Annotated in this window: 98 protein-coding genes (2 of these 98 cut by a window edge); 29 read left to right on the forward strand and 69 right to left on the reverse strand. The window is 41.6% G+C overall.

Going from position 1 to position 115,343, the window contains the following annotated elements; translation table 11 throughout:
- The 14 genes from sov to AC1DO4_RS05910 all read right to left on the reverse strand — a co-directional run.
- A protein-coding gene (gene sov, locus AC1DO4_RS05845; protein WP_477413788.1) for a T9SS outer membrane translocon Sov/SprA crosses the window boundary here: on the reverse strand, window positions 1–535 show its 5' portion. It extends 6,503 nt beyond the left edge of the window; only the first 535 of its 7,038 coding nucleotides appear in the window; its start codon is at window positions 533–535; its stop codon lies beyond the left edge, outside the window.
- 25 nt (window positions 536–560) lie between these two features.
- The gene (ruvA, locus tag AC1DO4_RS05850) at window positions 561–1,145 is read right to left on the reverse strand and encodes a Holliday junction branch migration protein RuvA (RefSeq protein WP_477413790.1); all 585 of its coding nucleotides are present in this window, start codon (window positions 1,143–1,145) and stop codon (window positions 561–563) included.
- Window positions 1,146–1,152: 7 nt separating this feature from the next.
- On the reverse strand, window positions 1,153–3,465 hold the full coding sequence (locus AC1DO4_RS05855; RefSeq protein ID WP_477413792.1) for an NADP-dependent malic enzyme: 2,313 nt from the start codon (window positions 3,463–3,465) through the stop codon (window positions 1,153–1,155).
- A 118-nt stretch (window positions 3,466–3,583) separates the two neighbouring features.
- Entirely contained in the window at window positions 3,584–4,888 is a 1,305-nt protein-coding gene (locus AC1DO4_RS05860; protein WP_477413794.1) for a lytic transglycosylase domain-containing protein, read from the reverse strand.
- 63 nt (window positions 4,889–4,951) lie between these two features.
- The gene (gene gatA / locus AC1DO4_RS05865; protein ID WP_477413796.1) at window positions 4,952–6,376 is read right to left on the reverse strand and encodes an Asp-tRNA(Asn)/Glu-tRNA(Gln) amidotransferase subunit GatA; all 1,425 of its coding nucleotides are present in this window, start codon (window positions 6,374–6,376) and stop codon (window positions 4,952–4,954) included.
- A 99-nt stretch (window positions 6,377–6,475) separates the two neighbouring features.
- A complete protein-coding gene (tatA, locus tag AC1DO4_RS05870) occupies window positions 6,476–6,640 on the reverse strand; it encodes a twin-arginine translocase TatA/TatE family subunit (protein ID WP_295721341.1) in 165 nt (54 codons plus the stop codon).
- 77 nt (window positions 6,641–6,717) lie between these two features.
- A complete protein-coding gene (locus AC1DO4_RS05875) occupies window positions 6,718–7,140 on the reverse strand; it encodes a Sec-independent protein translocase subunit TatA/TatB (protein ID WP_477413799.1) in 423 nt (140 codons plus the stop codon).
- A gap of 54 nt (window positions 7,141–7,194) precedes the next feature.
- Complete coding sequence (locus AC1DO4_RS05880) at window positions 7,195–8,478, reverse strand: murein hydrolase activator EnvC family protein (protein WP_477401383.1); 1,284 nt, start codon at window positions 8,476–8,478, stop codon at window positions 7,195–7,197.
- 16 nt (window positions 8,479–8,494) lie between these two features.
- Window positions 8,495–9,283 (reverse strand): lipoprotein insertase outer membrane protein LolB1, encoded by a 789-nt coding sequence (gene lolB1, locus AC1DO4_RS05885; protein ID WP_477413801.1) that lies wholly within the window; start codon window positions 9,281–9,283, stop codon window positions 8,495–8,497.
- On the reverse strand, window positions 9,261–10,889 hold the full coding sequence (locus AC1DO4_RS05890) for a tetratricopeptide repeat protein (protein WP_477413803.1): 1,629 nt from the start codon (window positions 10,887–10,889) through the stop codon (window positions 9,261–9,263). Before AC1DO4_RS05890 ends, lolB1 begins: the two co-directional genes overlap by 23 nt.
- A gap of 187 nt (window positions 10,890–11,076) precedes the next feature.
- Window positions 11,077–11,517 (reverse strand): dUTP diphosphatase, encoded by a 441-nt coding sequence (gene dut, locus AC1DO4_RS05895; protein WP_477413805.1) that lies wholly within the window; start codon window positions 11,515–11,517, stop codon window positions 11,077–11,079.
- A complete protein-coding gene (locus tag AC1DO4_RS05900) occupies window positions 11,514–13,013 on the reverse strand; it encodes a lipopolysaccharide biosynthesis protein (protein ID WP_477413807.1) in 1,500 nt (499 codons plus the stop codon). The genes dut and AC1DO4_RS05900 overlap by 4 nt, the downstream gene beginning before the upstream one ends.
- Before the next feature lie 40 nt (window positions 13,014–13,053).
- Window positions 13,054–13,332, reverse strand: coding sequence for an acylphosphatase (locus AC1DO4_RS05905; protein ID WP_477401377.1), 279 nt, complete (start codon window positions 13,330–13,332; stop codon window positions 13,054–13,056).
- Window positions 13,333–13,420: 88 nt separating this feature from the next.
- Window positions 13,421–14,587 (reverse strand): amidohydrolase family protein, encoded by a 1,167-nt coding sequence (locus AC1DO4_RS05910; RefSeq protein ID WP_477413809.1) that lies wholly within the window; start codon window positions 14,585–14,587, stop codon window positions 13,421–13,423.
- A 156-nt stretch (window positions 14,588–14,743) separates the two neighbouring features.
- Here AC1DO4_RS05910 and rlmN point away from each other — a divergent pair, with 156 nt between their 5' ends.
- Together rlmN and AC1DO4_RS05920 are read left to right on the forward strand one after the other, a co-directional pair.
- Window positions 14,744–15,811: a dual-specificity RNA methyltransferase RlmN gene (gene rlmN, locus AC1DO4_RS05915; protein ID WP_477413811.1), complete on the forward strand. Its 1,068-nt coding sequence runs from the start codon at window positions 14,744–14,746 to the stop codon at window positions 15,809–15,811.
- A 23-nt stretch (window positions 15,812–15,834) separates the two neighbouring features.
- Window positions 15,835–16,533 carry a ComF family protein gene (locus AC1DO4_RS05920; RefSeq protein ID WP_477413813.1) on the forward strand — a complete coding sequence of 233 codons (699 nt, stop codon included), beginning with the start codon at window positions 15,835–15,837 and terminating at the stop codon, window positions 16,531–16,533.
- Window positions 16,534–16,635: 102 nt separating this feature from the next.
- On the opposite strand, the gene AC1DO4_RS05925 is transcribed toward AC1DO4_RS05920, so the two are convergent.
- The 3 genes from AC1DO4_RS05925 to AC1DO4_RS05935 all read right to left on the reverse strand — a co-directional run bounded on the left by AC1DO4_RS05925 (window position 16,636) and on the right by AC1DO4_RS05935 (window position 22,047).
- Window positions 16,636–19,764, reverse strand: coding sequence for a PAS domain S-box protein (locus AC1DO4_RS05925; protein WP_477413815.1), 3,129 nt, complete (start codon window positions 19,762–19,764; stop codon window positions 16,636–16,638).
- 3 nt (window positions 19,765–19,767) lie between these two features.
- Window positions 19,768–21,054, reverse strand: coding sequence for a serine hydroxymethyltransferase (gene glyA / locus AC1DO4_RS05930; protein ID WP_477413817.1), 1,287 nt, complete (start codon window positions 21,052–21,054; stop codon window positions 19,768–19,770).
- A gap of 246 nt (window positions 21,055–21,300) precedes the next feature.
- Window positions 21,301–22,047, reverse strand: a complete 747-nt coding sequence (locus AC1DO4_RS05935; RefSeq protein ID WP_477407493.1) for a segregation and condensation protein A — start codon at window positions 22,045–22,047, stop codon at window positions 21,301–21,303.
- Window positions 22,048–22,262: 215 nt separating this feature from the next.
- On the opposite strand from AC1DO4_RS05935, the gene dxs reads away from it, so the two are divergent.
- The 3 genes from dxs to AC1DO4_RS05950 all read left to right on the forward strand — a co-directional run bounded on the left by dxs (window position 22,263) and on the right by AC1DO4_RS05950 (window position 26,734).
- Window positions 22,263–24,194, forward strand: coding sequence for a 1-deoxy-D-xylulose-5-phosphate synthase (gene dxs, locus AC1DO4_RS05940; protein WP_477414133.1), 1,932 nt, complete (start codon window positions 22,263–22,265; stop codon window positions 24,192–24,194).
- 93 nt (window positions 24,195–24,287) lie between these two features.
- The gene (locus AC1DO4_RS05945) at window positions 24,288–25,163 is read left to right on the forward strand and encodes an ABC transporter ATP-binding protein (protein WP_477413820.1); all 876 of its coding nucleotides are present in this window, start codon (window positions 24,288–24,290) and stop codon (window positions 25,161–25,163) included.
- Window positions 25,163–26,734: a hypothetical protein gene (locus AC1DO4_RS05950; protein WP_477413822.1), complete on the forward strand. Its 1,572-nt coding sequence runs from the start codon at window positions 25,163–25,165 to the stop codon at window positions 26,732–26,734. The genes AC1DO4_RS05945 and AC1DO4_RS05950 overlap by 1 nt, the downstream gene beginning before the upstream one ends.
- Window positions 26,735–26,849: 115 nt before the next feature.
- On the opposite strand, the gene AC1DO4_RS05955 is transcribed toward AC1DO4_RS05950, so the two are convergent.
- The 18 genes from AC1DO4_RS05955 to upp all read right to left on the reverse strand — a co-directional run bounded on the left by AC1DO4_RS05955 (window position 26,850) and on the right by upp (window position 44,563).
- Complete coding sequence (locus AC1DO4_RS05955) at window positions 26,850–28,439, reverse strand: gliding motility protein RemB (RefSeq protein WP_477413824.1); 1,590 nt, start codon at window positions 28,437–28,439, stop codon at window positions 26,850–26,852.
- Between the two features lie 30 nt (window positions 28,440–28,469).
- Window positions 28,470–29,606, reverse strand: coding sequence for a GDP-mannose 4,6-dehydratase (gmd, locus tag AC1DO4_RS05960; RefSeq protein WP_477413826.1), 1,137 nt, complete (start codon window positions 29,604–29,606; stop codon window positions 28,470–28,472).
- Between the two features lie 191 nt (window positions 29,607–29,797).
- On the reverse strand, window positions 29,798–30,361 hold the full coding sequence (locus AC1DO4_RS05965) for a DUF3109 family protein (protein WP_477413828.1): 564 nt from the start codon (window positions 30,359–30,361) through the stop codon (window positions 29,798–29,800).
- Between the two features lie 9 nt (window positions 30,362–30,370).
- Entirely contained in the window at window positions 30,371–31,156 is a 786-nt protein-coding gene (locus AC1DO4_RS05970; protein WP_477413830.1) for a DUF3108 domain-containing protein, read from the reverse strand.
- A gap of 151 nt (window positions 31,157–31,307) precedes the next feature.
- A complete protein-coding gene (locus tag AC1DO4_RS05975; RefSeq protein ID WP_477413832.1) occupies window positions 31,308–31,823 on the reverse strand; it encodes a DUF2480 family protein in 516 nt (171 codons plus the stop codon).
- Between the two features lie 419 nt (window positions 31,824–32,242).
- Window positions 32,243–34,372 carry a peptidylprolyl isomerase gene (locus AC1DO4_RS05980; protein ID WP_477413834.1) on the reverse strand — a complete coding sequence of 710 codons (2,130 nt, stop codon included), beginning with the start codon at window positions 34,370–34,372 and terminating at the stop codon, window positions 32,243–32,245.
- 92 nt (window positions 34,373–34,464) lie between these two features.
- Window positions 34,465–35,061 carry an LPS export ABC transporter periplasmic protein LptC gene (lptC, locus tag AC1DO4_RS05985; RefSeq protein ID WP_477413836.1) on the reverse strand — a complete coding sequence of 199 codons (597 nt, stop codon included), beginning with the start codon at window positions 35,059–35,061 and terminating at the stop codon, window positions 34,465–34,467.
- Entirely contained in the window at window positions 35,054–36,367 is a 1,314-nt protein-coding gene (bamG, locus tag AC1DO4_RS05990) for a BamG family beta-barrel-assembly machinery protein (RefSeq protein WP_477413838.1), read from the reverse strand. The genes lptC and bamG overlap by 8 nt, the downstream gene beginning before the upstream one ends.
- Window positions 36,360–37,103, reverse strand: coding sequence for a type III pantothenate kinase (locus AC1DO4_RS05995; protein ID WP_477413840.1), 744 nt, complete (start codon window positions 37,101–37,103; stop codon window positions 36,360–36,362). The genes bamG and AC1DO4_RS05995 overlap by 8 nt, the downstream gene beginning before the upstream one ends.
- Window positions 37,103–37,795: a phosphoribosylformylglycinamidine synthase subunit PurQ gene (gene purQ, locus AC1DO4_RS06000; RefSeq protein ID WP_477413842.1), complete on the reverse strand. Its 693-nt coding sequence runs from the start codon at window positions 37,793–37,795 to the stop codon at window positions 37,103–37,105. Before purQ ends, AC1DO4_RS05995 begins: the two co-directional genes overlap by 1 nt.
- Before the next feature lie 161 nt (window positions 37,796–37,956).
- Window positions 37,957–38,943, reverse strand: a complete 987-nt coding sequence (locus tag AC1DO4_RS06005; protein WP_477413844.1) for a DUF6427 family protein — start codon at window positions 38,941–38,943, stop codon at window positions 37,957–37,959.
- A gap of 195 nt (window positions 38,944–39,138) precedes the next feature.
- A complete protein-coding gene (locus AC1DO4_RS06010; protein WP_477413846.1) occupies window positions 39,139–40,146 on the reverse strand; it encodes a glycosyltransferase family protein in 1,008 nt (335 codons plus the stop codon).
- Between the two features lie 240 nt (window positions 40,147–40,386).
- A complete protein-coding gene (locus tag AC1DO4_RS06015; RefSeq protein WP_477413848.1) occupies window positions 40,387–41,241 on the reverse strand; it encodes a UDP-2,3-diacylglucosamine diphosphatase in 855 nt (284 codons plus the stop codon).
- A 265-nt stretch (window positions 41,242–41,506) separates the two neighbouring features.
- A complete protein-coding gene (locus AC1DO4_RS06020; protein WP_477413850.1) occupies window positions 41,507–42,031 on the reverse strand; it encodes a DinB family protein in 525 nt (174 codons plus the stop codon).
- Window positions 42,032–42,067: 36 nt separating this feature from the next.
- Complete coding sequence (locus tag AC1DO4_RS06025; RefSeq protein ID WP_477413852.1) at window positions 42,068–42,796, reverse strand: YjjG family noncanonical pyrimidine nucleotidase; 729 nt, start codon at window positions 42,794–42,796, stop codon at window positions 42,068–42,070.
- 138 nt (window positions 42,797–42,934) lie between these two features.
- Window positions 42,935–43,411, reverse strand: a complete 477-nt coding sequence (locus tag AC1DO4_RS06030) for a RidA family protein (protein ID WP_477413854.1) — start codon at window positions 43,409–43,411, stop codon at window positions 42,935–42,937.
- Between the two features lie 123 nt (window positions 43,412–43,534).
- Window positions 43,535–43,744, reverse strand: a complete 210-nt coding sequence (locus tag AC1DO4_RS06035) for a hypothetical protein (protein ID WP_477413856.1) — start codon at window positions 43,742–43,744, stop codon at window positions 43,535–43,537.
- A gap of 174 nt (window positions 43,745–43,918) precedes the next feature.
- A complete protein-coding gene (upp, locus tag AC1DO4_RS06040) occupies window positions 43,919–44,563 on the reverse strand; it encodes a uracil phosphoribosyltransferase (protein WP_477413858.1) in 645 nt (214 codons plus the stop codon).
- Window positions 44,564–44,623: 60 nt separating this feature from the next.
- Here upp and AC1DO4_RS06045 point away from each other — a divergent pair, with 60 nt between their 5' ends.
- Complete coding sequence (locus tag AC1DO4_RS06045) at window positions 44,624–44,755, forward strand: hypothetical protein (RefSeq protein WP_477413860.1); 132 nt, start codon at window positions 44,624–44,626, stop codon at window positions 44,753–44,755.
- 36 nt (window positions 44,756–44,791) lie between these two features.
- On the opposite strand, the gene AC1DO4_RS06050 is transcribed toward AC1DO4_RS06045, so the two are convergent.
- A complete protein-coding gene (locus AC1DO4_RS06050; RefSeq protein ID WP_477413862.1) occupies window positions 44,792–45,322 on the reverse strand; it encodes a DinB family protein in 531 nt (176 codons plus the stop codon).
- Between the two features lie 78 nt (window positions 45,323–45,400).
- Here AC1DO4_RS06050 and AC1DO4_RS06055 point away from each other — a divergent pair, with 78 nt between their 5' ends.
- Window positions 45,401–45,601 (forward strand): cupin domain-containing protein, encoded by a 201-nt coding sequence (locus AC1DO4_RS06055; protein WP_477413864.1) that lies wholly within the window; start codon window positions 45,401–45,403, stop codon window positions 45,599–45,601.
- Window positions 45,602–45,690: 89 nt separating this feature from the next.
- Window positions 45,691–46,086 carry a (R)-mandelonitrile lyase gene (locus AC1DO4_RS06060; RefSeq protein WP_477413866.1) on the forward strand — a complete coding sequence of 132 codons (396 nt, stop codon included), beginning with the start codon at window positions 45,691–45,693 and terminating at the stop codon, window positions 46,084–46,086.
- A 26-nt stretch (window positions 46,087–46,112) separates the two neighbouring features.
- On the opposite strand, the gene AC1DO4_RS06065 is transcribed toward AC1DO4_RS06060, so the two are convergent.
- Together AC1DO4_RS06065 and AC1DO4_RS06070 are read right to left on the reverse strand one after the other, a co-directional pair.
- Complete coding sequence (locus AC1DO4_RS06065; protein ID WP_477413868.1) at window positions 46,113–47,030, reverse strand: helix-turn-helix domain-containing protein; 918 nt, start codon at window positions 47,028–47,030, stop codon at window positions 46,113–46,115.
- 18 nt (window positions 47,031–47,048) lie between these two features.
- On the reverse strand, window positions 47,049–47,939 hold the full coding sequence (locus tag AC1DO4_RS06070) for an NmrA family NAD(P)-binding protein (RefSeq protein ID WP_477413870.1): 891 nt from the start codon (window positions 47,937–47,939) through the stop codon (window positions 47,049–47,051).
- Window positions 47,940–48,183: 244 nt separating this feature from the next.
- Between AC1DO4_RS06070 and AC1DO4_RS06075 the strand changes: the two genes are divergently transcribed.
- On the forward strand, window positions 48,184–49,071 hold the full coding sequence (locus tag AC1DO4_RS06075) for a dienelactone hydrolase family protein (RefSeq protein WP_477413872.1): 888 nt from the start codon (window positions 48,184–48,186) through the stop codon (window positions 49,069–49,071).
- A gap of 166 nt (window positions 49,072–49,237) precedes the next feature.
- Here AC1DO4_RS06075 and AC1DO4_RS06080 read toward each other — a convergent pair whose 3' ends face one another.
- The 5 genes from AC1DO4_RS06080 to AC1DO4_RS06100 all read right to left on the reverse strand — a co-directional run bounded on the left by AC1DO4_RS06080 (window position 49,238) and on the right by AC1DO4_RS06100 (window position 57,043).
- A complete protein-coding gene (locus AC1DO4_RS06080) occupies window positions 49,238–50,680 on the reverse strand; it encodes a RagB/SusD family nutrient uptake outer membrane protein (protein WP_477413874.1) in 1,443 nt (480 codons plus the stop codon).
- Between the two features lie 26 nt (window positions 50,681–50,706).
- Window positions 50,707–54,120 (reverse strand): TonB-dependent receptor, encoded by a 3,414-nt coding sequence (locus AC1DO4_RS06085; RefSeq protein WP_477413876.1) that lies wholly within the window; start codon window positions 54,118–54,120, stop codon window positions 50,707–50,709.
- A gap of 132 nt (window positions 54,121–54,252) precedes the next feature.
- Entirely contained in the window at window positions 54,253–55,332 is a 1,080-nt protein-coding gene (locus AC1DO4_RS06090; RefSeq protein ID WP_477413878.1) for a FecR family protein, read from the reverse strand.
- Window positions 55,333–55,397: 65 nt separating this feature from the next.
- On the reverse strand, window positions 55,398–55,979 hold the full coding sequence (locus AC1DO4_RS06095; protein WP_477413880.1) for an RNA polymerase sigma factor: 582 nt from the start codon (window positions 55,977–55,979) through the stop codon (window positions 55,398–55,400).
- 731 nt (window positions 55,980–56,710) lie between these two features.
- Window positions 56,711–57,043 (reverse strand): hypothetical protein, encoded by a 333-nt coding sequence (locus AC1DO4_RS06100; RefSeq protein ID WP_477401554.1) that lies wholly within the window; start codon window positions 57,041–57,043, stop codon window positions 56,711–56,713.
- A 290-nt stretch (window positions 57,044–57,333) separates the two neighbouring features.
- Between AC1DO4_RS06100 and AC1DO4_RS06105 the strand changes: the two genes are divergently transcribed.
- Window positions 57,334–57,951 (forward strand): YdeI/OmpD-associated family protein, encoded by a 618-nt coding sequence (locus AC1DO4_RS06105; protein ID WP_477413882.1) that lies wholly within the window; start codon window positions 57,334–57,336, stop codon window positions 57,949–57,951.
- Window positions 57,952–58,096: 145 nt separating this feature from the next.
- On the forward strand, window positions 58,097–58,453 hold the full coding sequence (locus tag AC1DO4_RS06110; protein ID WP_477413884.1) for a nuclear transport factor 2 family protein: 357 nt from the start codon (window positions 58,097–58,099) through the stop codon (window positions 58,451–58,453).
- A gap of 16 nt (window positions 58,454–58,469) precedes the next feature.
- On the opposite strand, the gene AC1DO4_RS06115 is transcribed toward AC1DO4_RS06110, so the two are convergent.
- Window positions 58,470–58,910 (reverse strand): nuclear transport factor 2 family protein, encoded by a 441-nt coding sequence (locus AC1DO4_RS06115; protein ID WP_477413886.1) that lies wholly within the window; start codon window positions 58,908–58,910, stop codon window positions 58,470–58,472.
- 103 nt (window positions 58,911–59,013) lie between these two features.
- Window positions 59,014–60,045, reverse strand: a complete 1,032-nt coding sequence (locus tag AC1DO4_RS06120; protein WP_477413888.1) for an NADP-dependent oxidoreductase — start codon at window positions 60,043–60,045, stop codon at window positions 59,014–59,016.
- A gap of 125 nt (window positions 60,046–60,170) precedes the next feature.
- Here AC1DO4_RS06120 and AC1DO4_RS06125 point away from each other — a divergent pair, with 125 nt between their 5' ends.
- Both AC1DO4_RS06125 and AC1DO4_RS06130 read left to right on the forward strand, forming a co-directional pair.
- Window positions 60,171–60,524, forward strand: coding sequence for a winged helix-turn-helix transcriptional regulator (locus AC1DO4_RS06125; protein ID WP_477413890.1), 354 nt, complete (start codon window positions 60,171–60,173; stop codon window positions 60,522–60,524).
- Window positions 60,525–60,918: 394 nt separating this feature from the next.
- Window positions 60,919–61,980, forward strand: coding sequence for a S41 family peptidase (locus AC1DO4_RS06130; RefSeq protein WP_477413892.1), 1,062 nt, complete (start codon window positions 60,919–60,921; stop codon window positions 61,978–61,980).
- Window positions 61,981–62,594: 614 nt separating this feature from the next.
- On the opposite strand, the gene AC1DO4_RS06135 is transcribed toward AC1DO4_RS06130, so the two are convergent.
- Entirely contained in the window at window positions 62,595–63,221 is a 627-nt protein-coding gene (locus AC1DO4_RS06135; RefSeq protein WP_477413894.1) for a hypothetical protein, read from the reverse strand.
- Window positions 63,222–63,300: 79 nt separating this feature from the next.
- On the opposite strand from AC1DO4_RS06135, the gene AC1DO4_RS06140 reads away from it, so the two are divergent.
- Window positions 63,301–63,456: a hypothetical protein gene (locus AC1DO4_RS06140; protein ID WP_477413896.1), complete on the forward strand. Its 156-nt coding sequence runs from the start codon at window positions 63,301–63,303 to the stop codon at window positions 63,454–63,456.
- A 239-nt stretch (window positions 63,457–63,695) separates the two neighbouring features.
- On the opposite strand, the gene AC1DO4_RS06145 is transcribed toward AC1DO4_RS06140, so the two are convergent.
- Both AC1DO4_RS06145 and AC1DO4_RS06150 read right to left on the reverse strand, forming a co-directional pair.
- On the reverse strand, window positions 63,696–64,544 hold the full coding sequence (locus AC1DO4_RS06145; RefSeq protein WP_477413898.1) for an aldo/keto reductase: 849 nt from the start codon (window positions 64,542–64,544) through the stop codon (window positions 63,696–63,698).
- A gap of 10 nt (window positions 64,545–64,554) precedes the next feature.
- A complete protein-coding gene (locus tag AC1DO4_RS06150) occupies window positions 64,555–65,502 on the reverse strand; it encodes an NADP-dependent oxidoreductase (protein WP_477413900.1) in 948 nt (315 codons plus the stop codon).
- 84 nt (window positions 65,503–65,586) lie between these two features.
- Here AC1DO4_RS06150 and AC1DO4_RS06155 point away from each other — a divergent pair, with 84 nt between their 5' ends.
- Window positions 65,587–66,426, forward strand: a complete 840-nt coding sequence (locus AC1DO4_RS06155; protein WP_477413902.1) for a helix-turn-helix domain-containing protein — start codon at window positions 65,587–65,589, stop codon at window positions 66,424–66,426.
- A 754-nt stretch (window positions 66,427–67,180) separates the two neighbouring features.
- Complete coding sequence (locus tag AC1DO4_RS06160; RefSeq protein WP_477413904.1) at window positions 67,181–67,741, forward strand: hypothetical protein; 561 nt, start codon at window positions 67,181–67,183, stop codon at window positions 67,739–67,741.
- A gap of 551 nt (window positions 67,742–68,292) precedes the next feature.
- Here the strand turns inward: AC1DO4_RS06160 and AC1DO4_RS06165 are convergent.
- The 3 genes from AC1DO4_RS06165 to AC1DO4_RS06175 form a co-directional block, all read right to left on the reverse strand.
- On the reverse strand, window positions 68,293–71,997 hold the full coding sequence (locus tag AC1DO4_RS06165) for a cadherin-like beta sandwich domain-containing protein (RefSeq protein ID WP_477414135.1): 3,705 nt from the start codon (window positions 71,995–71,997) through the stop codon (window positions 68,293–68,295).
- A gap of 271 nt (window positions 71,998–72,268) precedes the next feature.
- Complete coding sequence (locus AC1DO4_RS06170; protein ID WP_477413906.1) at window positions 72,269–72,730, reverse strand: SRPBCC family protein; 462 nt, start codon at window positions 72,728–72,730, stop codon at window positions 72,269–72,271.
- Window positions 72,711–73,052 carry an ArsR/SmtB family transcription factor gene (locus AC1DO4_RS06175; protein WP_477401562.1) on the reverse strand — a complete coding sequence of 114 codons (342 nt, stop codon included), beginning with the start codon at window positions 73,050–73,052 and terminating at the stop codon, window positions 72,711–72,713. The genes AC1DO4_RS06170 and AC1DO4_RS06175 overlap by 20 nt, the downstream gene beginning before the upstream one ends.
- A gap of 322 nt (window positions 73,053–73,374) precedes the next feature.
- On the opposite strand from AC1DO4_RS06175, the gene AC1DO4_RS06180 reads away from it, so the two are divergent.
- The 6 genes from AC1DO4_RS06180 (at window position 73,375) to AC1DO4_RS06205 (ending at window position 79,943) form a co-directional block, all read left to right on the forward strand.
- On the forward strand, window positions 73,375–73,872 hold the full coding sequence (locus AC1DO4_RS06180) for a GNAT family N-acetyltransferase (protein WP_477413908.1): 498 nt from the start codon (window positions 73,375–73,377) through the stop codon (window positions 73,870–73,872).
- 13 nt (window positions 73,873–73,885) lie between these two features.
- On the forward strand, window positions 73,886–74,365 hold the full coding sequence (locus AC1DO4_RS06185) for a MarR family winged helix-turn-helix transcriptional regulator (RefSeq protein ID WP_477413911.1): 480 nt from the start codon (window positions 73,886–73,888) through the stop codon (window positions 74,363–74,365).
- Window positions 74,366–74,643: 278 nt separating this feature from the next.
- Window positions 74,644–76,668 (forward strand): excinuclease ABC subunit UvrB, encoded by a 2,025-nt coding sequence (gene uvrB, locus AC1DO4_RS06190; protein ID WP_477402949.1) that lies wholly within the window; start codon window positions 74,644–74,646, stop codon window positions 76,666–76,668.
- A gap of 150 nt (window positions 76,669–76,818) precedes the next feature.
- On the forward strand, window positions 76,819–77,070 hold the full coding sequence (locus tag AC1DO4_RS06195; protein ID WP_477402947.1) for a DUF4834 family protein: 252 nt from the start codon (window positions 76,819–76,821) through the stop codon (window positions 77,068–77,070).
- A gap of 6 nt (window positions 77,071–77,076) precedes the next feature.
- Window positions 77,077–77,373, forward strand: a complete 297-nt coding sequence (locus tag AC1DO4_RS06200; RefSeq protein ID WP_477413913.1) for a hypothetical protein — start codon at window positions 77,077–77,079, stop codon at window positions 77,371–77,373.
- Between the two features lie 83 nt (window positions 77,374–77,456).
- Window positions 77,457–79,943, forward strand: coding sequence for a YfhO family protein (locus AC1DO4_RS06205; RefSeq protein ID WP_477413915.1), 2,487 nt, complete (start codon window positions 77,457–77,459; stop codon window positions 79,941–79,943).
- Window positions 79,944–80,006: 63 nt separating this feature from the next.
- Here AC1DO4_RS06205 and AC1DO4_RS06210 read toward each other — a convergent pair whose 3' ends face one another.
- Window positions 80,007–80,759 (reverse strand): glycosyltransferase family 2 protein, encoded by a 753-nt coding sequence (locus tag AC1DO4_RS06210; protein ID WP_477413917.1) that lies wholly within the window; start codon window positions 80,757–80,759, stop codon window positions 80,007–80,009.
- Window positions 80,752–82,035: a glycosyltransferase family 4 protein gene (locus AC1DO4_RS06215; RefSeq protein WP_477413919.1), complete on the reverse strand. Its 1,284-nt coding sequence runs from the start codon at window positions 82,033–82,035 to the stop codon at window positions 80,752–80,754. The genes AC1DO4_RS06210 and AC1DO4_RS06215 overlap by 8 nt, the downstream gene beginning before the upstream one ends.
- A 270-nt stretch (window positions 82,036–82,305) precedes the next feature.
- Here AC1DO4_RS06215 and AC1DO4_RS06220 point away from each other — a divergent pair, with 270 nt between their 5' ends.
- On the forward strand, window positions 82,306–83,052 hold the full coding sequence (locus AC1DO4_RS06220) for a class I SAM-dependent methyltransferase (protein WP_477413921.1): 747 nt from the start codon (window positions 82,306–82,308) through the stop codon (window positions 83,050–83,052).
- A gap of 1 nt (window position 83,053) precedes the next feature.
- Here AC1DO4_RS06220 and AC1DO4_RS06225 read toward each other — a convergent pair whose 3' ends face one another.
- From AC1DO4_RS06225 to AC1DO4_RS06280, 12 genes are all read right to left on the reverse strand, one after another.
- Window positions 83,054–83,971, reverse strand: a complete 918-nt coding sequence (locus tag AC1DO4_RS06225) for a sugar transferase (protein ID WP_477413923.1) — start codon at window positions 83,969–83,971, stop codon at window positions 83,054–83,056.
- Between the two features lie 12 nt (window positions 83,972–83,983).
- Entirely contained in the window at window positions 83,984–84,757 is a 774-nt protein-coding gene (locus tag AC1DO4_RS06230) for a class I SAM-dependent methyltransferase (RefSeq protein ID WP_477413925.1), read from the reverse strand.
- Between the two features lie 71 nt (window positions 84,758–84,828).
- Window positions 84,829–86,772 (reverse strand): OmpA family protein, encoded by a 1,944-nt coding sequence (locus tag AC1DO4_RS06235; protein ID WP_477413927.1) that lies wholly within the window; start codon window positions 86,770–86,772, stop codon window positions 84,829–84,831.
- A 9-nt stretch (window positions 86,773–86,781) separates the two neighbouring features.
- Window positions 86,782–87,780: a PorP/SprF family type IX secretion system membrane protein gene (locus AC1DO4_RS06240; RefSeq protein ID WP_477413929.1), complete on the reverse strand. Its 999-nt coding sequence runs from the start codon at window positions 87,778–87,780 to the stop codon at window positions 86,782–86,784.
- Window positions 87,777–94,865, reverse strand: a complete 7,089-nt coding sequence (locus tag AC1DO4_RS06245; protein WP_477413931.1) for an Ig-like domain-containing protein — start codon at window positions 94,863–94,865, stop codon at window positions 87,777–87,779. Before AC1DO4_RS06245 ends, AC1DO4_RS06240 begins: the two co-directional genes overlap by 4 nt.
- Before the next feature lie 30 nt (window positions 94,866–94,895).
- Window positions 94,896–96,401 (reverse strand): lipopolysaccharide biosynthesis protein, encoded by a 1,506-nt coding sequence (locus tag AC1DO4_RS06250; RefSeq protein ID WP_477413933.1) that lies wholly within the window; start codon window positions 96,399–96,401, stop codon window positions 94,896–94,898.
- Window positions 96,398–97,558, reverse strand: coding sequence for a glycosyltransferase (locus AC1DO4_RS06255; protein ID WP_477413935.1), 1,161 nt, complete (start codon window positions 97,556–97,558; stop codon window positions 96,398–96,400). The genes AC1DO4_RS06250 and AC1DO4_RS06255 overlap by 4 nt, the downstream gene beginning before the upstream one ends.
- Entirely contained in the window at window positions 97,536–98,303 is a 768-nt protein-coding gene (locus tag AC1DO4_RS06260; protein WP_477413937.1) for a class I SAM-dependent methyltransferase, read from the reverse strand. The genes AC1DO4_RS06255 and AC1DO4_RS06260 overlap by 23 nt, the downstream gene beginning before the upstream one ends.
- Window positions 98,304–98,350: 47 nt before the next feature.
- A complete protein-coding gene (locus AC1DO4_RS06265) occupies window positions 98,351–99,043 on the reverse strand; it encodes a class I SAM-dependent methyltransferase (RefSeq protein WP_477413939.1) in 693 nt (230 codons plus the stop codon).
- A gap of 130 nt (window positions 99,044–99,173) precedes the next feature.
- On the reverse strand, window positions 99,174–100,985 hold the full coding sequence (gene typA, locus AC1DO4_RS06270; RefSeq protein WP_477413941.1) for a translational GTPase TypA: 1,812 nt from the start codon (window positions 100,983–100,985) through the stop codon (window positions 99,174–99,176).
- A 94-nt stretch (window positions 100,986–101,079) separates the two neighbouring features.
- A complete protein-coding gene (locus tag AC1DO4_RS06275; protein ID WP_477413943.1) occupies window positions 101,080–101,208 on the reverse strand; it encodes a hypothetical protein in 129 nt (42 codons plus the stop codon).
- Window positions 101,209–101,225: 17 nt separating this feature from the next.
- The gene (locus AC1DO4_RS06280) at window positions 101,226–102,041 is read right to left on the reverse strand and encodes an alpha/beta hydrolase (RefSeq protein ID WP_477413945.1); all 816 of its coding nucleotides are present in this window, start codon (window positions 102,039–102,041) and stop codon (window positions 101,226–101,228) included.
- A 133-nt stretch (window positions 102,042–102,174) separates the two neighbouring features.
- Between AC1DO4_RS06280 and AC1DO4_RS06285 the strand changes: the two genes are divergently transcribed.
- The 4 genes from AC1DO4_RS06285 (at window position 102,175) to AC1DO4_RS06300 (ending at window position 106,486) form a co-directional block, all read left to right on the forward strand.
- Window positions 102,175–102,882: an alpha/beta fold hydrolase gene (locus AC1DO4_RS06285; RefSeq protein WP_477413947.1), complete on the forward strand. Its 708-nt coding sequence runs from the start codon at window positions 102,175–102,177 to the stop codon at window positions 102,880–102,882.
- Between the two features lie 108 nt (window positions 102,883–102,990).
- On the forward strand, window positions 102,991–104,070 hold the full coding sequence (locus AC1DO4_RS06290) for an ATP-grasp domain-containing protein (RefSeq protein ID WP_477413949.1): 1,080 nt from the start codon (window positions 102,991–102,993) through the stop codon (window positions 104,068–104,070).
- A 401-nt stretch (window positions 104,071–104,471) separates the two neighbouring features.
- A complete protein-coding gene (locus AC1DO4_RS06295; RefSeq protein ID WP_477405815.1) occupies window positions 104,472–105,569 on the forward strand; it encodes a carboxylate-amine ligase in 1,098 nt (365 codons plus the stop codon).
- A 92-nt stretch (window positions 105,570–105,661) separates the two neighbouring features.
- Window positions 105,662–106,486 carry a type 1 glutamine amidotransferase gene (locus AC1DO4_RS06300; protein WP_477413951.1) on the forward strand — a complete coding sequence of 275 codons (825 nt, stop codon included), beginning with the start codon at window positions 105,662–105,664 and terminating at the stop codon, window positions 106,484–106,486.
- 69 nt (window positions 106,487–106,555) lie between these two features.
- On the opposite strand, the gene AC1DO4_RS06305 is transcribed toward AC1DO4_RS06300, so the two are convergent.
- Entirely contained in the window at window positions 106,556–107,893 is a 1,338-nt protein-coding gene (locus AC1DO4_RS06305; protein ID WP_477405811.1) for an efflux RND transporter periplasmic adaptor subunit, read from the reverse strand.
- Window positions 107,894–107,933: 40 nt separating this feature from the next.
- On the reverse strand, window positions 107,934–109,382 hold the full coding sequence (locus tag AC1DO4_RS06310) for a TolC family protein (protein ID WP_477413953.1): 1,449 nt from the start codon (window positions 109,380–109,382) through the stop codon (window positions 107,934–107,936).
- 94 nt (window positions 109,383–109,476) lie between these two features.
- On the opposite strand from AC1DO4_RS06310, the gene AC1DO4_RS06315 reads away from it, so the two are divergent.
- Entirely contained in the window at window positions 109,477–110,103 is a 627-nt protein-coding gene (locus AC1DO4_RS06315) for a polysaccharide deacetylase family protein (protein WP_477413955.1), read from the forward strand.
- A gap of 234 nt (window positions 110,104–110,337) precedes the next feature.
- Window positions 110,338–112,605: an aconitate hydratase gene (locus AC1DO4_RS06320; protein ID WP_477413957.1), complete on the forward strand. Its 2,268-nt coding sequence runs from the start codon at window positions 110,338–110,340 to the stop codon at window positions 112,603–112,605.
- A 131-nt stretch (window positions 112,606–112,736) separates the two neighbouring features.
- Here AC1DO4_RS06320 and AC1DO4_RS06325 read toward each other — a convergent pair whose 3' ends face one another.
- Complete coding sequence (locus tag AC1DO4_RS06325; protein ID WP_477413959.1) at window positions 112,737–114,371, reverse strand: ABC transporter substrate-binding protein; 1,635 nt, start codon at window positions 114,369–114,371, stop codon at window positions 112,737–112,739.
- 364 nt (window positions 114,372–114,735) lie between these two features.
- Window positions 114,736–115,343, reverse strand: the 3' portion of a protein-coding gene (recA, locus tag AC1DO4_RS06330) for a recombinase RecA (protein WP_477413961.1). It continues 415 nt past the right edge of the window; the window shows 608 of its 1,023 coding nt (coding positions 416–1,023); the start codon falls outside the window, past its right edge; its stop codon occupies window positions 114,736–114,738.

The raw sequence follows: 115,343 nt of genomic DNA on the forward strand, positions 1-115,343 counted from the left end.
GCCTGGTGTTGAATAAAGGATTTTCGTTTTTATTTACCTGCCCGGCCAAAATCATTTCTGCCGAACCCTGCGGGCGGATATCTATATTCTGGCTGCCAAAAATCTGCTCAAAGGTCCGGCTCCGCACTTTTATAACCGGAATAAAGCCGGGCTGTTGCGAATCGTAAGCATAATCATCAGCCAGCTGTTTGTAATAACTGCGTTGGTTTGATTTTTCTTTTAACTTTAAGTACTGGGCAAAGGTGAGATACTGAGGCGGACGATATAGTAAATTACCAACACGCTCATACAAAATATATCGGTTTGATGCAGCATCATATTCAATTGTACGTACCAGGCCCGGAGGGTCGGAACTGAAAATACCCTCCCTGAGCCTAACATTTTTGGGTTGAGCTAAATTGAGGGGCGCATTTTTTTGAGTTGTATCACGCTTAGCGTTCGGAACCGGCTGCTGCGCAAAAGCGCCACCCAGCCCGCCAAAAGCAAGAATTAACAACACACTTATAATAATATTATAAGTAAATATTCTGATCAAAAGTTAAGTCGAAATTTAGACGTAATTATAGGGTTTTTAAAGCAAATTTAATCAGTTGTTCAACGGTTAAATCACTATTATTATTATTCAGCTGCTGATCCAGCACCTTCTCGGCAGCATTTTTTGCAAAGCCCAACATTACCAGGGCGCTAAGTGCTTCATCTTTAGCAGTTTTGTTTATTGGCACAACAGTTAAGGTATCCGGCCCCTCTTTACGTAACTTATCCTGCAGCTCCAAAATTATTCTTTGTGCCGATTTGGGGCCTATCCCTTTTATCCGTTGTATAAGCGAAACGTTGCCGCTTATAATTGCAGCCTGTATTTCAGCAGGTGTTATTGATGACAGCATCATTCGCCCGGTATTAGGTCCTATACCCGAGATGGATATCAGGTGCATAAATAAGCGGCGCTCACCATCATCGGCAAAACCGTACAGGGTGAGCGCATCTTCTTTTACGTGCTGCCATATATAAAGCCTGCAGCTTTCATCGGCTCCAAGCCGCGAGTATGTATTTAACGAAATATTAATATGGTAACCTATGCCCCCGGCATCAATAACCACATGCGACGGACTTTTAAAAACCAGCTTACCACCAATATAATCGTACATAATAATATTATTTCCCTTTAAGTTTATCAAAAATACTCGTCGGCTTTTCTCTACCCGCTTTTGCCTGTGCATCAACAACAGCAATGGTAACCATATTCACAATTTCACGAACAGAGCTACCTAATTGCAATACATGCACCGGCTTTTTAAGGCCCAACAGTATTGGACCAACAGCTTCTGCTCCGCCTATTTCCTGTAATAGTTTATAGGCGATATTACCTGATTCCAGGTTAGGGAATATCAAGGTGTTGGCTGGCGTTCCGGTCAATGTAGAAAAAGGGAAATTATCTTCCAGCAGATCTGAGTTCAGGGCAAAGTTTGCCTGCATATCTCCATCTACTATCATATCGGGATAATTAGCATGCAGGAGTCTTACGGTTTCTCTGGTTTTCTCGGGGATCTCACCTTCGTTTGAACCGAAGTTGGAGTAAGACAGCAAAGCAACCCGTGGCTGAATGTTAAACTGTTTAACAGAACGGTCAATCAATACCGTTATATCTACCAATTCCTGAATGGTAGGGTTTACATTTACCGTGGTATCACCAAAAAACACCGGACCTTTTGATGTTATCATCATATACATACCAGCAACACGGTTTACACCTTGTTCGGTACCGATGATTTGCAATGCCGGTTTAATGGTGGTAACATAGTCTTTGGTTAAACCGGAAATCAAAGCATCAGCCTTGCCAAACTGAACCATGCAGGCACCATAATAGTTACGATCGCTCATCAATTTCTTCGACTCATACAAGGTGATACCTCTGCGCTGACGTTTCTTGTACAGGTATTCCGAGTATTCCTGCATATTCTCGCAGCCATCGCGCGGGTCAATTATCTGCACATCACCAAGATCCAGGTCATTATCACGCATAATCTGTTTTATCTTCTCGATGTTGCCTAATAATATTGGTGTAGCAATACCTTCATCTTTTACTATTTGGGCCGATCTTAAGATCTTATAATTATCAGCCTCGGCAAAAACCACGCGTTTAGGACTTTGCTTGGCCTTAGCGGTAAGGTTACGCAGCAATTTGTCATTTGTTCCCAGTCGTGTTCTCAGCTCCTCGGCATAGGCATCCCAATCGGTTATCACTTTACGTGCAACTCCCGAATCGATAGCCGCTTTGGCAACGGCCATAGATACCTCGGTGATCAATCGCTGATCCATAGGTTTAGGAATAATATAATCCTTACCGAATTTTAGGTTAGTAATATTGTAGGCCAGGTTAACCGCTTCGGGAACAGGCTTTTTTGCCATCTCGGCAATAGCATGCGTAGCAGCTATCTTCATTTCCTCGTTAATGGCTGTAGCCCTTACGTCAAGCGCCCCCCTGAAAATATAGGGGAAACCCAATACATTATTAACCTGGTTAGGAAAATCAGACCTGCCCGTTGCCATGATGATATCTTCGCGGGCTTTAATGGCCAGGTCATAATCAATCTCGGGTACCGGGTTAGCCATAGCAAAAACAACAGGTTTTTTGGCCATTTGCTTCAGCATATCCGGGGTAACTACGTTACCGGCAGAAAGGCCGACAAACACATCGGCATTCTTCATGGCATCATATAATGTTTTGATATCGGTACGGTCGGTAGCAAACTGCATGCGGGTATCATCCAGGTCGGTACGGTCCGGGGTTAATAAACCGTTGATGTCAAACATCACCATGTTCTCTTTTTTAACCCCTAATGAAAGGTACATTTTTGAGCAGGAAACCGCAGCGGCACCAGCACCATTAATTACCATTTTTATTTTATCAAGCTTTTTACCCTGTATCTCGCAGGCGTTCATCAAGGCCGCCCCCGATATGATGGCCGTACCGTGCTGATCGTCATGCATTACAGGGATCTTCATTTCGGCCTTTAGCCTGCGTTCTATTTCAAAACAGGTTGGCGCCGATATATCTTCAAGATTTATGCCGCCGAAGGTTGGCTCCAGTGCCTTTACAATTGTTACAAATTCATCAACACTTTTGGCGTTAACCTCCAGGTCGAACACGTCAATGTCAGCATAAATTTTAAACAGCAGGCCTTTACCCTCCATTACAGGTTTACTGGCCTCGGGGCCGATATTACCTAAACCCAATACGGCAGTGCCATTGCTGATAACCGCCACCAGGTTACCTTTAGCTGTGTATTTATATACATCATCAACATTTTCGGCTATGCGCAAACAAGGCTCTGCAACACCAGGCGAATAGGCCATTGTTAAGTCTCGTTGCGAATTGGTAGGTTTGGTGGGTACTACTTCTATCTTGCCGGGGCGCCCCATTGAGTGGTAATTTAGTGCGTCCTGTTTACGGTTGTTCTTGTTCATCTTATCAAAATTCAAGCGCCCAAAATTACAATTCTTTTTATGGTAACCTGAAATAAAATAGCCCGACTTTGAATCTTGTCAAAATCGGGCTATTCTTTTATCAGATATTATCCTTTGCTTACAGGGCAGTATTGGGGTTAGGGGAAACACTTGCTGAAATATCACCACCGGCTGCAACTCTTATAGTTTGCCCTATAGGCGCACGGTTAGTTTCCAGATTGTTCCAAACTTTAAGATCATGAATTTCAACACCGTACCTATCGGCAATACCTGCTAAAGTTTCGCCTTTTTTTACCTTGTGGTATGCCGGCATCCGGCGTTCGGGTTTGCTGCCTTCAGCATACAGATTAGGATTAGGTGTTGCATTTGTTGTGACTGCCACCGTTGTTTTGGCAGCAGCGGGCCTTGCGGCAAATGTCATTGGCGCTACCGCATCGCCGGCGCTGTTTAGCACATTATATAAAGCTGCAAAATTTTCTTTTGATGTTTGTGGCAGAATAAGCCTGCGCGGCGCGGCCTGTGTGCCATTGATGATTAACCTCCTGTAAGCGGGGTTAAGCATAGCAAGCTCATTTATACCTACATTTAATGCCGCTGCAACGTTACTAAGCGATACAAATTTTTTCACCATCACGGTATCCGTCCGCACCGAAAAACTACAGGCCTGTGCTACTATATTATGTTTTTTATAATAGTTCATCACATAGTTCATGGCTATAAAGGCGGGTACATATCCACGTGTTTCGGCTGGTAAATACTGGCGTATAGCCCAAAAATCACTACCCGGTCCTGCTTTTTCCACAGCATGCTCCACATTACTTTTGCCGCAGTTGTATGATGCTATGGCAAGCAGCCAGTCGCCAAATTCCTGGTAGGCATCTTTTAAGTATGCAGCAGCAGCATAACTTGCCTGTATGGGGTCGCGGCGTTCATCAACGTAGCTGTCCATATTTAAACCATAAATTTTCCCGGTGGTTGACATGAATTGCCACGGCCCGGTAGCCCCAACCCTTGATACCGCGTTAGGATCAAGTTTCGACTCAACTATGGATAGGAATTTTATTTCTTCGGGAATGCCGGCGTCACGGAAAGCTTTTTCATAAATAGGGAAGTAATATTTAGCAAGCCCCGCAACTTGCCCCATTTCATCGCGGTTATGCATGTACAAATCAATGTAGCTTTGCACATATTCATTATAATCAAGCTGTATATCTTTGCGGACAGAATCTAAACGGCGCTTATAAATGCTGCCCTGGGCTCCAATTGGCAAGGGATGATTAATAACCGGCACTATGGTAGTATCAGCATTAACCTCATTGCGGAATACATTAAAACGACCGGCTTGCCGTAAAGATGGAAGCGCGTTGGTATGAATAATATTAATTAGTGAAAGGCAGATGGTAAGCGTAAATAATCTCTTCATTATTTGGATTTGATTAAGTGATGATGCTTCCTGCATCAGATAATTCTCTAAAATATTAATTTTTTAAAGTTTTAAGAAATATTCAGAAAAATCTAACAGTTGATCTTCGTTAAAATGTTTAGTCAATAATTGTAATCCTAACGGCAAACCCTGACTATTATTGCCAGCTGGCAATGATATAGCGGGCACCCCGGCTAATGATGCTTGTACGGTAAAAATGTCATAAAGATACGTTATCACCGGATCTTTTTCTTCGGCACCTATCGGAAATGCGGGTTCGGGCGCTGTTGGAACTAAAATAAAATCGTATTCATCCAGGATTTCCACTGTCTTTTCCCTGATAAGGCGGCGTACTTTTTGCGCCTTGGCATAGTACGCATCATAATAACCTGCGCTTAAAACAAAAGTCCCAAGCATTATACGTCGTTTTACCTCTTTGCCAAACCCTTCGGACCGGGAACGTTTGTACGTTGATTGCAGATCATCTGCCGCCGGGCTTCGGTAACCATAATGTACACCATCAAAACGCGCCAGGTTTGATGACGCTTCGGCTGTGGCCAGTATATAATAGGTTGGTACCAGGTAATCCAGTTGCTCAAAAGCGATAGGTTTTACGGTATGCCCTTCTGCACGTAATTTATCAATATATTTCACCAGCACATCCTTTACTTCGCCATCAACACCCGGGCTTGATATAGACTCCTGCAAATAGGCTATCTTTTTCTTTGCCGGTTTTTCGGTGCTGACAGTAAAAGATGGCACAGGTTGCTGTATTAAAGTATTATCATATTCATCGGGACCGGCCATAACCTCATACAGCAAGGCAGCATCCTCAACAGAACGGGTGATAGGGCCAACCTGGTCAAATGATGAAGCATAGGCAATTATGCCATGCCTGGAAATACGACCATAAGTGGGTTTAAAGCCAATTACACCACAAAATGACGCCGGCTGCCTTACCGAGCCTCCGGTATCGGTACCTATTGCCGCATGGCACATATTGGCCTGCACCGCAACTGCCGATCCGCCTGATGAGCCCCCGGAAACCCTCTTTTGATCTGCATAGTTTTTTACCGGGCCGTAATAGGAATTTTCGTTTGAGCCGCCCATGGCAAACTCGTCGCAGTTACAGCGGCCTATTATCACAACATCCTGGGCAAGCAGGCGCTCAACTATGGTTGATGAATATATGGAAGTGAACCCTTTAAGAATTTTGGATGACGCAGTTACCTGGTGCCCTTTATAGCAAATGTTATCCTTTATAGCGATAACCATACCGGCCAGCTTACCGGCAGTACCATTTTTTATGCGCTCATCAACATTTTTAGCGTTGATTAATGCTTCATTTTCAAACACTTCATTAAAAGCATTTAAATGGGCGTTCTTTTTAATCTCGTCCAAATAATTTTTCACGAGACCCTGAACAGTAATTTCCGCACGCTGCAACCCGCTCTTTATTTCAGTTAAAGAGGAATAAAATTTAGCCATGGGGCTAAAATAAAAAAACTTATCCGTTGAAATAAGAAATTATTTAACAGATAAGTTTATATCTTAAATAAAGCGGCAAAACGGTTAAGCCTTAAGGTATTAAACCTTAGGTTTTTCCTCGGTGCTGCCGTCCTGGTTTTGTGCGTCTTTAAATTCTTTAACGCCTTTTCCTAAACCTCTCATTAGTTCGGGTATTTTTTTACCGCCAAACAGTAAGAGTATTGCCATGATGATCAGAATAATTTCTGGTGCCCCTAAACCCATAATTTCTAAGTTTTATATAAATTAATATTGTTGTTATGATAGAATTCTCTTTTTATCCTGCTTTTGCTTAGCAGTTATTAATGTTTATTAAGGTCGATCTTTGACTCAGTAACAGGCTCCTCATCACTACTTACGTGAATATCCGAAACCGGGATTGTGTACGGAACTTTATTTTCGGCGATAACCGGGTTTGGATGTTGTTCCACACTTTCGGCAACCGGTGTTTCATCAACCGGATGTTCTTCCATAAGCGGTTGCTCATGTTCTTCAATTACCGGTTTTGTAGTAGTTACTTCGCTTTTATCATTAAAACTATTTATCTGGTTGTTAATCTCTCGTTTAACATCCTCTGATGCATCTTTAAAATCACGGATCCCCTTACCAAGGGTACGCGCCATACCAGGAAGCTTTTCGCCTCCAAAAAGCATTAATGCTGCAAAAAGTATCAGTACCATCTCGCCTGTACCAATATTTAAAAATAAAAAAACTGTACTTAACATAGCATTTTTTTTAGGTTACAAATATAAACAATTTAAATATCTTATAGTTTACAACTAATTAGGCGCCAGCCATAATTTAGGATTCATTGGCTCTTTAACTTTATAAACATCAAAGTTCACCTCGGTTTCACCTGTTGACGGATCGGTGGCAACTACGCCTAAAGCTTGTTTGGTACTTACCTTTTGTCCGCGCGCCACACTTACCGATCGTAAATTGCCATACACTGTAAAATACTCGCCATGCTTTATCATCACCAAATATGTACCGCTCACATCAACTACCCTTATCACCTCGCCGTCAAAAACCGCCCTCACCGCGCTGCCTGCATTTGTACGGATGTCAACTCCGGTATTTTCACTTCTGATCCCTTCGGATGTATACACACCAAACCCCTGGGTTATAACTCCATTTGAAACGGGCCATGGCAACCGGCCTTTGTTACCTAAAAAGTCATTTGAAAGCTTAGCCGCCTCGGGCGTGGCGTTCAAATAGCTTGAACTGGTTCGCACTACAGGCTTAGCTGCTACCGGCGCCGGCCTGTTTTCGGCCTTTGCCTTAGCGGCAGCTATCCTTGCCGCTTCTCTTGCCTCGGCTTCGGCCTTTCGCTGGGCTTCTTCAATCTCCCGGCGTATAGCGGCGCTTATCTCCCGGTTGGTTTTAGCAATTTTGTTTTGCACATCCCGCTGCTGCTGCTTTAGCTGGCCTTCATGCTGCGAAAGATCTTTTACCACTTTTACCTGGCTATTCTTCTCTTTACCCAGAGTTTCTTTTTCTTTTTGCTGATCTACCAGCAAAGTGCTTTTTTCCTGTTTGGTTCTGTCAAGTTCGTTTATTTTTACATGCAGTTCTTTTTGCGTACCCTGTATGTAACCGGCCTGCCGCTCACGATAGGTACCAAACTGTTGTAAATACTTTAAACGTTTGTAGGCCTGGTTAAAATCTTTAGAAGCAAAAATAAACATCAGTTTATTATAAGCACTTTGATTGCGATAGGCAAAAAGGACCATAGCAGCGTACTCTTTTTTTAGCTGATCCAACTGGCTTTGTAAACTATGTACAGTATTATTACTCTCAGAGATCTGGTTATCTAAATTTCTTACTTCGGAGTTGATGATATTGATCTTTTCTTCACGAAGGCTGATCTGCGCCTTTAACAGGCTTAATTGTTTTAGGGTAGCCCTTTTATTGCTTGAAGTTTCCTGGTAATCCTTATTAAGCTGTTCCAGCTCTTCAGATAATTTATCGCGCCTTCGCTTTAATTCCTGACTGCTTTGGGCATGCACATCAACCGCGATAAATACTGCTATAATAAAGAGAGCTGCTTTTAAAAATTTCATCAAACAAAAATAGGAATTATTTGGACGGCTCATACCTGTCAGGAATACTAAATGGATACTCCTGTTGCTGATCAAAATCAACCTTGGTATAATGCAGGTTTACTTTTATTTTTTTATCTTTTACTACCGATGCGATATTTATTTGCGATGGCAGGATACGGTTATTGGCCTGTATAAAGGTGTTATTAGCAACCTGTAATGATTGCCCCTGGCTTTGGCTATCCAGGTTTGTTTGTGTAACTTTATTATCGGCCCCAATAACAAGTTTATAAACCAGGTCTTCAAGATCACCGCTCAAGGTGGTATTTCCGGTCACAGTAATAATGTCTGCTTTTTCATTAAGCAATTCGGGAATGGCATTACCTACCAATAACGATTCAAGTGTTTTATAATTAACCTGTTTGCTGGCGTACGTATATATGTAGCTAAATGGTCGCTTAAGGTACACACCGTCCAACCTGTTTATCATCAGTATGCTATCGGGTGTAATAACCGCGCGGGCAACTTCAACACCCAGTATAGCTGTAATAGATACCCATATTTTTTTATCCTTACTGATGCGTATATTCAGTGTTACATCATTGCTGTTGCCATTAATATCCAGGTTAGTTTTTGCCTTACCGGCAAACGTGTTAAAATTTAACTGCTGGGCTCTTATCGCGGCAAGTTTGCTGGCTTTACTATCTACAGCTTTTACTGCCGCATCGGCTTTGCGGGCAACTAAAACCTGCTTACGGGCTTTACAACTTACCATTGCAAGTAAGCAACAAACTACCAGTAATTTATTCAATATATTTCTTTTCATTTATTTTACGATCTAAAACCGGAGATTGTTCTCCGTAGCCTTTGGCTTTCTTCCAGTTTTGCACAGCAGCATCGGTATTACCTAAGTAAAACAAAATATCGCCATAATGTTCATATTTAACTGCACTATTATCCTTATCGTGCGCCAATGCCTTCTCCATCCACAATTTAGCCTCCGGATATTTCTTTTGCATAAATAATATCCATGCATAGGTATCTTCAAACGATGCGGTATTAGGCTGCAATTGGTTAGACCGGGCCGACATTTGCGCCGCCTTATCTAAAGCTTCATTTCTTAACGATAAATAGTATGCATAATTGTTTAGGGTATAAGCATTATCAGGATTAACAGCCAAGGCCTTATCATAAGCGTCATCAGAGCTTTTGTTATTTTTCAGGTCGTGATAACAATCTCCTAATAAAGAAAAACTTAGCGAAAGTAGTTCCTTATCCTGAATTTCTAATGAAGTTGCATTTTTAACATAACCCAGCGCTTTATTAAAATCTTTCTTCTGCGCCCAGGCCACACCTACCAGGTAATTCATCCAGGCCTGGTTAGGGAACAATGAAAGCGCGTTTTCGCCATCCTTAACAGCGCCTTCCAAATCGTTTTGACTTAGTTCAATGCGTACCAGTTGTTCATGTACAGCATATACCTGCCCATCCAGTTCAATTGATTTTTTATATGCCGCTTTGCCTTCTTTCAACTTATCGCTTTGCAGCAACATATCGCCATACATGGCAAAGGCTTTGCTATCGCTTGTGTGCGTAATAGTTAATATCCTACTTAATTCAAGGGCGCTTGCTTTAGCATTGGGATCTGGAAATTTGGGGTAGTAACCTGTAATTATTCTTATTTTTTGGTCGATGTTAACGTCCGGTATCGCAAAGGCCAATTTAAGCTCATCAAAACAGGCATCGTTATTTTTTTTATCACGATAAATATCGGCAAGCGCCAGGTGAACCATCCCGTTAGCCGCATCGAGTTTTTCGGCCTGTAATAAAACCTTTAAAGCTTTATCGCCTAATCCATTGGAATTATAAATTTCTGATAACAGCAAATAATAACGCATCTGGCCGGGATTGGCAGCTATAGCTTTTTCAATATCGCCGGCGGCCTGGTCAATCTTACCTTGTTTTAGATAGATTTTTTCGCGATTGCCCAGCAGATCGTCAGTCATACCGGTAATTTGCTCCAACTGGTCGTAAACTTTTAGTGCATCATCGTACCTTTTCAATTGAAGGTAAGTGTTGGCCTTATCAAAATAATAATCGGGTTTATCCGGATTGATATGAATAAGCTGATTAAATACATTTTCAAGTTTGCCAAAATTGTTGCTTTTTTCGTAGCTATCAGCAAGCGCTACCCAATACCATTCGTTATCGGGCTTTATTGCAACCGCACGCTCCAGCAGCGGCTGGGCACCGGCATAATCATTCTGTATTTTTTTTAGATTGGCCAATTCATAAAGTGAGGCATCATTTTGCGGGTCAGCCTGAATTACGCGCTCAAACAATTCAGAAGCATGCTTCAAATTTTCAACCGTTTTTTCGCGCAGGGCCGAAAAGAACAACTGTTTAACCTCCATACTATCGAGTGAGGTCATGGGTTTTGAAGCAGTTTGCTTCTGAGCAAAAGCAGGGATTTGGAGAAGAAGGACAAAGGACAAAAGACAAAAGACAACGCCACTATTATAATAAGCGCCAATCCTGTTTTTTGAACCATATTTTAATCCCGTATTCTGCATATTCTTATCTAAGTTAACCCTTTTTCTGCCTGATCGTTTTGTCCCTCTACTTCAGTCCGATTCCTGTGTGTCCAAATCCACCTTCGCCCCGGGTAGTATCGTTTAATACCTCTACCTCGTGCCAGTTCACAGTTTCATGTTTAGCTACCACCATCTGGGCTATCCTATCGCCGTTATTAATTTCAAACACATCAGCACCCAGGTTAATAAGCAATACCTTTATCTCGCCCCTGTAATCGGCATCAATAGTTCCGGGCGAATTTACAATGCCGATACCGTGTTTAAATGCCAGGCCACTTCGGGGTCTTATCTGTGCTTCAAAACCAACCGGCAATTCAATATGTAAACCTGTTGGTACCAGTTTACGTTCCATTGGTTTAAGCAGGATAGTTTCCTCAACGCTGGCCCGCAGATCCATACCCGCGGCATGGGCTGTTTCATAAGCAGGTAAACTATTTTTCGATCTGTTAATTATCCTAATGGTCATCTTTTAAATATAATTTTTAATTCGTTGCGTTCAAAATAAAATGCGGCTAAAGCAAATAACAGAAAAAGCCCGTTACCCACAAATATATTCCTGTTGAATACCGTGAACGATAAAAACACCAGCACCACTGATACTATAATATAAGCCAGGTTCTTTTTCAGATTATAAGGGATTGGGTAGTTTTTTTGCCCCCACAAGTATGATAGCACCATCATGGTAGCATAAGCCGCCAAGGATATCCAGGCCGAGGCCATATAACTGTATTTTGGAATAAAGAACCAATTTAAAGTAATGGTTAATATAGCGCCGATGCCCGATATATATAATCCGTATTTGGTTTGATCTGACAGTTTATACCAAACTGACAGGTTCATGTAAATGCCTAAACTTAAGTACCCAAACAGCAGTAACGGCACCACACCCAAACCCGACCAGTATATGTTATCGGCCGTATGTTTGCCCAAAATAATTACCGCTAAAATATTAACGTTTGCAGTAAGCGCTACGCATATCAAAGCAACAGTAATTACAAAATAAGTCATGATACGGGCATATGTTTCGCCTGCATTTTTATTTTTTGAATGACTAAAAAAGAAAGGTTCGGCACCTAAACGGAAAGCCTGTACAAAAATACTCAGGAACAAAGCTATTTTAGCGCATGTTCCGTAAATGCCAACCTGCTGATCACCAATGGCATGTGGAAGCATCTGCTTAAGCATTACCTTATCTATTGATTCGTTGATGATGAATGAAATATTTGCGATCAATATAGGCCAGCTGTATACAAACATTTCTTTGAATATAAACAGATCAAACTTAAGTTTCAGCTTTAATATTTCTGGTAACAGCAAAAAGATGGTTAGTATACTGGCTATGGCGTTAGCTAAAAAAACATAGCCAACCCAGTGCGGCCTGTACCAGCTTGCTATCCATTGCGCGCCTGGCAGTTGGTGATTAATTATAAATGGCAGGCCAAAGAGGAAAAACAAATTAAGCAGCATTACAAACAAAATGTTAGTACACTTTATAAAGGCATATTTAACAGGTCTTCCGTCTGCACGGATCTTAGCGAAAGGTATCACGCAAAAAGCATCGGCAACCAGTATGATGAGAAAATTTTTAACATAAAAAGTGTAGTCTGCATGGTCCTTAGTCACTCCCGCCTGTGTATATTCAATAATGTTATCCAAAAAAAGAAAGCTGAACAATAGGAAAACTAATGAAACTGCTATAACTGCACCAAAAGCGTTATTATAAACCTGCTGCTTATTATCAGATTTTTTTTGCAGATACCTGAAATAGGTTGTTTCCATGCCAAATGCCAATATCGCATTAACAATAGAAGCATTACCATACAAAGTTGTGAAAATACCAAGGCCACCTACAGGCAGCGTTCGGGTGTAAATTGGCGTAAGCACAAAATATATCATCCGGGAAATGATGGTGCTTAGACCGTATATGGCTGTTTGCCCTGCAAACTTTTTAGCGGTTGACAATGTATTTATTTAATGAGGTAAATGATAAAGCCCGTAATAATTATAAGCGCTTTTTTACAACCTCAAAATTACGATAGTTTTTTAATTCGTCCTCATGGGTTTCAACAGAAGTAACCTGGGCATCTTCCGGCCCTTCGTTACACCAATCTATAAACATTTCAATGATTGTATCGTCGGCTTCGGCTTCAATGTAAACATCGCCATTGGGTTCATTTTTAACAAATCCCCGCACGCCCAGCTGATCAGCTACCGCCTTGGTTGCTTTACGATAAAATACACCCTGAACTTTGCCTTTAACTATAATATTGAGATGTTTCATCAATTTGAGGATTTGGTAATTTGAAGATTTGAAAATTCAGCTGTAAAGTTCTTCATTTTCAAATTACCAAATCTTCAAATTTTCAAATTTAAATTAATCTCTTAACTTTTGATTCGGGTGTTATCTTCAAGCCATCCAAACCCGTTATTAAATTAAGGCCGGGTGTTTTCCCTGGCTGTAATGAGCCTTTCTCGTCATCAATACCCAGAAACTCGGCCCCGTTAAGCGTACCCCATTCTATTAACCGCTGTGTACTTATTGCAGGAAATTTTTTTTGAATAGTGCGCATTTCGCTCAGCATACACAGACTATTGTTTGATGCCAGGCTGTCGGTACCCAGGGTAATGTTAAAGCCCTGATCAACAAACAGCTCTATTTTAGGTAGTTTACCCTCTATATACAAATTGGCATTGGGGCAAAAACACCAGTTTACTCTACGGTCGAAACGTTTGATGAAATAAATATCCTTTAAATTGGTGCAGGTATTATGCACCAGCAAAACCTTTTGTTTATTGGTTAACAATGGGATAATGGATTGCATAGAGTTACGGGCCTGCGGCTTAAAGTAGCCAATATCAATACCAAAATGCTTATAAAGCTCAAGAAATCCCCCCAGTTTGTACCTGTAAAACTTATTTTCGTCCTCGCATTCCTGGTTATGGATGCTAATGAGGTTATGGCCCTCTTCGCTGTGCTTCCTGATCAGCTTAAACAATTCTTTTGACACTGAATAAGGCGCGTGCGGGGTTATTGAGCATGGCATTGGCTTAAACTCATTAAGCAGAGTCACAGCTTTATCAAAAACCTCGGTGGCATTTTGCGGTAAAAAACCAAAGGTTTCTACAAAGGTATGATAGTACAATTTACTTTTAGCCTTAACCGGGATGCTGAAATTGGTATTGGATATATCGCCTACGGCAACAATACCATTATCATACATTTCCTGATCGGCCATTTCGATGGCGTCCTCCACCAGCTTTTGGTCGGAGTTTCTGAAGGTCTGAATATCTTTTATAAAAGAAACCAGCCCATTGCCGGTGTTTATTTTTTCTTTTAAATGTGATAGTTCTGTATGGCAGTGGGTGTTTACAAACCCGGGGCAAATAATACCATTAATTTGTTCAATAGGGCCATCTGGAGGGTTGCGGTGATCAGTAACTGAGATGATCTTGCCCAAATCATCAACTGTAACAATTCCATTCTTAACAGGATCGGCATAAACGGGGAAAACGTAATCGGCTTTAAAACTTTTCATTCAAATTTAAAATTGGGGTAGCATCTCATCACGTTTTTATTCAGAACACTTCTTTGCGCAGGGTATTTACAATTAACTTTTAATTATTGTTTTATTCTACCAAAAGAATGACTTTAAAAAAAGACAGATTTTTTTAAATTTAAGTACTTTTGCAATGTGAACAATACAAAAGGTAAAATTGACATCCGAAGCCTGAGTTTGAAAGCCTTACAGGAGCATTTTATCCGAATGGAGGAAAAAAGCTTCCGGGCTAAACAAGTTTATGAATGGCTTTGGAAAAAATCGTGCTTCTCTTTTAACGAGATGAGCAATATTTCAAAAGAACTTCGTACTAAACTGGATGAAAACTTTGTTATCAACAACGTTAAAATTAACACATCGCAGATTAGTGCTGATAAAACTATAAAAAATTCTTTTATTTTACACGATACTCACCTAATTGAGGGTGTTTTAATTCCAACACCGGGCAGAATGACTGCTTGTGTGTCGTCTCAGGTGGGCTGTAGCCTCACATGTAAGTTTTGTGCAACAGGATATATGGACCGTAAAAGGAATCTGAATCCCGATGAAATTTACGATCAGGTGGTACTTATTGACCAGCAGGCGCGCGAAAACTATGGCATCCCTTTATCCAACATTGTATACATGGGCATGGGCGAACCATTGCTCAATTACAAAAACGTAATGGATTCAATAGAGCGTATCACTGCCGAGGATGGCCTTAACATGTCGCCAAAAAGAATAACAGTATCCACTGCCGGTATTGCCAAAATGATTAAAAAACTGGGCGATGATGAAGTAAAATTCAACCTGGCCCTGTCATTACACGCCGCTAATGACGAAAAGCGCAATACCATAATGCCTATAAACGAGCAAAACTCTTTAAAAGCACTTGCCGAAGCGCTGAAATACTACTACGCCAAAACCAAAAACCCGGTAACATATGAGTACATCATTTTTGATGGGGTTAATGATAACATCCAGGATGCTATGGAGCTTGCAAAATTTTGCAAACACCTGCCCTGCAAGGTGAACATTATTGAATACAACCCTATTGCTTTTGCCAGCTATGTTAACGCCAACGAAGATAAAGTAGAGATATTTGCAAATTACCTCATAAAACAAGGCATCAATACGCACCTACGCCGTAGCCGGGGTAAGGATATTGACGCGGCCTGCGGACAACTGGCAATCAAAGAAAAGGCTAAAGTTGTCGAAGTTTAAAAAATCTGCCTTAAATTAATGGCATGAAATTACCAGGCGGTTACCTTGCCGATTTTGTTGCACTGTTATTTCCTCAACTTTGCCCTGCCTGCAATGCCAGCCTGGTTGCCCATGAGCATATTATTTGTTCTGATTGCCGCTACAATTTGCCTTATACCAACTTCCACACCCAACCCGATAATATTGTTGCGCAACAGTTTTATGGCAAAATAAACATTGAAGCTGCTTATGCCCTTTACTTTTTTAATAAAGGTGGCAACGTACAAAACCTGATGCATCATTTTAAATATAGCGGTATGAAACAAATTGGAAACCTGGTAGGAAACATAGCAGGCAACCAGCTAAAAGAGAACCCGGTTTTTAACAGTGTAGATTACATAATTCCTGTGCCTCTCCATAAAAAACGACTGAAAGAACGCGGGTACAATCAAAGCGCATGTTTTGCAGAAGGGCTGGCAGAAAAAATAGACGCGGGTGTTGAATTAGATAATTTAATACGCAGGATTGCAACAAGCACCCAAACCCATAAATCGCGCTTTGCCAGGTTTGAGAACATGCAGGAAGTATTTGCAGTTGCCAAACCCGAAAGGCTGGCTGGCAAACATATTTTACTGGTAGATGATATTGTTACCACCGGATCGACACTGGAGGCATGTGGGATAGAATTATTGAAAGTGCCGGGATTGAAGCTAAGTATTGCCACAATTGCCTATGCCGTGTAGCGCCTTGCTAATTTCAGCCAAAAGCTGAGGCCGTGTATACCACGAGTTGGAAACTCACGGCAACTGCTATCTTTTACTCCCCCCTTCAAGGGGTTGGGGGGCCTATTGGTGCTGGTACCTGCTTAATTTCTCGTAAAGCACTTTTGGGTCAAATGGTTTTAGGATATAATCGTTCATACCGGCATTACCTATTTCGCCCATTTGGTTACTAAGCATTGATGCTGTTAGGGCTATAATCGGTAATTGTTGAAAATAGGTTTCAGGATTTGAGCGGATCACCTGGGTTGCTTCCAGGCCGCCCATTTCGGGCATATGAATATCCATTAGTACCACATTGTAGTTTTTATTGGCCAGTATCTTATTTACTGCCTCAATACCATTCTCGGCAAAATCAGCATCCGCGCCCCACCTTTTTAGTATCTTATTGATCAATAACCGGTTAATCTGGTTATCATCAACTACCAAAACATTAATTTTCAGTCCTTCTTCCACGTTGTTATTATTGCTGTTCAATTCGTTATCTGCTTTGCTAAAGGTTATCGTGAACCAAAAAACCGACCCCTGACCGGGTACACTATCCACATTTATTCTTGAATCGTGCAGCTCAATCAGGCGTTTACTTATGGCCAATCCTAAACCTGTACCCCCATATTTGCGCGTAGTGTCAGTTTCGGCTTGCTTAAACTGTTCAAATATTACATTTACTTTATCAGCGGCAATCCCAATTCCTGTATCTGTTACCGAAAACCTTATCCTTACATCCTTCTCGCTTTCCTGTATAACTTTCAAATCGATATTTACACCGCCTGTATTTGTAAACTTAATCGCATTACTTACCAGGTTTAATAATATCTGACTTAAACGGGTACGATCTCCTATTATAATTTGAGGTACGGCATCATCTATCGTTTTGCTAAGATAGATATTTTTTTCGGCAGCTTTGTATTGTAGTGAGCTGCTGATACTTTGAACCAGGTCGTGGATGTCAACCCTTACTTTTTCAAGTTCAACATTGCCCGTCTCCATTTTTGCAAAATCCAGCACATCATTTATCAGTGTTAATAAATTTCCGGCAGAAAATTTCAGTATTTCAAGGTTTTCTTTTTGCGACTCCAGCGGACCATCCTCCAACAACAGGTGCGACATTCCAATAACGGCATTTAATGGCGTACGTATCTCATGGCTCATTACAGATATAAACATATCCTTTGCCCGGCTCAGTTGTAATGCCTCCTCTTTGGCTGCAATTAGTTCTATTTCGGCTTTCTTTTTGGCCGTAATATCAATAATTACCTCGACATACTTATCAACTTTGCCATGCCTATCCAGTATCACCGAATTGATGACCGAAACCCATAATGGCTGTCCATCTTTTCGATAGATAAGAAGATCGACCTCAAATGATTGTTTATTTTTTGAAAGCTCACGAGCCCGTTGAATAATGGCAACATCAGTAAGTGCCCCCTTTAGCACATCGCCAAGGTGATTGCCTTTTACTTCATTTATATCATATCCGGTAATTCCTTCAAATGCTTTATTTACCCATTCAACCTGGCCATCGCAGTTGTTTATAACAATGCCGCTGGTAACTTTGCTGGCTACCAATGACAATAAGGTAAGCTCCTCCTCATTTTTTTTGCGTTCGGTAATATCAACCATAACGCCAATTTGCCGTTCAACTTTTCCAGCCTCATTAAATACCGGACTGTTTGATAAAAAGATCCATATTGGTGTACCATCCTTTTTGTACACCTTCATTTCAACCTCGTAAGGCCTGTTTTCCTTCACGGCTTGCACCGCGCTCTCAAATACTGTAAGGTCGGTATCTTCCCCTATAAKTGCGGAGCCAATTGCTTTTCCTTCCAGTTCGGCAAAGGAGTAACCTATAATATTCTCCTGCGCTTCATTCATCCATAAAATCCTGCCCCGTATGTCGCGTATAAAAATACCGCTTGGCGATTTCCTGGCCGCGAAGGATAAAACTTCAAGATCCTGTTCAATTTTTTTGCGGGCTGATATATCAATGATCACCCTTATAAGCTTATCAACCTCACCTTCGTTGTTACGTATAACCGAATTAACTACAGTTATCCATAAAAGCGCTCCATTTTTAGTGGTTATTAAAAGTTCAGCCTCGTACGATTCTTTATTTTTTATCGAGGCCTGTAATTTCGCTTCAGCAACAGGGTCAACAACTTTACCCTTCAGTGTAGCACCAAGATATTTATGCTCAACATCGGCAAGGTTAAAACCGGTAATATGCTCAAAGGCATGGTTTACCCAAACAACTTCGTCGGCAGCGTTACTTATTACCACGCCATTGCTCACCTTGCTTGCCACCAATGCCAGTTGTTCCAGTTCATGCGAAATGCGTTTTTGATAACTTACATCCCGGCCACTGGCAAACCATTTGTTTCCATTAAAAGTAACCGACCAGGCTATCCATTTTATATCTTTTGCAGGCGTTAATACTACAGTTTCAATATCAAATTTGTGTTGCTGTTTGAGCAAGCCGGCTTCAAGCTTTTTTAATGTTTTAACTTTTTCTTCTTGTGGGAAATAATTCCAGATGGGCTGCCCTATTATTTCCTGCGGGCTATAACCTAAAATAGATTTTGCAGAATGGTTTACCTGTTCGATATTAAAATGCCTGTCCATAATGCAATGAACATCCGGCGAACTGTCAAACAAATCGTAAAATTCCTTGTAGCGAACCAGACTTTGCTCCAGTTCATATTTTTGCTTACGTAGCGTAAGGTGCGACATGACATCATCGGCCAGGGTACGCAAAGCATCTCGTTGCTCATTGCTGAGCTTACGGGAGACCGTATCAATAACGCAAAGGGAACCCAAACGGTAGCCATCGGGATCAATGAGGGGAGCGCCGGCGTAAAACCTAACATTTTGACCAGTTACAAATATATCATTTCTAAAATCATCATCCTCAGATACGTCATCTATCTCAAGAACCTCATCATTTAAAATGATTTTATTGCAAAAGGCACCAGCACGGGGTATTTCCTCCTTACTGGTGCCAAATTTCGATTTGAACCATTGCCTGTCACCATCTATCAGGGATATCAAAGCAATGGGCACATTACATATATATGATGCCAAACGGGCAATGGCATCGTATTCGCTTTCGGGCAAGGTATCCAGCACATGGTATGATTTTAACGCTTCTAAGCGCCTTTCTTCATCATTTATAAATCCATGTTGCCTGTTTGTCATTATTTATTCCGAGCCGTTCTCGCGGTACAACGGATAGTCGTACATCAGCTTGTGGACCTTTTTACGGATTTTCTTGATAGAATGTTCGTTTTCCGGATCAGAAATCACTGCATCTATCAGTTCCACAATCACTTCCATTTGCTTCTCCTTCATCCCACGGGTTGTGATTGCAGCGGTACCCACACGAATACCTGAAGTTACAAAAGGCGACTTATCGTCATAAGGAACCATGTTTTTATTAACAGTAATATCTGCAGTAACCAAAGCATTTTCGGCAGCTTTACCGGTAATATTTTTATTTCGAAGATCTATCAGCATCAGGTGATTATCTGTACCACCGGATATGATCTGGTAACCACGCGCAACAAAAGCCTCGGCCATAGCTTCGGCATTCTTTTTAACCTGAACAACGTATTTCATGTAGCTATCGCTCAAAGCCTCGCCAAAAGCAATGGCTTTAGCAGCGATAATATGCTCAAGGGGGCCGCCCTGTGTGCCTGGGAACACCGCCATATCTAATAATGACGACATCATTCTGATCTCGCCTTTTGGCGTTTTTACACCGAAAGGATTTTCAAAATCTTTACCTAACAGGATCAAACCACCACGCGGGCCACGTAATGTTTTGTGAGTTGTTGTAGTAACAATATGGCAATGCGGCAGTGGATCTTTCAACAAACCACGGGCAATAAGGCCAGATGGGTGCGAAATATCAGCCAGTACCAAAGCACCAACTTCATCGGCAACTGCACGAATAAATTCATAATCCCAATCGCGCGAGTAAGCCGATGCGCCGCAAATGATCAATTTTGGTTTTTGCTCTAAAGCTACTTTTTTGAGTTGCTCATAATCAATCAACCCGGTTTCTTTTACCACCCCATAAAAATGCGGCTCATATAATTTACCAGAAAAATTCACCGGCGAACCATGTGTGAGGTGACCACCATGAGAAAGATCAAACCCTAATATTTTATCGCCAGGTTGTAAACAGGCCAGCATTACGGCGGCATTTGCTTGCGCGCCCGAATGGGGCTGTACGTTTGCCCACTCGGCATTAAACAATTGCTTGGCACGCTCAATGGCAATGGTTTCAATTTCGTCAACCACCTCGCAACCGCCATAATAGCGTTTACCCGGTAAACCTTCGGCATATTTGTTGGTAGCAACAGAACCTGCCGCTTCCATTACCTGTCGGCTTACAAAATTCTCAGATGCTATCAGTTCAATGCCCTCCTCCTGGCGTTGCTGCTCTTCATCCAACAACTTAAATATCAGTTTGTCTCTTTTCATTGTGTATTTTTAACGGCGCTAAGTTAGCTAAAAAGATAGATTTGAGATGTGAGATATGAGATTTGAGACGGAACTAATTTGAGATTTTACGTGCAACTAAATCAGCACAATATAATTTGCTGTTCAGGCACTTATAACCAATATGTTTTTGTTATAAACTTATCTTCCATTTACCAAAACAGATTTGAGATTATAGTGTCTTGTCGAAGTAGAAATAATCCACCGTCCGGTTTCATGTCTAATATCTCAAATCTCTTTAGACGAGATCCAAAAGTTATTATACCCCAGTCCTATTTGTATATCAATCAGCTCTTGCTGCAGCATTTCAAGTACTGCTAAAAAGTTGTATACAAAATGCACCTTGTTTTCTGATTCTTTAGCCAAAGCTTTAAAATCGAGCATTTTGTTAATCTTCAACAAATCGGCAACCGCTTTCTTCTGCTTTTCAATAGTGTAGGGGTATTGCTCAACAGTGTGCTTTACCTCTTCGCTGCGGTTAAGATAGTTACGCATCAGGCGCTCATGTACCATCATTAATTTATACAGCGTTATTTCTGATAATTCCTCGCCGGGTAAAACTACTTTTTCAACCTGTTCCAGATCGTGTTTGATGTTGCCGCGTTTTTCCTGTTTAAATCTTTCGTCTTCATAAGGGCGCAGCTCTTCGCACAGTTCCTTAAACTTTTTATATTCTATAAGCTTCCTTATCAGGTTCTCTTTGGTATCAGTATCATCGCCTGCATCTTCAGCCTCATACCGGGGCAACAGCATTTTTGCTTTTATGCGCATCAGCGTAGCTGCAACAAATATAAATTCACTGGCCAGCTCCATGTTAAGGCTGGTCATCTGGTGAATGTAGTTCAAAAAATCATCGGCAATTTTGGCAATGGGGATATCATGAATATCAAGTTCATCCCGCTCAATAAAAAACAGCAGCAAATCAAACGGGCCTTCAAACTGGGGTAATCTTATGGCAAAGCTGTCGTCGGTCATATTTGTAGCAACAAAAGTAAGGGCTGAGAATCAAGAAACAAGAATCAAGAGGCAAGATTTTTGAATAATTTATTAAGAAACAAACAATTAAACCCTTTTCCTGATACCTGATTTTAATCTCCTGACTCTTTACCTCAAACAATTAATACATTTTGATGTACTTTATTTATAAATAATTAGCTTACTTTGTAGGTTAAATACTCTTACGAATGTCTATGCAGGTACCGGCCGGAGATTTATTATCGAAAATAAATTACCCCTCTGATTTAAAGCAACTTAATGAAGACCAACTTGAAAAAGTTTGTCAGGAGCTACGCCAGTACATTATTGATGTGGTATCAGTAAATGGCGGTCACTTTGCTGCCAGCCTTGGCGTTGTGGAGCTCACAGTAGCCCTGCAATACGTTTTAAACACCCCTTATGACCAGTTAGTATGGGATGTAGGCCACCAGGCTTACGGCCATAAAATACTAACCGGCCGGCGCGAGGCTTTTCATACCAACAGAATTTATAAAGGCATTAGTGGGTTTCCAAAACGATCTGAAAGCGAATATGATACTTTTGGTGTAGGGCACTCCTCTACTTCCATATCTGTTGCTTTGGGCATGGCCGTTGCATCGCATTATAAGGGTGAGACCGACAGGCAGCATGTTGCCGTAATTGGCGATGGCGCCATGACTGCCGGGATGGCTTTTGAAGCGCTTAACCACGCAGGTATCGAAAACTCAAACCTGCTGGTGATCCTGAATGACAACAACATGTCTATCGACCCTAACGTGGGTGCCTTGAAGGAATATCTTACCGATATTACTACCTCCAAGCCTTACAACCGTTTTAGGGATGATATTGCCCATGTGCTGGCCAAACTATCGGCCATAGGCCCGGATGCGTTCAGGATTGCTCAAAAATTAGAAAAAAGTATAAAAGGAACATTGCTTAAACGAAGCAACTTTTTTGAAGCCTTAAAATTCAGATATTTTGGACCTATTGACGGGCATGATGTAAACCACCTGGTAAGGGTTTTAAAAGACCTGCGCAATATACCCGGCCCTAAAATATTACATTGTGTTACTACCAAAGGTAAAGGCTATGCCCTTGCCGAAAAGGACCAAACCAAATGGCATGCGCCAGGCTTATTTGACAAAATAACCGGCGAGATCAAAAAAACAAAACAAGAGAAGCCGCAGCCTCCTAAATACCAGGATGTGTTTGGTATTTCTATAATCGAACTTGCCGAGCAGAACCCTAAAATTATGGGTATTACCCCAGCTATGCCATCAGGATGTTCATTAAACCTGATGATGAAAGCTATGCCTAACCGGGCATTCGACGTAGGTATAGCCGAACAACACGCCGTTACGTTTTCGGCAGGCCTGGCTACCCAGGGTTTAATACCATTTTGTAACATATACTCCAGCTTTATGCAAAGGGCATATGACCAGGTGATCCACGATGTGGCCATACAAAAGCTCAACGTAATATTTTGTTTGGACCGTGCCGGTTTTGCCGGTGCCGATGGGCCAACCCACCATGGCGCTTATGACCTGGCTTATATGCGCTGCATCCCCAACATGACGGTATCGGCCCCGATGAACGAGGAAGAACTGCGCAACCTGATGTATACTGCCCAGCAGGATAACATGGGGCCGTTTGTGATAAGGTACCCACGTGGTAACGGAGTGATGGTTGATTGGCAACGCCCTTTTAAAGCTATACCTGTTGGTAAGGGACGTAAGATTTGCGACGGGGAGGATGTGGCCATACTATCGATAGGCGCTATTGGCAACGAAGTTGTAAAAGCAACTGCCGTTTTAAATACAGAAGGCTATTACCCTGCGCATTATGACCTTCGTTTTGTAAAACCGCTTGATGAGGCTTTGTTGCACGATGTGTTCAGGAAGTTTGATAAAGTAATCACCGTTGAAGATGGCTGTCTTGAAGGCGGTATGGGCAGTGCAGTGTTGGAGTTTATGGCAGATAACGGTTACCAGCAAACACAGGTAAAACGACTGGGGATACCTGACAGAATAGTTGAGCACGGCGAACAACCCGAACTTTGGGCCGAGTGCGGCTTTGATGCCCATGGTATAGCTAAACAGGTTAAGAGCTTAGGTGCCCAGAGGAGTGCGCATACGATAGCATCGTAAAACTTTATTCAGATCGTCATTCCCAAGACTAAATTCGCCGATTCCTGTAACTTAAATCTATAATCAGCATCTTAAAGGGCATAAAAACATCCTATGTCCTTAGTCATAAAAAATCTTACCAAGCAATACAGTAAACAGAAAACCGGACTTTCCGATTATTCCATCACTATTGAAAAAGGGGTATTAGGCTTGCTTGGCCCTAACGGAGCCGGAAAATCAACCCTAATGAAAATTATTGCAACCATCAGCAAACCTACTTCCGGATCACTTTTTTTAGATGGTGAAGATATTGTTGTCAATCCCGATCGAATTCGCAAAATACTTGGTTACCTGCCACAGGACTTTGGCGTTTACCCTAACCTTAACGCTTATGAATTTTTAGAATACATAGCCGCCATGAAAGGCGTAGGCGGTAAAGATCTGCGCAAGCGAATAGATCTGCTGCTGGAGGGCGTTAATTTAACAGCTGATGCCAAACGCCCGATAGGTACTTACTCAGGTGGGATGAAACAGCGTATTGGCATTGCACAAGCTATGCTTAATGATCCTAAGGTGCTGATTTTTGATGAACCTACCGTAGGGCTCGACCCGGAAGAACGGGTAAGGTTTCGCCAGCTGATTTCTGATTTAGCTAACGATTGCATCATTATCCTTTCTTCACACATTGTATCGGATATTGAAACGATTGCCGATGAGGTGGCCATCATGAAAAACGGCACCTTGCTAAATAAAGCCACGCAGCATGATATTATTAAACTGGTTGAAGGCAAGGTGTTTGAGGTGCTATTGAACAATGATGAGATTGCCACAATAAGAACCAAACAGCAGGTCATTGATACCAGCAGGCAAAAGGACAAAACACGGGTTCGGTTTATTACAAAAGCCGACCAACGAGAATCAGGTGCTGTAGCGGTTAATGCAACTTTAGAGGATGCTTATTTGTTTTTAACACAAAATAGCCTAAAGTAATGAAGCACACTTTCAGCATCATAAAAGCTGATTATCTGCAACGCACACGCAGTTATGCTTTTCTAATTACTTTGGCCGTTACTTTTTACGCGGCCTACTCTTTTGTACCACCGCCTACTGCATCATATACCACACTAAATGTTGTTGGCTTTAAAGGGGTTTACAACTCTGCATGGGTGGGTTACGTTTCGGGGATGATGACGGCAATCATGCTTACATTGTATGGCTTTTTTTTGGTGAATGGCGGCATTAAAAAAGATATTGATACCGAAGTAGGTTTAATTATTGCCACTACACCTATCACCAACTTTGGTTACCTGCTCAGCAAATTTTTCAGCAATTTCCTGGTGTTGCTTACCATCGCCGGCTGCACTTTTTTGGTTAGCTTGGTTATGTTTTTTGTGCGTACCAGCGGTTCAACTTTCATTATCAGCAATTTTTTAATCCCATATCTGCTGTTTGTGGTGCCTGCCATGTTTGTGGTATCGGCACTGGCAGTAATTGCAGAGGTATTTTTAGGAAAGTGGAGCATATTGCAATACATCGCATTCTTTTTCTTTTTCGGCATCCTGATGGCCAATATCAACGGGCAAAAGAACGAAACGCTGGCTGTTTTTATAGATCCTTTTGGCGTACGTACCATGACAAGCAGTATCAAAAACCAGGTAAATACCCAATTTCATCAGCATATAGAGGCAGTTAGCCTAGGTTTTACTTTTGGCCGTAAACAAGGGTTTCAAATCTTTGAGTGGAATGGTATAACCATAACCAGCCTGTTCCTGTTTAGCCGCTTAGTATGGATAGGTTTTGCATTAAGCCTGGTTTACCTTTCATCATTTTTCTTTCACCGCTTTGATTTTAAACAGGCGGTTAATAAAAAGAAAAAGGCCTATCAGGAGTCTATTACTGCCCCCGCGCTTGCAGCAACAGGTATAAACCGTGCACTTATGCCAGCCCTGATTACCGATTATGGCATATTTCCGTTTATAAAAACAGAGTTGCTTTTATTGGTGCGCAAAGGTTCCAAATGGTTTTGGCTTGTTATTGCCGGCTTGTCGCTGAGCATGCTATTTGTCCCCTTATATATTTCTCATCTCTATATACTGCCAGTTTTGTGGTTTTTACAAGTAACGCGCTGGTCAGAATTGGTTACTAAAGAAGAAACTAACAGGCTACACTACTTTACCTATGCTTCATACAAGCCATTACTGCGCATGCTACCCGCACAAATACTTGCGGGTATACTATTGGCTGTAATACTGGCATTGCCTTTAATATTGCATTACATTATTGTGTTTGACGGATACGCTATCTTCAATATCATCAACGGAGCTGTTTTTATTGTTCTATCTGCTGTTTGCCTTGGAATAGTAAGCCGGGGTAAAAAATTATTTGAGATATTATTCTTTTTGCTCACTTATGTGCTTACGCAAAAAGCGCCATTTGCAGATTACCTGGGAGCTACAATACACAATAACCAGATTGTTTATATGGCTATCATCTTAGGGTTGAATGTCTTTTTAGCTACTGTTAGTTTTGTGGTAAGGAATTATCAATCAAGGCATTTGTAGATTGTATTTCCATACCATTTTTTACGCAACCGAAAATATCTATCCGTAAGTATTACAATTCGGGATTCTTTTGTTACCTCTGCCACGTTAAACTATTCTTCTTATCGTACGCTCATCAATGTACCTTATAACTCGCCAGATCATTATACATACTGCGGAACGAACTGCGGATGCCAAAAGTTAGCATACCTGTTTTATCATTAAATCGATTGTTTTTTTCGGTACGGTATAGGCCGCCAAGCTCGATACGCAGGTTGTATTTGGGATTAATAAGATAAGCTATTTTACCTTCCAAAAACACCATATTGGTAGTTAAACCCTGGCCGGTGTAGTTACCGTTTTGCCTTACAGGATCAATATATACCTGGAAAAGGTCTTTTCCATAGTTTTGGCCATTAATATCTAAGCCATAGTGACCATAATCAGCTTCACCAGAGAAATCGAATCTTTTGTAGGAGTAATTCAACAAGCCCACAACCTCGCGGAAGTTGGCCCCCCAGGGATGTGCAAGCGGCTCGCCATTGTCAGTGTAATTTTGCACCGAACTGCGTTCAGAGTAGGTAAAGGGCTTAGCGTTGTTAGTTTCAAGTAAGTAATTTAACCCTTTAACATTTAACAGGTTTGCTCCCCTGAATCCAAACTGCCATGCATATTTGTTGCGGGAGCTTCCAGTGGCCGAGAAGAAATTTTTGGATTCAAATTCATCCAATGCAAATTGGGCGTATGCCGTGATACCATCACTTATTTTGTATTTACCGGTAAGTCCTAATAAAGCATTATCAGGCGAGCCATTTGACGCCTCAACCGGCCTTAAAAATATAATGGGATTAAGATAGGTATAGTCAAAACCTCGCTGATGCCCTGCATCATCCTTTGCTCCCCATATAATCGAATCAAAAAATCCAAATGATAAACGGTTACTTACGTTCCAGTCTAAATAATGAAACACAGCGAATTTTTTCCTGTCGCCGTTATCAACACGGGCAGACAACGGATCGTCCATATACGCCCACATGGCTATGTATTTAACATTCCCCAGTGTAGCGGTTGCTTTAAAAAATGGGTAGGGGGATGCATAATCAGACAAGAGTACAGACCGGTAACCATCGCCAATAAATGTTTTATCGCGTCCGGCAGTTATATTTAAATATTTACCTGGCGTATAGGATACCAGTGCCGTTATGTACGACCAGCGGTACTCACTGCCATAAAGCCCGCCATAAGCCTGCCCGCGCACTATACCAACCTGGTTAGTGTAGGTAGCCAGGTACTCTGGTAACTGGGCCCTGTTTTCGTAAGCGCTTACGTAATAGGAAAACTGGTTGCCTAATGTTCCGCCTAACTGCAATCCTAATGAGCCGAAACTGGTATTCTTTTTGCCCGAAAAATCCCGGCTCACGTTAAAATCAGGTAACAAATCGGCATAAAAAGTTGAATTACTCCCTTTTACATCAATCTGGTGTTCATTAAAAAATTTACCGTTAAAACTACCTATGTTGTTCATTAACGAATCGTAATGATGTTTCAATAATGAATCATCACCAAAAAAAGGCTTCAAGGAACTATGGAAACGGGTTTTAGTGGAATAAACATCCTCATTCAGTTTCTGGTAAAACTGATATGAATACGGTTGATATACAGATTGAGCTTTTAAAATCCCACCCGTTAAAACCAATAATAAAATGCTGGTAAAAATTTTTTTCATAGATGTAGATTGATAAAATCCAATTATTAATTATTCAAAATAATTAAGTGTTGTAAACCCGCCTTTTTTTAAATACTCGTCTTTTTTCACCAGGTGCAAATCCGATTTCACCATATCAGTAACCAAAGCCTGCAGATCATATTTAGGTTTCCATCCTAATTTTTCAAATGCTTTTGATGCATCGCCAATTAACAGATCAACCTCGGTAGGCCTAAAATATTTGGCATCTACCTTTACAACCGTTTGTCCAAATTTTAAGGCATCCAGGTTAAGTCCAAAATCCCTGGCTTTTTCCTGGTCAATATCAATAATCACACCGCGTTCATACTCGTCTTTTCCACTAAATTCCACTTCGATACCAAGCTCATTAAAAGCCATTTTTATAAAATCGCGAACTGTGGTGGTAACACCTGTGGCTATTACAAAATCCTCTGCCTTTTCCTGCTGCAACATAAGCCACATGGCTTCTATATAATCCTTCGCGTGGCCCCAATCGCGCTGGGCAGACAGGTTACCTACATAAAGGCAATCCTGTAGGCCTAATGCAATTTTTGACGCAGCCCGTGTAATTTTTCGGGTAACAAAAGTCTCTCCGCGTATAGGGCTTTCGTGGTTAAATAAAATCCCGTTGCAGGCATACATGCCGTATGCTTCACGGTAATTTACAATTATCCAATATCCATACATTTTCGCAACCGCATATGGCGACCGCGGATAAAAAGGAGTAGTTTCACTTTGAGGTACTGCCTGCACCAAACCATAAAGCTCTGATGTGGAAGCCTGGTATATTCGTGTTTTTTTTGTAAGCCCCAATAACCTTACCGCTTCTAAAATACGCAGCGTACCAATACCATCGGCATTAGCAGTATATTCTGGTGTTTCAAAACTCACCTTAACGTGGCTTTGCGCGGCCAGGTTATAGATTTCGTCGGGCTGAACTTCCTGTATTAGCCTGATTAAATTAGTTGAGTCAGTAAGATCGCCATAATGAAGCTTGAACTTTACATTGGGTTCGTGCGGGTCATGGTATAAATGGTCAATCCGATCGGTATTAAGTAAAGACGAGCGCCTTTTAACACCATGTACTTCGTAACCCTTTTTTAGCAAAAATTCAGCTAAATATGCACCGTCCTGCCCGGTTATACCTGTTATTAAAGCTGTTTTCATTTATTATTGAGGCAAATACTTATATACTACAATATTATCCAAATTAATTGTAAAAACCTGCTAAGGGAAACACTTAAGTTAAATTTTGAACTTTGAATGTCCAATTTTTGAAGATTTGACTTCGGAACTATTCCTTCTTTAATAGTTTAGAAAAAATGGTTTAGAATTTAGCGTTTGGTTTTTAATATTTACTAAATTCCCGCAACTTCATTTTCAAGTTCCTGGTACCAGTCTGCACCGTACTTACGAATCAGCGGACCTTTCAAAAACTCGTGCACACGCACTTTCAATTCGTCGCCAAAAGTACATGCAGCGCTGCAAATACTCCAGCGATCATAATTCAACACATCAAATTCGGGGTAAGCAGTAATCCGGATGGGATACAAATGGCAGGAAATTGGCTTTTGCCAGCTGATAGCGCCCTCTTCATAAGCTTTCTCGATACCGCACTTGGTAATTCCGTTTTCCCAGATAACATAAGCGCACTCTTTGTTGGTATCAACACATGGCGTGGTGTAATCACCTTCAAAATCTTTTACATAGGTCCCCACCTTTTCAATGGTGCTGATCCCCTTGGCGGTAAGGTAAGGTTTTACTTTAGGATAGATCTCTTTTAAAATATCCAGTTCATCTGCATTTAACGGCGCGCCAGAATCACCCTCCAGGCAACAAGCACCTTTACATTTATTTAAATTGCAAACAAAATTTTCCTTTACAACATCTTCGTGTACCAAAACACTACCTACCTCAATCATATTTTAATTTTAATTCTTTATTGGATTCAAAGGATACTTTAATCCGCTTGCCGCCTGCAAGTCCATTGTTATACTACCTAAAATAACTTCAACATGCGCCTTTACAGGAATCCTGTTGCCATCATTAGTGATCCAAAGGTACAACTTACTATCTTTCCTGAAAATACGGCCAGGTATAATTGTTGGGTTAAATTTTAAACAGTTAAATGTACCCATACTACACTTTACAACTTCGGTACCTACATAAGTAACACTCAGGGTATGAAAGCCATCTTCCAAAAAATACTGCATCTCAAATGTTTGGCCGATTTTTACTTTTGAAACATCAATTGTGCGGGCAAAATAATAGGCCGATACAAAATCAAAGGTCTTCCCCGTAAACGGGAATACACCTTTATTGGCAGTAACTTTACTTTCCTTTTGATCAAAGCTTACATTATCGGTATGCTTCCATTTACCTTCATGCCTGTTTTCGGTATAAAAATAAGGTTGCAATGTGTTTTGATCTACATACGATTCGTATTTGTTGCGCACTTTGTAAAAAATATCAAATGTACCCGCCGTTTTACCCTCTGCAATAAGGTGAAAGGCCGGTCCGGGAAGTTTTCTATCGCTTGCTTCAACACGTATATCGGCTGCTGCAGCGGTAAAAAAGCCATATTGCATTTTATAATGCAGCTTTTCCCCAACCTTAAAAACGGGCTCGCTGATCTTGGTAAGCTCCTGGGAAAATACAACAGTATTGCATAATATTAATAACAGGAAGGCGGGGAAGTATTTTTTTATAATTAACACGGTTTGCTTTTTAAATAAAGCCGCTTTCGTAAATCGTTTAATCGGCATGCGGGTATATGACAACTGCTTATATAAATGGTTTAAATTCATTTTTGTTGTGCACGCATCAAAATACTATCCAAGTGCTTACTTATTAATACAAAACAAACCATTAATCCTTGCGCTTGTAGATAGGCACAGTTGAGCAGGGCTCGCCAAACATAAGGCTTTTAACTATGGGGGTTAACTTTTTTGTTAATTCAATATAGGCCGAAACAGGCACCGGGGTGTCGCCGCAACCTTTTAATACAATCCGCTGCCCGCTATACTGCTCCAAATCAGCTTTGGCAATTTCTTTTTCAAACAGCACTGTTTCTAAAACACCCAAATCGCCAAAAACAACCTCGCGTGCATACGGGGCCATACGGTTTGCCAGCAGCATATAAGCCCAGGTTGGCACAATTGCATCGGCAGTACAGGTAATCCCTACATTTTTACCTTCGTATTGTGTAAAGTCGTGCTCCTTTATAAAATCTCTCAGATCCTTTTCACGCAGCATCAACCCGTGGAACAGGTTATCTTTAATATCATAAATAACACGTTCGCCGGCCGGGTAAAAAGCTGCAGGATCTAAAGTAACCAAACCACTTTGTGCTACTTTATTTACTATGTTTTCCTGTATATCCATAATGTTAAAAATGCTAAGCTTAATATTTAAAAGAAGCTGTCTAAAAATAAAAAAACAGACCGTCTTGCGAGGCACTAAGCAATCCCAAACTATGCAGATTGGATTTGTAAAGCTACTCTGTAAGGCGGAGATTGCTTCGTACCTACCTATGACAAGTTGTAGAATCCCAGACTTACGAAGTTTTAAAAACTTCGTAAGTCTTTCGCCGGTTTGTCATTCCCCCTTCAGAGTCCACGGATTTTACCACTCGCAATGACGCGTGGATATTGCTTCATTAGAGGTATAAAACAGCCCTATATTCCCATCATTGCATACGAAGTAATAAAGGTCTTTTTTTCAGACGGTTCTAAACGATAAACAAAAAAAATCCGGAAACAGGTTTAATACTGTTCCCGGATACAAAATTACGCTTATTTATATTATAACAGTTTAGCCCTGTTATCTTTTACATTAGCATTATCTTTCAAGGCCTCCAATATTTGCCCTTGCGCACGTTGTTCCAATACCTGGCTAATTTGTTGTTTCTGCCTTACATTGTTAGTAAGCGCTGCCGGATTGGTAAATCCATCAACAAAATATACAAATACTCCTTGCTGACCGTTAACCGGTTTTGAAAGTTTATTTGGCTGCGAACCAAATATTGAACCAATCAACTTATATTCGGCAGACTGGCCTGGAATAACCGGGTTGGCAAAAACAATATTTTGAACAGGAACAGCTTTGGTGCCCGTTTTTTGAGCTACCTGGTCAATTGAAGATGACCCGCTCAATGCTGCCTGGAATTTCTCATCCAGCTGTTTTGCTTTTACTTCGTTGCGTACTGCAGGTTCAATTTGTTTTTTTACCGCATCAAGTGATAAAGTACCTTTTGGCTTTATCTGGCTTAAACGAGGAATGATATACTGATCGCCTACTGTAAATACCTTATCAGTTAAATCACCTTTATCGGCTTTAAATGCCCATCTAACCACATCACGCGCATTATCCAAACCAGGTAAGCCAGCCGCTGTACCGTTAACGTCTTCGGCGTTGATAATTTTCAGACCTTCTTTTTTAGCCTCGGCATCAAAGTTATCTTTTGTTAAAGCTCCTAAAAATCCCTGTGCTTTGCTGTAAGCTACAGTTTGGGTTTTACTGCTTGATTGTATTGGTTTATCAACAATAGCAACTTTCACCACTTTGATAGAACCTTTTTGATCCTCTACCTGGATAAGGTGAACACCAAACTGTGAGGTAACTACAATTAAATCGCCTTTCTTAGCTTTAAAAGCTGCATTAGTATATTCGGGAGTAATCTGTCCCTGGCCGGTCATAGCACCATTAACATCAAATGCGGGGATATCTCCGCCTTTTACAGCGCTACCTCTATCTGATGAAAAAGTGGTTGCCAGTTCGGTAAACGATTTACCTCCTTGTATCAGTTTTTTAATCGAATCCGCTTTGGCAATAGCTTTTTCTATACCACCTTCGGTTTGTGGGTTAATTAATATATGCCTTGTTTTAACCGAATCAAAAGTGGTTTTAACATCACTTAGCTTAGCAATTTTATAGCTGCCGTTTGATACGTAAGGACCATAAACAAACCCCTTGGCAGCATTAAACATTAATGTATCCAGTTTGGGCTCAAGCGTTCCCTTTTTTTGGAAGGTAAGCGGAGTTTTTGTTTCAGAATTTATTTGAACAAAAAGCGAATCGTTAGAAGTTACTTTGATACTATCCACCAGTTTATCAACCTCAGTTTTTATAGCAACGCTATCTTCTTTTGAAGGTGCCGCGTTAAAGCTTACATATTCAAATGATCTAACTTCCTGCGGGATTTTAAATTCGGCTTTGTGCGCATCATAATACGCGCTGTAATCACCATCTGTTAAAGTAACTTTTGAATCGGGGATAGATGCATAATCAAGTGTAGCATACTTAAAGTTAACCAACTTGTTTTTTGCCAGGTAATCATCATTAGCTTCCAACGAATTCACATATAAGCCATTGGTAACAATAGTTACATATTTCATTTGTTGTTTAGCTGCAATTAACTGCTTTAAAAACTCGGCCCATCCTTGCTTTTGAGCAGGATCGGCTTTTGAAGAATTTAAATAGGCTAAAAACTGGTTCAGTTTATTCCTGTCAAATGCACCGGTTTGCTGATCGGCAAACTGACGGGCAATCTGTGGGTCGGGATTATTACCGTTAACCATTGCAGTACTCTCATCCTCGCTAACAACTAATCCTAATTTTTCAATTTCCTTTTTCAGGAGCAGTTCACTCAATACCTGATTCCAGGTTGTTTCCTGGATGTAGTTGACAATCTGCGGCGAAATACTTTGCCCCGATTGCTGCTTAAATTGATTTGTATTTTGCTCAAGTTTTTTATTAAACTCGTCAAACGGAACTTTTTCGCCGTTTACAACGGCAAGTTCATTGTTATCGTCCTTAAAAAAGGAACCTCCTGATCTTACTACCTCGCTCACGATGAATGCAAAAAGAGCAACCCCAATAAAGATTGCGAGGATTTTCCCCATTCGTTCGCGCAAGAAACCCATTATACCCATTTCTGTAATTTATTATATTCTTTTTAAAGAGGGCGCAAGATACAATTTTTAGTAAAATTCTATAACACAAAATTTTCCTGAAAAAAATAACATTATTGTGTCACTTTTTCATCTACATGAAAAACGCCCGTACTGCTTTTAAGTGTGGGGTGCAGAAATTTATCGTCGCTCTCAAAACTATCCCCGTTCATTACATTACCCCCAACCATAGTTACCTGCACCGGTTTGTGCGAATACACCTTGCTAGTTGTCTGATCCCAGTACAACTCATCAGATTTATAGGTTTCGCCCTTAGCATTAGTAGCTACTACGTTTTTGTGAAACTCAATAAATTTTTGATCATTACGCGATATCCCCGTATCAGCAACAATATTACCCGACTCTTTTTGTGTTTCCTTATCGTAAAATATAACTTTTACGCCGCGGGGCATTAATTTGTAAGGTTTTTTAGTTTGATATTCTAATACTAAAGGAGTTATCAGGTGTAATTTAACCCTGGCAGAATCGCTCATGATCAAATCAACACCTTTTGTTGGCGAAACTATTATGCCCATCTCGTTGGATGCAATTTCTTTAACCTTGTTCAGGTCATTCTCGCAGGAGGATATATAAAAAGCAAGCAAAGGCAACAACAGCAGGCGTAGGCCTTTTATATGTTTTACCCGGCTATGCATCTGTTGATTAATCAAACTTATATTTGGTGAACCACTTATCGTTAAGCGTAAAGCCCAAGTGCAGGTTAATATAATTTTCTTTAACCAGGCCATTGGTCAATCTTCCTCTTTGACCTACCTCGGCCGAAATATTGATTTTATAAAAACTACCATTATTAGGGCGCAAAGGCAAACCTAAACCGGCAGTAATACCATACTTTTTAATCCTGGTATTATTAACAGTCATGTAAGTTTCATCGTAAACACCTCCTATCCGGTAATCAACAGTGGCCAGGTAATTACGGATAGTGGCAATATTGGGTGTATACTGTGCGCCTACATTTATTGTACGGCTATTTTGCAATCCCTGGTTTACACCAGATATGCTCAGATCAGACCACTGCCCCATTGAATAATCTGCTCCAATCAAAAATTTCCCATCATTTTGGAACGAGATACCAAAACGGTTTATCTGCGGCAGCTTCAATTTACCTTTAGCAGCCTGCCTGTTTACAACGCTATCAACTGCAATATTAGGATTACCGTTTGCATCATTAGTGTATTGGCTTACAATATAGCTGCTTTGTGAATTAAGTTTTGTGCCTGCCGATGCAGAATAGCCCAGGATAAGGTGTTTTGATTCAGAAAAATCAAAAGAATACTGCAAGCCATAATCGTAATTTAAACCACCAATAGCATTGCTTTGTTCAATTTTTGAATTTAAAGTTCCGGCTAAACCAGGAATCTCGGTTGTACTTATATCCTTAATATTACCAAATATATAGGATACATTACCACCTATTAACAAATGCTTGCCAATGCCAAACCCGTAACCTAAATATGCTTTTGATAAACCGCCATCGCCGCTATAGTTGTAATTGGTAGCATTGGTATCGGCCGATGCACCGGACCCCAGGTTACTGACAGATTTTTTATAATTATAACCACGCTCACTGTAAGGCAGCAAACCAAAACTAAAGGCCGAACGTTTGGTAACCGGTATGCCAAAGGCAATATGACTAAGCCTGAAATTTTTATTGCTTTGGCTTGATTGCCCTGTTTGGCTTAAGGTTGAAAAGTTACTGTACAGTCCTACGTCAATAACAGTTATACCAATTGCACCATATGATGCTGGATTTATAACGTTTATATTATTAAATAAGCTTATTCGGTTTGTTGCCACGCCAATGCCGCCCATACCAATATTTTGTGGCATTAACTGGGGATCGATATCGCCCAGACCGAACCTGGAATATGGAGAGCTTGTGGTAGATTGAGAATGTGCTGCAAATGCGATAACAGCAAATAAAAGTGTTAAAAAAAACCTGGTATATTTAATCATTATGCTTTTGTATAGCTGCGTTTAATCCTTTTAAAACCAAATAGGGCTCAATTTTTATATAGGGGGCAAAGATGCTATTTTTTAATAGCGTATCAAAAAAAATACTGTCGCCCCCGCTCAGTACAATATTCAGTTGGGGATTGTTGGCTTTGTAGCTTTCAATAAACCCGGTTAGCTCATATTTTATACCGTTTTGTACGCCAGAGCGTATCGCGGTTTCGGTGTTGCTGCCATACCCTGCGGTAAAATTCGCATCGGCATTTATTAGCGGCAAACCGGCCGTATAATTGTTTACAGCCTTATAACGCATATTTAAACCCGGTGATATACTGCCTCCAAAATAATTACGGCTGCTGTCAATATAGTCATATGTTATGCAGGTACCACCGCTAATAACCAGGCTGTTTTGGTCAGGATACACATGACTTGCCCCTATTACAGCGGCTAACCTATCAGTACCAAGTGTTACAGGGGTTAAATAATGGTTTTGTATCCCGCCGGTCATTGTACTGTTGAAATAAATAAGGCGGATATTTGTTTCCAAACTGGTTAGCCAGGGCTCTCTATCCTTTTTAACCGATGATACTATAGCCCTGTCAACTTTATACCGGTTCAATAATTCATTTAGCCAGTTGGCATCAACCTCTTCAAACTGTTCAACCGCAAGCAGTTCATCCAGCTTAAAAACCGCAATTTTTGTAAATGTGTTACCAATATCGATAACCAGGTTGGTCATCAGGCCCTTACTATTGATAATATAGATTCAAAAATTGCCAGTCCATCTTCGTTTGCCAGTAAGCTATCGGCAGCGCGTTCGGGGTGAGGCATTAAACCAAATACATTCCGGCCTGCATTACAAACACCGGCTATATTCTGTATGGATCCGTTAGGGTTTGCATCTTCGGTTATATTACCAAACTCATCGCAATACCTAAACAATACCTGCTCGTTATCATTAAGCCTTTTAATCACATCGGCATCGGCAAAGTAATTACCCTCGCCATGCGCGATCGGAATTTTGTAAGCTTGCTCCTGCTCTAAACCTGCAGTAAGTAATGATTGGCTTGTTTGTGGTTTTAAATAAATATTGCGGCAAATAAACTTGCGGTTTGTATTATGCAACAAAGCTCCATCAAGCAAACCGGCTTCGGCCAGGATCTGGAAGCCATTACAGATTCCCATTACATACCCGCCTTTTGCAGCAAATTGGATCACTTCCTGCATAATTGGCGAAAAACGTGATATAGCGCCTGAGCGAAGATAATCGCCAAACGAAAAACCACCGGGCAAAACAACAAAGTCAACACCCTGCAGGTCATGATCTTTATGCCATAACCTTACAACCTGCTGGCCCATTATTTTTTCTAATACGTATATGATGTCTTCATCACAGTTAGAGCCGGGAAATATAACTACGCCAAATTTCATTTGAATTGTTTTATTGTGTAATAATTGTCTGTCAAAAAAGACGCTCAATAGGGTCTCGCCATTTTAATATCATTTGCATTTATGTTTACATAAACAACAGCTAATGATGGTTTCGCGTTACAAAACTAATATAACCGCTGAAATTTGAACGAATGTAAAAGTTAAAATTTGTTAAACTGAAAGTAGACGATGCTGATTAGCAGCAATAAAAACAGGCTTTCGTAAAACCATTTTTTGGTAGCATATAAAAAATAATAGGCAAAAAACACCGCAGCAGGCGCTATACACAATAAAAAATGGCTAAGATGGAAAGATGAGTTGACGTAAAACGAAAATGCCGTTATTAAAAAAATAAAAAATAACAGCTGAAAAGATTTACGGATCTGGACGTAACTTTTAAAGAAATTTTGCTGCAATTTAAAAATACAGAGTACAAGTATCAGTATAACCGGTATCAGCAGCAGGTAATTTAAAGAGTTTATGCTGATATGATCCGGAAACTTTTTACCCAGTGGCAGCCAGATATTGTAGAAAACGGAGATGCGGTCATTCAAATAATAAAATACAGCCAAAAAGAAAAAGATAGTGCCATAACCCAAAACGCCCGATACCCACTCGCGCCAGTTAAATGGTTTAAAAAGGATAAGCCCTATCCATATAGCCAAAAATAAATAAATAAAGGGGAAATAAAGAAGTGAGCCCAATGCTACTATCATCCCCACATCATAGGAAATTGATTTTGCATCATCGCCTTTATATAGGTTCATAAGTTTAGAGAACATCCATATCAGCAGAAAATTACAGATGAGCGGGGCGCTTAAAATCAAAAAGGGCGAAAACAAACCCGATAGTGTTACATACATTAACGCGGGCAAAAATGTAGGCTTGCCTAATAAATTATAGTGATTTATTAAATAGTTAAGTAACAACGCCTGAATAAACACCAGTACTGCCGCCAATAATATATTTACACCTGGCGAAAACGCGTACTCATATGCTACCGGCACCAACAGGCGCGCAAATGGTTCAACAAATACAAACTCCAATTTATCGGGCACATGCAGCAGATAGCCCACCCGCGACAGGAAAAGCACAACAACCAGCCACAAAATATTCAAAGGATTAAAAGACCGGAATGCCTGGATCATATAGGGCGATAATTTGCGGGGTAAAATTAGTACAAAAAGCCAAACAGTTGTAAAAGTTTTCAGCGCAAAAAAAACGGCCAGCCACACTGAGTGGTAAAATTTTGTGCAACGCTCAAGGTGGAAAATTATAAGCGGTTAGAGGAAATTACTTCGTACCTCAAATCATGACATTTTTATTCCCGAACTAAAACCCGCCTACACCATAATCCCCGGCTGGCTCGCATATTGATTTACCAAATTATCAACTATCTGCGCTGTTTCATCCGGAAAATCAACTACTACCTTTTTATCATCGCCTATCCATTTATTTAAATGACTGGTAAAAGTTTCATCGATCCCGGCGATAACCGGCACCCCCAGTTTTGATGCTGCCAGGGCATTGCATTGCTGCTCATACTGGCCCTTCATGGGTATCATCATCACCTTCTTTTTCAGGAACAACGCTTCGGCAGGGCCCTCAAAACCACCACCCGTAAGCAGGCCTTCGCAGCTGGCCAGGCTTTTATTAAAGGCCTCGTTATTTACCGGGAAGATCTCGACATTGCCCGATTGAAAGGGCGTTTTTTGTCGTTTTGAAAATATCTGCCATTTAACATCGGTTACTGTACCTAAGTGCTTCAGCAGGGTTTTATCGTCATAAGCAGGCAGGTAAACACTGTAATGGCCCAGGTTACTGGTTTCCATCTGGCGAATTTCACTGCGGATAACCGGGGTATGTATAAAATCGTCATAGCGCTCAAAATGAAAGCCTACATGATGAGTAGTGGGCGAGTAATTTTTTAGCAGCCACTGGGCAAAAGGATCCTTTTTTGTGGGTCGGGGCGTATTTGGCGATACAAAGGAGCATTGATGACTTAACGATACAGATGGAACTCCCTGGAATTTGCAGGCCCATGCACTCACCGGTTCAAAATCGTTAATAATCAGGTCGTATTGTTTTAAGGGCAGGCTACGCAAATCATGTATAAACTGGCGCAGGTTCATAATTTTCCAGGTAGCCCAGTTATCAACTCCTCCGTTGGTGCCAAATACAAAGCTAACACCATGAAATTTGTACTTGAGCGGCTGCGATAAGGAAACTTCAGCCTCGGTGCCGCTCACCAGCAAATCAACCTCGCCATATTGCTGCAACAAAGGCACAATTTCGCGGGCCCGGCTAATATGCCCGTTGCCGGTTCCCTGTATGGCAAACAATATTTTCATGTAAATATAATTAGGGGCAATTTAGTAATTTGAACCGTTTTGGGGTTATTAAAAAAAAGTTCAAGCATTTTTTCGCGCTAAAATGCAAAGGGAAGTTTGACTTTGACCATTGATCTTCCTTAATTGCAGTTTCGAAGCAGTCCCCGACGGTACAAAGCAAGCTTTCATATTCGATCTTCAAATTGGGGGTTCTTCATACCTCGCATAAACGAGTTAAGGTAGTTAGGTGAGAAAATACATTTACTCCGTCTCCTGCCTGAACCTATCCAGTAGATTTTTTACATCCATCTTGGCATCCAGGTCTTCGGCATCAGTTTTATCATCTTCGTCGGTATCGGTGTGGAAGTCGTCGGCCCTGTATTTAAATATCGTCCAGTTACCATCCTGGTACTCCAGCGAGGTAAGGCTCTCTACCCAATCGCCAGAGTTTAGGTAAAGCACTTTACCAGTTTGCGCGGTATCCTCTATCTCCCTGATCTCGGCGTGGTGAATATGGCCACAAATCACATACTGGTAGCTTTTATCAACAGCCAGGTCGGCTGCGGTTTGTTCAAACTGGTTTATAAATTTTACAGCCTCTTTAAAGCGGGCCTTTATTTTTTGCGAAAAACTCATTTTTTGCCGCCCGATAGCGGTTAGCAGCCAGTTGGTAAAACTGTTGATCAATATCAGGGTATCATAACCCACGGCACCTAATTTAGCCAGCCATTTGGAATGCTGCATGGTTACATCAAATATATCGCCATGAAAGATCCAGGCTTTTTTACCGTCAATATTTAATACCACTTTATTAAGCAACTTGAATGAACCAAGGTCAAAATCGGCAAACTTGCGCAGCATTTCGTCATGGTTACCTGTAAGGTAATATACCGGGATGCCATCGGTAACAAATTTAAGGATGCGTCGCACCACTTTCATATGCGCTTCGGGCCAGTATGATTTACTGAACTGCCAGATATCAATAATATCGCCGTTAAGGATAAGTATCTTAGGCTTAATGCTTTTTAAATATTTAAGCAATTCTTTTGCGTGGCAGCCATAAGTACCAAGGTGCACGTCGGATATTACTACGATATCAACCTCACGTTTTGCCATTAAAAATAAGGGGTTAAATTCTCAGCCGGCAGATTTTGCCGGTTATTGACTTTGAAAGAAATACTGAACAAACGATTACTCGTCGTCGTCGTCTTCATTAACATTTAATTCATAAGGGCTGATATAGAAAACGCCTACCAACAGCAACAAAGCTATAACAACCAAATAACTATACTCAAAATTCATCATAAATGATTTTTACAAATATCAGAAAACCAACATTATCATACTGTTAAGACTCTGTTAAATGTAAAAGGTTTCATAACTATAAAAATTTTCTTTTTATCCGGTCCAGTTGTTTTAAATGATGTTCCAGGTGTATCCTGATGAACCTGAACCATTGCCTGGCATTAAGCATCCCCATGCGCGGATGTTTATAACGACTTGCTACAGAGGAAGCTGCAATAAGCGGCATAGTAGTTTCTACCCGCTTACGGCATTTGATGATCATATTTTTCGCTTCCTCCTTACTGATCTTTGCTGCAGCCATTTTATCGGCTACGGCATCGGGCACCTTCCTTTTTACAGGCGGAAACACGCCAAGCATTAAACAAAAGCGCCCCTCCCAGGTAAGTCCTTTTTTAGTTGGCGGGCAGTTATTATGTGTGCATCTTTCCAATGCTATTGACGAACCTAATGTAGCCTGCAATATATGACTGTAAACTTCGGCGTATGACCAGCCGCCATCGGGTGGTGTTTCTGTAAACTGCTCATCGGGTATGCTATCCAGCTGCTCCCGGTAACTATCAAGGGCTGCTTCAATGGCGTAGCGTTCTCTGGCAATACTCATAATATTAAAGTTAGTACTTTTAAATAAGTATTGTTTTTAAAATATTGTTATCAACTCCTTTAAATGAGTTACCTGCAAAGGCACATCATCCGGTTTAGGGGCGTTGAATGGATTGAAATAAATAGCGTCCATACCAAAACCCAAAGCGCCATAAATATCGGCCTCCAGACTATCCCCTATCATAATGCTTTCCTGTTTATCGGCACCAGCAAGGTCAATCGCGTGTTGAAATATGGCTTTATCGGGTTTGTTAACGCCTACATCTTCGGATATGACGATGTTTTGAAAATAGCCCGCAAGGTTGGTACCGGCAATTTTTATCCGGGTAGAATCTTTAAAACCATTAGAGATTAAATGCAGGGCATACTTTGTTTGCAAATATTGCAACGTTTCATGCGCATGCGGAAACAGGTTGGTTTTTGTAGGACAAAGCTTTACGTAAGCATCCTCAAAATCAACCGGCATAAGATCGGGATGTAAGCCAAGATCGGTAAAGGTTGATTTAAACCGGGCATCGCGCAGCTCATCTTTGCTGATCTCGCCTATATGATATTGCGCCCAAAGCCTGTGGTTGTTGCGGGTATAAGTTTCAATAAACAGATCGGCAGATGTAAGCCCGATATTTTCCAGTTGATGAATATGATACAGCTCATGCAAAGCTTCCTCGGCATTTTTATCAAAATCCCAGATGGTATGATCAAGGTCGAAGAAAATATGTTTGTATTTCCTGATGCCGGATGTTGGAATTTCGATTTCGGATTTCATTCTAATTTTATTTGCCATACTGAACAGTGAAGCATCTATCGCCGCCATACAAAGTTCGCTAATAGATCCTTTACTGTTGTTCCAGGATAACAAATTTCTACTTTTTTCTTTTAGAATTTAGCATTTCCTTTTTAGAGTTTAACGCTTTTTTAGCGGTATAACCGCCGTTGCTTCAATCTCAATTAATACATCATCCCTGAACAGTTTACTTACCTCTACCAGTGTGCTTGCCGGCGGACTTTTAAGATTTACGTATTTATCCCGCACCTGCCTTACAGCCTGTACCTGGCTCACATCCCGTAGGAAATAACCAAGTTTAACTACATTATCCATTGTTCCGCCGGCGCTTTCAACAATGCTTTTGATATTTAAGAAAACCTGGTCGGTTTGTTTGGCCAGGTCATCCTTACCAACAAGAATACCGTTTTTATCAAAAGCCACCTGGCCGGATAGTATGAGCATTTTGCTGTTCCCCAAATTGATAATTGCAACCTGCGAATAGCCTTTGGGGGCACTTACCGATGGCGGGTTGCTTAGTTTTATAATTGAGGTATCGGCCTGTGAGAAGGCCAGCTTTGAAATTAATAGTAACGGCAGCAGGAGTAGCTTTTTCATTGGGCGGGTGTTTGGTAAATAAGAGATCTCAAAGTCTATCAAGAATAATGGCGAATGCCGACCGACGGGAGATGGATCTGAGCAGGACATTGGTGTCGAGCACAATTTTTAGTGCCGGCATTATTATTTATTAAGAATTTCTTGCAATTTTTCATTTGTGTAGCCTTTTTCGTCCCAAACTGCATCGGCTTTATCACGGGCCTGATCCAACAAAAACCTGGCGATGAGGTGTTTCAGTTCAGCAAGGTGTTTATCGGGAATATCGGCACTAAAAACTTTTAATAATTCGACCTGCACATTGCTAAGCGGAGGATGAACAGAAGAAATATCCATGATACACTATTATTTAATAACAATTAACAGATTAACAATTTATATAGATGCAGAAATTTCTTATTTTCCCCAATTGGATTTGAGTTCCAAACAAATCCGAAATCGAACATCCCAATTCCGAAACGGCGAACCCCTCTTTAACACCTTTGAAAACAACTATATGTTAAAAATCAGTTACACCTTCTCCCCAAACGCCAGATCTCCTGAATCGCCTAAACCTGGTACAATGTAAGCCTTGCTGGTCATTTCATCATCAATGGCGCAAAGCCATAATTTTGCTTTAGGCAAATTGGCACGCACATGGGCCACACCTTCCGTACTGGCTATTACCGCGGCTATGTGCAGCTCCTTTATTTTAAATTGCGCCATCAGCTCCTTGCAAACAGCTACAAAGCTTTGCCCGGTGGCCAGCATGGTATCGCATAGGATCAATACCTGGTCGTCGAGGTTTGGGGTCGAGATATGATCCACCTGGATAATGAATGCCCCTCCTCTTTTCACCTTACGGTAGGCCGTAACAAATGCGGATCCAGACTGATCAAAATAATTCATAAAGCCCTGGTGAAACGGCAGTCCGGCCCGTAAAATAGTTCCCAAAACCGGCTGATCAGCCGGCACACTGATATTGGCTATGCCCAAAGGGGTTTGCACTTCTTTAGACTCATACTTCAGCGTTTTGCTCAGCTCATAGGCCAAAATACCGCCCAGCTTTTCCTGGTTTCGCCTGAAACGCGCTTTATCCTGCTGGATCACGGCGTCGCGTAATTCGGCCAGGAACTGGTTAGCAATACTGTTGGTTTTGTTGAGGACGAAAATCATGCTTAAAATTAATTCTTTTTGAGTGAAAAGTGACATGATTTATTTAAGCAAATATTCCCCATGAGGTACAAGATTCAGCTTGTGGCCGGTTACTTCCCCGATTACATGATTAAAGGAGAGCGCCTACTTGCATCTGCACTCCTTATAGAAAACATCACTCACCTGGCGCAGCAAATACCCGCCACAAGCTAAAATCCTGGTTTTCATTTTCAAAGCTGTTTGTGCCGCTTAAAATAATTTCTCCTGTGGCGGTTTAGCGCCAGCTAAGCGCAAATAAACGGTAGTTTGACCCCTGTGATGCGTTTGGTGCTCAAAAGCTTTAGCGAAAACCATGCTCCTGGAAAGATCAAAGTTGCCGAAAAGTTTAACTTGCTCATCAAGCTTTTGGGGCGTTACCTTTTTAATTGCATTTATCATAAAATCATAGCTTTCCATTACCGTTTTGGTGACACCAGCTTTTGATTTGTCGCCTGTTTTTTCCAGTGCACCCAATTCATAAGGGCTTTTTTCGCCAGATGCAGCCGACGCAAACCCATAGTTGGCATCCGAAAGATGAAGCATCTGCTCCGCAAATGATCGCATCTCGGGCGTAGGCTTTAAAGCGTAACCGGTTTCTGGCATAGCATCAAGGTATTCTTTGGTGTAGGTTTTTGCCCGTTCCCATTCTTTCAGCATACCATCGGTTGCTGTTTGCGCTGTAACAAAGCTCGTGAAGCTTAAAAACAGGCATAGTGTGGCTAATAGTTTTATTGCTCTCATAATAATATGGTTTATAGCAGTAAATATCGACTATTTATTGTAAAGCAACCTATTCTTATCTTAAGAAACAGCCGCAAAATGATTAAGCTTGCGGCCGGTAAACCTATCCAAATACTTCATAAAGGCGACCTGGTAAGCATTGCACCCGGAGTTGAACATTGGCATGCTGCAACGCCGCAGGAGGGTTTTGTGCAGATTGTAATGAACCCCAATACTAAAAATGGTGCTGTTACCTGGCTAAGTAGTGTAACCGGGCAGGAATACAGAAGCGGCAAATAATTTATACGATTAGCGCTACAGTGATATAAAAAACGCTTCTTATAAACTTTGCCAGGCAAAGATTGTAGTAACTATGAAAAAGAACTACCATGGAAATAAAACGTAGCGGCTCACAGCCTTCGGGAAAAGGTCCCGCAGAATATTTTACCGGATCGGTGCGAATTGATCCGCTTAATAGTCCACCAGAACCGGCCCGCGTTGCTATGGCACTTGTCACTTTTGAACCGGGAGCCCGCACGGCCTGGCATACCCATCCGCTTGGTCAAACCCTTATTGTTACTGCAGGCGCCGGCTGGGTGCAACGCGAAGGAGATACACGGCAAGATATCTACCAGGGAGATGTTGTTTACTTTTCGCCCGGCGAAAGGCACTGGCATGGGGCAACCGCTACCACAGCAATGAGCCACATTGCCATCCAGGAAAAGCTAAATGGATCGCCTGTAGATTGGATGGAACAAGTGACAGACGAACAGTATAATAAGTAATTAGCCAATGGTTGGTAATGATTTTGTCAATTAAACGACTGCCTGAATTCCAACGGCGAAAGATTGATTTTGCTTTTGAATAATTTACTGAACGACTGCGGATGTTCGAACCCTAATTGATAGGAAATTTCACTTACCGATAAATTGGTAGTGGATAGTTTTTCTTTTGCAATTGCTATTAATTTATCGTGGATGTGCTGCTGGGTGCTTTGGCCCGTCAGCACTTTTAATAAACCACTTAAATAATTGGGCGATACGTTTAACGCTTCAGCAACGTAGCCAACGGTAGGTAATCCTTTTGGGGCTAATGCATCGCTGCTGAAGTATGCTGTAAGGATGTCTTCTAAACGATTAAGGATCTTATGATTGGCAATTTTCCGGGTAATGAACTGGCGCTGATAAAATCTTTCGGAATAAGTGAGCAATAATTCAAGCTGGGCAATAATGATATCCTGGCTGAATTTATCAATGTTTGAATGATATTCCTGCTGAATATTTTGCATAATACCTCCAATTATTGTTTCTTCTTTCTCTGAAAGAAACAGGGCCTCATTTACCGAATAACCAAAATATTCATATTGTTTTATGGTTTTGGCTAAAGGCGTATTCCATAAAAAATCGGGATGGATGAGCAACATCCATCCCGACTGTTTTAATGTTGTATCCGGCTCAACCTCAATTCTGAAAACCTGGCCGGGCGACATAAAGAACATGATACCATCATCAAAATCATATTCCTGCTGCCCGTATTTCATCCTTGCATTAAAATTTCTTTTCAACGCAATCGAATAAAAATCCTTTACTAAACTTATTTCATTGGCAGGCACCTGCACAACTGTTTCTAAATTTATCACACTTATTAACGGATGCTCCGGCTTAGGTAAGCCCCTAAACTTGTGAAATTCGTTTATCGTTTTAAACCGCCGGGGTTGCATGTTTGCCATACTTCAATGTACTTATTTTTATTTAAAGGCGGCGGCAAATTCTTTTGCAAAATCTGTCAGCTTTACTTTACCCATAACTGCGGGTTTATTGCGGTAATAATCTTCGTCTAATGCACCGTTGTGAAGGCTTGCGTACATTTCAACCAAACCGGCAGCTATGCGTGGCTGCATCCCTGCCGCTTCTAAACCACTTTGCATTTCGTCGCTGCTAGTGAGTATCCATTTCAAATCGGGCTTCCCGATAGCAGCACCTAAAATACCTGCGGTTTGGTTGCCGGTAAGTTCCTCACTTGCTACATACCGCACTTTTTTTCCGGCAAGCGGTGTTTCCAGTTCTTCGGCAACCGCGGCTGCAATATCTATAGGCGACACCCATACTACCTTGTCGTCGGCTCCATAGTTTGCTGCAATAAAACCCTGCTTTTTTATCATAGCTATATAAGCATATAAATTGTAATAGAAAGCCGTGGGGCGCATAAAAGTGATGGCAATACCTGGCAGATTACTCAGCATAACCTCTACATCATGATGAGCGAGAATGATGCCCGAGTCCTTATCTAAATGGGCGCCAATGCTGCTGAGGTGAACCACGCGCTTTACACCCGAAGCCCCGATGGCCGCTGCATAGTTATTTCCGATTATGTGACAATAGGCCGTCAGATCGAGGTTATGATCGAAGTAGTTGGCTGGCGGCACCATGGTGTACACGGCATCCGCTCCGGTAAAAGTAGCTGTCAAAAAATCAACATCTTCCAACGCGCCGATGGCAGCGCTGGCGCCCAGCGCCTCAATATCTTTTTGCTTTTCGGGATTGCTGCTGATAACGGTAACCGCATGTCCTTTTTGCACTAACGCGGCTGTGAGTGGCTTGCTGATGTGTCCCAACGAACCTGTTACTATAATTTTCATCTCTTTGTTTTTTTGTTGGTTCAAAGTTCGGCAGCAGCAAATAAGCATATGTAGCCAAATCTACTATTGTTGTAGCCGAATACATTACAGACATTGTTTTCATCTGCAGTCGACGCCTGGAGAAGAAGAGATAAAAGAGTGCAAACACAAATCATAAGCCGAAACATTACACGTAGCGAGACTGTTACAGTTTAGTTAACAAGCGGTTGCTGTGAATCATTACATTTGAATAAAACCTTTAACTATGAGCCAGATCAACAAAGAAGACATCAGCCAGGAAGTGTTTGACCTGTATGATGACTACGCACACAACCGGCTTAACCGGCGTGTATTTTTAGAAAAGCTATCTATTTATGCAGTTGGTGGGTTAACTGTACCCGCGCTAATGAGTTTCCTGATGCCAGATTATAAAGGGAACGTGCAAATTAAGCCGGACGATCCCCGCTTAAAATCAGAATACATCAATTATTCCTCACCAAAAGGCGGCGGAACTATCAAAGGATTGCTATCAAAACCTATAAATGCTAACAAGAAACTTGGGGGCATCATTGTGGTTCATGAAAACCGGGGTTTAAACCCTTACATTGAAGATGTGGCCAGAAGAGCCGCACTGGCAGGATTTATTTCGCTTGCTCCTGATGCCTTAACGCCCCTTGGCGGTTACCCGGGTAATGATGATGAGGGACGTACCCTGCAAAGTAAAAGAGACAAAGGCGAAATGGAGGAAGATTTTATAGCTGCATACAATTACCTTAAAAATCATAAAGACTGTAACGGTAAGGTAGGTGTTGTAGGATTTTGCTTTGGCGGCGGCATAGCTAATATGATGGCCGTTCGCATACCGGAACTGGCGGCAGCTGTACCTTTTTACGGTAGTCAGCCTGCTATTGCAGACGTGCCTAAAATTAAAGCTCCCCTAATGCTGCATTATGCATCGTTGGATACCAGGATTACGGCGGGCTGGCCTCCCTACGAAGTTGCTTTAAAAGAGAACGGTAAACGCTACCAGGCTTTTATTTACGAAAACGTAAATCATGGGTTCCATAACGATACAACACCCCGTTATGACAAGGCCGCTGCAGAACTTGCCTGGAAACGCACTATTGATTTTTTCAGCGAACATTTAAAATAGTATAATCAAAATAACAGAGGCTCATCTCTTTCGGGACAGCCTGTGTTATTTTGAGTTTTATGCCATATTTCGTCTCCGATACAAACTTCCTGACTGAAAACAGTCACTGCTTTGTATTACAGGGAATTTAGGTTTGACAGTGTAAAATGTAGCTTAGCTAATACTGTTATAAATTAGGGTTGGCATCCTGTTCAGATTGAGGTATCGGGAATAATAAGTGATTATCATCCACGGTGACACCAACAACGGCCATAGCAGCCTTTAGGCGTCCTAAACGTAAAAGGTCCCAGCGGCGTTGTCCTTCTCCGCAAAGTTCACGTGCCCGTTCTGCCAATAAAGCATTTATAAAAGCATCCGGAGTAGGTGTGTTGGTAATGTTCAACTGGTCTGTTGGCAATGATAAACCTGCCCGTGCCCTCACTATATTTATTCCATTAAATTTATTAGGATCAGCCGGGTTGATATTATTCATGGCCTCTGATTGCAACAGGTAAACCTCAGCCAAACGTAATACAAACCAATCGCTTCTTGAATTATTATCCTGCTTCCACTGGCTATCCCTGAATTTATAAATAAAGGGAGTTACGGTTTGGGTTACACCCTTATTATCAACAGCCTGGTTAGATATGCTATAGGTTTTGCGCACATCCCGGTTACCGTCGGGAAAGCCATTATTGAAAAAGTTATTCTGAGCAAAAAATGAACCGTACCCACCTAATACAGTTGGATAAAACATACGTAATATAATATTACCAACGTTGGGCGCTGTGCCAAAGCGTACGGCAAAAACTATCTCTTTGTTATATTTATTATCCGAGCTGAATATACTGGCATAATTGCTAAGCAAACTGTATGAGCCGCCGTCATCAATTACTTTATTACATTCTGTTAGCGCGTCCTGGCTATCGGTAGCCTTTGCCGCAGCTGATTTGGCGCGTGTTAACAATACCTTTGCCAACAGCGCAGAAGCTGCGCCCGAAGATACCCTTCCCTTATTGCCGGCCACGATACTTTTCTCGGCATAACAATTGGCTTCCGCATATTGAAGATCAGATACAATCTGATCATAAAGAGCTGCAACGGAAGCTTTCTTGGGATACAGATCGGGGGAAGAAGCCGTAAGAGGTTCGGTAATAAGCGGCACCGGTCCAAAAGCGTTAAGCAGGTTAAAATAGCCTAAACCACGCAAAAAGCGGGCATTACCCACAATATTTGCCCTTTCAACCGGGTCCATCGAAATCGGCGGGACGTATTTAATAACGTCGTTGGCATTCTTGATCATTTTGTAATCATTGATATACCAATTGGCAATTTCGCCGTTTACAGCGGCAAAAGTATGGTTGGTTAGCGAGTTCCTATCGGTTGAAGAGCCGGGTGCAGCATACATCAAATCCGAAGCATTGTCAGAAACGGTGTAAACCGTACGCTGATAAAAGGTTTGAGGTTGCATAGTACTAAAAACTCCGTTTAAAGCCGCAACCGCATCGCCCTGGTTTTTATAAAAATTTGTGGGCGTTAAAAAGCTATATGGCTGTTCGGTAAGAAATTTCTTACACGAGGTAAGGCTGAACGTAACAATCGCCACAGCCATTAAAATTCTTATCTTCATATAAATGATATTAAGTATGTTTTTGTTTAAAATCCTAATTTTACCCCCAATAAAAAGGTCCTTGGCGGTGGATATGAATTAACATCGGCCCCAAGGTTTAAGTTCTGACTGCCGGGATTCAGGTTCTGTGTACCTGCATTCAGGTTTTGGGCGCCATAACTGTTTATTTCGGGGTTATAACCGGTGTATTTGGTGAAAGTATGCACGTTTTGTACCGTAAAATATACCGTTGAGGTTTTAAACACCCGTGATTTGGGCGAAACCGGCACATTGTATCCCAGCGATATGGTTTGTATCCTTAAATAACTTCCATCTTCCAGGTAATTATCTACCACACCGGCGTTGCGTATGGATGTGCTGAGAACTCTCGGAACAGTATTGGTGCTTCCGGGGCCGTTCCAGGCATTGGCCTCATAAGTGTACACGTTTGCTGTAGTTCCGCCGCTGTGAGCGTACTTGGTAAGGTTGAGCACTTTATTACCCTGTACCCCCTGGGCAAAGATGGAAAGATCAAAGTTTTTGTAAGATAGCGTATTGTTTATGCTAAAAATAAACTTTGGAGCTGCCTGCCCGATAATTTCCCGGTCGCTGCCGTTAATTATCTTGTTGCCGTCAACATCGCGAATGATAGCATCGCCGGGTACCACGCCTGTTATACCTGCTGCGGCAATTTGCTCCGGGGTTTGGTAAATGCCATCAAAATGATAGCCATAGAAAGACCCTATTGGCTGGCCAACCCGTAAAATGGAGGGTGCAAGGCCATTGGTTACAATGTATGGGCCGGTGCTGCCTACCAGTATGTTGTTGGTGCCGTTCATATCCAATACCTTGTTGCGGTTTGCGGCATAGGTAATGGTGGTAGACCAGTTAAAACCTGCCGATTCAATATTTCTTGTAGTTAAAGAAAACTCGATGCCGTGGTTTTCAACCTTGCCTGCATTAAGCAGGATACTTGAAAAACCCGACGATTGAGGTATCGAAAAATTGAGCAGCAGATCGCTGGTGGTTTTGTGATAATAATCGGCAGTAAGGCTGATGCGGTTATTAAAGAATCCTATATCGGCGCCCACGTCAAACGAAGCTGTCGACTCCCAGCTTAATTTAGAATTGGCAATATTATTTGGCGATACGCCAACCACACGTGTTGCAGACGTGCCTAAAGAGTAGCTGTTAATTGCATATTGAGATAGTGATTGGTACGAGCCTATTTCCTGGTTACCGGTAACCCCATAGCTGGCCCTGATCTTCAGGTCCGAGATCTGTTTTATGTTTTTAATGAATTTTTCTTCCGATGCCCTCCAGGCAAATGCTCCTGATGGGAAATAGCCCCATTTTTTGGTTGCTCCGAAGCGGGAAGACCCATCAGAGCGCATGGTAAAAGTAAACAGGTACTTTTCCATCAGCCGGTAATTAATCCGGCCAAAATAGGAGGCGATGGTATTCCTATACTTGTTGGATTGGGGCGTTAAAACATTGGCGCCTAAAGCCAGGTTATCGGTGCCTAAAATATCTGTAAAAAAGCCCTGTGCACTGCTGCTGAATGCCTTGGTTTTAAACTCCTGTAACGAAACACCGGCTACCGCATCAATCGCATGTATCTTGTTGAATTGCTTAGTAAAGGATAATGTATTTTCATTTAACCAGCTGTAGCTTGTATTATTGGATGAATAAGCCGTTCCGTTGGTTTGCTGCCCTATGTAAATAGTGGTAGGCAGGTACGAATTTTCATTGGCAGTATTATAATCAACCCCAAAGCTGCTTTTAAATTTAAAGCCGGGAATAAATTCATACTCGCCAAAGGTGTTAATGAGTCCGCGCGCATTGGCAATACGGTCTGTTGCCAGTTCAACAGCGGCAACCGGGTTTCCGTAAGTGCCAACATACGCAGCCGGCGCATTTGCAAATGTATATGTTCCGCTTGCATCGCGCATGGATACAATAGGGCTCATACTCAGGGCGCCGCCGGCAGCGCCATATCCTACCCCTGTTATACTTGGATCCACCGCCTGTACATTGTATGATATTTGCGAAGAAAAGCCCATCTTAATCTTCTTACCTATATTCCTGTCCAGGTTTAAACGGATCAGTTCGCGCCTGAAGCCGGTGGCTTTCATAATACCCTCCTGGTCAAAATGGTTTAAGCTAAGGTAGTATCGCGCCTCGCTGGTTCCGCCGTTAAAGCTAAGCTGATAGTTTTGTATGGGTGCGGTGCGGTACAGCGCATCCTGCCAGTCGGTGCCCTTGCCAAAGCCGGCAATCTGTTCGTCAGTATAAGGTAAAGCTTTGGCGGTGGCTGGGTTAGCCGCGTTGTATTCGGTATAATATTGGTTCAGGTATTTGCCAAACTGCGTGGCATCCATAAGGGGAACTTTGTGGGCTATTTGCTGTACACCTGCGTACGATTCAAAATTTATAGCGTGCTGCCCGGCTTTTCCCTTTTTTGTGGTAATAAGTATAACCCCGTTGGCGCCGCGGCTACCATAAATAGCCGTTGCCGAAGCATCTTTTAAAACCTCGATAGATTGTATGTCGTTAGGGTTGATAGAGCTCAGGTTTCCAACACCTGCAAAGCCATCAACAACATATAAAGGCTCGTTGCCAGAGTTTATTGAATTGGTACCCCGTATGCGGATAGATGTAGCGCTGCCTGGCTGCCCGTCTGATTGGGTAAGCTGTAAGCCGCTAACACGTCCCTGTAACATCTGATCGGCGCCCAGTACCGGTGTTTTATCCAGATCTTTCCCGCTTATTGAAGCAACTGATCCTGTAAGGTCACTTTTACGCTGGGTTCCGTATCCAACCACAATTACTTCGCTCAATTTCTGGCTGGCTTCGTCCACCTTTAAAACTACATTGATTTGCGTTTTTGTGCCAACTTCTACAGTTTGCGACAGATACCCTATATACGAAAACACCAGGGAAGCTCCCTCGGGCACCGATACATTGTATTCGCCATTTCCATTGGTCACCGTGCCGCCATTTGTACCAAGCACTTTTACATTTACCCCCGGTAAAGGGAGGCCTTTATCGTCAAGTACCCGACCCTTTACATCTATGTTTTTAATAACAGACCCCTTCAGGGCTATAATCACCAACCCGTTATCGGTTGTCTGGTAATCAAGACCGGTATTTTCAAGTATCCGGTTTAAAACATCAAGCAAGGGTGCGTTGTTTACATCAAGTGTAATTTGCTTGTCTTGCGGCAACAATTGTTCGCTATACAAAAAACGGGTTTTCCCCTTTTGCTCAAGCGTATAGATGGCCTTTTTCAGAGACGCATCTTTAAGGTTAAGACTAACCTTAACATTTTGCGAATAACTGTTTGCCGATACATTCAAACAAAACAGAAAGGTGAGAACAAAAGTCCAGTTAAGCATCAATAAAAATTTTCGGTAATGGGGCACAGAAAATACTTTACCATGAAGTATTTCTTTTTTCATAATTTTACGGTGTTAGTAATTAAACAATCGGTTAGTTATCAGCAACATCCTATTGCTGATTTAATGGATCGATAATACAGCGGGGAATATTCGAGCATTTCCCGCTTTTTTATTACAATCCTCTTCTCTCTTTTAGTTAATGGTCACTACGTCATTGGCGGTTATCTTAAATTTAAATGGCCTTATAATTTGCATTTCTGTTAATGCCTGGGTTAGTGTTTCGTTTTCCAGTATGCCGGTAAATCTGTAGCCGGCCGCGGTTTTATTATTGATTTTAAAAGTTACGTTATACCATTTCTCCAACCTGGGTATCAGCTCTTCAAATGATTCATCTTTAAAAACCAGTTTGTTTTGCAGCCACGCGGTTTCTTCAATATAATCCTTGTTTGATATTTCAACCGGTTCAATATTTTCTATAACCAGCTGGTTATGAATGGGAGGAGCTGCGCTTTTATCAATATGCTCATTTAACACGCTTTCGTTTAACGCGAGTTTTTCTTTGGCACGCAGCAATATCTTCCGTTGCGGATCGCTGTTAAGCGATAATTCTATCAATCCCCTGATGAGTGTTGTCTCGGTAACAGGATCGCCGGGATAGGCTTTAATATTAAAAGCGGTACCTAAAACTTTGACGGCTATTTTTTGAGTATGTATTATAAACGGATGCTTTTTATCTTTAGCTACATCAAAAAAGGCCTCGCCGTATAGCCTTACCTCCCGGCGGTCTTTATATAGCATGGCATCATCATATTGAAGCCTGCTATTGGTATTGAGCCAAACACTTGTGCCATCCGGAAGCACTATCTTTTTGCGCATGCGCTTACCGCATACAATTTCGGTATCGGATGTGGAAGAAATGTTGTTGCTTTTTTTATTGTGATATAAGAGGTAAAAAGCGAAACTGCTTATCGTTATCAACGAGGCGGCTATCAGCCAGCGCGTAATAAGCTTCCTTTTAAAAGTGGTGGCCGGGCTTTTCTGTTTATAATCAGCAAACTCATGCCCGTATTTTTGCTCGTGCAGGGCAAAGGCTTCATCTATATCAATTTCTCCCGGAAGTTCATTTTTAAAAGTAACCTGGTTTAATACCTCTTCGTAATACAAGGCCTCGGGGAATAATGCCAGCAGCTCATCCAGTTCCCGGAGTTCCTGGCCGGTAGCCTCACCAGCCAGTTTCCTGGTTAATAACTGTATGATCCTTTTCTGCTCCATCAATAACGAAATGTTTGGTGATTAAGCCGAAGGACAACTAAAACAGAAAATCTCCCTAAAAGAAATTAATATTTTTTTACCGGACTAAGGTTAAATTCTTTTTTAATAGAGACAGACAAGCGCCTGGTTGCAATAACAAGCTGAGCATCAACTGTTTTAACGGATATATCAAGAATTTCAGAAACTTCTTTGTAACTCAGGCCATCTTCTTTTACCAGCCTGAAAATTATTTTACACTTAGTGGGTAATTCGTCGATGGCGCTATTGAGGCTTCTCCTCAATTCATCATTAATCAGTATCCACTCGGGGGTAGTATTATCAATCCGTAAATTGACAGAAATATCATCCAAAGAAATTATCCTGCCGCCGGAGTTCTTCTTTAGCACATTTAAGCAAAGATTTTTTGCAATAACAAAAGCATATACTTTAATATTATTGACGGACGTAATAGCATCCCGCTTTCGCCACAAAGTGATCATTACATCAGATGCTACTTCTTCGGCCAGCTCGGGCGATTTTAACAGGCTGTAGGAAAAACGTTTTATTGATGGGAAAAGCAATCCAAATAACTTTTTGTAGGCAATATAACTGTCGTGCACAGCTATTTCTTTTACAATATCCGTTAATTCAGATAAATTGTGCGACATTCCTGATTGCTTAAAATTAATATAGGTTTATTGCGATACAAGATCAGTACCTGCAGATACAAACTAAAATAAAATAATTGTATTAAACTAATGGCATTTGTAGACGAACCTTACCCGTACTGCCGTAAATCAACGTGCTATATAGATGTAAATCAATGTATAAGTTGCAAAAAACGCTTCTGATTACCCTAACTGGCCGGTTAATGGAACAGGAAGATTCAAAAAAGCACCTTATTTTTTTTTCTTTTAAGAAAAGATTATGGTAATTACACTGAATGATTAGCCAATTTCGCTTAATCAAATATTTGGCTGGTGTTTTCATTGCAGTACTTCCGGTTGGCTTGGGTATATGCAGCCTATCGGTAATATTTGAATTATCGATCCAAGCGGAAGATAGTTACAAAGACTGGAGCCAAACGAAGACCGTCATTGGTGGTAAAATCCGGGGACTCTGAAGTGGGAATGACGTTGCTAAGATGGCTGTCATGCTGAGTAACCTTTATTTATTTACAAATAATCGCATTGAAAATGACTTTTTTAAATACTGATAATCAGCAAGTTACAGACTTATCATTGGCAGTCTGTCGAAGCATAGCGGGCAAAGGCCTCTCCGCACGAGTCTTCGACAGGCTCAGACTGACAGGCCTTTACACCTCGAAAGTCGAATACGCCAGGGGTAGGAACGAAGCAATCACGCGTGGTTGCTGGCCTCAATTGCCAGACGTGCGCAATCAGCTAAGCGGATAGGGCTTGGTTGTAATTTTCTTCCAAATAGAAAATCCACCATAAATGAACATCAATCCAATAAAAAGGTACACCCAAATTGAAATATTGCGACCAGCGATCACCAGGTAAAGATAGGGCATGCTAAAACTAAGTGAAGCGAAGAGTAAGGGAATAAGAATGGCCTTTTTTGCTTTTAAATTCTTTAGTACCCAGCCAAGAAATGTAAAAAAACCTACTTTGCTGACCAGGTATAAGCTACCGAGAACTAAAGGATCAACCTCGTGCTTTTCTCCCAAACCTATCACCCAGGCTTTAAATACCGCAATATACTCCATCATATAATGCAAGATAGGCATAACAATCTTACTTCCACCAAAAGAATGCGACAAAGTGCTGCCAGGAAGGATACAGAGGCTATCACCAACACCGCTTTTCGACCTGTGGTCTTCCAACGGTGATTGGCCTATTGTTGACCACACCAAACAGTGGCGGCAGGGCAACGCCTACAAGGCGAAAACTATTTTTTTTTCAAAGGATAAAGTTGTTGACATAAGGTTGTCATCACTCATAGATAATATTGCATCAAGTGACAGTAAGATTATTAGCGGCAACCTTAAAAATGAACACGATGGAATATAAAGACGGAGCAATTGCTTTTTTTGCCAAAACAAGAAAAGACTGGAGAAAATGGCTGGAGAAAAATCATCAATCAGAAAAGGCCGTCTGGCTCATTATTTACAACAAATCGAGCGGGACTCCCAGCGTATATCACAACGAAGCGGTGGAAGAAGCGCTGTGTTTTGGATGGATCGACAGCGTTAAATACAACAGGGACGGTGAAAGCAACTACCAGTTTTTTACGCCGCGAAAGCCTAAAAGCAATTGGAGCAAGGTAAACAGAGAACGGGTAGAAAAGATGACAGCCCAGGGTTTAATGACCGAAAACGGTCAAAAATTAATTGATTTAGCAAAAGAAACAGGCACCTGGTTAGCATTACTGGATGTTCAAAATTTAGTAATTCCTGGTGATTTACAAATACTGTTTGATAAAAATGAAAAGGCCTTTAAAAACTTCACAAACTTCTCTCCATCTTCCAAACGGATAATTCTCGAATGGCTTTTAAATGCTAAAACGCCGGTAACCAGAACCAGGAGACTGGAAGAAACTGTAAAGCTGGCAGACGATAACATAAAAGCCAATCATAATTGGAAAAGTAAAAAGATAGCTACCAACGGCATGCCCTGAGTAAGAACGGCTATGAGAGCTGGCATCGCCTTTGTTGATTTGTCTCTAAATAAAAACATGAAAAAGACAGTCGTAATTACAGGGCTGCAAGGTATATGCGCGGATACATAATGAAACTTTTTACCCGGATTAAGGTTTTGATATTATGAATTTAGATAATAAGGATATACTACAAAAAGCAAACGCTGCCGTTACTGAAGGCGACAACGAAGGGTTTCTATCACTATGTACCGAAGATATAAGATGGGACTTTGTAGGTGATAAGACTTTAACAGGAAAGGAAGCCATTAGAGCGTATATGAAAGCCACATACGTGGAACCACCGAAGTTTGATGTTGAAAATTTAATCGCAGAAGGTGATTTTGTTTCAGCAATTGGCAAGATCAGTATGAAGGATGCAGCAGGAAAAGTAATTGACTATTCCTACAGCGATGTCTGGCGTTTTCGCGATGGCAAAATGGCCGGATTGCAAGCATTCGTTATCGAAATAAAGCCCCAATAAAATGCCTTAGCCTTGTTTATAGATTAACTTCGCTTTTTTCCTGCCACTCGAAATTTCCTACTCGGTTGGCGATTAGCCAGCGCTTGTTCTCACGCACATAATGGTCGTGGTAAATAGCACTTATACTGGTCTTCATTTTTTTACCGTGCTCGGTGCCGATTAATGTAATCAAACAATAACACGTTCCGGTAGCACTATTGCCGTCTATATTCACCACCTGCTGACCGTTAAAATGGTGGACTATTTCAACATCTTTAAGAAAACTACCAAACGCTTCCGCCATTTCTTTCCGGCCTTTCAATTTTAAAATAGCTGTATCCCCGGCAAAAGTTTCCGACACTGCATTTTCAGAAAACTGCTGCACCTGAGCTTTAAAATCTTTTCTATCGCCAAGAATAGAAACGTTATCAACAAGCTCTCTGAGCGAAATCCTGTCTTTTAATTCTTTAATATTCATAATTGGTGGTTTTTTTTAAAGAAGCCGTCTCCAATTGAGGCAGCCTCCTGGTATATAAATGACTATGAACTTTAAAATGCTTGTTGCGTTCCGGCTTTAGTACTTAAACTACAGTAAGCACTATCTTGCCTTGAATGCTTCCGTGGGCAGCTCTTTCGTGCGCCTTTTGAGTATCCGCAAGCGGAAACGTGCTGTCAATGGCGACACGAACAGTCCTATCATCGAGTAATCGGGCAAGTTCCGCTAACTGCGCGCCGCTTGAGCGTACCTGGGTGGCCGACACCGTTATGCCCAGCTTCGCGGCTTCCTCTGTGCCCGAAAAACCTAAAGGGAACACCGGGAATAAAGCTCCGCCGCGTTTCAATGTGCGCAAAAAACGGCCGGTGGTTGGCCCGCCAACACTGTCGATGACCAGATCAACGTCATGCACAACATCCTCGGGAATGGTCCTGGTATAATCGATGAATTCGTCAGCGCCGAGATCTCGCAGGAACGCTTCATGCTTACCCGATGCTACAGCGATGACGTGCGCACCCTTCCATTTTGCCAGTTGCACTGCAAAGTGCCCAACACCACCCGCCGCACCGTTAATGAGCACCGTTTTGCCTTCGAGCGGCACCGGCTCATGCTTGTTCGGCTGAAGCGGATTCTGCACGTTGTGGCCTACATCAATCATGAACTGCCATGCGGTGAGCAATGACATTGGCGCCGCCGCGGCATGTACGTGATCGATGCCGGCCGGCTTAAGCGCAACTTCCGATGCCGGCGCGGTGACATATTCGGCATAAGCCTGGCTGGGCCCGTAGCTGGGAAAGCGAACCATCGAATACACCTCATCACCGATGGCGAAGTCCTTAATATCGTCGGCGACCGCCTCGATGACGCCCGAAATGTCTGTCCCCAGAATTATGGGAAAGGGAACTTTTGGCTGCCACTCGGGTGGCAGCATTTTATATCCGTCGCGCAGATACCAGTCGGGCGGATTGAGACCGGCTGCATGAACCCGAACGCGTACTTCTCCTTGCTTAAGTCCGGGAATCGGCGCATCTTCATAGCGTAGCACTTCAGGGCCACCGAACTCATGCTGCCTGATCGCCTTCATTACTGCCATTTTATCTTTTGAATTTAAGTCCATTTTTTACTTATTAATGAGCTGCAAAGTTAAACGCAATGTTTACTTTTGGCAAGTATGTACTTATTTGTACCTTACATACTAAAAAGTTTCTAATGTTGAATATCAGCTATTTACGGAGAAATAAAATGAAAAATAAAGCAGAAATCCCCGAATGTATACAGAATTGTGGCGTTGAATATGCTTTCAAACGCATTGGCGGAAAATATAAAGGACGGATCTTGTGGCATTTGAGCTTGAAAACAGTACTGCGTTATGGCGAATTGAGCCGGACCTTGCCTGACATTACTACTAAAATGCTTACCCAAACTTTAAGGGAGTTGGAAGAGGATCAATTAATAATGCGAAAAATGTACCACGAAGTGCCGCCCAAGGTAGAATATTCATTGAGTGATACAGGGCAGGAATTAATTCCGTTTATTGAACATCTTCACAATTGGGGCAAGAAACAATTGGAAAACGAATCGTTGATTAACCAATAAAAGCTAATAGCAGTTTAAAAAAATATGACGTTCGTAAATAATGTCTATTAAATTACGCCTTTGTTGGAGTTGTCTCCAACAAAGGCGGAGGAGGATAATATTCAATCAATAATTGATGTTTCTGCTATCAACTGGCATCGGCTTGTTGGAGACAATTCCAACAAGGGCGGAGCGAAAGTTCCGATCCCAGGCTGATAGGTATTCTAAGTACATTGGAGCAATCTTAAAGACTGGCCGTGAGTTATTCAACCTGCCTATTAAAGTTTGAGATATGATTTGGCCGTATGTTGTTGACAGACTTTGCTTTGTTAAAAGATGTTAAATAAAAGGAGAAGCTAAAGCTATAATTCGGCGTTTATTTAAATTGCGTTAGATGCCCGTTTAATATTGCTGAATGAAAAAATATATCACCTGGATTCTTAGCCTGTTTATCCTACCCATTGCTCATGTTTGCAGCCAGCCTATCACAGCGGCAAAACATCAATTACTTACCGCTCATCAAATCGAAATAATTGTGGATACGGTTTGTGATAAAATCAAACAGGGATATGTTTATGCAGACAAAGGAAAAAAGATCAGCGATTACTTGCACACTCAGTTAAAAGCAGGCATTTATAATAAGTATACTAATCGTGATGAATTGGCCACAAAATTGACGAACGATATGCGCAGTGTTTGCTACGATGGTCATTTGGTGGTTCGTGTTGATGCAGATGCCCCTATCGGTCCTGTGCCCAATACACCTTCGCAACCCGATCCACACCCAGTACCACCCGAAGAAGAAAACTTTAATTTAAAAAAAATAGAAATTTTACCGGGAAACATAGGCTACTTTCGGCTTGATGGCTTTACCAGTAATAGAGAGGTATGGCCGGTACTCGAAAATGCATTGCATTTTTTGGAACGTAGCAAGGCATTAATTATTGATGTTCGCTACAACGGAGGTGGATCAGGAGGTATGGTGAATTTAATGGAGTGTTTTTTATTTAACAAAAAAACAGAAATGAATGGTTTCATTGACCGTTCTGGAAAAGATACTACTCATAATGAGGCAGACCCAGCAGCGGTCAAAGGCTTTACTTTAAATATGCCGATTTACATACTTACCAGTCACCAAACGTTTTCGGCTGCTGAGGACTTCGCCTATGGGATGCAAAGTGTGCACCGAGCCCAAACTGTAGGCGAAACATCCGGCGGCGGAGCGCATCCCACCGAGGATTCGCCAGTCGGTTATGGATTGATTATACGCGTTCCGTTTATGCGTTCGTATAATCCTTATACACATAAAGATTGGGAAGGCGTTGGTGTAGTACCCGATATTCGTTGTCCCTCAGAATTAGCTTTAGATATTGCGTTATCGAAAATTTATCAACAAGCCATTACGACAAGCAAAAACCTCGAAGAAAAAACGAAATATCAACGATTAAAAGATAAGATTACTCCGAAAAAAAGGTGAATGTACCATCCCTGTCACTACAAAAATACAATGGCACTTACGCTCAGCAATTCAAATTGTTTGTTAAGGGCGCCTAGATTTACTTAAGAATAACTTTACTTTGGAGCTCAATTCTGTAAATGCCGAAACTTTTTATAGTGGGCCGGAAGATGATTTGAAGTTATAATGATAAAATCCCGGACAAAAAAACGCTCAGCATTGAATATGTCATGGCTTAATGGAAATGAAATAACAATGTACAAGATCAATCAGTATTCAAAAATGGACTCGAACAAATTAGATAATTGAAGATAAAATTTTAAAACTTTCTATCATGCGGTTCGACTTTAGCCCTGTTCGGGCTACAAATAATACCAGTCCCTAAGGGAATCGAACCCTTTTTTGCGCTACTTGTAAATCGCTTAAAACCTTCAGTTGTTCCACCAAATGGTTCGAATTATGTCCAGTCTGGGGACTAGTCCGCAGTAAAATCCCTACAACTCGCCGTTGTTGAAGTTGTCTCCAACAAAACCTTCGGAGGATAATGTTCAATCAACCATTGATATTTCTGCTGTCAACTGGCATCGGCTTGTTGGAGATAACTCCAACAAGGGCGGAGGCAACCAGTCCGCTGCCTACACTTTCTGTTTTCTTGGTTTGATATGGGCGAAATCAATTGTTTTGGTAAAGTACTCATGTCCGAGAATCAATAATATGGAACTGCCAATATTCGCTTTCTGCATTATTGGCAACAAATCCCAGTTATTTGTGGCATGCAGATATACGGCATAATAAAAAATAAGCAGGCAAACAATATTGTAGAATTTAAAAAAATGAAGCCTTGTTTTCATAATAAATACCGTAATCACAATTATGCATGTCCAGAACAAAAAGCTGGAGATGGTGAGCATCAAATCATGCAAAGGAGTAATTACCAAAAACGTAAAAGGCATCGTTAGTATACCCACATACTTAAGGATGTTTGCTCCATTTCTATCCGGTAATTTTTTTGACATATTGACAAAGAAGATAGCACAACTTATTGTGTAGAAGAACATCCCTAAATAAGCCCAAATTCTGGAAGCGTTATGAGAACCATTTACCGCTGTTGTTTTAAACAGATTACTTATATAATTTCTTGTCCAATCAAAACCAATAGAGTTCTGATTTTCATACGTACCTCCCGGATAAACGGCGATTGCAATAGCGAGTAAAATCAACGAAATAGTTAGTCCAATTAGAACGGAATGTCTTTTTATCATGTATGAAATGTATGAGTTTGTAAGCTTCAAACAAAAGATACAACATTTGGTAAATTGTTACAAATTGACAAGCAGTATAATGGATTTTTTTCCTGCACCCTCGTTGGAGTTGTCTACAACAAAACCTTTGGAGGATAATGTTCATGTTTCTGCTATCAACGGGCATCGGCTTGTTGGAGACAACTCCAACAAAGGCGGAGTGATCATAAAAGCCGCAACAAACCCTACTATGTAAGTTGTAAAATTAATCAAGGCCTGTTTACCTCTTAGTAAACAGGCCTATTTAATTTACGCTATTCCCAATACTCTTATTTTAAAGAAATCTTGAATTACACGTAGGATTTTTATCAAGATAGCCATCTACCCAATTGATCCTAACTGATCAAGAACATTCAATTCCAACCATTCTTAGCAAGATGATGCTCGGTAACCCGAACAGGAGGTTCTTCGCACCTCATTTCCATGCAATCAATCCTAATGTTTTGATAAGATCTCAATATCCTGCTCTGTAAGATCAAGATTGCCAGCTTCGAGGTTTTCATACATATGGCTAATCGATTTGGTACCTGGAATGAGCAACGTATGCGGCCAGCGTCTTAAAAGCCAGGCTAGTGCTACCTGGGCTGTAGTTGCTTTATACTTTTGAGCAATCAACTGCACTTTATCTGCAACCTTATGTGGCCCGGATGCGAGCGGATACCACGGGATAAATGCCATTTGTTGCTGTGCAGTATAAGCCACAACCTCCTCCCATTGCCTGTCTGCAAGATTGTAAAGGTTTTGAACCGAGATTACCGGTAATATCGCACTTACCCGCTCTATCTGTTCAACTGTCACTTCAGATAAACCGATGTGTCTTATTTTCCCCGTATTCACAGCGTCTACCACCGGTGCCAGCGTATCTTCAACAGGTACATTTGGGTCGATTCGATGCAATTGCCATAGGTCAATTTTATCTAGTTTTAACCTTGACAGACTGCCTTCAATACTTTGGTGTATAAATTCAGGATCGCCGTTGATGACCCATTGGTTAGGGCCGGCCAGAGTTGCCCCGCCTTTAGTTGCAATGATCAAATTATCAGAATAGGGAAATAACGCTTCACCAATGAGTGATTCGTTAAGTTCAGGGCCATAGGCGTAGGCAGTATCTATAAAGTTCACTCCGGCCTTAACCGCTTCCTGCAGTACACGTTTCGCATTTTCGCGATCGTCTGATTCGCCATAGACACCGAAGCCACTAAGCTGCATAGCGCCGTATCCTAATCTGTTGACTTTCATATCACCACCTAGGTTATAGGTGAGCATTGATTTTTGATTACTCATTTTATTTGTATTAATTGTTAATGGTTATCACCAATTTACCTACCGTTCTGCCGGTTTCCATCTGGCTATGTGCAGCAGCCATTTGATCAAATAAAAAGACTTTGGATACATGCGAATGAATTTTGCGTTCACTTAAAAGTGTAGCTAAAGCTTGCATATCGTCACCATCCGAGTGAACAAGGTAAAAACCTCCATTGATATTCTTGTCTTTAACCTTTTGCATCACCTCATCGGTAAACTGACTAACGATGCTGATAATTCTACCGCCTTCTTTAATAATATCTATCGAGCGAAGGATATTCTCTATACCAAGGGAATCTAACACGAAATCAACCGGATTTTTAATATCTTCCAAACTTTGGGATTGATAATCAATGTGTTCATCCGCGCCAAGTGACAACACAAAGTCTTTGTTATTGGCTGAAGAAGTACCAATGACATAAGCGCCGAGATGCTTCGCCAGTTGCACTGCATAATGGCCCACGCCCCCTGAAGCGGCATGGATCAATACCCTGTCGCCGACTTTTATGCCTGCCTGATCTACTAAAACCTGCCACGCCGTAAGTGCCGCGAGCGTAGCCGCAGCTGCCTCGTGATGAGTAATGTTGTTTGGCTTTAACGTTAAATGGTTAGCCGGAGCAGCCACATACTCAGCATAAGCTTTACCAGCTCCGGGAAAATTGACCATTCCAAATACTTCATCGCCTGCTTTAAACAGAGGAGACTTTGATTCTGTTACCACGCCCGATATGTCCCATCCCAAAACCAGTTCAGCTTCTTTGCTAATGTTTCCATAACGAAATACACCCGCGCCGCCTCTTGTTTTTACATCTACCGGATTTATGCTGATGGCGTGTACTTTAACCAATACCTCGTCAATTTGCGGTGCAGGTACAGGTATTTCTTTAAATTTCAGGTTATCAGTAGAGCCTATCGCAGATAAAATTATTGCTTTCATATTTTTTTAATTATAAAAGCAAATATATACTAATTAAAAGCAATTAAAACAGTACATGTTTTCTATAATTCGGTACATTTGTGGATGTTTAAGGAAAATCTCTACCAGTCTTATTCCATTAATTTCGCAACGCTAGACGTTTGCCCTAAACCTGAGCATAAACACAGCTTTTTTGAATTGGTGTATGTACGTTCAGGCTCTGGCATGCAGTGTATAAATCAAAGTAAGTTTAAGTACCAGCCAGGTCACTTATTTCTCCTTACGCCAGACGACTGCCACTCATTTGATATTCATACCACAACGGAGTTTTTCTTTTTGCAGTTTAATGATATATATATCCGGAACAGCGGTTTCGCTACGGAGCACATCCGCCGGTTAGAATACATCCTGCAAAATGCCAATCACCAGCCCGGCTGCATCTTAAAAAATGTAACCGATAAAGCGTTGGTTCTTCCGTTGGTAGAAGCGATATACCGGGAAAATACAACCAGAGATCTGTATAACCAGGAATTGGTGCACCAGTTAATAAATACGCTTATTATCATCATAGCACGGAACATTGCAAAATATCTGCCTGAAAACGTATCTACTACTACGGAGAGTAAGGCGCTTGAAATTTTGCAATATATACAGCATAACATCTACTTCCCGGAGAAACTGAAAACGGAGAATCTAAGCGATGTTTTTGGGGTTTCAAGCGCTTATTTAGGCCGGTATTTTAAACAGCACACCCAGGAGACCATGATAGGTTATATCACTCAGTATAAAACCAGGCTCATTGAGCACCGCCTAAAATTCAGCGACAAGCGTCTAAATGAAATTGCCGGGGAGTTTGGCTTTACCGATGTAAGCCATCTTAATAAATACTTTAAAAAGCAAAAAGGCAATACATTAAAAGCCTATCGGGAGTTGGTTCGGCTATAAAGATAATATGCTCTTTTAAACCGGTTTAGGCCCGAATATCTTGTTATTTATGATAATTATTTCTTTAGCTTTAATAAAATCACCCGCTGTATATGAGCAATTCTACTAATTATAGATTCGCCAATTTCGTTTATCTCGCAACTATTAAGTAGTCAATAAAATGTCTAACAATCCCTGAAAGGAAATTGATAAAATCAGAGTTTAAAAAGAAGGATAATTTTCAAAGCAGGAATAAAAAATAGCCACAATTAAATTTTCCATAAGTTACTGCCACCCGATCATTCAATTACAAATTTCAATTGAATATTAAACTTCAAGTTTGTCCTGCCAGTCAAACGTTCCAATTCGCTTAGCAATCAACCAACGGTCACCGCTACGTATATAATCATCCTTATAAATAGCTCCGATAGTAGTCTTCGCCTTTGTTGGAGTTGTCGCCAGCAAAATCTTCGGAGGATAATGTTCAATCAACAATTGATGTTTCTGTTGCCAACTGGCATCGGCTTGTTGGAGACAACTCCAACAACGGCGAAAAATGCACGAATACCTTTTTGAAGATGCCTAATATGAAGTTCGCGCACCCATGAGTGGCGAGAATACAAATGGAAGAGTTTCTTGGATATCCCTTTCATCTTCAATTACCAAAACACGTTCCCATCATATCTATTTTTTGAAAATGGAATGGATTTTCTATAACCTAAGCGAATGCTGCTCAATTAGTTAAACATAAATCTGTTTAATCCGTTATTAAATTATGAAAAGTATAAAGATCATTTCAGGCAATACTGAACAGCAAGTGTGGACCGGTGTAGAGGCCACCCTGCAAGAAGATACACTTGATTATAACGTGTTAATAAAACAGGGAAAAATACAGATCGAACTATATATTGGCATCGACCTTGGCGGAGGCTTTGAAAGCGGCTCGGCGTTAACCCAGTTGAGTGCGGTTCTGTCGCATAAAAATACCTTCAAATTTGCCATACATGATAAAAGTTTTATTGACCAGGTTGGCAAGTTTTTTGGCATGGAGGATGTGGAGATTGGCTATCCCAGCCTCGATAAACATCTCATTATTAAAACTGATGATAAGACAAAGGTTCGGCATGCTTTTGCGGATGCAGATATACGAAAAGTTTTTTCTACGCTGGAAAGCTTTGATTGCGGAATTCATATCCATACCGATGAGAAGGACATACAACATGCTTATCTGGAACTAAACATTGATGAAGGTATTAATAAGCCTGCCGAATTACAAAAAATATATCATGCCTTTTATAAATTGCTGATGAATATTGAACATCAGTTAAAAGCCTGAGCTTAGCCCAGGCCCGGATAATATGTAATTGTGACGACAAGTAAGATGAAGATCCTATTGGTTTAATCTATTTCGGGAATACTCACGAAAATAATTAAAACCATCGTTAATTTGGGTTATTGCTTTTTTATGGCCACGCAGCACCAGCTTCCGTACCGCCCCTTTTTTCCTGCCCCTGCGAAGACCCCCGACCAAAAACCATAAAGATCTCGCCTTTGTTGGAGTTGTCTACAACAAAACCTTCGGAGGATAATGTTCAATAACCATTGATGGTTCTGCTATCAATTGACATCGGCTTGTTGGAGACAACTCCAACAAGGGCGAAAAAGACCCGTCCGAAACAAGGGATCTTGCGGCTGAACACCCGGCAGTAGTGCAGCAAATGCTTGATATTATGCGAAAACAACATACCGAGCAGCATAACTTCCCTTTTTGGGCTAATTGAACTGGTACCTGTAAATAATGGGAGCAGATGATGGTAGGTTCAAAATCTTTTTTGGGATGATACTATCAATCTTTTTAACCGTGATAATTTACCAATACATTGGTTATTAATGTTTTATGATAAGAAATCCTGTTTTACGCTTCAATTCACTTTTATCACTGTATTCAATTAAATAATAATAAGTACCGGGTTGTTGCATTGTGCCCGTAGTACTGGAGTGGCCATCGAAAACTTTATTGGCATTATCATAACCCCGGGTTTCATATATTTTAGCCCCATCGCTGTTAATTAGCACCACTTTGTTATCTGGATAAGCTTCAATATTTTCAATTAAAAGAACATCGTTTACCCCGTCGCCATTGGGTGACACCCCCTGGTGTACTTTTATCCGGCCATCTTTAGCAAAATAAGAGGCGGACATTTCAGTGTTTTTATTTACGGCCAGGCTGCTTGCAAAACTGGCCACTTGTTCGGCCCTTGTCATGATTATAACGTAGCTTTTCATGGTTATCCCATCCTGCGCGGTTACGGCGGTAGTAATGGTATTATTGCCAACTGTTAAAGGAATAGCCGGAGATGCAGAGCCAGACGGCACTGCTATACCGTTAACCTTTATAGTGGCATTCCCGTTATTGGCTACAGGACTCAGCGTAAATGAGGTGGTTCCGTTAGGTACTGTTGCGGTATAGTTATAAGTCTGTATCCCAAAGGCCGGCGTTAAAGTTCCGCTACTGGGTATCAGTTTGATGAGGTAGGCATTTGCCGATAGCGCAGCCGATACCCTGGTTACATTGATGGTGTAGGCTGTAGTAGTTACACTGTCGCCGGCGGTTATCAAAACAGTAATGGCCGAAGTGCCAACAGGCAATGGAATACTGCCAGATACATTACCCGAGCCTACTATTACTCCATTTACGGTTACTGTGGCACCTGCATCACCCGTGGTTGGCGTTACCGTAACAGCTGCCGTTGCATTGGCTACTGCCGTGCTATAAGTGGTACTACCGGTTGCAAATACGGGGCTTAACGTACCGCTGCTAATGGTTAAATTTGCCAGGCTTGAATTTGTGGAGGTGGTTGGCGGCGATCTGGTTATTACCATAGTATAAATCTTAGTGGTTACCCCATCCTGTGCGGTAGTTATGGTAGTAATGGTATTATTGCCAACTGTTAAAGGAATAGCCGGAGATACAGAGCCAGACGGCACTGCTATACCGTTAACCTTTATAGTGGCATTCCCGTTATTGGCTACAGGACTCAGCGTAAATGAGGTGGTTCCGTTAGATACTGTTGCGGTATAGTTATAAGTCTGTATCCCAAAGGCAGGCGTTAAGGCTCCGCTGCTGGGTATCAGTTTGATGAGGTAGGCATTTGCCGATAGCGCCGAAGAAACCCTGGTTATGTTGATGGTGTAGGTTGTGGTGGTTACGCCATCTTGCGCTACGACTATTATTGTAATAACATTAGAGCCCACATTAAGTGCTATCGGGCCGTAAGCCGACCCGGAAGTTACCGTTGTACCGTTGATTTTTATAGTTGAAGCAGTATCACTTTTAACAGGCCTTACGGTTATTGATGTGGTAGCATTGGCTACAGATACTGTATAACCGGTTACTCCACTGGCAAATGCCGGACTCAACGCTCCAGAATTGATTGTTAAATTTGAAAGCGTTGCAACTGATGAAAGCAGGCGGTTTGCTTTTACGGTATAGATTTTATTTGCGGGTTCAAATCCACCTTCGGTAATTGTTCCCAAATTTGGAACCGCAGTGTAGGCAAGCGGACTGTTAGCCGTACATTTATTGGTGTAAATGTAGCTGTAGGTATCTGGTACCGAATATGCTAAACTGTCGCCGGTTGAGGTACACTTGTAAAGCCACATATACGCGTTGCCCGGCGGAACCAAGCCCCCACCGTAATACGATGTATTCACAGCAAATCCCGCATTAAACCCGTTTTTTACACCATTAAAATGCCCAAGACTATTGGAACTTTCACAGCCGACTAAAAGGCTCAGCGGACTGGCATTCGCGTTTCCTACATCAATATAATTAGGGCCGTAATTAGCCGAATAGTTACAATTGATCCTTAACGTAACAACACCATAATGAGCACTTGACCCGTTTGCATTGGAGCCTGTGTAGGGATATTCTCCGTTTAAAAATGCCTTGCAATTTGTTTCAATGGCAAACGAGGCGTTGGCGATATAATTTGTGTTGTTAAACAAAACGTTATAGCCAAAACCATTGTCCTGTGTTCTGCTGGCGACACAGTTATTTGCCCAGTTTAATTTAGGGTAAACAACGGTCAATCCGTTACGTGAATCTAAAAACCGGCAATTATTAAATAACGATGTTAACTGGGGTGGTGTTGGCGTGGTTAAAATTGTATTTGGTTGCACATACACCCCGTGGCCGCCCATAAATGTAATACCTTCAACATATAATGTGCCCGCATCGCGTTGATAAATGGCATTATAGGTATTTATTAAAGGTAGAATATTGGCATCAGGGACACGCCCCAGATTGATAGTGATATTACCCGCCGCTATATAAACCGAATTTGGAGTAGCTGCTACCGCATCTGCCGATACCACCCATTGTAATTTCAAAGGGAATCCATAACTATCTTTTTGCGCCATATCAACTATATCCTGAGCACTGGCCACACTGGCAGTATAAATATTACCTATTGTATTTGTCCAAACAGTTGCCGTTGTGGGCGCGTTGGTGATAAACGTATTATCGGCCCCGGCACCAATGATGAAAACATCACCGGGCGTTGATTTAATAATATTACCCCAGCCTCCTTTTAAATAAGTGCCCGCTGCAAGGTAAATTAATGAAGCGCCGCGTCCTAAGGCATAGCTTATCGTCTTATAGGCATTTATCCCGGTTGATGATCCGTTTGTAGCTTTATCGGTACCATTAATATAATCCACATAAAATGGCTTTAAAGCCGCTATCCGCTGCGCCACCAGATCTTTAATTTGTATGCTTGTTGTAAACTTGTTATGCTGCTCTATAATTTGAAATGGCCTGAATGGAAACGACGCCGGATAGCTGAACAACCTGGAATTGCTCACTGTTGCTGTAATTGTATTTGGCCCTACATTTAGCGGTATAGGAGCAGATGCAGATCCTGTTGCTACCGGATTGCCGTTTATCATTACCGTTGCTGTGCTATCAGCAGTAAAAGGTGTTAAAGCAACCGACGCGTTGGTTAAATTTATGGTATAGTTTGTTGAATCCGGTGCAAATAAAGGCGTTAATACGCCCTTGCTGACGGTTAGATTAGCCAGATCGGGACCAGCCCTTGTAATGAAGACAGCATACATTTTAGCTACTGTGCCATCCTGTGAAGTAACTATTATTGTAATAATATTCTGTCCGGCTGTTAAAGAAATGCCGGGTGACGGCGTCCCGGATGGTAAAACCGCTCCATTCACAGTAACAGAAGCGTTCGCGTCGGCCGTTGTTGGCGTTATGATTATTGATGTAATTGTGCTACTCACATTTGCAGTATAATTAACCGTGGTTGATACAAAGACCGGCAACAAAGTACCGGTACTGATAACAAGGTTTGCGAGGTTTGCATTACTTGATAACGTAGCGCGCCTTTCCCGGGCCCTGGCACTGCACACCACGCCGAACAACTGCAAAAGAACAATTAATAAGATAAGGCTGCTTTTTAGCCGCGCTGTATTTTTATAGATGCATTTGTTAGCTGATCGAAATAACCTACTAATTTTCTTTTGTAAATATTTCTCCATAATAAATTTTAAAAAATCAACGGTGGCTTTGCAAGCCATACCCAGGTTTAGTTTATTCAATATCAGCTTTAAATATAAATAAAATAACTAAACAGGTATCAACAAAAACAGCAGCTTTGTTTAAGAACAAACGCCCCCCTTGGCGCAAGTATTGTGAGGCTGTCTGCGGGTTGATGACTTGTGACTTATTTTATAACATGTTGTAAAGCACAGGTCAGCCTACACACAAGACCTGCGCTAAATTGGGCTTAGGCTATGGCTAAAACACCACGGACATGGTGCAACATCAACCACGGGCTAAATTAAAAGATTACCCTTTTATGCCTTTTACATATTCGTTAAGCTTTTCTATATTTTGCTTTAATCCTTCGTCGGCTTTAAACGTTTTCACCACCTGTATAAATTGCTCATGTGTTTCAAAAAGCATATGCCAGCTAAGGAACGTTTGCCCGTCCTTGGCTTCAAATTCAATAGTGGCAACAAACTTAGGGCTGCTAACATGTTCATACACTATTTTTTTGAGCGGGATAATCTCTTTAAAGATGCTTTTGTTTGTATAATCGGTTCCGTCGGGGCCATGCATCACCAGGTCCCATTCGCCTCCGGGTTCAACATCCATTTTACAAATGGTGTTGGTGAAACCATTGGGTCCCCACCATTGGGCAATATGTTGGGGCTGGGTCCATACCTCCCATACCAGTTCAACCGGGGCATCCAATGTTCGTGTTAAGCGTAATTCGCGGTCGGTAGTGTTACTTTTTGTGTTTTCCATCTCTTTCGTTTTTTAATTGTACCACATATTTTTCAAGGTTATCTAATTTACTTTCCCAATGCTGCCGGTACTGGTCTACCCAGGTTGATACCTCACTGAGCTGATCGAGCCGGGCTTCGCAAAACCGGTCGCGCCCATGCTGCTTCACATTAATGAGGCCGCAATCGGCCAGGATCTGGATATGCAGCGAGATGGCCTGGCGTGTAACGGCAAAGTTTGCGGCTATGGTGTTCACGTTATGCGGCTGCGTAGCAATCATGTTAATTATGGCTCTTCGGGTAGGGTCGGCTATGGCCTGGTAAACGTCTCGTCGGGTTTTCATAATTTGCAAGTACTTACTTGCAAATATAAGCGCAAGCATTTACTTGCGCAAATTGTTTTTTAAATTAGATTTGAGATGTTAGATATGAGATTTGAGACATTTGAACAGCGGAAATCTGCGGCAGCGGGGGTGAAATCCCATGTCGTTGCGAGCGCAGCGCGGCAATCGCGAACTGCACATAGCCACCACGCAAATCATTTTTGACTTTTGAATTTTAACTTAAACCGGCGGCGTAGGCCGCCGGTTTGCACAATGTCATAAAATAAAATTCAATTTGGATATATGTAGTTAACTACGTAGATTTGTACATAAATTAATTAGTATGGATACTTCGCTTGAAATTACACCGCTTGATAATGCTTACTGTGAGCAGATTATTGATATAATACTACCTATACAGCAAATAGAATTTAACGTGCCCGTAACGCTTGAAGGCCAGCCCGACCTGCTTGATATTGAATCAAACTACCACCAAACCGGCGGCAACTTCTGGGGTGCCAAATACGATGGGCAACTCGTAGGCACCATAGCCCTTATTGCTATTGACGGTAACGCTGGGGCCTTGCGTAAAATGTTTGTCCGCAAAGAATACCGTGGCAAAGAATTGGGCATTGCTCAGCGCCTGCTTGATGAGCTGATTGCCTATTGCAAACAAAACCAGATAACGGCCGTATACCTGGGCACGGTTGATATGCTGAAAGCCGCCCATCGTTTTTACGAAAAAAATGGCTTTACCCAACTGGCCAAACAGGATTTGCCCGAATCATTCCCGCTGATGGGTGCCGATAATATTTTTTATCAATTACATTTGAACAATTAATAACCGGGTACAAATGAACGTTATAGATGAATCGGGAATTTTAGCCATCTCCACCAGGCTGCAGCGCCTTGCCGATACGCTGCGCAAGGATGGGGTGCTGATATACAAAGCCAACAATATCGATTTTGAGCCTAAATGGTTCCCGGTTATTTATACCCTGCATTTTAAACCCGTTTTAAGCGTGGTTGAAATAGCCAACGAAATTGGCTATACCCACCCTTCCACCATCAGCCTGTTAAAAGAGCTGGAAAAAGAAAAGCTCATCCGCTCAAAAAAAGACAAGGCCGATGAGCGCAAACGTCTTATCCAGCTAACCGCAAAAGGCCAGGAACTGGTGGAACGCATGCGCCCCGTTTGGGAAATTATAAAAGCCGCCGCAACCGAACTTACCGATACCCAAAACAACCTCATGAAAGCCATAGCCGAGGTAGAAGAACAGGTAAATCAGCAAAGTTTTTTTGCCCGGGCGCAGCGTTTAAAGTCGGCAAAATGATTAGCATTTTTTTTTCTTGATATTTCTCTATAATTGTTGGTTAATTATGGTTTAATGTCCCAGTTTTCTGAATATTTTGTCGTTTTTTTTCGATAAAAATCTCCACTTGCTATTGCTGAGTAATGCAGCCATAAACAACTACCATCTTACTGATATTATCTGGTCGGATAAACAAAAGCCCCCCATTTTTGCTTTATATAAAATATTGCAAACCACAAACCAAACTGCCGGCCGCAAACCGCCAACTGCTAACTAAATTTGCTATTTTTACACTACACATGGATTTTAATTTAACTTCCCAATACTTTCCCACCGGCGATCAGCCCGAAGCCATCAGGCAGCTGGTTGAGGGCGTAAACAACGGCGATCCATTCCAAACACTCTTGGGTGTTACCGGGTCGGGCAAAACGTTTACGGTGGCCAATGTAATTCAGCAAACGCAAAAGCCTACCTTAATACTTAGTCATAATAAAACCCTCGCGGCGCAGCTTTATGGCGAGTTTAAGCAGTTTTTCCCCGAGAACGCGGTGAACTACTTTGTATCCTACTATGACTATTACCAGCCCGAGGCGTTTATAGCCACCACCAATACGTATATAGAAAAGGACCTGCAGATAAACGAGGAAATAGAAAAACTGCGTCTACGCACTACGTCCGCCCTGATGTCGGGCCGCCGGGATGTCATAGTAGTATCCTCTATATCATGCATTTATGGCATGGGCAACCCCGAGGATTTCGCTCAATCGGTTTTCAAATTTGCTGTAGGCACCCGCATCAGCCGGAATGCCTTTTTACACCGACTGGTAGAGATCCTTTACGCCCGCACCACGGCCGACTTTAAACGCGGCACCTTCCGGGTTAAGGGTGATACGGTTGATATTTTCCCGGCCTACATGGATCACGCCTACCGCATCTCCTTCTTTGGTGATGATATTGAGGAGCTTACCACTTTTGACGTGAGCACCGGCAAAACAATCGAAAAAATGACACATATGGTGGTTTACCCGGCCAACCTGTATGTAGCTCCGCGTGAGCGTTTTGTACAATCCATCTGGGCCATACAGGAAGAGCTGGAGACCCGAAAAAAACAATTTATAAACGACGGCCGTTTCCTGGAAGCCAAACGCCTGGAAGAAAGGGTTAATTACGACCTGGAGATGATCCGCGAGCTGGGCTACTGCTCGGGTATCGAAAACTACTCCCGCTTTTTTGATGGCAGGCTACCCGGTGCCCGCCCGTTCTGCCTGCTTGACTATTTCCCCGATGATTACCTGATGGTTATAGATGAAAGTCATGTTACCGTTCCGCAGATCAGAGCCATGTATGGTGGCGACAGATCGCGTAAAATGTCATTGGTTGATTATGGTTTTCGTTTGCCCGCAGCTTTGGATAACCGCCCGCTAAACTTCCAGGAGTTTGAAAAGCTTGCCCCCCAAACCGTATACGTAAGCGCTACACCTGCTGATTTTGAGTTGGAAAAATCGGGTGGCGTAGTTGTTGAACAGGTGATACGCCCAACCGGCCTGCTTGATCCTATCATCGAGATCCGCCCGGTGATAAACCAGGTAGATGACCTGCTGGATGAAGTGGACCGCACCATAAAAATGGGCGACCGCATACTGGTTACCACCCTCACCAAACGCATGGCCGAAGAGCTGGCCAAATACATGGATAGGCTGGGGATCAAATGCCGTTACATCCACTCGGAAGTTAAAACGCTGCAGAGGGTGGAGATACTAAGGGGGCTGCGTCTTGGTGAATTTGATGTACTGATAGGTATCAACCTGCTACGCGAAGGGCTCGATCTGCCCGAAGTATCCTTAGTGGCTATTCTTGATGCTGATAAGGAGGGTTTCCTGCGGTCGGAGCGCTCATTGATCCAAACCATTGGCCGCGCAGCACGTAACGACCGCGGGCGGGTAATTATGTATGCCGATAAAATAACCGATTCGATGCAAATAACCATGGACGAGACCAATCGCCGCCGTGAAATACAGATTGCTTATAATACTGCGCATGGGATTACACCAACAACAGTAGGTAAAACCCGCGAAGAGATCATGGAGCAAACATCGGTTGTTGATTTTAAGGGAGGAGTACAAAAAGCTTACGTGGAGGCCGATATGGCAACACTGGCCGCCGACCCGATTGTGCAGTACATGACCAAACCCGACCTGAAAAAATCAATAGATAACACCAAAAAAGAAATGCTTGCCGCCGCCAAAAACATGGATTTTTTATTAGCCGCCAAGCTTCGTGATGAAATGTTTGCACTGGAAAAAATGATGGAGGAGAAATTTTGATTTGAAAATTTGTCGATTTGAAAATTTGAAAATAACAGTCACAGCATCTTCAAATTTTCAAATTGCCTGATCCTCAAATTAATGCTAACACCATATTCAAACAATTTTACCGTTATATACTTATATTTGTAAGCTTAAAGTTAAATCAAGATGCTACTCATTCGTTTCCTGATCATATCAATTTGTATTTTATACATCATTCGCACTTTAATGCGATATTTAATACCTGTGCTTTTTCAAAGCGTTGTAAACAAAGCGCAACAGCATGCACAACAGCAACACAACTATCGCGAGCCTAAAAAACCAGAAGGCGCCATAAAGGTTGATTACATCCCCGAAGGCAAAAAAAGCAAGTTACCCGACTCTGAAGGCGAGTTTGTTGATTATGAAGAAATAAAATAAACCAGCATGCTGCCCGACGAAATATACAAACGACGCCCTAACCATAACAACACCCCCGAGTCGATAACCCTTATTATTGCAAACTTTATTGTATTTGTAGTAGCAACCCAATTGTTTGTGACCTGTAGTAAGATCAATACTTTTTTTTGGGTGATAGTTGGTGCATTAGCCGTTTACAATTTTTTTAACATTCGTAAATACCGCGAGGATTACTATAAACCACAGGTTATAGCTTACGTTTTAAGCCTGGTGATAATGGCAATCTTCTTTTTTGTGATGCGTGGCCGTTCCCAGGGCTGCTAAGTAATTCCTTTACAACTAATAATTCCTAATCCCGTTCAAATTTCTATTTTTGAGGATTGTATTATCCATTTCAAAAAACTTAAATGAATAACTGGCTCAAGCGTAATAGTGTTCACCTCATTATTGTAGCAATTTTAATTGCAATTTCCTTCGCTTATTTTTTTAGCCCCTTAACCCAGGGAAAAGTATTATTCCAAAGCGATGTATCTCAGGCGCAATCTATGCAAAAAGAGATCAATGATGTTAGGGCAGCAACCGGGCATTCCCCCTTGTGGACAAACCAGATGTTTGGTGGTATGCCTGCTTACCAGATCTGGGCTCCTTTTCCATCAAACATTACAACGCATGTGATAGCTGCTTTAAAAGCTGGTTTCCCTAACCCGGTTGATACCGTATTGCTTTACCTTTTAGGGGCATACCTATTGTTCAGCGTGTTACGACTATCGCCATGGCTTGCAGCAGCCGGAGCAATAGCTTTTGCCTTTTCATCCTACAATTTTATTTACATAACGGCAGGGCACGCCAACCAGGCCTATGCAATAGCGTTTTTTGCACCAATATTAGCAGGTATTATTTTAACGCTACGTGGCAGATACCTGTTAGGGGCATCACTCACTGCTTTTTTCCTGGCAATGGAAATAAGGAGCAACCACGTGCAGATGACCTATTACCTGTTGCTGGCTATTGCAATTTTACTGGGTATTGAACTTTATCACGCTATAAAGGATAAACAAACCAAGCCGTTTTTAAAAGCCATTGGCTTCTTAGCTGCGGGCACTTTATTAGCTATGGCTGTAAACGCAAGCACACTTTGGACCACTTATGAGTATAGCCAATACACCATCAGAGGTAAAGCCAATTTAACCTCAAAAGGTAACGCCGGGCCAAATCATGGGCTTGATAAGGACTACGCTTATAACTGGAGCCAGAGCGTGAGCGAATGCTTTACCTTTTTAATTCCCAATGCTTATGGCGGCGGCACCAGCACAGTTGTTGGTGAGGATTCAAAAGCTGTAAAAACACTTACTGATAATGGCGTCGATCCGGGACAGGCACAGGGTTTTGTATCACAATCATTATATTATGGTAATAAGCCAAGCACATTTGGCCCGTGGTATTTTGGCGCCGCAATATGCTTCCTGTTTGTTTTGGGCTTGCTGATAGTTAAAAACCGTATAAAATGGTGGCTGCTAAGCGCTGTTTTATTAAGCATGCTTTTATCATTCGGTAAAAACCTGCCCTTCCTCTCCGACTTCTTTTTCAACTATGTACCCATGTACAACAAGTTCAGGGCGGTTGAGTCAACTTTGGTAATTGCAGCGTTTTGCTTCCCTATACTGGCCCTGTTAGCAATAAACGAAGTTATAACCAATACAGATAAAGCCTTAATTTTTAAGCGTGCCAAAATAGCTTTCTACATAACCGGTGGCTTGTTATTGATTATGATTGCTATACCTGATGTTATTTTGAGCTTTAAATCAGATGAGCATTTAGCCTTCGTTAACAACCTTACCCAAATATTTAAAGGCAATTCAGCATTAGCTAATACGGTAGCAGGCGGACTGATTGATGACAGAATAAGCCTGGAACGTGCCGATGCCATCCGTTCACTCATATTTGTATTATTAACCGCCGGCCTGGTATGGTTGCTCATCAAACAAAAGATAAAAACAAATATTGCAGCATTAGTTTTGGCCGGTATTGTTTTATTTGACATGTGGGGCGTTGATAAACGCTATTTAAAGGACACAAATTTTGTCGCAAAATCCGACATGGAACAGCAATACACCCCGCGTGAGGTTGATCAGTTTATCATGAAAGATACCGACCCTAATTTCAGGGTATTTGATATGACTTCAGGAGATCCATTTCACGATTCACATTCATCTTATTTTTATAAAACAGTGGGAGGTTTTCATTCGGCAAGACTAAGAAGATTTGATGAACTTATTGAGAACCAATTCAGCAAAAGCGTAAACCGCGATGTGCTGGATATGCTGAACACTAAATACATTATAAACGCCGATCCAAAAACGGGTAATGCCGGTATGCAGGCCAATCAAACTGCATGCGGAAATGCATGGTTTGTAAAAAGCATAAAATTTGCGCAAAATGCGGACGAKGAAATGCAGGCTATCAGCAGTTTTTCGCCAAAAGATGAAGCTATTGTTGACAAGCAATATAAAAGCATGATTGATGGCAAATCTGTTGGAACAGACGCCACAGCAACCATAAAACTAACAAGCTATACTCCCGAACACCTTGTTTATCAAAGCGGTTCAACGGTAGCACAGGTTGCTGTATTCTCAGAGATCTACTACGATAAAGGATGGACAATGACGATTGATGGAAAAGAAGAGCCTTATTTTCGTACAGACTATCTTTTACGGGCTGCCGTGATACCTATTGGTAACCATAAAGTTGAATTCACCTTCCATCCTACATCATATTATGCAGGCGAAAAGATCTCGTTAGCCGGATCAATACTACTCGTACTGGCTCTTGGAGGTGCGGTGTACGCCGAAACCAAAAAGAAAACAGTTGCTAAACCAGTTGCAAAAAAGGTTTAAATAATTTTTTTCAGGATAAAAAAGCGATGGGTGTTTAACTCATCGCTTTTTTTATACAACCAATTAATCGTTGGTTCTTTTGTTTTTCAACCAATACCATCCCAAATTAAAGGCTATCACAAAATGATTCAGAATGGTTGGGATCAATCCATAATTCTGCTTCATTATATCAAAACGTTCCTGCAAACTTTGGCGATGCCTTTTTTTTGACATCCCCCCTACCAGGTATTTGGCAACGTAACGATTTGCATTTACTATCTTTTTAGCTTTTTTAGCGGCCCGGATGATCCAATCTATATCTGCACTTAGTTGATATTTACTGTCGTACGGTTCTGTTAGGGCCCGCCTGATATAAATGGCCTGGTGGCTAATGCTCATTCCATATTTAAACCCTTTCCAAGTAAATTTAGCCGGGGCTTTGTGCCTGCGCTGACCAAGGCTTTGGCCATCATCGGCAATCATTTCGGTTTCGCCATAATAAATATCGGCACCCTCGGTAGCACCAAACACAGCGGCTACCGTTTCAGCGTCATAAAACTCATCGCCGGAGTTCATGAAGATCACATAATCGCCCGTAGCCATAGCCAATCCCTTGTTCATGGCATCATAAATGCCTTTATCTTTTTCACTTATGAACTTGCTTACGCGATTTTTATACTTTTCAATCACCTGCAAAGTTCCATCGTTCGAGAGGCCGTCTATGATGATATATTCAATATTATTATAAGTTTGACCCAAAACTGAAAGTATAGTACGTTCAATATCACCAACATTGTTGTACACAACGGTAATAACGCTTAGTTTAGGGTTAAACATCAGCACCTCCCGTTACTTTTAGTAGACTTTGATAAAGTGCTATGTGTTTTTTCCCAATAACCTGTTCCGAAAAAGTATCCATTACTGTTTGTCGGGCTTGCTGTTGCAACTGTTCGTTCTTCGGATACTGAATAACCCACTCCATACCATCAGCGAAGCTCTCTGCCGAACGATAAGTGGCCAGGTAGCCATTATATCCATGCTGCACCATATCGGGAATACCGCCCGTGGTAAAGGCTATTACAGGTGTTCCGCAGGCAAGGCTTTCCATTACCGTATAAGGCAGGTTATCTTCAAGTGACGGGATCAGGAAAGCATCGGCGGCGGCGTAGTATTGCGCCAGTTGTTCATCATTATTTATAGTCCCTAAAAAACTGGTCTTGAAAGGAAAGTCGGGCACACCTTCGGTACCACGATTGCCAAAAACTACCAGTTCAACATTATCCGCATCGGTACCTAAACGTTGTTTTAAAAGCTCCATACTTTCCAACAGGTATTGGGTACCCTTATGCAGGTCTTTACGCGATGGCATAAACCCACTCAAAAAAATAAATTTATCGGCTGCCAGCCCGGCTTTTCCCTTTGCCAGTTTCTTATCAATGGGTTTAAAAATATCGGTCTCCAGCGTATTTGGAATCTGGTGTACAGCCTTTTCTCTCATCAGACTACTGGCCTTCACAGAGCTATGCATCCATGAACTGGGCGCAACTATGGCAAAATCCAACACTTCATACGCTTTGTGTTTTTTTTGCCAGATCTGGTGTGAAATATCATCCTCAGACGAATTAATGAGTAGCGGACAGTTGCCGCACTCCCGCATGTAATGATCGCAGGTATAGCGTACATGGCAACCACCTGTAAAAGCATTGCTGTCATGAAAGGTCCATACAACCGGTTTGTTTAGTTTGGCAATTTCGGCAATGTGCTTTGGATCAAGAAAACCATGATTGATCCAGTGCAGATGGATGATATCGGCATTTTTTACATCGGGATGGTGAATAACCGAACGACCGAACCATGCAAACGAAAAAGGGGTGCGCAAGGGCTTTAAAAATCGTTTGGCCAGTAACCGCTCCAATATGATTGTAAAAGCAGTATATGATTTCTGAAGCTTATTTGAATTAAAAGTACCTATCTGCGGATTCCTGCCAAATTTATAATGAACAACAATTTTTGAATCGATATTTTGATCCTGCAGTGCCCGGTTAAGCCGCATGCAGGCCCGACCTGCTCCCCCATTACCATCATAGGTATTTAGATGCACTACTTTTAACATTGACGCGAATTACATGAATTTTAATTAGAGCACTAATTACACCAAAATTAGCCAATTTTTCGAATTGATTGCTTAAATTGATAATGCCCGAATTAAAGGATTATTATACTCTTATTAGTTCAATTCGCCCTTACTTATTTTTTATTCTAATACCTATTAAGGTTTTTAACTCATATAGGATTGACGGTCTTCCCTTTGCACTAATAGAGGATTCTAAATTCGTATAATTTGAAATACCGATTTGTGCTAATTTTTATTTCCTTTGCACTTATGAGCAACGAACTCACCGATAAGGCTTTTTGGGCTAATTACTGGGAATCAAAAAAGGATATAGCATTTAATGTTCCCTCCAATTATACTTTTCATAAATTATTAGCAAACATAATCACAGAAAATAAGCTGTCGTCTGCGATAGAATTAGGCGGCTTCCCCGGATATTATGCTATATTTTTGAAGAAATATTTTGGATTAAAAACCACGCTTTTTGATTTCTATGTTCATCCTAAAACATTAGAGGAAGTATTAAACGCCAATGATTTAGGCAAAAAAGATGTATCTATAATTGAGGGCGACCTATTTGCTTATCAACCGCAAACACAATACGAGCTTGTTTTATCATGTGGGCTAATAGAACATTTTAACGATACCAAAGATATTATAGATAGGCACCTGTCCTTTTTAAAGCCCGGCGGAACGTTATTTATTACGTTGCCCAATTTTACTGGTGTTAACGGCTGGGTGCAGCGTAAGTTTGATTTGGACAACTACAATAAACACAATATCAGCAGTATGAACCCGGAATTATTAGCTGAATATTGTAAAGATCTGGGATTGAAAAAAGTAAAAGCCTATTATTATGGCAAATTTTCTGTATGGCTGGAGAACCGCGCACAGCAACCAGGCCTGGTGAAACTTTTTTTTAAAACCTTATGGCTAACCGGTAAAATTGCAACTAAAATTATTCCTGTCGAATCAAGGTTACTTTCCCCATATATCGTACTTACGGCAATAAAGTAATCTATTTTTTTGAGAGGTATTTTGCCTGCAATTGTTTAACAAACCGTACCCCCCTTTGCACCAGGTTACCTTTTCGGTTATTTAGGAAATGTTTAATCGCCTGGTAAGCCTGGTAATTTTCTGTTATTTCTGCAGGAAAATTTTTAACGGGTTGCCTGGCAATTTGTACCTGGTAGATATTTTCGTTATTGGAGTGTACACCACTACCATCATGACCTATGTTTTGTATAAAGGATTTTGAAGGATTTAAAGTTAATCCGCCCTTTAAAAATATAGAAGCATACCAGCGTATAGCCCAGGAATTATTTTTACCGGCCTTAAAATCCTGGATCTGTTTCCAGAAGTTCATTTTGCCCTCAATCGAAAATTTAAGGATCTTTAAAGAATCAAACTGTGCTATAAGTTTATCAATATCGGGTTCGAAGCTATCCCAGGCACGCGCCCATGTTGCCCATCCCCAACTGGTGGCAGCACGATAAAAAAACAATTCGGGCAGATCCTTTTCTTCCAGGTTGTACATATATGCGCCAATATGCATCACTTTTTCTTCGTTTGCGTAACGGGTTAGCGCTTCATTAAAATACTGGAGCGTGTAAGGTGATGACAGCAGGTCGTCTTCAAAAACAATCACTTTGCCATATTCATAAACCAATTGGGTAACCCCGCTGATAATGGATTCGGCCAAACCCAAGTTACTCTCGCGCATAATTACTTTCACCGCTTTAAAGCCGGTTGTTTCTTTAGCCATTTGCCTTACTTCATCAACTTTAGCGCGGTCGGCTTCAGTTTTGGGTGCATCGCAAAAAATGTACAAACGGGATTCATCTGCCAAAACATTTTTTTGAAGATGAATAATGGTACGGCGCGTGTGATTGGGCCGGTTGTATACAAACAGGGCTATTGGGGCAAGTTTTTGCATTTATTGGAAAAATCAAAATAATTCAGGTTGTTTCGCGGCCTTTTTACACAGAACGGTATAAGCGTTGGCAAATTGCTCGCTCACTTTTTTTCCCATAATTTTTCCAAGTGCCTGCTTAATCCTAAACTCGGTAGCTATACGCAGGTTTTTCAAAAGGCTTTGAGATTTCTTTTGATTAACATACATGTTAAATTTTGTAACCTCGGGCTCTATCATCGAAGTAAGATCCTCTTCTACTTCTAAACCCTCGGTAGCCAACAGGTAACGTAACGATGTTGGCGTGTAAACGTTGATGTGGCCGTAAGCCAAAAAGTGTTTAATGCGGGTATCAACACCCCTTTTATAATCACGCGGCACTTCAATAACGCATCGTTTTGCCACCCTTTTTATTTCGCGCAGCAACATCCGCTCATGCTCTACATGCTCCAACACGTGCGACAGGATGATCAGATCAAAACTATCATCGGCAAAAGGCAGCTTGTAACCATCAAATACCTGTACTGCTTTAAGGTTTTTTATACCGCGCGACAGGATATACTCCACTCCGCTACCCGAAATTTCAACTGCCTGGTATTCGGACGCAAAGTTATTATCAGCCAGGATCTTTAAAATACTGCCGTCGCCTGCACCTACTTCCAGTACATTGGCGAAAGTTAAGCCCTTGCATACGTCAACAATATGCTGCGCTTTGTATTTGGCGCCGAGCATGCGCCAGGCTTCATCGTGTTTTTGATAAAATTGATCGTACGCGGTTTTAACGTTTCCGCTTATAATTGACTTCTGCATTATTTACGAAGGTAAAACTATAGCTTAAGTTTTTCTCTGCAATTAAATAAAAACATTTAAGTGCTATAAATTTAGTTTAAGGATTTTACAGTGAACGTTGTGCGCCTGTTTAATTGCCTGCCCACAGGGTTATCTTTGCCATTGAGCAACGAATTAGGCGCAACCGGCATAGTTTCACCATATCCTTTTGCTGTTATCCTGGCAGCATTTATTCCATTTGATATCAAATAGTTTACGCACGATTGCGCACGGGCTTGGGATAATCTTAAATTGGCATCATATTTCCCTATCGAATCTGTATGCGAGCCTAACTCTATCCTGATAGTGGGGTTATCGTTCATAATTACTACCAGCTTATTTAATTCGGTTATTGACAGAGCGCGTAAGGTGGCCTTATCGTAGTCAAAATAAATATCTTTAATTAATATTGGCCTATTCACCTTAAAGGAATCAAGGCAAATCTGAGGGTTAAACAACGTGTCAGCCCTTTGTACGGCGCCTCCCTTTTGAGAAAAAGATTTGGTAAAATACCCCTCTTTTGATAATTCCAGCCTACAAGGATTTTTATTATTAACCTTAAAGAGATATTTACCTCGTGCATCGGTACTCAGCTGGCTGATATTCTTTTCGGTTATAGAATCCTTCAACAAAACTTTTACTCCTGGTAAACCCTGTTGTGTTTTGCAATCAATAACCTCGCCTACCATATATTGGGATTTAATTAGTGCGGTAAACAGGCTAAGGCAACAATCTGACCGGCGATTAGAGCTAAAGTAAAACCTGTCCTTATCCTTCGGGTCGATAGTGTAATAAAGGTCATCCTTTGATGAATTAACCGGGTAGCCCATATTAACCGGCTTTGTCCATATACCGGTGTCGTCATCGCTCTCAAAAAAATCGAATCCGCCCATCCCGATAAAACCATCGGAACTAAACACCAGTTTTTTGCGTGCAGCATCATAATAAGGAGCTTGTTCGTCATATGCTGAGTTAATAGTACTGCCCAAATTAACGGCATTCATTGCCTGGCCGTCGGCATTAAGGTTACTTACCCAAATATCATCACCGCCCTGACCGCCAGGCTTGTTGGATGCAAAAAAGAGGCGTTTACCATCGGCTGTTACAAAGGGCTGCCGTGCATTAAAGCCCCCTATATTTACATTTGGATTTAATTCATGTGGCTGTTGCCATTTGCCGTTTTCCAGTTTGCTGTAACATATCTCTGTTACCGTTTTATTGCCAGACTTGCGCCAGCGGGTTACATACATTCTTTTACCCGATGCATCTAACGATGGCGTGCCATATTCAAACGGCACGCCTTTATCAAATCTTTTAAAATCTATAGCTGTTGAAGGTGAGGTTTGTTTTATTGCAGCTGTATAAACCTGGTTTAGGTGTATTTTATTTTCTGTAAATCTTGAAGAGGTAAACCAGTAAGCGTCTCCGTTGATCGTCAGTGAATAATCGCCTTCGCTGCCATTTAATGTTGTAATTGGTGAAATTATAACGTCTTCAGGATTTTTAAGCTGCTGCATTGCAAAATTACAGCCATCTATTTCACGTTGGACCATTGTCATATATTTGGCATCGGCTTTGTATGATATCATAAACAGCTGCGACTGCTTTAAGGTTTCATCGAAATTATTATTAGCACGCAGGCAAGTGGCATACCATAACCGCGCCAATGGGTACTGGTTATCATTAATAACTTTTAAATACCATATAGCTGCTTTAGTATAATCCTGGTATAATCGATAGGATTCGGCCAGGCGGTACATTATGTATGCTTTATCGGTCTGCTGCTGCCCCCGGGTATATTTGCCGCTTGAATAAAAAGGGACATTGTTGACAGATACTGTTGATTTGCCGGTAGCAGCTTTCAGGTAATAGTTAGCAGCCTCATAAAAATCATTGTTATCAAATGCCTTATCGGCCAAAGTTTTATAATTCCCCTTTTGGGCTATCACACCCAATGGACCAAAAAACAGAAAGACGTATATTGATAACTTCTTCATATCAATGATTTAAAACCGTGGACAAACCCGTGATGGATTTAGCGGCACATGACTGAAAATATAGCTCACAGATAACTCGAACCCGCCCTGCCCTACGGTAGCCGCCCTTAAACCTGATGTATTAAAATCATAACTTAAACCAATAGCCATATTATTGAGATGGTAACCTACATTGGCTACAATAGCATCCTGTAAACGTACCATGCCGCCCAAGATAAGCCCCTTGTTATCTTCAAACTTAACTTCGGAGTAAACCCCTATAGCCCTGATCTGGTTTTGTTGCTGCCTGATATATATAGCATGCGGGGTCACGTCAAACAAGTCGGACGCCTTTATGCGTACCCCGCCATGAACAGTAAAACGCATAGGCAGCCTGCTGTTAATGCCATCTGTAGCAAAGGGGTCATTTGCATTGGTTAAATGTGCTACGCTAACACCACCGAAAAAATTGGATGTATTTACCGGATCCGCATTGTAATAAAATATACCGGCACTCGCATCAAATACGGTAGCATGTGTATTAGTGAAATTTTCGAAGTTAGGCAAATTGGGATCATAGCCGCTATTCGCGTTATACTGGTTATCCAATTGCAATTTATTAGGGTCAAAACTGCGGTTTATTAACCCGGCCTGCACACCAAAATGCAAGCGCTGACTTTCGTCATCGGACAAGGTTATGCCATAACCAAAAGACCCATAAGCCGCGAAATAATTGTAACCGGCTGTGCCTGCCGCTTGGTTTATCACATTAAATCCCAACGACACTTTGTCTGTAGATTTAAAATCGGCAGATAAGCCTACCGTTCTAAAGCCGTTTTGAATTGTCGCCCATTGATCTTTAAAATTACCCGATATACGCGCATCACCATCAAAAACTCCGGTAAGCGCAGGATTTAACCATAAGGGATAAGCATAGTATTGAGAAAAGTGAGGATCCACCTGCGCCTTTACTATTCCTGCTGCTGCAAATTGTAGTATAACTGTTATTACTATTATTAATTTCTTCATCGCAACAGCGTAATTGTTCCTTTTTTGTTCAATTGCGCACCATCGTTCATTATCGCTTTTACAAAGTATACATAAACACCGGCAGGCTCCCTGGTGCCCTTGTAGTAGCCATTCCATCCCTTGTTAATATCTGTGGTAGTGAACAGCAATTCGCCCCATTGGTCATATACATAAAAGCTTAAGCTTTTAATACTTTCGCTATGCACATACACAATATCATTATTACCATCGCTATTTGGTGTAAAGGCATTAGCTACATAAATCTGGTTTTTTAACTGGCTTATGGCGGTACCGGTAACCGCTGTTGAGCTGCCACTAAGCTGGCAGGCGGAAACACCGGTTGCCTGCACCAGCATTGTTACCTGCTGGTTAAGCTGCAAACCGGTAACGGATTGACTTAAACTTTCGCTGCCTGTACTTGGAACTGTAAATGTTTGGCCGTTGTCAACGCTTACAAGGTAGCCCTTAGCACCCGTTACAGCATCCCATTTAAAAGTTATACTCGAGTTGGTGGTATTATCAACCCTTACAATGGGTGCATTAAGTTGCTGCAGCATTTTTACCTCAGTCTTGACCCGAACCGGCGTGGTGCAATTATCTATGCTTACAGCCTCAACATAATAGTTTGTTGTGGAATTTAAATTTTCTGTAGTAAAAGAACCTCCGACATGTATGGGTATGCCACCAGTGGCACTCACATACCATGAAATCGTTGCATTGACATCGCTGCTTGTAGCGGTTAGAGTTGCTTTGGTACCTGGGCAAACAGCTGTTCCTTGTGCAATAACCAGTGGCGGAGATATTGTGGCAATATTTACCGGTGTACGTGTTGCGGAAATACATCCGCTGCTATTTATAGCATCTGCATAATAAGTGGTTGCCGAAGCTATCCCTGGCGTTACAAAGCTAATGCCTGTGTGTATGGGCACACCACCAGAGGCATTTGTATACCAATTATAAATAAACCCATTCTGTGAATTTGATATATTTAACGTTGCTGCAGAGCCTTCACAAACGGCAACAGGATTTTTCACCAATACCGGAGCAGTTGGAACAGCGGCCATATTTACCTGCACCGTTGCCAACGGACTTGCACAGGTACCATTTGAAGCTTCCACATAATAAGTTTTGGCAGTGCTTAAATTGCCGGTTGGATAAGATGTGCCGGTAAACAGCAAATTGTTTTTTGATATAGAACTATACCAATTATAAACGATACCCTGCTGAGGTGAACTCACCATTAATATTGTGGTGTTATCAGGGCAAACGGACAGTACAGCATCAACCGGCACAGGTGTAACCGGCGTACTTAAAATCTTTATGCTTATTACATTACTTAATAAAGGCACAACACAGATACCAGATGTTACTACCCGGCGATAGTAGGCATTAACGTTTATAACCGGAGGATCGTAATTTTTTGCAATGGCCCCTGCTATATTAGTAAACGTGATGTTATCGCTTGAGTTTTGCCATTGGTAACTATAGGTACCATTGCCACCCAATGGTACATTGCCGGTTATTGTTGAAGCGTCGCCTGCTATGCAAAATGAGCTTATTACCGGGGCAGTTATTGTATTATTTGCAATAGCAGCCTTGATGATTATTGTTGCAACATTACTTATCAGCGGCACTATGCATGAGCCAGAAGTTGTTAAGCGCCTATAATAGGTAGTTGTTGATATAACAGCCGGATCATAATCTTTAGAGGTAGCTCCTGTTATATCTGTAAAGTTTATATTATCTGTCGAGCTTTGCCAATGGTAAACGTAAGTTCCATTACCACCCGAAGGAACATTGCCTATTATAGCAGCAGCATTACCTGTTGCACAAAAGGTATTCACAACCGGTAGGCTTATTACATTATTTGTTAATGCAGGTAATATTTTAATGCTAATGATATTGCTAATAACAGGAGGAAAACAATTTCCGGATGTGGCCACCCGCCGGTAATAAGTATCAACAGTAACAGTAGATGGGTCAAGATCAATTGCGGTAGCGCCTGTTATGTTGGTAAAAGTTACAGTGTTAACTGAGCTTTGCCATTGGTAGGTATAAGTACCAATACCACCTGATGGGGTGTTACCTGTTATAACAGCTGGGTTTCCGCCTGTGCAAAACGCAGCAATAGCCGGAGCCGTAACTATATTGTTTGTAATAGCAACCGGAGCTACAATTTTTATGCTGACAACATTACTTATGGAAGGAACGGTACACACATCGGAAGTTACCGCCCTGCGGAAGTAAGTGGTTGTATTCACAACCGGCGGATCGTAGTCTTTTACAATGGCGCCCGCTATATTGCTGAAATTAACGTTGTCAGTTGAAGTTTGCCATTGGTAATTATAAATACCGGTACCGCCGGTTGGTGTACTACCGGTTATTGATGCCGGATCGGTTGCCATGCAAAATACGTTTGCTGCCGGTGCAGATATGGTATTGTTGGCTAAAGCCGGTTCAATTTTTATAGTTACCGGGTTACTAATTGCTGGCAATGTACATGCGCCTGAAGTTACAGTACGCCTGAAATAGGTAGTAGTATTTAGTATGGGTGGGGCATAATCCTTTGACGTGGCCCCTGCTACATCTGTAAACGTTGTATTATCGGTTGAGCTTTGCCATTGGTAAGTAAAAGTACCGGTACCGCCAGATGGAATGCTGCCGATTATTGGGGCCACATTACCTGGTGCACAAAAGTTAGTTGCAATAGGAGCAGTAATTGAATTATTGGTTAATACAGGTTGAACGGTGATTGTTACAACATTGCCCGGCAACGGAACGGTACATAAAGATGAAACAACAAGGCGGCGATAATAAGTTGTAACATTTACTGCACCCGGATCATAATCCTTTGCATTAGCGCCGGCAATGTTAAAAAAGTTAACATTATCTGCAGATGATTGCCAGGTGTAGGTATAAGTACTGCCATCGCCGCCGGATGGTACATTGCCAATTATCGCCACAGGGTTACCCGCCGCACAGAATACCGAAGTAGCAGGGGCAGTTATCTTATTATTGGAAAGAGCCGGCTGTATGGTGATGGCAACCACGTTACTTAAAACCGGCGTAGCACAACTGGCCGAAATTACTGCCCGGCGATAGTATGTAGTAACACTTAACGTAGCAGGATCATAATCCTTTGCTGTTGCACCGGGGATGTCTGTAAAGGTTGTATTGTTGATGGAGGATTGCCATTGGTACGTGAAGGAACCACTGCTTACAGGCGTACTGCCCGAAATTACCCCTGGGTTACCGGCTACGCAAAACACGTCAGGCGTAGCTGCAGTAATCGTATTATTACTTATTGCGGTGTTGGTTACAACAACATCTTCATTTGTTGATGCGCTTCCATTATAGTTTGTACCTCCAACAGCACCGTAGCTTGTGGTTTTATATGTTGTGTTTGATCCGGTAATGGCATTTGTTTTAGGGGTGATACGGCGGTTAGGGGCTGTATAATCACGGGTTGGATCCAGGTAAAGCGCTTGCACACGGCTATTGTAAGTACCAGAGGCAACACACCCTATTTTCACCGTTAAATTAATGGTGACAGAGCCGCCCGCAGGTATTACAAAATCGCCCATCAATGGCCGCACGTCTGTCCCGGTATTGGTCAAAGTGGTGGCGCCTGCAGCTGCATTCTGATAAGTAGCGGTGGCCGATTGAAACGTAAAGCCCGAAGGTAACAAACAATCTGCCTGTACCCCCGCAGCGCTACCCGCCGATGGATCATTTGCAATTTTAATAGTATATGTAGCCGTACCGCCCACTGTTTTAGGGGTTGCCGGGTTTACTACATTCATTGTTGTAGTTAATAACGGAAAACAAACGGATGTACCGCTTTGCAAATATGGAGGAAGGGCGGTCACATTGAGCGCAATAGCCTTGCCTGCCAACCCAGCGGCGGCGTTATGTGTAATACCATTTCCGTTATCGGTTTTACCTGGTAGCCCACCTGATACATTATTGTGAAAAGTTCCGGAAGGTACATTATAGAAAACAACGCCACCTCCGCCGCCACCGCCAGGCCCATGCGGCTGAACACCAGTTGTGGCCGGATTATCGCCTTTTGTGTTGCCACCCCTTCCACCTGTAGCATTTACAGTAATATTGGCAGTAGCGCTGGGGTTTGAAACTTTTAAAAACACCGATCCGCCGGCACCACCACCGCCCGACCCATCGGGATGGGAGCCATAAACTCCGGGCGCACCGGCAGCGCCATTGGCCAATATAGTTCCATTGCCGGATATAGTACGTGCATTAATAATTACTATCCCGCCGCCTACACCGCCTTTTACACCGGTTAGCGCATCGTTAGCATGCCCGCCACCGCCACCACCGCCCATGATAAGCCTGGTGGCATCATCGGGCTGACTACCGGTATAACTCTTTGATCCCGGCCTCCCCCCGCTTGGGTTACTGCCTCCAATAGGTTCATAGCCCCATGCACCAACGCCACCGCTATTACCGTTACCGCCACCGCCACCGCCAGAGTTAGTATCATTACCACCGCCACCGGCGTTTGCAGGTGCACCACGCCCGGCAGAACCACCGGGCAGACCCTCAATAACATTATCCACCTCATTAAAACCATCCCAAACATATCTGGGAGTACCAGCAATCCCTTCACCTTTTCCAGATGCGCGATCGTCTGTTGCATAGGTTACATACAGATCAGATAAGTTAGTTACCGCGTTTTTAACCAGGCTATATCCGCCGCGGAAGCCCCGTTCAGAAACATTGATGGTAAAACCATTAAAATCCATATTGCCCGACACCTCAAAAGCGATGATACCACCAGCCTTGCCATCAAATGGTGGGGGCGAAATATTTGAGGTAAGGCGTAAATTGGCATACTGAGGTACCCTGATCACCTGAAAAGATTGCTTCCCCCTCGTGGTGCTCGCATCGGCATTTGTATAAGTATAAACAGAGCCGCCGCCTGTACCTGATCCTGTAAAGCTTAACGTACCACCTGTAAGCGGTACATTATTGGTAGCCATTACATATTCAAACTTACCACTGTTACCTAAATTAGTAAACCCTGTAGCGCCCAAATTATCGGGTCCCGAGATTGCAATATTACCGCCATACAATGTGGAATTTGAATAATTTATAGTAGCATCCTGTGTTTGAATAATTAAAAGCAGGTCGCCGGATTTAATTGGTACAGTACCAAAATTATTTCCATAGGCATCAACAGCAGGCACCTTGGTTAGATTTATTGTTTTGCTACCGGCCGCCAACGTCACGTTGTTTGTCGGCGGGAAATAAGTGTTTATCGAGCCATTTATGTTTGTAGTACCATCGGCACCTGATGTAGCGCACACCATCGGGGTTGATGGAGGGGTAATTGGGGGCGGAGTTGAAGCAAGAACAACATCAACGGTATAGGTCACGAACGAACAGTTAGTTGATAATATATAATTTACCGGTTTGGTAAAATCATGGGTTGTTCCCGATGCCGGCGATAAAGTTCCATTATTAGTAACGCCAATTATTGGTGCCAAAGCGGTAATATTAGTACCAGCGGGCACATTCACTGTAATATGAGAATTTGCAGTGTTAATTTGCGAAGGTGAACTTTGTTGCGCCACCGAAAAAGAGCTTATTATTGAGGTAGCCCCCGCGCTGCTGGTTTGCGAATATTTGGCAATAAAACTATCGCAAATATTGTTAATAGCAGTTAAGCTTTTATCAATGCATTTCGAAGGATCAAAATCAACAGTATTGCAAAATGCGCCACCAAGTAATAAATTATTCTGGCTGTCAACATCTAACTCTATACCGAATGTACTGCTACAACCTGAATTACCCGCATTAAAGGCCCACTTAAAATTGCCATTTTCATCATACTTTCCTAAAAACAGATCACGCTGACCGCTATCATTAAGATTTGCCACGACATTTGGGTCTGGATTAAAATCAATAGTTCCGCTAAAGTATCCGGTGATATAAATATTATTGTTGGCATCAGGTGCTATTTGGTAGCAAAATGCTCCCGATGTTTGCCCGCCAATTACTTTGGCATATTGAAAATTACCAGCGCCTGTATATTTTGAAATAAACATACTAAGGTTACCGGCCGGGAAGATTGTACCGCTGGGATTACTGGCATCAAAATTTATCCCCGAATCAAAGGATCCTGCCATGTATACATTGTCTTTAGTATCTATGCAAATGATTGATCCATTTTGATATAGAGAGCCTAATATCCTGTTTACCCAAATTAGCTTACCGTCGGCGCCATATTCACAAATAAAGCTCTCGTCGCCGGCGCTTGTCAAATTACGGCCGGGGCCTAAGGGATCAAAGTTAACAGTACCGTTATAATAGCCCGAAAGAATGATATTATTTTTACTGTCTACAGCAAGCCCCCGGAATGCATCATCTCCTGATGAGCCTAAATCAATAGCCCAGGTTAAATTACCATTATTTTGGTATTTTACCGCAAACCCGTTGCTTCCACCCGGCGAATTCAAGGTTGTGCCACCTACATCAATTGAACGGCTATAATATCCGTTAAAGATGAGATTATCATTGGTGTCAAATACAATATTGGCACCTCTGTCTGTGCCATCACTTCCAAATGATTGGGCCCATTTGTAATGACCGTTACTATCCAGGTAAATTAAAAATGCATCTTCGGCTCCGTTACTTTGCAATAAATTGACAGGGGCGTCGGGGTTCGCATCAAGATCAGTTGAGGTAAATTGCCCGCTTATTGCCACATTCCCCGATTTATCGAGGGAAAGGTCATTCGCTTGATCAAGCTCACTTCCTCCCATCGTTGCAACCCATAACAAATTACCATTTGGATCTAATTTTGCTACATAAATATCCGCGTCGCCTTTTGATGATACATTACGGACACCGGTGGTAGGATCAAAGTCAACTGTACCGCGAAAGTAACCACACATCAAAATATTATTCTGCTTATCAACCTGCATTCCCGTGCACTTACTGTCGCCAGAACCACCAAAATTTTTAGCCCAGGTATTTACCGGAAGTTGGGCGAATAATAAAGACGGGGAAACTATCAACAACAGGAATAAAAGCAGGACTTTGGTAGAGGTTTTATTCATGCAGAATTTTCGTGATAACGTTTGGCATATTTAATTATCTGAAACAGGCTTGCTTGCCCGTTTTAGCAATTTATCAAATATAATATTTATATCTTCTGAGACAGCAAAAAAATACGTAAAAAAAACGTAAATTATACCAATAATAACCGAACGATAGGCCATATCTAAATAAACGTTTTTCAACGCCGGCAAATATAAACCTATGAGCAAACAAACCAGAAAAATGGCAAATATGCAAGCATGGGATTTACCAAATGGCTGAAGCTTGAATTTTACTTTAAGAAATAACCAATATGCAAAATTGAGCAAAAATATGGTTGTAAAATAAGAAATTGCCGCTCCCATCATGCCAATTTGTGGAATAAGTATCCAATTTGAGATTACGCACAATATAACTGCCGATACAATGAAAACCGTGGTAAGCCTATAATATTTAGATAAATTCATAATGTAATTATTTAAGCCCCCTGTCATATCAACCAGGAAAGCTAGGCCAACAATTATCAATACATTAAAATAATTACCATATTGTACTTTATGCAGCAGCAGAACAATAAATGATCGGTTTATAACCAGGCCAATAAAGAGCAAACAGCCTATCGACATTTGAACTACCGAGGTTTTATAGTAAATTTTATTAATCTTGACCAGGTCGTTAGTTACCCATGATTGTGCTATAATTTGTAAAGAAGTACGACTAAGGGCCTTTGCAGGTAAACTTATTATCATTGCAATGCTAAAAAAGGTACCATAAATACCTACAAAACTCAATGATTGAGTAGTAAGTAAACTCAGCATTATAACATCAAGGTTTTGGATCATTACATATGAGCTTCCACTTAATACAGTATAAATTCCATAATTAATAAATTTCTTTTTTTCGCCCAATAATTGTGGGGTTATACATGCAAACCTAAAGTTTTTACCTTTGATTATATACAAAAACAAAATGAGTACAGCCATTACATTGGCGCACATATATATTAACAAAAAATCATGATAATCAATTAATGCAGCGGAAACCAACAGCAAACTTGCAAGAGTGAATAAGCGGAGCAATACTTCCCGAAGAAATGAAGATAAAACATTTTTAAACACGGTAAGTGCCATACTCTCCAACACCGAAAAAACCATTGTCAGAAACGACAAAGGGATTAAGTAATAAAAGTATTTTACTAACAATGATGATCCCTTTTTTTCTTTATAAAAATCTATAATCGAATTTTTAAATATTAAAAACAGTAAGGTAAAAAGCACAAAACCAGCTATGCTCCAAATAAGTACAAAAGTTGAAAAACCGCTATGTTGCTTATCAGCAGTTCGATAGTATGGGAGATATTTTAGTATAACATTGCTGATGCCAAATGATGCTATCTGTGAGTAAAGAAGTGAAATAGCTATCATCAATGAAAAAAAACCAATTTCCTCAATACTTAAAATCCGTTGAAATAAAACGATCAAATTAAAGAACCCTAAGGCTGTACCTGCATATAATATCAGGCTATTAAAAAACCCCTGTTTTTGTAATAGATTCATTTACTTCTATTTGGGGTTATGCTATTTTGAATCAAACTATCAAGCAGAGCTATGCGCTTATTAATGTCGTAGTTTTTAACCATATGATCGCGCCCTGCTTTGCCTAAGTTAACAGCAAGTGCAGGGGATGCCGCCAATTTTATCATATTTTGTGCCGTTCCTTTTACATCATATTCGTCAGTAAGAAACCCGGTTTCTTCGTCGATAACAGCTTCTTTGATACCAGAATGGCGAGTTGAAACAACAGGCAAACCTGATGACGATGCTTCTAATACTGTTACTGGTGTACCTTCTTTATCGCCGTTGGCAGCAGTTACAGAATGCTGTACAAAAGCCCGCATCCTTTTCATTAATTCACGTATTTCCTGAGATTTTAAAACGCCTGTAAGGGTTACGTTATCGTTCAGCTGAAGCTGCGAGATAAGCTTCTTAGTATCCTCGAACAGAGGGCCAATGCCTACCATCCATAATCGGGCATCCGGATATTTTCCCGTGACAATTTTAAAAGCCTTAACAAGTGATTGCGGGGATTTTTTCTCGACAAAACGGCCTACAAAAAGAAAATCCCTCCCCGAGCCTAAAATATCCAAAAGAGGAAACGCATTTGTATCAATACCACACGATGCAGTATAAACCTTATCGGCCGGCGCGCCCATTTCTATAAGATCTTTAGCCATATCAGCTGATACAGCTATAAACGCGCTGCCATATTTGAAAGCTTTTTGATAGAGATCGTGATAATCGGCAACTGTTTGGCGGTGATAAACATCGGCACCATGAAAATGGATGATGAGCGGCAAATTTGCTAACCGGCAAGCTTCAGTAACCGAGGCACCAACCATTCCATATTCAGCAAAAACAACATCAATTTTTTGGTCAATAAAATAATCCCGCAGGGCTAACGTCCTGACCTTAATGTTTTTACGCTTAAAAAATCTTTTTTGAATAAGATAGCTTAACAAGCCAATTTTTGATCGGATAAGCAGTTTATTTTCGTGATCATAAACAGGGAAAGCGCCACCATATAAAACCTTTTTGTTGCCCGCCAAACGATCGATATGAGCTTGCACAAATGTTTCAGAAAAGGCTGATTTGTTTGGCTTTATGATACATAAATTATACGGCGCATCCATATTAGCCCAGTTTTTTGCGGACATAATATTTGCGGAAAAAGCTTCCTAATTTATATATCACTTTGTTAAAAACACGTTGGGTACGCTGCCTTGTTGTTACTGCTTTAGGTTTAAAAAATGCAGCTTCAAAATTGTCATTTTTTTCCAATACAATGTGGGCGTAATCGCCTACATTCCATACATTTTTAAGTTCATAATATATAACTTCGGTACCGGTATCAGCCGCTAATTTGCCTATAACTTCATAAGATATATGCTCATCCACCGGCTGCATTGTTTCCGGCTTATTTACCAATGACCATTTAAGGTTATGAGGCGTAGGGACGGTTAAGATGATACGTCCTGTGTTTTTTAAAAACTTTGCCAAAGCAGCATGAACCTCGGGTCTATCCGCAACAGCTATATGCTCGTATACATCCATAAATATAATGAGGTCAAATTGCTCATCAAATGTATCAGGGGTTAATATGCTTTCCTTAAAACAGAGTTTATCATCAGCAAACAGCTTCTGAGCTATCTGGATAGACATTGTGCTGATATCGATACCGGTAATAACAGCATCAGGCCAATACTTGCGCATCCGTGAGCAAACATTCCCCATACCGCAGCCAACTTCTAAGATGCGCATTGGCCGAGATGGGGCATAACGTTTTATAGTTTTCCAACCAAATTCAATACGAGGATTAACTACAATATAATCGTTAAGCTTATTTTTAACGTGCTCATCATAATAAGACACTACATTTTCACGGTTTGGATTCTCAGTCATTACAAATACAGAAGATATTTAAAGCTATGCTTGTGGTTACAAAGTTACTAAATAATATTAAGGGGCTTTTGAACAACAACAACATATATAGCAGCATCACGATCGCGTTGCTGTTGTGTATTTATTTTATTAAAAAGATTAATAAGGGCCTGCATTACCAATGCAAATGGAGGAACCAAAAATTTAGGCAATTTAACACAGATTCCATCCTGGAACAGTTGCAACCCACTTGCCGACAAACCCAACAAACCGTGAAATACATTTATTTTAAATCCTGCTACTTCGATTGTTTTACGCAAGCCAGCACTTGTCCATCGCCAATAATCATTTGGTGTTGGGTGGTAAAACCAGTAACCGTGGGTGCTGATGATAGCTGAACCACCTGGCTTTAAAATGCGTAATGTTTCCTGTAAATAACCTTGTGGGGTATCAACATGTTCCAATACCTGATTAGATAGTACGATGTCACAATAATTATTAGGCAAAGTGGTTTTGCTGTCAAAACCAATGTGATGTTCCGCTTTGGGGTTCATCTCCAAATCTACACCCAAATACTTGCCCACCATCGGTTCAATGATCTCTCTGTAGGGCATATCACCGCAGCCGAAATCAACTAATAATAAGTTTTTATGCTGTATAGTAAGCTCTTTTAGTGTATCTATCGTTTTATCCCGTAGCTGAGAAAGTGATGCGTAACGTGGATGAAATATTGAAGGATATAGCCGGTCATTGCCTTTCATGCGGCTAATTTAAGAGTTTTATTGTAAGCTTTAAACGTTAAGATAATTAAAAACCGCATCGGAGGTTAATAAACGAAAAAGCCTCCCGAAATATCAGGAGGCTCAATATATTAATTACTTACCTACCAAATTATTGGTTTGAAAACCTCTTGGCGTTAATCCGTCTTTCGTTTTCGTTAAGGAATATTTTACGTAAACGAATGCTTTGTGGGGTTACCTCAATGTATTCGTCGGCCTGGATGTATTCCATTGATTCTTCTAACGAGAATTTGATAGCTGGTGCAATCCTAACGTTGGTATCGCTACCTGATGCACGCATGTTGGTTAACTGCTTGCCTTTAGTTAAGTTAATAACCAAATCGTTATCGCGAATGTGCTCGCCTAATACCTGTCCTTCGTATACATCAACTCCCGGATCAATGTGGAACCTGCCACGATCCTGTAATTTATCAATTGCAAAAGCGGTAGTTTTACCGGTATCCATTGATACCAAAACACCATTTAAACGGCCCGGGATCTGACCTTTCCATGGTTCATATGCTTTAAAACGGTGAGCCATGATAGCCTCGCCACCTGTAGCAGTTAATACGTTGTTACGTAAACCAATGATACCACGTGCAGGAATATCAAACTCCAGGTGTTGTAAATCGCCTTTGGGCTCCATTACTAAAAGATCACCTTTACGTTGTGTTACCAGCTCAATTACTTTACCCGCAACTTCGCCCGGTACATCTACAATCAGGGTTTCAACCGGTTCGCATTTAACACCATCAATCTCTTTAACAATAACCTGTGGCTGACCAACCTGCAGCTCGTAACCCTCACGGCGCATGGTTTCAATCAATACAGATAAGTGAAGAATACCACGACCATATACCAGGTATGAATCAGGCGATTCGGTTTCAACAACCTTAAGCGCCAGGTTTTTTTCCATCTCTTTGTATAAACGGTCGCGCAGGTGGCGCGAGGTAACAAATTTACCTTCTTTACCAAAGAAAGGAGAAGTATTGATGGTGAACAACATATTCATTGTTGGCTCATCAATATGGATAACTTCCAGTTGCTCTGGTTTCTCAAAATCAGCAATTGTATCGCCAATATCAAAACCGTCAATACCAACAACTGCACAAATATCACCAGAGCTTACTTCTGTAGCTTTAACTTTACCCAAGCCTTCAAAAGTATAAAGTTCTTTTATTCTTGATTTTTGGATAGTACCATCGCGTTTTACCAAAGATACCGGTTGGTTTTCTTTAATAGTACCACGAGCCACACGACCGATAGCAATACGGCCTACGAATGAAGAATAATCCAAAGAAGTGATCTGCATTTGTAAGGTCCCTTCGGCTATAGGCGCAGGAGGAATGTTAGCTAATATTGCATCCATTAACGGGAAAATATCCTCAGTAGGTTTTTTCCAGTCGGTGCTCATCCAACCTTGTTTTGATGAACCGTAAATAACCGGGAAATCCAGCTGATCTTCGGTAGCTTCAAGGTTGAAGAATAATTCAAATATCTGTTCGTAAACTTCTTCTGGACGACAGTTCTCTTTATCTACCTTGTTTACAACCACAATTGGTTTTAAGCCTAAAGCTAAAGCCTTTTGAGTTACAAAGCGGGTTTGAGGCATAGCGCCTTCAAAAGCATCGCAAAGTAATAATACACCATCAGCCATTTTCAATACACGCTCAACCTCACCGCCAAAATCGGCGTGACCAGGCGTATCAATAATGTTAATCTTAACGTCTTTATACATTACCGAAACGTTTTTTGATACGATGGTAATACCACGCTCGCGTTCCAGGTCATTGTTGTCCAATATTAATTCACCAGTTTCCTGACCATCACGAAAGATGGCGCAACTGTGTAAAATTTTGTCAACCAAAGTGGTTTTACCGTGGTCAACGTGTGCGATGATCGCAATGTTTCTTATTTTTTGCATGAAAAATGCTCTTCTGATTTTGGCGCAAAGGTAACGTTAATATATGAGATTTTAAAGCGTTGTCAAGTTATGGGTAAAGATTTATACAATTCTATTACCAAAGGGTGGTAACGGGATAGGCTTTAAAGTACTGATTGGCAGAGATAATAATCAGGTTTTCGGTAATAGCCTGGGAGATTATCAGCCGGTAAAAAGGATCGCCGTGGCGATCAGGTAAATTCAAGCTAATTTATAAAAACCCTACCTCCCAAACCCCCAACTCAAAAATTTCCCCATAACCCTACCCCAGGTTTCTGTATTATGGCTGCCACCTACCACTTCAACATACTGTATATCCGCAGGCCGGGTATAGCCCTTATCTTCCAGTTCTTTAATCAGATCGATGGTATCGTCAATGGCATCTATGATCCCGTTTTTATTCCTGTCGCTGGTTTCATCTTTGGTGCCTGTTTGCAGCCAGAATTTCAAGTTGGGTTTGCCTTCGGTTTCTCTTACAAGTGTATGAGCTATCCGGTCTTTATCGGTATAACCTTTTGTAAGATCTTTGCTTCTCCACCAGAATGATCCCGAGAACACCCCAACCTTACCAAATAAATCCGCATTATTCAAGCAAATGTCAAATGCCGATAATCCCCCTAAAGAAAAACCGGCGTAGGCTGTAGTTTCAAAATCGTTGATACCGGTTTGCTCCTTAATCTGTGGCAACAGTTCAGTTATAATAAACCGGGTATAAATATCAGCTTTGATACCACGCTTTTTAAAATCAGGCTTGCCCGCAACGCCATATTCCTGCAGGCGTTCGTCGCCGGCGTGTATGGCTGCAACCAGTAGTGGTTTTATGCGGTTACTGTTATATAACTGCTCAAGCGTTTGTGTAAGTTGTAGGTTTTCAAGCTCCTGGCCGTCGTTTAGTAATAGCAGGCTTAGGGGCTCTGCAATTTTCTGCTCATCGGGCATTAAAAGGGTACATATCACTTCCCTGTTAAGCAGTTTGGAGGTTACAATTATATTTTTTTCGGTTATCACCATCTCAGTTTCAGCCCAGCCCAAATACATATTATGTTAAATTTAAAGGGCACAAAAGTACGCTATGTTTTTAATTTATTAAGCTAATGTTTTTATTTATCAGTTAGTTGCCTTTTTCAGTTAAACCGCTTAACTTACATTCTGAAAACATAAACCGACCATTTTGACAGAAAAATATCACCGCTGGTACTCGCCCAACTTAAACTTACACGTTGAAATGCTGGTATTCGGCGATAGGGGTTTTCCTGTTATCCTATTCCCAACAACCAAAGGTCGTTATCATCAAAACAAGGATTTTGGCTTAATAGATAGCGTGAAATGGTTTGTAGATGAAGGCCTGGTGAAAATTTACTGTCCCGATACACTTGACGACCGTACCTGGTACGACAAAGGTATCCATGCGGCCGACCGGGCACGTAACTACAGCTGGTACGATAAAATGTTGCTTAATGAACTCGCACCCTGGGCTATGCACGAAACCGGCGTAGGCAAAGTAGCCCTTGCCGGTTGTAGTTTCGGTGGATATCATGCGGCCAATTTCGCTTTTAAACACCCGGAGAAAGTGGCTCACCTGTTTACGATGGGCGGTGCATTTGATATTAAAATGTTTACCGATGGTTTTTACAATGATGATATTTTTTATAACAACCCGATAGATTATTTGCCAGGCAGCGATCGTAGCGAATTATGGCAGATAAACATTATCCTCGGCACGTCAGAACATGATATCTGCAAAGACTATAATATTCAGCTATCAAACATTTTAAACAATAAAGGCATTAACCATTGGTTGGATATCCGCCCGAATGCCAGTCACGACTGGCCGATATGGCAGGAAATGTTTCCACATTATTTATCAACCATTAAATAGAATCAAGAGTTAAGAGACAAGAATCAAGACAGAAACAACAATATCTACACTAATACAAAAACAACAGGAAACCGGCAACTAGCAACCGGCAACCTAAAACAAAACACTATGAAAAAAATAGGCATCTTATTCGGACAGGAAAATTCGTTCCCACAGGCATTTGTGGATCGAATAAACCAGAAGGCCGAGAAAAATATTTCGGCGGAGTTTGTCCGCATTGATAAAGTAATGCAGGCCGAGCCTTTGGATTACGCTGTAATTGTCGACCGTATTTCGCAGGATGTGCCGTTCTATCGCGCGGCATTAAAAAATGCAGCTATTTGCGGTACTGCCGTTATCAATAATCCATTTTGGTGGAGTGCCGATGAAAAGTTTTTTAACAACGCGCTGGCTGTTAAAATTGGCGTACCGGTACCTAAAACTGTAATCCTGCCATCAAAAGATCTGCCTGATGATACAACCGACAGGTCATTCCGTAACCTTGCTTATCCTTTAGATTGGGAAGGTATATTTAACTATGTGGGTTTCCCGGCCTATATGAAACCATTTGACGGCGGTGGGTGGAAAGAGGTTTATAAACTGGAAAACAAGGAAGACTTTTTTGATAAATACAACCAAACGAAACAGTACGTTATGATGCTGCAGGAAGAGGTTATTTTTGATGATTACTTCCGTTGTTATTGCATTGGCGGCAAACATGTACGCATTATGCAGTACGAGCCCCGTAATCCGCATCACCTGCGTTACGAGCATGGCAAAGCGCCCGCATCAAAAAAATTATTGGAAACGGTTAAAGATTATGTGATAAAACTTAACCAGTTTTTGGGCTACGACTTTAACACGGTTGAGTTTGCTATCCGCGATGGGGTGCCTTATGCTATTGATTTTTGCAACCCGGCCCCTGATGCCGAAGTAACCAGTGTAGGCCAGGAAAACTTTGAATGGGTGGTAGAAACCGCCGCCGATTACGCCATAGAGCGCGCCAAAAAACAAAAAGACGGCATTGATAACCTTACCTGGGGCGAATATGTGAAAACATCGGCAGCAAAAACGCCATTGGTAAGTATTAATAAACCTAAACCCGCCAAGGCAGATGTATCTGTAGGCACGATTGATCATGCTATTGAGACTGACGGGAAAGTAAAGAAAGAGAAGGTGGTAAAAGCGAAGAAAGCGGTGAAAGCGTAATCTAATCCAGGCAATGCCGCCCCCCAACTGGTCGGATCGGCTTCCCGGGACAAGCGACTTGCCGGGCGATAAAAAGGGTTGGTGAATGTGCGATTCCTTACTTTGGGAACGAGGAAAGTTGCGGTTAAATAGGGGAATCACCCGGTTTAGAAACCTAAAGTTTTGCCTCTTGATAGCCGCTGTTTTTCTTCTGCTGTTGCGGTTTTGTTGCGTTTTGTATTTTATGACAATTCATAATTTACTAACTATCAAATAGATAAAATTTTTTACTGTTTCACCTGTTGCGAACGCAACACACGACAGTTTTTGATATATAAAATGGATACACACAGTAGTCCCCGGAAAAAATCTTTCGAACTCTGAAGGTTTTATATCCGTTGCTATCATAACCCTAACCAATTATGAACGAGTTTACCTTAGGTGTTGAAGAAGAATTTATGGTGATTGACCCTGTTACCAGGGAACTAAAATCGCATGAGCAAAGAATTGTGGATAGTGCGCAAAAGATCCATGAGGACCAGGTGAAGGCCGAAATGCACCAGGCCGTAGTGGAAGTAGGTACTCATATTTGCAAAAACACCCAGGAAGCCCGCAAAGAAGTAGGGAAACTGCGTACTACGGTTGCCCAGCTTGCAGGTGATATCGGCCTGCGTATCGGAGCCGCGGGAACACACCCGTTCTCGCACTGGCAACACCAACTGATCACCGATCATCCACGATATTTCGAGATAGTGGATGAAATGCAGGATGCTGCCCGCTCAAACCTTATTTTTGGCTTACATGTACACGTTGGCATCCAATCGCGGGATATGGCCATTCATATTGCCAACCAGGTAAGGTACTTTTTGCCGCATATTTACGCGCTGTCAACCAATTCGCCCTTTTGGGAAGGGCGTAATACCGGGTTTAAATCATTCCGTACAAAGGTGTTTGATAAATTCCCACGCACTGGTATTCCTGATTATTTTAGCAGCATTGAGGAGTATGATAATTACATCAAACTGCTCGTAAAAACCAATTGTATCGATAATGCCAAAAAGATCTGGTGGGATATCAGGGTACATCCGTTTTTCGAAACTATCGAATTCCGCATTTGTGATTGCCCCATGCTGGTTGATGAAACAATTGTTTTCACTGCGCTTTTCCAGGCACTGTGCGCCAAGCTATATAAACTCAGGCAACAGAACATGAAGTTCATTACCTACTCACGTGCGCTTATTAACGAGAACAAATGGCGCGCCGCACGATATGGTATTGATGGAAAGATGATTGATTTTGGTAAAGAAATGGAAGTAAATACCCGGTCGCTCATATTGGAATTACTTGATTTTGTTGACGATGTAGTTGATGACCTCGGCTCGCGCGACGACCTCCAATACGTACACAAAATACTGGAACACGGCACCGGCGCCGACAGGCAGTTGGCCGTTTACCAGCAAAACAATAACTTTGAAGACGTGGTTGACTATATTACCTCGCAAACGTTGAAGGGGCTATAGACAGCCAAACCCTTCCCGGTAGGGAGGGCTTTTATATTATATATTATTAAAAAAACAAAAGTTTCCTTTACCGGGGGAGATTTAGAGGGCTTATGAAACCGGAAATAAAAGTAGCCATACTTGATCTGTATGATGGGATAGCGAACGAGGGTATGCGCGGTTTCCAGGATATTTTAAACAGGTACAAAACACAGCACGATTTAAATATTACCTACAAAATTTTTGATGTTCGCAGAGGATGCGAAGTACCTGGACTCGATTTTGATATCTATATTTCAAGCGGAGGTCCCGGTAATCCGCTTTATGAGGGCACAGAATGGGAAAAGAAATATTTCAGGCTGACCGACAAACTGGAAGATCATAATTTATCAAACAATACAGATAAAAAACATGCGTTGTTTGTGTGCCACTCTTTCCAGCTGATGTGTCGTAAATACGAATTGGGTGATATTAATACCCGCCGTTCACCATCATTTGGGGTATTGCCCGTTAATAAAACTATCGAAGGCTTCAACGAACCTGTTTTTGAAGGCCTTGCCGAACCATTTTATACTGTGGATTCGCGCAGCTGGCAGGTGATAAACCCCAACCGAAAACGGTTTAAGGAATTAAACATGCAATTGGTAGCTATTGAAAAAGAACGCCCCCACGTTGACCTTCCCCGGGCTATGATGGCCATCCGTTTTAATGAGTATTTTTTTTCTACACAGTTTCACCCCGAAGCTGATGCCAACGGGATGCGAAATCTTTTGTTAAAAGAAGAAAAAAAGGACGAAGTTATAAACGAACATGGCGATGTGAAATACAAAGAAATGCTGCAACACCTTGCCGATCCTGAAAAGATCACCCTTACGCAAAACACTCTTATCCCTAATTTTTTAAATCAGGCGATAATGAGCTTACAGGGCGTTTCGTAAACTTCCTTATAAATAATAAAGCCGCACCTTTACTGGCTGCGGCTTCGTTATAAAAATTTAGGTTATGTTTTACTGTTTAGCATCCGCGTTAAATAACTTCCCTTTGTCAACCTTTTCAATCACCATGCCGTCGGCCAGTGTTTTTGATATAGCTGCATACGGAGCCGATACTACTTCATCGCCACTTTTAAGACCGCTTAATACCTGGATGTAAGTATCATTCTGAATACCGGTAGTTACCTGCACCTGTTTAAGTTTGTTGCCGTTCAACACAAAAACGTATTCTTTAGATGGTTGCGATATTTGCGGCTTGCTCTTGTCATCATCTTTCTTCGGTGGACCGTTCTGCTCTTTTTTCTCCTCGCGGGTAGTTACCGATTGAATTGGCACCGATAACGATTTAACCTGGTTGGTATTAATATCAACTGTAGCTGTCAATCCCGGACGGAACGGCGACGGGTTATCAGCAGTTTTTTTAAGCAAACCTGCATATGATGCAGCGTTAATCCTAACCTTAACGGTAAAGTTGGTTACCTGGTCGGCAGTTGTACCCACTACATTGGCCGAACTTCCTATCTCAGAAACCACACCGGTAAATTTCTTGCCTAAAAACGCATCAATCTCGATGTTTGATGAATCGCCCAAAGAGATGCGGTTAATATCGTTTTCATTTACATCAACATTAACATCCATTTTGCTCAAATCAGATATGGTCATGATCTCGGTACCTGCAAATTGCTGTGTACCCAAAACACGCTCGCCTAATTCAATTGAAAGTTTAGATACTACACCATCTACAGGTGAGTAAATAGTTGTTTTAGCCAGGTTATCCTGAGCTTCTTTAACTGATGCCTGTGATTGAGCCAAACCAAATTGCGAACCAATAACGTTTTGCTTTGCAGCCTCAAATGATGCTTTTGCACCCTCAAACGCTGCTTTGGCATTTTCAAATTCTGATACCGTAAGCACTTTGTTTTTATAAAGCTCCTGGCTGCGTTTAAAAATACCGGCCTGGTTGTTAAAAGTAGCTTCGGCTTGTTTCAGCATCTGGCCGGAGTTACCTACACTTGCCTTTTGAGTATTGTATGATGCAATTGCACGGTCGTAACCAGATTTTAATATGTCTGGCCTGATTTTACAAAGCAACTGTCCTTTTTTAACCACGTCTCCTTCCTTTATAGGCAGTTCAACTACCTCGCCCGAAACTTCGGGGCTTATTTTAACTTCAATATGTGGTTTTATTTTGCCGCTGGCAGATACCGTTTCATTTATTACGCGTACATCAGCTTTTTCGGTAGCCACCTGTGTTAAAGCCGGCTTACCTATTACACCTGTCGCTTTAAGTATGATCAGCAGAACAACCAGAGAGCCAAGCCCTATCAGAATATATTTAGTAGTTTTTCCCATGATAATGAGTTTGGATATTTACGGTTTTAGATTTTTATAATTATAATGTTATAGGATTGCCCAGGTAATAATCAATAACCTTAGCTCTGAATACAACCATATACTGCGCCTCAATCATATCAAACTGCGATTTATTAAGATTAGTTAATGATGTATTATAATCCAATGAATTTACCAAACCAACGGTATAACGCTGTTGTATAATATTAAATGCTTCTTTATTTGCCTGGTAAGTTTGGGCTGAAGACAGATACGATTTTTCGGCAGATTTTACATCCAATACTGCCTGGTAAATAATTTTACTCAGGTTATTGCGGGCCAGTTGTGATGTTAGCTTTGCGTTTTCATATTGTATTTTGGCTTTACGTACCGATGTGCGGGCGCTAAAACGGTTAAATATCGGAATCTGTAAGCTTACCCCTATTGATTGGTTAAAGTTGTCGCTTAGTTGCTTAAAGAACGGATACTTGTTATATACAGCTGTAAAATTCGGCAATGTTGCCGGCTGGCTAGGGTTGCCGTTAACAAAGCCGACTGTATCTACCCGTCCTGTAGGCGTAACACCGCCAAATAAAGTACGGGCATCAGAATAGTTTGAACCCAATTGCCCAAACAAAACAACGCTTGGATAATAATTACCTTGTGCTATTTTTATACCTTGCTGTGTCGCTTTTTCCCTTTGCTCGGCTAATAACACATCCGGGTTAACAGCCATTGCGGTTTTTAACACTTCCTCGGCGTTATACAATGTTTTTATATCTGTCAGTTTGCTTATGTCTGGCTTCTCAACGGTAATATCTGTTTGTGGGGCCATTTCCATGTATTGCTTTAGCGTAAGCAAGGAAAGCGCCAGCGCATTTTCGGCATTAGTATAATTCAGCTCTGCTGTTGAGCCTGCCGCTTTTGCCTGCGCCAGATCGGCCAGTGTTTGGTTGCCAACATCAAAGTTTTTTTGAGCTCTATCCAAAGTTATTTTTGAAATATCAATTTGCTGTTGTGCGGCTTTTACCAGGTCCTGGTTGGTTAATACCTGCAGATAGGTGGTCACTACATTAAGTACCAGGTCGTTCCTAACCTTAGCAGTCGCTGTTTTATCTGCATCAAGCAACAACTTGTTTTGAATTACGGTATTGCGTAACTGCCCACCCTGGAACAAAGTTGCCTGGCTTTGAATTGTTCCGTTTAACGCAAAAATACGCTGATTAATGAATTGGTTAGTCGAAGGGTCGATATTACGGCCAAAGTTAAACGAAGCCTGCGGACCTGCAGTTAAGTTTGGCAGCTGGTTATATTTTGATTGCTTTAAATCTTCAACGGCCAATGCTTCGGTAAATTGAGATTGCTTGATGGTAAGGTTACGCTCCAATGCCAGATCGACCGCTTTTTGCAATGTAATCACTTCCTGCGCATTAGCCGTAAAGCTAATTGCCGAAAACAGGAAGGTACAAATAACAGTTGCTTTAAATGATAATAGTAATTTTGGTTTCATAAGGTTTTTCTATACAATGGTAAGCAACTGTTGACTACATTGCAATGTTGATTTCTATATATCGGAAAATTTAACATTTAATTTCGAATTTGACATGTACCTGGTTAAAACTCCCTGGCTACTAAAAAAGCTATATCCCGAACTAATTTGGAACGTAAACCAAAGCAACCGTTGTATTTATCTCACTTTTGACGATGGACCTATACCTATTGTTACACCCTTTGTATTAAATATTTTAAAACAATATAAGGCTAAAGCCACATTTTTTTGCATTGGCGATAATGTAAGTAAACATCCCGATATTTTTAAGCAAGTAGTTAACGATGGGCATGCTATAGGCAACCATACCTATAACCACCTAAGGGGATGGAAAACTGATAACAAAATCTACGTTGATAATTTTTTACTTGCTGATAAAATATTAGATACCGATCTTTTTCGCCCGCCTTATGGCCGCATCAAAAAACAACAGGTTAAGGACCTTAAAACTGCCCGCCCTAATATTAAAATCATCATGTGGAACGTGCTTAGCGGCGATTTCGACATCAACCTAAAACCCGAAGCCTGCCTTAAAAATGTATTGAAACACACCAGGGCCGGATCGATGGTGGTATTTCACGACAGTTTAAAAGCTTTTGAAAGACTGGAATATGTTTTGCCAAGGGCGATGGAGGAGTGGAGTAAAGAAGGGTATGAATTTAAGTTGATTGGGCTGCGTTGATTGGACGACTTCATCAAAAAGAAAAAACCAATGAACTTATTGACTGAAAAGTAACCTTAACCAACCCAGTCAACCCAATCAAACTCAACACCTTTATTTAGAACAACTCCAAATAACATTTACATAGTTGACTGACAGGTTTTAGTTGTAATTTTTGTAAATTCGCCGCACTACGCTTCTATTAAGGGGTTTAGTGTCAATTTCTTTTACTTTTCACCTAAAAATCAAATACAAATGGCTTTTGATTTAGATATGATCAAAAAAGTTTACGATCGCTACAGCAGCCGCGTGGATGCTGCCCGTACAGCGACTGGTAAACATTTAACTTTAACCGAAAAAATACTATACGCCCACCTTTCTGAAGGCGATGCCCAACAGGCATTTGGCCGCGGTGTTGACTATGTTGATTTTGCACCAGACCGTGTAGCCATGCAGGATGCTACAGCGCAAATGGCTTTGCTGCAGTTTATGCAGGCAGGCAGGCCGCAGGTTGCGGTACCCTCTACGGTACATTGCGATCACCTTATACAAGCAAAAGTTGGCGCCGTTGCCGATTTAAATACAGCTATTGATATTAACCGCGAGGTTTATGATTTCCTGGCTTCGGTATCTGATAAATATGGTATTGGTTTCTGGAAAGCAGGAGCCGGTATCATTCACCAGGTTGTTCTTGAAAATTATGCGTTCCCGGGTGGTATGATGATAGGCACCGATTCACATACACCAAACGCAGGTGGTTTAGGTATGATAGCCATTGGTGTTGGCGGTGCCGATGCCTGCGACGTTATGGCCGGCTTACCATGGGAGCTTAAATTCCCTAAATTGATCGGTGTTAAATTAACCGGCAAACTATCTGGCTGGACATCAGCTAAAGACGTTATTTTGAAAGTAGCAGGTATCCTTACTGTAAAAGGTGGTACCGGTGCTATTGTTGAATATTTTGGTGAAGGTGCACGTTCACTTTCTGCAACAGGTAAAGGTACCATCTGTAACATGGGTGCCGAAATTGGCGCAACCACTTCTGTATTCGGTTACGATGAAAAAATCGCGACCTACTTAAGCGGAACAAAACGTGCTGATATTGCCGAGCTTGCAAACGCCGTTGCAGAACACTTAACAGGCGACGACGAAGTTTATGCCAACCCTGAGCAATATTTCGACCAGGTTATCGAAATCAACCTGTCTGAACTGGAACCACATATTAACGGTCCTTTCACACCAGATCTGGCATGGCCTATTTCTAAATTCGCAACAGCTGTTAAAGAAAATAACTGGCCTGCAAAATTAGAAGTCGGTTTGATTGGGTCATGTACCAACTCCTCATACGAAGATATCACCCGTTCTGCATCCATCGCAAAACAGGCTATCGATAAACACCTTACAACAAAGGCCGAATTTACTATCACCCCGGGATCAGAATTGGTACGCTACACAGTTGACCGTGACGGCTACCTGGATACCTTTGCTCAAATGGGCGGTGTAGTATTGGCTAACGCTTGCGGACCTTGTATTGGTCAGTGGGCCCGTCATACAGACGATCCTACCCGCAAAAACTCTATCATCACATCGTTTAACCGTAACTTTGCTAAACGCCAGGATGGCAACCCCAACACACATGCGTTTGTGGCATCGCCAGAAATTGTAACTGCTTTGGCTATTGCAGGTGATTTAACTTTTAACCCACTTACTGATACTTTAACCAATTTAAATGGCGAGCAAGTAAAACTTGACGAACCATTAGGTATTGAAATGCCGGTTAAGGGCTATGCAGTAGAAGATGCCGGTTACCAGGCACCTGCCGAAGATGGCAGCCAGGTACAGGTTTTGGTTGATCCAAAATCATCACGTTTGCAATTATTGGAGCCGTTTACCGCATGGGAGGGCACCGACATTAAAGGCTTGAAATTATTGATCAAAGCTAAAGGTAAATGTACAACCGACCATATTTCGATGGCTGGTCCATGGTTAAAGTTCCGTGGTCACCTGGACAACATATCAAACAATATGCTGATCGGTGCTATCAACTACTTTAACAATACTGCCGATAGCGTTAAAAATGAACTCACCGGCGAATACGGCCCTGTACCCGCCACCCAACGCGATTACAAAGCGAATGGCATCGGTTCAATAGTAGTAGGCGATGAAAACTATGGCGAAGGTTCTTCACGCGAGCATGCGGCAATGGAGCCCCGTCATTTAGGTGTACGCGCCATACTGGTAAAATCATTTGCCCGTATCCACGAAACCAACCTTAAAAAACAAGGTATGCTGGGTATCACCTTTGCTGACAATAACGATTACGATAAGATCCAGGAAGATGATAGCATTGATATCATCGGCTTAACAGCATTTGCCCCCGGCAAACAGTTAATCGTGGTATTAAACCATAAAGATGGCTCTGTTGATTCGTTCCCGGTTAACCATACTTACAATGCTCAGCAAATTGAGTGGTTTAAGGCTGGCGGTGCGTTGAACATCATTAGAAGACAAATGGTATCTTAATTTCAGATATTGGACTTTCGATTTCGGATTTCATAATTTTTGAGCCTCCCTTTTGGGGAGGCTTTTTTATTGATTCCGGGAATTTTTCCGTGCTATTACGTAATGACGTTAAGGATTTCCCTTTTGGGGAGTTATAGGGCTTTCACCACCCTCTTCAACACCAACAAATTCTGCCCATTCAAGCTAAAGCCAGAGATGTTATTCTGGTAAAGGTTCACCAACTTATCATAATACAATACCACCACCGGCGATTGCTCCATTACCAGGTTATCCATTTGCTGATAAAGCGCGTAACGGGCCGAATCATTTTTCACCTGGTAGGTTTGTTCAAACAGGGCATCAAATTTTTTATTGTTAAAACCGGTATAGTTGGGGCCAAACGGGATCTTATTTTTTGAGTAGAAAACCGACAGGTAATTTTCACCATCAGGATAATCTGCTATCCATTGGCCGTAAAAAAAATTGATGCCATTTTTGGATACTAACTCCCGCAGGCTGGCCCCTTGTGTAATTTCAACACTGGTTTTAATACCAATCCTATCCAACTGGCCTTGTACATATTCAATGAGGCTACGGTACCCTACTGTAGTGGCCAAGGAAATTTCGGGCAGGTTTTTCCCATCGGGAAAACCTGCTTCTGCCAGCAGTCTTCGCGCTTTTTCCGGGTCATATGAATAGCCTTTAACACATTTACCATTAAAGCCGGGCATCCCTTGCGGTATAAAGCCTGAATACCCCGGCGTCCCCATGCTGTTGCGTAGGTACTTGATCATCTTTTGCCTGTCGATAGCATAGTTTATAGCCTGCCTCACCTTTAATATCTTTAACGGCGATTTTTTAACAATAGTCAGGTCACTATCTACCAATATCCCCAGGTACATGGTATTTAAGTATGGAGCCGTATTGAGTATGAATTTGCCTTTATATTTCTGCGTAACCTTGCCCGATTTGGTGAGAATATCATCGCGGTAGCTGCCATCAATATCATTTAAAAAATCGAGCTTCTTTTTTATGAACTCCAAAAACGAGGTTTGTTTATCGGCAATAAAGGTTGCCCTTACAGCATCGAGGTAAGGCAGCTGTTTCCCTTTATTATCAACCTCCCAGTATTTATCATTTTTAAGGAGTACCAACACCTCGCCTTCTTTCCAATACTTAAACCTGAACGGCCCCGTACCAACAGGATGGCTCCTAAAATCTTTACCATAAACCTCTACTACCTCTTTTGGCACTACAGAGCAATACTGTGCCGTAAGCATGCTCAAAAAAGGGGCAAAGGGTTGCTTTAGTTTAATCTGGAACGTACTATCATCGGGCGCAAAAAAAGCAGCTTTACCCTCTACTTTATCGCTAAAGATCCATGAGCCGGATGAAGCCACTTTAGGATCAATCAAACGACCGAAACTGTATACAAAATCGGAGGCAACAGCTTTACGACCAACCCCATTTACAAAATGCGGATCATCATGAAAATAAACATCGTTACGCAGGTGGAAAGTATATAGCAATCCGTCAGCAGATACCTCCCAGCTTTTAGCTATGCATGGGGTAACTTTTAAACTATCGTTAACCTGCACCAATCCGTTAAAAACCTGGTTATCCATCCAGATGGTATACCGGTTACGGCAAAAGGCAGGATCGAGCGAGGTAAGGCCCTCCTCCATGTTGATATTGAAAACTGTTTTATGCGACCCCGGCGATTTTGTATGACATGCCGAAAGCAGAACCATCTGCACCAAAAGCAACAATACGAGCAGTTTATTCATCACAAGCTAATATATCAATTTTGGATTGACACGTTAGCTAACCGCTGATTTATTACTTAGCGATGAAGGTTTTCAATTAGTAAATTACTGATTTTGTGCGTTAGCAATTCGTCATTTAATAGTTAAAGCAGCAAAATAGGACAATTATTTTGTACACTTATGAGCATCTGTGCACATACCTTTCATGCACCTTTCCATATTCTTTTGGTGACCAAACCTGCACCTTTGCAGCATCAAACTCAACCCATCCCAACAAAAGCAAAAAGCCTCCCAAAACGGAAGGCTTTTTAATATGGATAAAATTATTCAAAATTGAATTGGACAATCAAAAAATCCTGCCAATCCTGTTAATCCTTAAATCGTGTTACACCTCGGCTAAATGCTCACCTGTTACGGTTTCTTTAATTTTAGCTTCCAATTCTTCCATCAGTTCGGGGTTATCCAATATTAGTTGTTTAACCGCATCACGGCCCTGGCCCAGGCGGGTTTCGCCATAGCTGAACCATGAACCTGCTTTTTTAATGATGTTGTATTCAACACCCAGATCGATGATCTCGCCGGCTTTGGAGATGCCTTCACCAAACATGATATCAAACTCAGCAATACGGAATGGTGGCGCAACTTTGTTTTTAACAATCTTCACCTTAACGCGGTTACCGGATACCTCATCAGTATCCTTGATCTGTGAAATCCTGCGTACATCCAAACGTACCGAAGCGTAAAACTTCAAAGCGTTACCACCGGTGGTAGTTTCGGGATTACCAAACATTACACCTATTTTATCGCGTAACTGGTTGATGAAAATACAGCAGCACCCGGTTTTGCTGATGGTTCCGGTTAACTTACGCAAAGCCTGCGACATTAAACGCGCGTGCAAACCCATTTTTGAGTCGCCCATTTCACCTTCAATCTCAGCTTTAGGAACTAACGCGGCAACAGAGTCGATAACTAAAATATCAATAGCTCCCGAGC

Source organism: Mucilaginibacter sp. P5_A6, assembly GCF_056400585.1.

Coding starts and splice junctions, on each gene's coding strand:
- AC1DO4_RS06015 (WP_477413848.1), bottom strand. CDS start 41,241: ATGGCAAAACGTGAGGTTGATATCGTAGTAATATCCGACGTGCACCTT.
- AC1DO4_RS06325 (WP_477413959.1), bottom strand. CDS start 114,371: ATGAATAAACTGCTCGTATTGTTGCTTTTGGTGCAGATGGTTCTGCTT.
- AC1DO4_RS05860 (WP_477413794.1), bottom strand. CDS start 4,888: ATGAAGAGATTATTTACGCTTACCATCTGCCTTTCACTAATTAATATT.
- AC1DO4_RS06320 (WP_477413957.1), top strand. CDS start 110,338: ATGGCTTTTGATTTAGATATGATCAAAAAAGTTTACGATCGCTACAGC.
- AC1DO4_RS06125 (WP_477413890.1), top strand. CDS start 60,171: ATGAAAAATAAAGCAGAAATCCCCGAATGTATACAGAATTGTGGCGTT.
- AC1DO4_RS06030 (WP_477413854.1), bottom strand. CDS start 43,411: ATGAAAAAGCTACTCCTGCTGCCGTTACTATTAATTTCAAAGCTGGCC.
- gmd (WP_477413826.1), bottom strand. CDS start 29,606: ATGAAAACAGCTTTAATAACAGGTATAACCGGGCAGGACGGTGCATAT.
- AC1DO4_RS06135 (WP_477413894.1), bottom strand. CDS start 63,221: ATGATAAAAAGACATTCCGTTCTAATTGGACTAACTATTTCGTTGATT.
- AC1DO4_RS06175 (WP_477401562.1), bottom strand. CDS start 73,052: ATGAAAACCCGACGAGACGTTTACCAGGCCATAGCCGACCCTACCCGA.
- AC1DO4_RS06310 (WP_477413953.1), bottom strand. CDS start 109,382: ATGAAACCAAAATTACTATTATCATTTAAAGCAACTGTTATTTGTACC.
- AC1DO4_RS06065 (WP_477413868.1), bottom strand. CDS start 47,030: ATGGCAAACATGCAACCCCGGCGGTTTAAAACGATAAACGAATTTCAC.
- AC1DO4_RS05855 (WP_477413792.1), bottom strand. CDS start 3,465: ATGAACAAGAACAACCGTAAACAGGACGCACTAAATTACCACTCAATG.
- AC1DO4_RS06250 (WP_477413933.1), bottom strand. CDS start 96,401: ATGAATCTATTACAAAAACAGGGGTTTTTTAATAGCCTGATATTATAT.
- AC1DO4_RS06005 (WP_477413844.1), bottom strand. CDS start 38,943: ATGATCCAGGCATTCCGGTCTTTTAATCCTTTGAATATTTTGTGGCTG.
- AC1DO4_RS06210 (WP_477413917.1), bottom strand. CDS start 80,759: ATGTTTAACCCTAAACTAAGCGTTATTACCGTTGTGTACAACAATGTT.
- ruvA (WP_477413790.1), bottom strand. CDS start 1,145: ATGTACGATTATATTGGTGGTAAGCTGGTTTTTAAAAGTCCGTCGCAT.
- AC1DO4_RS05910 (WP_477413809.1), bottom strand. CDS start 14,587: ATGAAAAGTTTTAAAGCCGATTACGTTTTCCCCGTTTATGCCGATCCT.
- AC1DO4_RS05920 (WP_477413813.1), top strand. CDS start 15,835: ATGAAATTACCAGGCGGTTACCTTGCCGATTTTGTTGCACTGTTATTT.
- AC1DO4_RS05980 (WP_477413834.1), bottom strand. CDS start 34,372: ATGGGTATAATGGGTTTCTTGCGCGAACGAATGGGGAAAATCCTCGCA.
- AC1DO4_RS06085 (WP_477413876.1), bottom strand. CDS start 54,120: ATGAAAAAAGAAATACTTCATGGTAAAGTATTTTCTGTGCCCCATTAC.
- AC1DO4_RS06165 (WP_477414135.1), bottom strand. CDS start 71,997: ATGGCTTGCAAAGCCACCGTTGATTTTTTAAAATTTATTATGGAGAAA.
- AC1DO4_RS05875 (WP_477413799.1), bottom strand. CDS start 7,140: ATGTTAAGTACAGTTTTTTTATTTTTAAATATTGGTACAGGCGAGATG.
- AC1DO4_RS05935 (WP_477407493.1), bottom strand. CDS start 22,047: ATGACCGACGACAGCTTTGCCATAAGATTACCCCAGTTTGAAGGCCCG.
- AC1DO4_RS05955 (WP_477413824.1), bottom strand. CDS start 28,439: ATGAAAAAAATTTTTACCAGCATTTTATTATTGGTTTTAACGGGTGGG.
- AC1DO4_RS06150 (WP_477413900.1), bottom strand. CDS start 65,502: ATGAAAGCAATAATTTTATCTGCGATAGGCTCTACTGATAACCTGAAA.
- AC1DO4_RS06080 (WP_477413874.1), bottom strand. CDS start 50,680: ATGAAGATAAGAATTTTAATGGCTGTGGCGATTGTTACGTTCAGCCTT.
- AC1DO4_RS06160 (WP_477413904.1), top strand. CDS start 67,181: ATGAAAAGTATAAAGATCATTTCAGGCAATACTGAACAGCAAGTGTGG.
- AC1DO4_RS06255 (WP_477413935.1), bottom strand. CDS start 97,558: ATGTCCGCAAAAAACTGGGCTAATATGGATGCGCCGTATAATTTATGT.
- AC1DO4_RS06305 (WP_477405811.1), bottom strand. CDS start 107,893: ATGGGAAAAACTACTAAATATATTCTGATAGGGCTTGGCTCTCTGGTT.
- AC1DO4_RS06075 (WP_477413872.1), top strand. CDS start 48,184: ATGAGCCAGATCAACAAAGAAGACATCAGCCAGGAAGTGTTTGACCTG.
- AC1DO4_RS06120 (WP_477413888.1), bottom strand. CDS start 60,045: ATGGACTTAAATTCAAAAGATAAAATGGCAGTAATGAAGGCGATCAGG.
- AC1DO4_RS05965 (WP_477413828.1), bottom strand. CDS start 30,361: ATGATTGAGGTAGGTAGTGTTTTGGTACACGAAGATGTTGTAAAGGAA.
- AC1DO4_RS06145 (WP_477413898.1), bottom strand. CDS start 64,544: ATGAGTAATCAAAAATCAATGCTCACCTATAACCTAGGTGGTGATATG.
- AC1DO4_RS06050 (WP_477413862.1), bottom strand. CDS start 45,322: ATGAGAGCAATAAAACTATTAGCCACACTATGCCTGTTTTTAAGCTTC.
- AC1DO4_RS06185 (WP_477413911.1), top strand. CDS start 73,886: ATGAACGTTATAGATGAATCGGGAATTTTAGCCATCTCCACCAGGCTG.
- glyA (WP_477413817.1), bottom strand. CDS start 21,054: ATGAAAAGAGACAAACTGATATTTAAGTTGTTGGATGAAGAGCAGCAA.
- AC1DO4_RS05880 (WP_477401383.1), bottom strand. CDS start 8,478: ATGAAATTTTTAAAAGCAGCTCTCTTTATTATAGCAGTATTTATCGCG.
- AC1DO4_RS06220 (WP_477413921.1), top strand. CDS start 82,306: ATGAGCAACGAACTCACCGATAAGGCTTTTTGGGCTAATTACTGGGAA.
- AC1DO4_RS05890 (WP_477413803.1), bottom strand. CDS start 10,889: ATGACCTCACTCGATAGTATGGAGGTTAAACAGTTGTTCTTTTCGGCC.
- typA (WP_477413941.1), bottom strand. CDS start 100,985: ATGCAAAAAATAAGAAACATTGCGATCATCGCACACGTTGACCACGGT.
- gatA (WP_477413796.1), bottom strand. CDS start 6,376: ATGGCTAAATTTTATTCCTCTTTAACTGAAATAAAGAGCGGGTTGCAG.
- lolB1 (WP_477413801.1), bottom strand. CDS start 9,283: ATGAAAAGAAATATATTGAATAAATTACTGGTAGTTTGTTGCTTACTT.
- bamG (WP_477413838.1), bottom strand. CDS start 36,367: ATGATTAAATATACCAGGTTTTTTTTAACACTTTTATTTGCTGTTATC.
- AC1DO4_RS05975 (WP_477413832.1), bottom strand. CDS start 31,823: ATGGATATACAGGAAAACATAGTAAATAAAGTAGCACAAAGTGGTTTG.
- AC1DO4_RS06265 (WP_477413939.1), bottom strand. CDS start 99,043: ATGAAAGGCAATGACCGGCTATATCCTTCAATATTTCATCCACGTTAC.
- AC1DO4_RS06170 (WP_477413906.1), bottom strand. CDS start 72,730: ATGGAAAACACAAAAAGTAACACTACCGACCGCGAATTACGCTTAACA.
- AC1DO4_RS06200 (WP_477413913.1), top strand. CDS start 77,077: ATGCTGCCCGACGAAATATACAAACGACGCCCTAACCATAACAACACC.
- AC1DO4_RS06140 (WP_477413896.1), top strand. CDS start 63,301: ATGGATTTTTTTCCTGCACCCTCGTTGGAGTTGTCTACAACAAAACCT.
- AC1DO4_RS06230 (WP_477413925.1), bottom strand. CDS start 84,757: ATGCAGAAGTCAATTATAAGCGGAAACGTTAAAACCGCGTACGATCAA.
- AC1DO4_RS06260 (WP_477413937.1), bottom strand. CDS start 98,303: ATGACTGAGAATCCAAACCGTGAAAATGTAGTGTCTTATTATGATGAG.
- AC1DO4_RS06025 (WP_477413852.1), bottom strand. CDS start 42,796: ATGAAATCCGAAATCGAAATTCCAACATCCGGCATCAGGAAATACAAA.
- dut (WP_477413805.1), bottom strand. CDS start 11,517: ATGACCATTAGGATAATTAACAGATCGAAAAATAGTTTACCTGCTTAT.
- AC1DO4_RS06060 (WP_477413866.1), top strand. CDS start 45,691: ATGGAAATAAAACGTAGCGGCTCACAGCCTTCGGGAAAAGGTCCCGCA.
- AC1DO4_RS06045 (WP_477413860.1), top strand. CDS start 44,624: ATGAGGTACAAGATTCAGCTTGTGGCCGGTTACTTCCCCGATTACATG.
- upp (WP_477413858.1), bottom strand. CDS start 44,563: ATGATTTTCGTCCTCAACAAAACCAACAGTATTGCTAACCAGTTCCTG.
- AC1DO4_RS06035 (WP_477413856.1), bottom strand. CDS start 43,744: ATGGATATTTCTTCTGTTCATCCTCCGCTTAGCAATGTGCAGGTCGAA.
- AC1DO4_RS06115 (WP_477413886.1), bottom strand. CDS start 58,910: ATGAATATTAAAGAATTAAAAGACAGGATTTCGCTCAGAGAGCTTGTT.
- AC1DO4_RS06195 (WP_477402947.1), top strand. CDS start 76,819: ATGCTACTCATTCGTTTCCTGATCATATCAATTTGTATTTTATACATC.
- AC1DO4_RS06070 (WP_477413870.1), bottom strand. CDS start 47,939: ATGAAAATTATAGTAACAGGTTCGTTGGGACACATCAGCAAGCCACTC.
- AC1DO4_RS06280 (WP_477413945.1), bottom strand. CDS start 102,041: ATGTATTTGGGCTGGGCTGAAACTGAGATGGTGATAACCGAAAAAAAT.
- AC1DO4_RS06010 (WP_477413846.1), bottom strand. CDS start 40,146: ATGAAAATATTGTTTGCCATACAGGGAACCGGCAACGGGCATATTAGC.
- AC1DO4_RS05905 (WP_477401377.1), bottom strand. CDS start 13,332: ATGAAACATCTCAATATTATAGTTAAAGGCAAAGTTCAGGGTGTATTT.
- purQ (WP_477413842.1), bottom strand. CDS start 37,795: ATGAAATTTGGCGTAGTTATATTTCCCGGCTCTAACTGTGATGAAGAC.
- AC1DO4_RS06300 (WP_477413951.1), top strand. CDS start 105,662: ATGAAACCGGAAATAAAAGTAGCCATACTTGATCTGTATGATGGGATA.
- dxs (WP_477414133.1), top strand. CDS start 22,263: ATGCAGGTACCGGCCGGAGATTTATTATCGAAAATAAATTACCCCTCT.
- AC1DO4_RS06100 (WP_477401554.1), bottom strand. CDS start 57,043: ATGATGGAGTATATTGCGGTATTTAAAGCCTGGGTGATAGGTTTGGGA.
- AC1DO4_RS05950 (WP_477413822.1), top strand. CDS start 25,163: ATGAAGCACACTTTCAGCATCATAAAAGCTGATTATCTGCAACGCACA.
- AC1DO4_RS06215 (WP_477413919.1), bottom strand. CDS start 82,035: ATGTTAAAAGTAGTGCATCTAAATACCTATGATGGTAATGGGGGAGCA.
- AC1DO4_RS06055 (WP_477413864.1), top strand. CDS start 45,401: ATGATTAAGCTTGCGGCCGGTAAACCTATCCAAATACTTCATAAAGGC.
- AC1DO4_RS06235 (WP_477413927.1), bottom strand. CDS start 86,772: ATGAAGAAGTTATCAATATACGTCTTTCTGTTTTTTGGTCCATTGGGT.
- AC1DO4_RS06245 (WP_477413931.1), bottom strand. CDS start 94,865: ATGAATAAAACCTCTACCAAAGTCCTGCTTTTATTCCTGTTGTTGATA.
- AC1DO4_RS06295 (WP_477405815.1), top strand. CDS start 104,472: ATGAACGAGTTTACCTTAGGTGTTGAAGAAGAATTTATGGTGATTGAC.
- tatA (WP_295721341.1), bottom strand. CDS start 6,640: ATGGGTTTAGGGGCACCAGAAATTATTCTGATCATCATGGCAATACTC.
- AC1DO4_RS06095 (WP_477413880.1), bottom strand. CDS start 55,979: ATGTCGCACAATTTATCTGAATTAACGGATATTGTAAAAGAAATAGCT.
- AC1DO4_RS06130 (WP_477413892.1), top strand. CDS start 60,919: ATGAAAAAATATATCACCTGGATTCTTAGCCTGTTTATCCTACCCATT.
- AC1DO4_RS06290 (WP_477413949.1), top strand. CDS start 102,991: ATGAAAAAAATAGGCATCTTATTCGGACAGGAAAATTCGTTCCCACAG.
- AC1DO4_RS06180 (WP_477413908.1), top strand. CDS start 73,375: ATGGATACTTCGCTTGAAATTACACCGCTTGATAATGCTTACTGTGAG.
- AC1DO4_RS06105 (WP_477413882.1), top strand. CDS start 57,334: ATGGAATATAAAGACGGAGCAATTGCTTTTTTTGCCAAAACAAGAAAA.
- AC1DO4_RS06155 (WP_477413902.1), top strand. CDS start 65,587: ATGTTTAAGGAAAATCTCTACCAGTCTTATTCCATTAATTTCGCAACG.
- AC1DO4_RS06090 (WP_477413878.1), bottom strand. CDS start 55,332: ATGGAGCAGAAAAGGATCATACAGTTATTAACCAGGAAACTGGCTGGT.
- AC1DO4_RS05945 (WP_477413820.1), top strand. CDS start 24,288: ATGTCCTTAGTCATAAAAAATCTTACCAAGCAATACAGTAAACAGAAA.
- AC1DO4_RS06315 (WP_477413955.1), top strand. CDS start 109,477: ATGTACCTGGTTAAAACTCCCTGGCTACTAAAAAAGCTATATCCCGAA.
- AC1DO4_RS05995 (WP_477413840.1), bottom strand. CDS start 37,103: ATGACCAACCTGGTTATCGATATTGGTAACACATTTACAAAAATTGCG.
- uvrB (WP_477402949.1), top strand. CDS start 74,644: ATGGATTTTAATTTAACTTCCCAATACTTTCCCACCGGCGATCAGCCC.
- AC1DO4_RS06240 (WP_477413929.1), bottom strand. CDS start 87,780: ATGAAGAAATTAATAATAGTAATAACAGTTATACTACAATTTGCAGCA.
- AC1DO4_RS06110 (WP_477413884.1), top strand. CDS start 58,097: ATGAATTTAGATAATAAGGATATACTACAAAAAGCAAACGCTGCCGTT.
- AC1DO4_RS06020 (WP_477413850.1), bottom strand. CDS start 42,031: ATGAGTATTGCCAGAGAACGCTACGCCATTGAAGCAGCCCTTGATAGT.
- AC1DO4_RS06225 (WP_477413923.1), bottom strand. CDS start 83,971: ATGCAAAAACTTGCCCCAATAGCCCTGTTTGTATACAACCGGCCCAAT.